Consider the following 115,343-nt stretch of genomic DNA (forward strand, 5'->3'; position numbering starts at 1 on the left):
GCTATGGGTGCAGACTGTAATATCCAACGTTATATGAAGAATCTTTTCCAGCTGGATTTTTATAAAAAAGAGGTTCTACGTCAAATGTTGGGGTGAGGTCCAAAGGGCTTCACCCTTATCCAATATGCACACCCAACTTTTTATACTTATGAGTTAATAAGATTTTGGCCCGAAAACGCTTAAAGCTTCTAAAGCCAAATGCGTTTCGTTTCATGACTTTCGTTAAGTTATTGAGGCCTTCTAAAAAACCATTCGAATAGTTATAGCTAAAGCTATTTAGTATTTCGATTTGCCAGTTTTTTATGGTCTTGGCAGCTTTCATGAACTCAGGAATGCCCGCCTGGGCAACGTCCTCGTAAAAATTATAGAGTGACTCTTTAGTTAGGAGGATCTTTTCCTCACCATTCAGCTTTGCCTCGTCAAACCATCGACAAAACYGCTCTTTTAATTCATATGCCACCTTTAATTCAGGGGACATATTTAGGTACCTGCGAAGAAGCCATTTGTCTTCTTCCGTCAGCTTATCTGACCTCTTATAGAATACATGACGACCCCTCTTGCATTTCTTCCGGTCATAATCATGCCATTCCGTTTGAACTCTTCTCCTGACCCCATCTAAAGCCCAATAGATGTACCGGACGAAGTGAAAACGGTCAGCTACAATAACCGGCTTTCCGAGCGCCTGTTGGACAGCCGCCTTAAAGGATGGGCTCATATNGCTCTTTTAATTCATATGCCACCTTTAATTCAGGGGACATATTTAGGTACCTGCGAAGAAGCCATTTGTCTTCTTCCGTCAGCTTATCTGACCTCTTATAGAATACATGACGACCCCTCTTGCATTTCTTCCGGTCATAATCATGCCATTCCGTTTGAACTCTTCTCCTGACCCCATCTAAAGCCCAATAGATGTACCGGACGAAGTGAAAACGGTCAGCTACAATAACCGGCTTTCCGAGCGCCTGTTGGACAGCCGCCTTAAAGGATGGGCTCATATCCATGACAACCACTTTGACATTGGCTCCATACTTTCTTAAGTATTGCTTGATTGTTTTCTTATAACGATTCTCAAGGATATCGATGGGTTCACGAGTGACCCCATCAGCGATGATAAGCTGGTACTTTCCTTCTCTTGTATCCCCTTTATACTCATCAATCGCAATGACTTCCGGCAGTTCTTTCGCTTCTTCGTTCACAGTGGCCTCCGCCAGGAGGTCAAATCGCCTTACTACTGTGGAAGTGGAGGTTCCGTAGACCTCTGCGGTCTCTTTGAAGGTCTTCCCCTTAATACTGCGGATCTTAATGGCTTGGTTCAGCTCAACCGAAATACGCTGGTATCGGTCGACAAAGGGGTTGCGTTCCATATCCGATAGTCGTGGATTTTCACCGTTGATGTCCCACAAATCGGACAAACATGGGCTTTAACAGGCATCTCTACATGTATGCGAAGCTTCTCTTCCACTTCCTCCATTGATAGAACCACTACTTCTTCAAATCCAGGCAACTTTATGTTAGAATTCATTATGCACGTATCTCCAATCTATACTTGTTTCTCGACAACTCAAGTATAAAAGACTGGATGATTACGTGCATTTTTTATGTCTCAATTTGTGTAGGAACCCCAACATTTAGTATAGAGCCAAAAAAGACAGCTCTTTTGAAAAGAGTCTGTCCAATGTATGTCCTATAATCTTTATTGCAGCTAAGTGAATCTTTGGGAGAAAATTAGTCTATTTGCCCATCACTGAACACGATATAGCATCAGAAGCCCAACAGCCCATTATAGCAGCGACTTCGCCCCAAGATACCTAGTCTTCCAATAAGATAAATTCATATCGCTGATTGTTACACCAGTGGAAGAGCCTGAATGGATGAATTTGTTTCCGCCAAGATAGATGCCTGCATGTGAAGGGCCTGTCCCGGTCTCAAAGAAGACGATATCTCCCGGTGACGGTGAAGATACCGCTTTTCCGGAGCCCCAGATCGTTGCAACAGTTCTCGGGATTGATACGCCAGACTGCTTGAAGACATAGTTGATATAGCCGCTGCAGTCAAAACCGGAAGGTGTGCTTCCCGCCCACTTGTACGGGACGCCGATATACTTTTTCGCTTCGCTGATGATCGCATCGGCTTTCGAGGAAACAGATACTGGTGCTGGAGGCTTTGCAGCTGCTGCTGTGCCATTCAATTGAAGCTTCTGTCCTGCATAGATCGTATCGCTGGAAAGGTTATTCACTGCTTTCAATTGAAGTACAGAGGTATTGGTCCTGCTGCTAATGCTCCAAAGCGAATCTCCTTTTTGCACAATATAACTTGACCCTGTTTGGGCTGGTGCCGGATTCAGCACTGGAGCATTGGCAGAGCTGCTTGCAGCAGCGCTGATTGAAAGCTTCTGGCCTTTATAAATCGTATCAGTTGACAGACGATTCCATTGCTTAAGGGATGCGACACTGACATTGTATTTCAGGCTGATTCCCCACAGTGTGTCCCCTGCCTGCACAGTATGTACGGTGGTGCCTGCTGCTGAAGGCTGTGATGTGTGGCTATGCGGAGCAATAACTGAGAGCTCCTGTCCCGGATAGATGATTGAACCGCTGAGCCCATTCCAGCTTTGAAGCTCGCCTGTATTTATATGATATTGCCTGGAGATTTTCCAAAGTGTGTCTCCTGAGGCTACTTTATGTGTCTGTTCATGTGCGCTTGCTGAACCTTGGAAAGGAGTCAGCATCAAGCCTGCTGCGGCTGCCATTGTTATAAGTTGTTTTTTCATGGTGTACACTCCTTTAATTTCTTTCACATCCTAATTTTAGTAATCATTACACTAGAATAGTATGTGTAAAAAATGGAGTGCCTGGAATTTACTATTGTTATAGGTTAATTAAGGAATATAATCTTCTTTTTCCCATGAACAAATAGGTTATATACCCCATTTTTTCATCTTCTAAACTTATCAGGAAGTAATTTCTACCGTCTTAAGACTCATAATTTACGACAATATCCGGAAGGTAATTTATTCCTCAGCGTTTTTTCTAGTTAGCACCTCCTGATTAAAAAGTCGCTCCAGCAGGATGCCGGCCGAAAAATGAATGCAAAGGACTAAAAAATGCAGGAGTTTTTTACCTTATGCAAATATTAGGAATATTCTAGACTATACTTGCCTATTAAATTTATCCAGGGAGGAATAGTATGAAAAAAACTTTTGTTTCTATGTCATTAGCAGGCGTTTTGGCTTTTGGGGCGGTACATGCTCCTGCACTTGCCCAGCCAAAGGAAGCTCCGAAGCTGGAAGCTCTCCACGGCCTTGAGAATAGTCTCATCAAAAAGATTTCAGCGGAAAAAATCTATCAATCCATCACAGATCTCTCACAGTCTCCGCGCGTGGCAGGCACAGCCTCTGAAGATCAGGCAGTAGAGTATATTAAGCGAAAATTTGAAAGCTATGGCTATAAGACAGAAATCCAGCCTTTCACCTTTTATGGCTATACCCCGCCTGAGAAGATTGAATTAACCGTCCAGGGAGCGGAAGTGTCATTATCCCCTGCACCTTTCACTTATACAGTTAACGGGAATGTCACTGCTGAACTGGCAGAAGCAGGTCTGGGAACAAAGGAAGACGCCGCAGCTGCTGATCTGGACGGTAAGATTGCACTGATTCAAAGAGGGGAAATCAGCTTTGCCGAAAAGGTATTGAATGCAGCTGAACAAGGTGCTGCCGGTGTTCTGATCTATAATAATGCTGATGGTCCTCTCAGCGGGACACTTGGAGAAGCCAATGAGGATTACATACCTGCTGCAGCTTTATCAAAAGCTGAAGGTGTAAGCCTGTCAGCCAGACTCAAAGCTGGCGGAACCGTCACCGCCAACCTTGTCATTGTTGGCGCTGATGCCGGTGAAAAAACATCTCACAATGTAATTGCCGTTAAAAAACCGACTAATAAAAAGAAAGATACAGGAGAAGTCATTGTGCTTGGCGCACACCATGACTCTGTCGCAGGTGCACCGGGAGCGAATGATGATGCATCAGGCACAGCGATGACACTGGAATTGGCAAGAGTGTTCAAAAACATTCCCACTGATTCAGAAATCCGTTTTGTCACATTTGGTGCTGAAGAGCTCGGCTTGCTTGGATCAAGGCATTATGTAGAGAATCTGTCAGACAAAGAGCAGGATAGCATCATTGCCAACTTTAACCTGGATATGGTCGGAAGCAGGGATGCAGGCGACCTGGTCATGCTGACGGCTGATGGCGAACCGAATCTGGTGACAGAACTGGCCCAGAAATCCAGCTTAAAGCTGAACGGGGCAGCAACACCGTATGGCCAGGGGGGCCGGAGCGACCATGTGCCTTTTGCAGAAGCAGGGATTCCGGCAGCATTGTTCATCCACAGCCCGAGTGAGCCATGGTACCACACACCAGAGGACACGATTGATAAAATCAGCAAGGACAAGCTTCAGGATACAGCTGAAATTGTGGGATCAGCGATTTATGATCAGGCAAAATTCGACCGGAAGCTGCCTAAGCCAAAAAAAGGGAAAAAGCATAAAACGCCTCATTTATATCAAGAACAGGAAGTAAAATAATAGAGGAAAAGCACCCTCCTTGGGTGCTTTTCTCTATTTTTTCCAGATCCTTTTATTATCTTCCCGCACGGTCAGCTTCAGCTCATCAAGCCGCTCAAGGAGAGGGATGATATATTTCCTCGATAAGCCCAAAAGATCTTTAGCCTCACCTACATCAAAGCTGCCTCCGGTTCCAGCCTTCAGCTTTTCAACCGCTTCATTGAAAATGTCCTCATGATAATAATACTGGCCATCAATCGGCTCGATTTTATCTGTATCTGCCAGAAAGCGGATCATATCAGCCTTCAAATCTCCCGGAATACCCGATTTGGCGAAATAATCGTCGAGGTATTGGACCTGCAGTCCATCATTTCTTAACTGGTCCAGCATATTGTCAGCCCGTTTTTGCCAGCTTTTCGGAATATTCCTTTCAAAGCCTGTAGAAAACAGCCACTGTTCTTCTTTTATCCATTTTCCATCCAGGATCCCTTTTTCCACCGTAAAATCTACCAGGCTTTTGCCGTAGATGCCTGCCAGCGATTGGACCAGCTCTGCTTTAAGGATCCCTTTCCTCATCGGAAAAGCAGAGTGGAATTCAGCAAGCTTCCCTGCTGCTTCCATGGAGGCGTTTTGCACCGTTTCGCTGTGGGCAAAGTCATTAGGCCCTATTTTTAAAAAGCCGTCCTCCTGAAGCACCTGCAGGACAGTTTCTTCGTCCACACCGGTTAAATGGGCAAGCTCTGAAGGCTTCATGCTGCTGTTTATTCTAAGGGCATCGCTGATCCTTTCGTGCGGAGACCCTTGTTTTTTCTTATCAAGAAGCTCAACGGTATGCTTGCCAAACTTATATTTTTGGCCATGAGGATCTATGACCCATCCCCCGCCGATGGTTTCAGCGGGGCTCGGCCTCCTGAGGATGAACCTGTCTCCCCGCTTTGTAACCACCTCTTCGTCCAGCCTGATCTGGCATAGGATTTCTTCATTATCTTCCTTGAGCTCGTTGCGGTCAAAAAATACAATCCGGCCCATCACTTCAGCTGTTCCGATATGGCATTTAACAGGCATCCGCTGCTTGATGGCAGATTCCAGCCCCTCTGCTGTCCGGATGCTTGCATCAAACACATTTGTCACTGTAAAACTGTCAGCGGAGACAAGGACCTGCCCCCTGGCGGCATCTTCTTTTGCGACCCCGGATAAGTTGATGGCTGCCCGCTGCCCTGCAAACGCCTTTTCAGCCTGCTTCCGGTGCACCTGGATCTGCCTCGCCCTCGTTTCAATGCCTGAGGGCATGATCTTGAGCTGCTGGCCTTCTTCAACAGATCCTTCATAAACGGTTCCGCGGACCACAGTCCCCTGCCCCTTTACCGTAAAGGCCTGGTCGATCGGCAGCCTGAAAGCGCCTGTTGTGCCGCGGGGGGTGATTTCTTTAAGTTCGTTCTCAATAAGCACTTTCAGTTCTTCTATCCCTCTTCGAGAAAGACTGTCCACGAGAACCGAAGGCGAGCCTTCAAAGACCGTTCCTTCAAGTTCTGCCAGAATGTCTTCCTCAACAAGGCCGATGAATTCTTCATCAACCCGATCAACTTTAGAAATAACGACGATCCCTTTCTCAATGCCTAGGAACCCAAGGATCTGGAGATGCTCTTTTGTCTGCGGCATCACACCCTCGTCAGCTGCAACGACAAGGATTACAAGATCGATGCCTGCCACACCGGCAATCATCTGCCTGATGAACCGCTCATGCCCCGGGACATCAATAACAGATACTTCCAAATTCTCATCTTCATACAAAGGAGCAAATCCCGGCTCAATGGATATCTGCCTTTCTTTTTCTTCCTTCAGCCTGTCTGTATCTATATTCGTCAACGCTTTGGTCAGCGATGTTTTTCCATGATCAATATGGCCGGCCATACCGATCGTAAAGTATTTCTTTCCCACAAATGCACCTACTTTAATTCATTAATTTATCATTCCAACTGGATAAGTACGCACCAAGTGCACCGCTGTATTCCCCATTAGGCAGGAAGGCGGCATCCAGGCCTGTCATCCTGCTGTATGTAAGGAGTCCCTTTTTCAGTGCATCATTACCCTGCAAGGAACTTCCAATATAATATATTTTTTTAGAATGGTGGGTGTCAGCAGCCCCTTTGGTCAAGAGGACCGTTGTTTCGGCAATCATGTTAGCAGCCGCTGCCATAAGATCCTCTTCGGAAGGCTTACCCGCGATATTGGCAAAATTGCCTGCCGTAAGCTTGCCGTCAATAGGCGCTTCAACATCCTTCAGCCTTTCATTCTGGCCTGCTGCGGAGGGAAGCCAGCTTCTGTCTCCATAAATATCGCTTACCAGCAGGTCGGCCTTTTCCCTGTTTCCTTTTGCTGCCAGACCGGCCAGCTTCTGGTGATCCGCTTTTCCAGTAAAAATATTGCCAAGCCCCATAAAAGCGCCTCCGCCCACACCGCTGCCCAGGATTCTTTCATGCTTTCCATCCTCTATTTTATACCAGGAAGTCCCTGTGCCGATGTTAACGAGCAGCAATCTTTCATGCGGGTGGCCTGCTTCCTTGATCAGATGGAGAGCCCCTTCACAAGTGGCCGAAAATTCGGGGATGATAGCGGCTTCGGGAAAAAAGGCCTCCTTAAGGATGGCAGCTTTGCCGCCGGTTAGGACATAATCCCCAGAAGGAGCCATTGTCTTAAGCCAATTCAGCGCCTGCTCAGCCTCATTATATTCAATTTTTCTAAAATGAAGGCCATTTTCTTCATAAATGATTTTAATCAGAGTCCCGCCAGCATCAATCCCTATTCTCACCCGAAAGCCCTCCCTTGAGTATATTAACCCCATTATAAGCAATCTTGGCAGGGGCCTGCCAGCATAAAGGCCCGTTATCCAGAGGGAGTATTCCAGCTAAAAATAAAGCCCCCTTTCTGAAAGGGGGCAAAATTCTATTCCAGCATCTCGCCGGTCTGATAATCCTTCATGAAGCTCTCAATTGTTTCTTCCATCATGCCGCTATCATCAGGAACCTGGACAATCACTTCATTTCTGCCCGTAACAGGAGTTACACTCACATGCTGATAGCGGTTAACATCCAGCTGGACGCGAAGGTCTTTTGCAACCTGTGAACTATCTGTCCCATCTTTCAATAAAAAACGAAGGTTTTTCATTTAGGCAAAGCTCCTTCCAACTCAGTCTCTAAAGCTTATTATTGGGCCGGATGAATCAAACTATTCTTTAGGCTTTGCCTGAAGTCCGCTGAAAATCAAATAAAAACCCCGCTAAAGGCAGGGGCTTTGCTGTTTACTTCCTCTTCCGAAAACCAAACGGAGCAAGCAGCACATAAAATATGACAAGCGCAATCCCTTCAAGGGAAAGGATATAAAATGGATAAGGCCCCAGAAAATCAATCAGCGAGCCATTGGAAGGCTTATAGGCAAGAAACATATAATTTCCCCCGGTCCATTTATTGGCCATATATGCAATGCCTGCAGATAAATTAAGGAACAGGAAACTCAGCCACATCCCTTTATGATCTGGTGCAAATCCCTTTGCAAATACATAGAAAAGGCAGGTCCAGATAATCAGAATATGGGTGATGAAAAACTGGAAATAACGGAAATGCGGATAGCCAAAAAATAATTCAGGCGTCAGCACCGCCATTAGAGCACCAGCAATTCCGATAAAATAAACAATATGAAAAACGGGTCTTGATCCTGTTGCGAGCAGGATCAGGCAAAGAACCAGGCTGATGGAGCACAGCTGCAGCGGCAGTGTAAAGGAAACATCCCATATTCCTGCACGGTACAGCCAATAGTGGTAAAGCGACTCCAGGAGGAATAAACCTGAGAAGAACGTCCACCTGACCGCTTTTTCATTTGCCGCGAAAAACTCCTGGTAATAGTATAAAGCAAAAGAGCCTGCCGCAAAAACAAACAGCATGATCCAATGGCCTGCCGAAAAAGCCGCAAAAGGATAAAGATCCGAATTTTGCCCGAATAGCTCTGCCACAGCGGGATCCTCCTTACTTATGACTTAGGCTTTTCTCTTACAGCGAAGTTTTCAAGCTCAAGCCGCTTAGTTGTTTCCAGCTGAATAATTTCTCCAGTGTCAAAGCTGACTTTTTTACGGAAAAGAGGGCCGTCGTAGACAAAAGTATGATATTCCCCTGCTTCACCCATTGGACAGCTGGCTGTATCTTTAATATCCCTGGCAAAGGATGCATCCACTTCGCGGCCAAGCCACTCAGTGGCAAGAATCTCATCTCTTACCCTGATCACTTTAGCCTTGTATCCTGAATCCGTGAATGCTTCCAGGGCTGATGGTGCTTCTTCTTCTTTCATCCATAAAGGATAGGATGCTTCCAGACCTGCCGCTGCCGCCGCCTTTTCGCCCCAATCTCTGTGCTCATCTAAATAAAGATCCCCAAACGCAATCGCATCAAGTCCGTATTTCTTTTTTGCCTCTTTTAAAGCGGCGACAAAGCAATCCGTATATCCGTCAAACGTGCATTCTATAAAGCGGACCGGAATCCCGAGAGCTTCCCCCTGAAGGGATATAAGCTCCTTCTTTTCACCATGTCCAAAAGTCCTTCCCAGCTCTTTTGGGACTGTTGTCAGGAGGCACTCAACCTTTACCCCTTTCTTGACCAATAGATCAAGAGCCATGCAGCCGTCCTTGCCTCCGCTCCACGAAAGTGCTGCTTTCTTCATCTTTCCAACTCCCTATTATTTGAATCTTCTGCCACTATTTTACCATGAAAGAATAGGCACTGCATGGCAGAACAGTGTTGATTGCCTAATTCCCCTAGTCAGTCATTCAGGATTTCCCCTTCGAGCTCCCTGGCTTCCTTCTGGATATCTCCCTCACCCTTCAGCAAAGCAAACAGCCCTTCCAGAATGATTTTTTCAGGATTGGATTTTTTGGTTTCCTCGGAAATTCTGTTTGCAATCTCTTTTAGCCATGAAGATTTCTGAGGTTCCAGATTGTTCAGCTTTTGATAAAGATCCTTCCATGCCTGTTCCCTTTTTTCAAAAGAAACAAAAGCGCCTTCCTTATCCATATGAACGACAAAATGCTTCATCATTTCATCAGTAAGAACCGGATTTCCGCCCTTTTCAAGAAAATCATTGGCTACCGCATCAAGCTGCCGGACTAAATGGACGCCGATATCATCCGGTTCGATCTTTGCCTGGTCAGATACCATCAGCATCATATATGTCCGATAGATCGACTGAATCATGAACAGCAGATCCCATTGATATGTCCTGATTTTTTCCCCATACAGCTCAGTCAGGCTTTTCTGGAGCCAGGAAAACAATCTTCCGCGCATCCTGTGCTCCATCCCTGCAATCTTTACGCTGTTAACAGCCGTCTCTCCCCGCATCTGCATTTTCATATACGCTTTATATTCAATTATCCCTTCGAACTGGGCACTGAACTGCTTCTCCAGCTTACGCTTAGGCTCCAGATCCCCATCCAGTCCGATGACAAGGACCCTTTCAAAGACGAGCTGCTGGTAATGCTCATAAATGGAAATAATCAGATCTTCCTTTGATGAAAAAAAAGAATACAGTGAACCTTTTGCAATCCCTACACCGTCCGCAATTTCCTGCATGGATGTCTGGCTGTACCCTTTTTCAGCAAAAAGTTCAACAGCTGTTTCTAAAATCGCTTCGCGTTTGTTCATCATTACACCTCATATCTTAATGCCTGCACATTCACTAAACACATTCATTCTTGACTAGTTTAACTAAGTCATGCAAAAATGACCATGTAGTCAAGAGTTTTTCCCTTGATAATATTAGATTTTATTTTATATTCAACAAAATTTGACCGACCAGTCAAACCTCAGGAGGAATGGATTATGCTTGAATGGATACTAAAAAGATCCAAAATCTTTATTATTTTGTTCTTATTATTTATTATCGTTGGCGTCTACACTTTCCTTCAGCTGCCGCAAAGAGAAATACCAGAGACTTCCATCAACATCGGGACCGTCAGCACCGTTTATCCTGGTGCAACGGTCGACAGTGTGGAAAGGAATATCACCAATCCGATAGAAATGAAGCTGCAGTCCATTGAGGGAATCGAGGAACTAAGCTCATCCTCAAGCGCAGGCTTCTCTTCTATTATCGTAACGGTTGCCGACGGAGAAGACAAAAAAGAAGTGTTCGGCAATGTGCGCCAGGCTATCTCTGACCTTACAGCTTCTTTCCCGGAAGAAGCCTTTGAACCGGAAGTCAGTGAAGCAAATGTCAAGATGCCAATTGTATCTTACCATTTGACGGGCAGCGACAGAGAAAGCCTTTTTGCTCTTCAGGACGAACTTTCGCGCTGGAAAGAAGAGGTTGAATCCTTACCTGGCATATCGGGCGTTGCCATTAAAGGCCTGCCTGAAGAAAAAATCTCTATCGAACTGGATCCGGAGCTGCTGAAGGAAAAAGGGATCATTCTGCCTGATGTGATCAGCAGCATTAATGAAGAATTCTATCCTGCACCATTAGGAAAGCAGGAAATGGATCAGGAAATCGTGCAGCTTACATTAGAGCATTATGGCTCTGTTGAGGATATGGAAAAATTATTCGTCGGCAAATCACCGCAGGGTGAATCCGTCTTGCTTGGCGACATCGGAAAAGCTGAAGTCGTGCAGAAAGAAACGGAGGATATTGTCACCATCGACGGAAAGCCTTCTATTTCATTTACTGCCTTTGTCGAAGCAGGACAGGATATCCCTTCCGTTGACGAAGCAGTCAGCAGCCTGGTCGAAGACCTGGGAAAAGGGCTGCCTGACGGTATTGACCTTCAGCCATATTATTCACAGGCCAATCAGGTATCCGATATTTTTGACGGCCTTTACTTATCTCTTGCGATCTCGGTAGCGGCAGTCATCCTGACTACGGCTCTTGGACTGACCGCCTCAGGCGCATTCGTCGTTGCACTGGCAGTCCCGATTTCCGTATTGATGGGGCTGATACCCCTTCCATTCGCCGATGTGGACTTGAACCAGATTTCTGTCATCGGGGCGATCATCGCGCTCGGTATTCTTGTTGATGACAGCATTGTCGTCAACGATAGTATCCAAAGGCGTTATAAAATGGGTGAAGGGGCGATGCTTGGGGCTATCAATGGAACGAAGGAAATTTGGGTTTCCATCGTCACCTCATCACTCGCTATTGTTTTCACCTTCCTTCCACTCGTCTTTCTTTCCGGGGGGAACGGAGCTTTCATAAGGGCCCTGCCGACCGTTTTAATCACGACCATTTTGGCGTCAACACTCGTCGCATTAATATTTGTGCCGATGATGCGCTTTATGCTTTACCGGAAAACGAGCAAAAAAGTTTCTGACGCTCCCGGGCTGCTCGGAAGGCCGCTCAATCTGATGGCTGATATGTATGCAGACAAAATCCTTAAGCCATTTTCCAAAAGGCCGAAGCTTGTCGGTTTCCTTGGCTTGATTTTTACAACGATGATCTTCGGGCTGGCTGTGCTGACTCCTTTTGAGTTCTTCCCAGCCGCCGACCGTGAAGAGGTGACGGTTGACGTTACACTCCCAATCGGTGTGACCCTCGAGGACACAGCCGGGCAGCTTAGGGATATCGAAGAAATGCTGCTGACTGATCCTGGCGTCAAAGAAACAAGCGTTTTCGCCGGAACCGGACTGCCTAATCTTTTCAACAGCTCCCTGCAGGCATCCGGGGAGAATACGGGACAGATTGTCGCACGGGTCGACCGGAAGAACCAGACTGCCCAGGGGCTTATCGACGACTGGTCATCTGTTCTGAGGGAAAAATATCCTGATGCTGAAATATTCATGGAAACCATCCAGCAGGGACCTCCTGCAGGCGCCCCTGTCACAGTCACGGTAAAAGGGCCTGAGATAGAGAAGCTCCTTAAACTCAGGGATACTCTGTCCGGCAAAATCGAAGACGCTGGAGCAGACTTTGTGGTCGACAATATCGGAACTCCAGAGCCGGCTGTAAAATATGTCCCTGACCGTGCCAAATTAGAAGAATACGGCATCACCATCAACCAGATCAGCGAGCAGATCGGCCTGGCAACTGAAGGCATCCCGCTGCAGGCATTTGATAATGGCGTATCTAAGCGCGATATGAGCATCATCCTGGGCGACCCGGAAGAGCCGCTGAACCTTGAAGAGCTCGAGATTCCGGCTGCCGGCAGTACACAGGCCGGACCGCCTCAACTTGTTCCTGTCTCGGAGCTTGTGGATGAGGAAAGAACCGAAGAAATTCAGCGCATCCCCCACCAGGATGGAGACCGGGCGATCACCATAAGAGCCTTCCCTAAAGAGGAGGAAGGCTTCAAGGAGAATGTCCAGAAAATCGTTGAGGATGAGCGGGAAGCTTTGGACAGCAATGACTACAGCATCCAGTTAGGCGGAGAGAATCAGGCGCAAAATGACTTCTTTGCCGAAATTACCGTGCTGTTCATCATTGTCATCTTCCTGGTGTATCTGCTGATCGCCTTCCAATTCAATTCACTGGGCCTTCCTTTCCTGGTACTGACAGCCGTTTACCTGGCACTTGCCGGCAGCATCCTCGGCCTGTTCGTAACACAGACGCCGATCTCTTTCCTCGCTGTCATGGGAATGGTTTCTCTGACAGGAATCGTCGTCCGTAACTCTGTCGTCCTGATCGAATTTATGGAACAGGGGCTGCGTGACGGAATGGCCATCAAAGATGCCGTAGTGGAAGCCGGCCGTGTGAGACTGAGGCCGATCCTCCTGACTGCACTGACATCCATCGTGGCACTGATACCAGTCGCAGTCAGCGGAGATGCTCTCTTTACACCGCTGGCCATAACGATCATTTCCGGGATACTGTTCTCAGTCATCCTTACCGTCATCATCGTGCCGATGCTTTATCTTGGCTTTAAGAAAGTGCCGGCTGAGAGCAAGTAGAATGGGAAAAACATCCTGCGGTTTGCTGCCGCAGGATGTTTTTTTGATGGGAGAGGCTGTATGTGTGGATTGGATTTAGTGGAATTGGGCTTTCTCAATACATGCGGGGTATTTGTACGAGGTTCTTGCATTGTTTCTGTGCATGACTTAGTTTTTCATACATCTCTCATGCATTGATTTCACTCTATTCTATGCATGACTTGGCTTTTCACACGTCTCTCTTGTATCGATTGCTCTCTATTCTATGCATGACTTGGCTTTTCACACGGCTCTCATGTATTGATTGCACTCTATTCTATGCATGACTTGGCTTTTCACACAGCACTCTTGTATTGATTGCACTCTACTCTATTCTATGCAGACTTGGCTTTTCACACAGTACTCTTGTATTGATTGCACTCTATTCTATGCATGACTTAGCTTTTCACACGGCTCTCATGCATCGATTACTCTCTATTCTATGCATGACTTAGCTCTCATCACGGCTCTCATGCATTAATTGCCCTATTGTATTCATATTTAGAACTTCCCACCTTCCCTCCTCCAATCACCAAGCATCCCACCAAAAAAATAGGGCAGGAATTCAATCCCTGCCCCATTCATTCATCCATTTAAAAAGTGGAACTCGGTCCTGCTTCCCAGCTGGGTTGATGTGACTTCAAGCCTGACATCGATTCGTTCCTTGAGTTCAGGCACATGGGAGATGATGCCCACAAGCCTTCCTGTGCTCTGAATATCGATGAGCGCTTCTATAGCCTGGTCAAGTGATTCGGGATCAAGCGTCCCGAAGCCTTCGTCGATGAACATTGTTTCAAGCGAGACGCCGCCTGCATATTGCTGGACAACTTCTGCCAGACCCAGCGCAAGCGACAATGCCGCCTTAAAGCTCTCCCCGCCAGACAATGTCTTAACATGGCGCTCCTGCCCTGTGTACTGATCAAAAATGAGCAGCTCCAGCCCGCTTTGAACATTTCCTTTGGAACGGTCCGTCTTCCTTAGAAGCCGGTATCTGCCGCTCGTCATTTTGCCCAGCCTGCCATTTGCTTCACGAAGGATATCATCAAGGAAAGCAGCAAGCACATAGCGCTCAAATGTAATCCTGAATGTGTTCTGTCCCTTGGAAATCTCAAACAGATGGCCAAGGAGGTGATACTGCTCCTCAAGCTGTTTGATGTCTTCGTTGATTTCTGTGACCTTTTTGAGGATTTCCCCGTTTTCCCGCTTTTTCACGAGCAGGCCGGTATACTGCTCCTGCAGTGCAGCCAGCAGCTTGTCCACTTCCCCGAATTCCTCCTTGAGGGCCTGGATATCAGGCTCCTTAACATCCTTCAGCAATTCTGTAAGCTCATGGTATCTGTCTGCAGCGGAACGAAGTTCTTCCCGGTAGCTTCTGAGCTCTGCCTGCAGGCCTTCAAGCTCCCTTTCATTCCTTTTAGCATGATGATAGTCCTGGTATACAGTAAAGCCCTGCCCAGCCATCCTGTCCCGGAACAGCTCCCGCTCGGCGGAAAGCTTGTCCCCAGTCTGCTTCAGCTGGTTTTCCGCAACCTCAAGGCGAGTCTTCTCATTAGAATGCTTTTCCCTTGTATCCGTATAGGCAGCCTGTGCCTCCTCCAGCCTCTGAGTGAGTTTTTGCTGATGCTTTTGGGCCGCCTGCAGCTCTTCCTCATATGCCTGGCGGGAGCGGAGATTTTCAGGAACAGTTTCCATCATTCTGGAAAGCACTGTATTTTTCTCTGCAAAAAGAATGCCTGCTTCCTGATTGTCCGCTGCGGCCCGGCGAAGCTCATCAGCTTGCCTGCTTTTCTCACTTTCAGCTCTTTTGATTTCCTGTTCAAGCCTGTCAGCCTGAGCCGCTTTTCTGCGGTACCCTGCAAGCTCACTTTCCATCCTGCTTCTTTCCGAGAGGAGCTCCTGCTTATAGGATGTGATTGTATCCTCTGAAAGCCCCGGTTTTTGTTCTGCCACTCTGTCAGCAAGTTCAGCAATCGACTCTTTCAGGCTGGCGGCTGCCGACTGGATTTCATAATAGCGTGACTCGGCCTTAGAACGGTCTTCCTCGCAGGAAAGCTGCTGCTTCTTTGCTGCCTCAATATCCTTTTCATCAGGAAAATCCGGGCCGCCAGATACGGCAGGCAAAGGATGCTCCATGGATCCGCAAACAGGGCATGCTTCTCCATCCTGAAGCTTGCCGGCAAGTATGGCCGCCTGGCCATGCAGCCATTTCTGCTCCAGCTCTGCCACCAGCTGCCTGGCATCTTCAGCACGTGCCTGCTGCTTTTCCAGCAGCTGTTTTTGCTGTTCCAATTTTTTAAGAGAATCACCCAGCTTCTGTTCCTGGCTCTCATATTTATTGATATTTTCAAGAAGAGATTGGGAGCCTTCAAGCTTCCTTTCCATCTCCACGGCCAGCAGGAGGCTTCCATCAGCACCTTTTTTCTCGGCATTGAGCCTTTTCAATGTTTCCTCCCACTGCTTCTGGCCGGCTTCAAGATTTTCTATTGTCTGTTTGGAGGAATATAACCGCTTTTTCAGCATCTCAGCCTCTGATTTAGTTTTGGACAGGGCGAGGACATCTTCTTTCATCGCCTGCAGCCTTGAAACTGCTTCCGCTGACTCTTTCCGTTCAGCTTCCCTGTTCTTCTCATGCTGATAGGCGTCTTCTTTTTGCTGGAGAAGCTGATATAATGCCTCCGTACTTTTCCCAAGCCGTTCAAATTCAGCTTTGCATGAGTCCAGATCACTTTTCAGCTTATGGCATAACTCTTCCTGCTGCTCAAGGATTGCGGCCTTTTGAGCGAGGATGATTTCCTGCTCTTTTGCTTCTGACCATTCCTTCCGGCTTTCCAGCTCTTCTTTTTTGGCTTTGAGCTCCTCTTTTTGAGCCAGCTGCTTCAGGACTGCTTCTGCTTCATAGATTTTCTGCTGAAGAGAATCCCTTTCCTCCTGCTTCTTACGGCCCTCATGGACAAGCTTATCCATTTCCCCGTTTAAAAGCTCGATCTCTTTTTCGAGCAGCCGGAGGATCCTGCTGTCATTCAGGGGCTCTTCTTCCAAAGCTTCGAGCAGGTCTTCCTGATAGGAGGCATGGATCCCATGCAGAAGATGGTTTCTCCTGTCTGCCTGCTTTTCAACACTCTTCTTCAGCTCTGTCGCTTCAGTCCTGAGCTTTTCTTCGATTTTTTTATAGATCTCCGTATGAAACAGCCTTTGGAGGATAACCTCTTTTTCTTTACTGTCTGATGTGAGCAGCTTGCGGAATTCCCCTTGGGGAATCATCAGGATCTGCCGGAATTGGCTGCTGTCGATGAGCATGATTTCCTTTATCTTCTCATCCACATCCCTCACATTGGCAGCGAGCAGCACTTTCTCATTTTTTTCATCATATATATAAAGCTCGGCCCTGGCGCCGATTGTCGTAAAACCTTCGCCCCGCTCCTTCTTTTTTTCCTGCTGCGGGGAACGTGTGATATAGTATGTCCGGTCACGGAGCGAGAATTGGAGCGACACCTCTGTCAGCAGATTATTTTCAGCAAATTGGCTTCTAAGCTCGGGGCCATTTCTGTCTTCCCCGCTTGCTTTTCCATAAATGGCATAGCTGATGCCATCAAAAATAGTGGTTTTGCCCGCGCCGGTCTTTCCTGAAATCACAAACATGGTTTTGCTGCCGAGCGAGGAAAAATCGATCTCTTCGGTTCCTGCATAAGGCCCGAATGCCTGCATTGCCAGCTTCAAAGGCTTCATTTCAATCCCTCCTCCTTCAGCACAGACTGGATGATATCAGCCATCGCTGACTTTTTATCTTCTGTGAATTCAGCTTCTGTCATTTCTTTATAAAATTGCTCAAAAAGATCCAGTTCGGATTTTTTCTCTTCTTTCACAGCCTGGAAGGCCATTTTCCTTTTCAGGTCGGTCTGTTCAATTTTTCTGTCCAGATGGAGGACGTTCGGATATAACTGCCGCAGTTTGCCCATCGGATCAATGAGGCTGCCGTCATCCAGCAGGGTAATTTTCAGGTAATCCAAATGATTCTGCCCTTCTGCAAACGATGGATCGAGAAGCTCCTCCAGATAGCCTTCCACCTCGCGCATATCCTGCTTGGGAGCAAGAGAATGCTCGCGGATGTCAAAAGAGCCATTATCATTCATTTCGATGATGGAAACCGACTTCTTCTGCTTGCTTTCAGAAAAAGAATATTTCAGCAGTGAGCCGGCATACCGGACTGTATCATGCTTGATGGCATCCGGGCTGTGAAGATGGCCGAGCGCCGTATAGGAGAAAGGCGCAAAAAGATCCGCAGTGACGCATCCGGAACCGCCGACAGATAAAGTCCTTTCAGAATCGCTGGTCTGTCCTCCCAGCACGAAGGCATGGCCCACAAGCACATTCGGTTCATTAGGATTGATTGTTTCTTCCATTTTTCCGATAAGGCTCTTCATGGCATCCTGATGGGAGTGGATGGAGTCGTCTCCCAATAGCTGCCTGACAGTACCTGGTTCTGCATAGGGCACCAGGTAGAAGTTAACGCCATTTATATGTACAGGCCGGAAGCTGGCTTCGATATTTCCGTTCAGATAAAATTGGCTGTGCTGATACCACGAGCTGCCGAATGACAGCCGTTCAGCACTGTCATGGTTGCCGGAAATCGCCACGATCGGCGTTTTAAGATCAATATTAAGCTTAAACAGGGTTTCGTCCAGCAGGCGTACAGCATCTGTCGGCGGGACGGAACGGTCATAAAGGTCGCCTGCTATAACAATGGCGTCCGGCTTTTCTTCCTCCACCAGTCTGACAAACTGCTGCAGTACCTCCCGCTGATCTTCTGTCATATACACACCATGGACAAGCTTGCCCAGATGCCAGTCTGCCGTATGAATAAACTTCATGATTCTCCCCCTCTTTTAACCTTATTGCTTCTTTTTCAGAATCCTATCATTATATCAAAAAGAGGATAGCGAAGGTTTCTGAAAAAACAGGAAGCCTTTCAGCCAGAATGTTTGTTCTCTTATTTTAACAGAAAACGCAGCTTATCACTGAGAAAATTTTTCCAGAATAGACTGAATTTACTTAGATGTGTTTCAAATGAGTTCATATGGGTATATAGTAGTAGTAATATAAGACTAAAAAGGAGGCAGTGAAAAAATGACAGAACAAATGATTTTTTTAAATGAATTGAAAGAGTTATTGAACGAATACTGCCGCTGCAATGTAAAGCCTGTCAAAAAGGCGATTTATAAAGATATCCTTCTGATCTGCAGGGCATTTGCCAATATGGATGAAGGCCGCGCCGCTTGAAGCCCTCCTTTTTTAAATAAAAAAACAGTCCAGCGCGGAGGCTGAACTGCGATATATGGTATTTCTGATTATAGTTTAGTAACGTTAGCCGCTTGAGGTCCGCGAGCTCCTTCAACAACTTCGAAAGAAACTTCTTGGCCTTCTTCGAGGGATTTAAAACCTTCTGATTGGATAGCAGAATAGTGAACGAATACATCGTTTCCGTCTTCAGCTTCGATGAAACCAAAACCTTTTTCTGCATTAAACCATTTTACTTTACCGTTTACCATAAGAAAAATCCTCCTAATGGCCAGCTTCAGCCATGTGTAAATTCACCATTTACAGCGTATATAGCTTTTACGAATCTTCACTTCTCCAAGCAAGTATTAAACTCTGGAACAAGCAGCTTTGCAAATCTATCACGATGCATAACGGCTGATTTAAATTTAGCATTATTCCATATTACTGTCAAGGATTGGCACCGGTTTCCTTATAGGCCGGAAGCACTGTCATGCCTGGCTTTTTCCTTTAAACTGCCGGGCAGATTCTGTATGGATTGCACCACTGAATCCAGCTTCGCCTCAATCCTGTGAAGCAGATACAATGTCACAACAATCGGGAATCCTACATCGCTGATTAATGGAATTAATTGGTCCATACTGTTCCTCCTCTTAAGGCTTGGCCTCTTCTTAAAATAGTTTTAGGAAAGAAAGGGCCGGCCCATGACGGCACCGGCCCCTGCTTCTATTATACTAGTTCATATTCAGTTACGCTGCGGTCAATTACTCTGGCTCCTTTGGCAGAAACCAGCTTTCCGCTTGGCCCCGCAAAAATGTCGGCTGCAATCAGCTCTTCCATTGCCTGCTTCACGGCGGCCGTATCGATTGGTTCTTTAGGTGAATCTACTGTCAGGGATGCGGTTTTGCCGTTTTCAGTGAGAAATTGGATTTCCAGTGTTTTAGCCATCATCTCACCTCCTTTCCAGATTTATTTTTATTAGGCGATTACATCAAAGCTGTCGTTTCTCTGAACAGAGTTGACAGGATGTTCGCTTAAAGATCCGAACGCCTGGGCTGCCTGGTGAAGCTGGTCAGCGGTAGCTGAGTTTTTGACATTGGACAATGTCTTGGACTTGTAAATCGGATCGCCTTTTTCGTTCATTCCTGTTTCGAAGTAGATTCTAAGGCTGGTAGCTGTTGCGACTGTTTGTGCCATCTTGCATCACCTCCTTTCACCTTCTATATATAGATTTGCAGGCGAAAAGGACATGGGTGATGATTTTTTTTTCAGAAAAGGTTTTTCTGTGTTGTGTGTGAAAGAGGGTTTCAAGTGGCAGGCGTAATGGCGGGGTAAGCCGTCGAAGAAAATGAATTTGTCTGCGAATCTAAAAAAATATAAGCTATGAGGGAACGCTATCGAATTCTGGAAGCCCTGCTGATTGGAGTGGAAGGCACGTAGACTCCTCATAAAATGCATGCGCATTTTCTTCGTGCGAAGAAAGTTCGGAGAAGAAAATCAACGTCCTGCGGGATTGCAGCGGCAAAGCTGAGTTCCCGAAGGAGCGGCAGCGACGAGGAAGCTCAGCGCCGCCCCGCGGAAAGCGAAGTGGCTGGAACGCAAATTAGCAGCCCCCCTTAATAAATCTAACCTATTGCTTTAATGCACCAAAGCGCTGAACGTTGTTCAAGCATTGATCATTATCCATAAGTCTTAGGATTTATAAATTTCAAAGATAAAAAAATGCCGGATTGCCGGCTTTTTTTTGCATAAGCAAAAAGAAAATGAATTTGTCTGCGAATCTAAAAAAATATAAGCTATGAGGGAACGCTATCGAATTCTAGAAGCCCTGCTGATTGGAGTGGAAGGCACGTAGACTCCTGCGGGATTGCAGCGGCAGAGCTGAGACCCCGCAGGAGGTACGACGAGGAGGCTCAGCGCCGCCCCGCGGAAAGCGAAGTGCCTGGAACGCAAATCAGCAGCCCCCTTTAATAAATATAACTATTACTTCAATGTATTGAAGCTGCTGTAAGTTGATCAAGCACTGATCATTATCCATAGGACTTACAATTTAAAAATTTCAAAACAAAAAAAGCCGGGAAACCGGCTTTTCAGGCAAATCTCGATTTTCTCAGCCTTGAATCCAAAACGAAATTGCCGAATGGGATAAAAGCTACAGCCAATGCACTCGCGACCCATATAAAGGACCAGCGGACCTTAAAGGTCACATAGGCAATGATGAACAGGTATGTAACAAACAAAAATCCATGCAGGGAACCTACTACAGTAACCGCCTCCGGAAACCCGGCAAAATACTTCAAAGGCATCGCGATAAACAGCAGGACCAGCAGCGAGCCTCCCTCTAGAAACCCCATGATGCGAAAGCGTCCTATCGGTGTGTTCATGTTCCATCCTCCCCTTTTCAATCAAGGTCAAAGCCCTATTATTGCTATCATAAAGGCTTGCTTACAAAAAATCCAGTGGCTCTTGGACCACTCCTGCTATTCTATGCCGTTCACGAGTTCTGAACTCAAATGGCCGGCAAACAAGCCAAGATGCGCAGGCTCTGATATATCATGATGAAACAGGGGAATATGGATATTCTTCATAGCAGAGAACACTTTGCTAATCTCATTGAGATGCTGCCTTTCATTTTCTTTTCTCATCTTCATGAACCGGCCGTCTGCATCCTCCGGAATCACTTTATTGACGATGACTGCCTCTGTGCGGAGTCCATGTCCAGCTAAAACCCGGACCGCTTTTTCTGTTTCAAGGATCGGGAGGCGTTCGGCATTCAGGACGAACAGGCAGGCTGCAGACTGGCTGTCCAAGAGGATTTCCCGCACTTTGGCAAACTTATTTTTGCGGCTGAGAAGCTTTTCATAAATGGGATCCTCAACTGGTTCCCCGTCATTCATCCATTGGGCGAAGTTATCGTTATTTTTCTTTCTTCTTTGAAGCAGCCCATCTATCCAGGCACTCATCAGTTCAGGGAGTGTCAGCAGCCGGATTGTATGTCCTGTCGGAGCTGTATCAAATACAATGGTATCGTAGGCGGCCATTTCATCAAGCAGCAGGGAAGTGATCCGGTCGAATACGGCCGCTTCATCGGCGCCTGGAGAAGATGCGGCCAAATCAATCTGGCGGTAAACCTCATCAGCCATAGACGCTTTTACCAGGCCTTTGAGATTGCCTTTGACCTCTTCAATATATCTTTTAGCTTCTCTCTCAGAATCAATTTCGAGAATATCGAGGTTCGGGCTGACATTCATGATTCCCTGCCCCGCTCTAAGATGGAACAAGTCACCTGTATTATGGGCAGGATCCGTTGAGACGAGCAAAACCTTTTTTCCTTTTTCTGAAAGCAGCAGGGCAAGCGCCGCGGAACAAGTGCTTTTCCCTACTCCTCCTTTTCCTCCGACAAAATAAACTTTTTTATCCAGAATCAGATTCATAGCCTCCTTTTCAGCAGCAGCGGATTCCGTCAAGCGGGGACTTCTCCATCCCCATCCGCAGATGCCACTGATGAAATTTCTCGATGATATGCGGGTAAAGCTCCAGCGTGTAGTAAAAAGCAGGATTGGGCAGCCCCGCCATTTCCGAGAAGCATAAGAGGATGAATAGATCTTCTTCATCCCTCAGCTCCCTCGCAATTTCGGCCCGGTGCGGGAGCCTTAGCACCTCATCATAAAAAGCAGCAGCCTTTTTCAGCTGTGACAGCAGGTCCATCCCTTTCGCCTCCTCTCAGTCAGAAAAAGCAATGGCCGGCAATGCCGGCCAGGCTTTAGAAATGATGGGTTGTGTCTGCAGGCGGCGCATCCTTTTTGAAGGCTGCAAATGCTTCCAGGATGATCCAGAAAACAAACACAAGGATCATCCCTCCCAAAATAAACAGAAGCATATTGGCGTCCGCAGTGCCTAAGCCGGACCAGTCAAATACAACCTGCTTGATCATCGCCCACAGAGTCATGATGAATACAAAAACCATCGGTATGAAAGTAACGAGGAAATTCCTGCCCTGGCGCTTCAGCCAAATGCTGATCAACAGAAGGCTGACTCCTGCCAGAAGCTGATTGCTTGTGCCGAAGAGCGGCCAGAGCAGATACCCGCCAGAACCAAAGCCATTCGGCCCCTTAGGAAGCAGGACCAATGCTGCACTTGCAACAACGGCTGCCGATGTGGCGACATGGGCTTTTGTGAGCGGCTTGAAATTGTATTCTTCGCCTATTTCCGCAATGATATAGCGCATCAGCCGGACAGATGTATCAAGCGTTGTCGCAGCAAAGCTGACGACGATGACGGAAACGATCGTTTTCGCAATATCAGCAGGGATCCAGACGCCGGTTGCCAGCTGGGCCGCTCCATTGATGAATGACCCGAGCCCCCCTGAGCTTGCAGCTGCAAAGCTGCTGTAGGCAGCCGTGAAGTCACCCTGTGAAGCGAATAAGGTAATGACAGCGATGATGGAGATCAAGGCAAGTGCCCCTTCCCCTACTGCCCCGAGGTAGCCGACAAACCTGGCATCTGTTTCTTTATCAAGCTGCTTGGAAGAAGTGCCTGAGGAAACAAGACCGTGAAAGCCTGAAATGGCTCCGCAGGCTATCGTGATGAATAATAGCGGCAGCCATGACGGATCTGTGGCGCTCGCATTTACGGCTGGCGCTGTCACCTTCGGCTGCAGGAATACAAGTCCCGCATACATGATGACAAGGCCGACGACAAGCTGATGGGAATTAATATAGTCCCTCGGCTGCAGCAGCTTCCATACCGGGAGAATTGAAGCGATATAGCAATACACCATTAAAATGACGATCCAGATAAAAAATGACATGGCAACGCCGTTAAGGCCAAAAAGGACTTCAGCTTCCGCTCCGCCAAAATATTTCGGCAAATCGATCTGAAGTGCGGGCACCATGCTCGCAAGTACAGCGGTACCATACATGACCACAAGGGCGATGATGGATGGGATGAGCATTTCCTTTTTCCGTTTGTACACGGCATACCCGATCCAGATGGCCAGCGGAATCTCAATGAACACAGGCAGGACGCTGGCAGGAAACTGGATGAAAAGATTGGATATTACCCATGCAAAGACGGCATTCACCATCAGAACCAGAATTAAAATAATGAATAAGAACATCATTTTTGCTCTTTTGCCTATTAATTTGCTTGTGATGGTTCCTATCGATTGCCCTTTATTCCTGACAGACAGCACGAGCGTGCCAAAGTCGTGGACTCCGGCTGCAAACACAGTCCCGAGAATCACCCACAAAAAGGCCGGAAGCCAGCCCCAATATACCGCAATCGCCGGTCCCACAATCGGGGCAGCACCTGCAACCGATGTAAAATGATGGCCCCACAGGACAAATTTATTGGTGGGCACAAAGTCAACCCCATCCTGGTATTGATGAGCAGGAGTGACATAGTTGGGGTCCAGCCTGTAAATCTTTTCTGCCACCCATTTTGAGTAATACCTGTAGCCTGCCGCAAAAACAAGCATGCCAATAACAGCCAGCCAAATTGAATTCAATTCTATAACCTCCTTTTATCACCTGGTATTAATTACATCATAATGAAAGCGCCTTCATATAGTCAATATATTCCGAATATTTTTATAGATTCACTCATTATTGATGCTTCCGGCATGCGGCAATAAAACAGGCAAAATATCACAGCAGGCATAGGATGTACCATTAGCAGCATATCTTACCGGCATTCGCATACCATGAAGGAGGTGGCTATTTTGGACTTGCTTCAGTTTCTGAACCAGAAATATATCATGCTTGTGCCGGCGCTATGGGTCATTGGATTGGCTCTGAAGCAAACTCCCTGGGTTCCTGACTGGACCATCATCTGGATCCTTTTATTCCTGTCGGTTGGTTTTGGGGCGTTTGCCTTTGGCTTTTCCATCAACGGGATCCTGAACGGCGTTATCGCTGCAGGGGTCGCTGTACTTGGTCATCAAATGTACAAGCAGTCGATTCTCAGCAGACCTGCAAACAGGAAAAAGAACAAGCATAAAGACTAAGAGGAGGCTTGCTGTTTTCAGCTAATATTTGTGATTACCGGGAATATGCTGCTCTTTTCATAATTTCAGACAAAAAAAAACACCATAAAAGCAATCAGCTTTCATGGTGCCCGTCTATAAGGACGGCAGCTCAGCACCTGCAAGAACAGATACTGAAATATACGGAGGAGATCTTCCCTATTAATATATTTCAATCCTTCAGAAAAAGTGTGGACAAATCATCTGAACGTTTTCATTATTTTTTTGTTGTTACTTAGTAAAACGGCTTATAATTAGAGAAATGGGGGTAAAAATGGAACAGCACCGTAGAGACATAAGAGGTGATGCTATGGAATGGAGAGGTTTATTCATCAATAACCCGGACAGGCAGATAGAAATATCCATATACCCTGCAGGAAACACGAGAGATGGAGAGGAAGGGTATGTTGCCATGGCCAGGGAACAGATCCGGCAAATTACCGTGCAGGAGTTTTCAAAATGCCGGCTCAAGGCTGTTAGGATGGCATTATCCCTTCTAGAGGATGAAATCCTTTTGCATTTAAAATACGACCAGGACAATACTCCGCAATAATCAGGCAAGAAGAAGGGAAACAGGCCGCACTGATCCTGATTCCCGCTTTTTGTTTTCAGTCCTCTTCCCCGTCTGTTTCCTTCAGCTCCAGGTGGAATTCCCCGACAGCTTCTTCCTCGTAAAGATTCGTTAAAGAGGTATAATATTTATCGATCATTCCCCTAAACTCCAATGCATCCTCAGGCACCGATACATCAAAATACAGATCATATAACAGTGTCGTAATATCATGATATTCCTGATGGCTCACTTTGAAATCAAAAGACAGATGAATGGCCTGCTCGCCTTTTTCAGCCAGTGTTTCCTCTTTATAGTTGTACACATCAATCCGGTTCCCATTCAGGATTACCTGCTTGGCCATGAACGAATTCCTCCTTTTTTTATTCATCTTGAAACGGACAAGATTGGCTTATTTTATGTAAGAATTCTTGGTTAAATGAATCGTACACCTTTCTTTACAGGAATTCAAACAACTTGATTTACTTTAACAAAGGCTTTGTTAAATATTGTTGTTGATTTTAGGCTCATTTTTAGCCAGATATTCATTCTGCCGCCAAGAAAGCTCGCTTTCTTGGCACAGAATGAATATCTGGCTGCTTTTCAGCTTTGCTGAAATGCGTGTGAAACTCTGTTTCACACGAATGAGCCCAAAATCAACAAGGTACACTAACACAGCCTTAAAAAAAAAAGAGCTCCAAAGGGGAAGCTCTTTCTCATTCGTCTTCTTCTGGCGTATTCATATGTTCTTCTTCATCTATCAGGTAAGTCCAGTCGCTTTTGATCATATTGTCCCAGAGTTTTTCAATGATTTTCATGGATGAATCCCTCTCTTCGGTGAATTATTACTACATAATTACCCGATTTTCGGAAGAGATAACATCCAATTTATAGTAATGATCAAGTTCTCTTCTTAATGACATCTGCATACTGCTTGGAGGTCCGGACCTCAACTGTCAGCTGTCCGTTTGCCATGACAGTTTTCAGCAGGAACGGAGCCCCGGTTTTATTTTGGAATCGGAAATCTTTGCCGCCATAGGAAACAGTGGCATCCCTGCCGACGGGCACATAACCAACCGTAACAGAATGATGGTGCTTCTCTACATAGTCTACGCCCAGCTGATCGACTGCGTTGAAGAGGGTCGACGAAGTCTGGCAGATTCCGCCGCCTATGCCCATGACCAGCTTACCATTGATAGCCTCCTGGGCCGGCTGATAGCCATGTGCCTCATCGCTTGGCCCTACTGTTGTGTTAAAGGAGAAATAATCGTCGATGCCCACAATCACATTTTGAATCGCCTGGGCAGAGAGCTCGATATTCTTTGTCCTTCCTGCTACAGAACTATTAAACTTGGTTGTATAAGAGGCAACCACCACTTCGCTTAAATGGGCAGCGTCCTCCGGCTTATAGCCGCTTTCAGAAACAATGAGCGGCAGTTCAACATTTCCTCCCTCAGCAGAAGCCTCAATCACCTTTGCGGTCAGCTCCGCTTCCTCGAGGATCGTCCTTGGGTTCCCTTTTACAATCCCACCATTCGCATCAATCCGGTCAGGGAACATCCTTTTGTCATAGCCGGGACTTGCATCTGTCCCTCTTGCCAGGCCCTTCGCCCATTGGCTGATTTGCTGCTTATACTTTTCCAGATCATCCTCATAGCCCATTTCCTCAGGTTTGAACGTCTTAATGATTGCTTTCGTGTTCGGATCTATCACCTGGACCACTACCGGTTCTTTTGCTTCTTCAGCCTGTTTTTCCTGTTCCTGCTTTTCTTTCTCCTTCTGAAGCTGGCTTTCCAGTTCATCCACTTTCTCCTCCAGCTTCTCCTCCTTGGATGCCTGGTCCGCACATCCGCCCAAAACTGCCAAACTGCCAATCAACAAAGCTGCCATCCATCTTCTGCTTTTCGTCATGAGTCCCCCAACCCTGTTGTTTATTTCCAAAAACCACAAACTTCTATCCTAAAAACAGCTTCCGCTTATCATCTTATTCTCAAATAATGAAGGTATTCCCGGCAAAGCTAGGAACTATCTACTATTTTACAATAAAATGGTTTCTTTATAAAGAATTAGGGGGTTTGGGAATGAAAGGAAGCAGATTGGCTGAACTAAAAACACTCCCCGGAGGAAGTGTCCATTTTTACCTTAAGAGTCCTTTGCCAATGCTCCTGCTGCTGAATTTCCTACTTAAATAGTCAGCACATCTGTCAATATCCGGTTCCTTTGTTCCTTCCATGAGAACCTGGATATACGGCTTTCGATCTTTGAGCAGCTTAGAGATGAGGCTATAGTTCAAGAGGCCCTGTCCTGCCGGGACGATCTTCACCTGGTCCTCTTCGACAACGAAATCTTTTGCATGGAAAATGGCGATTTTTTCCCCAAGAAGTTCAATAGCTTCTGCTAACAGCTCATCCTGCCTATGATAGTTTTCAACCGTAATAAGGTTAGCGGGATCAAATATGACCTGGACATTATTTGAATCTACAAGATCCAAGAGGCGTTTGAGTCTTTCGGCTGAGTGGACCGGATGATTAACCCCTGCTTCTACACCGACAATTATACCGAATTTTTCAGCTTCCTGGGCGAGCTCGGCAACACTTTCCACTGCGTCTAAAAAGGGCTTTTCCTCAAAATTTCTTTCACTATAGCCCATTTCAGGAAGAACACTTCCAGTTTCGGTACCGACGATGCTGCAGCCAAAATCCCTGGCATACCGGATATGCTCTTTAAATTTCTCCAGTCCTTTTCGCCTCTCAGACAGATCTGGATGGATAAGATTCACATAGCAGCCAAGGACGGCAATTTGGACGCCGGCATCTCCGAATGTCTTTCCGATGTAACGGGCAAGACCCGGCGAAAGGGTTCCCGGTGATGGATAAAGAGCAGGAAGTGATTTTCCCAGAGCAAGCTGGATACATGAAAACCCCTTGCGGCCAATTTCTTCTGCCAGCTCTTCCAATGAATCTTTTTCAATATCGTGGGCTCTGATTCCAAGGTTCATCTTAGTCTCCTCCTAATAAGAAAGCCGCACTCTTGTACGGCTTCTTTCATATATTCTCTTATCGTACGAGCCAGCCTCCATCCACCGCTAAAAGATGTCCGTTCATATAGCTGGAAGCGTCGCTAGCAAGGAAGACAACTGCCCCCATCAGATCGGCAGCCTGCCCCCATTTCCCTGCAGGAATCCTTGAAAGGATTTCTGCATTTCTCTTTTCATCAGCCCTGATTGCAGCTGTATTATCTGTCGCAATATATCCAGGTGCAATCGCATTGACCTGGATATTGGATTCTGCCAGCTCATTCGCAAACGCCTTCGTCAAGCCTGCCACCGCATGCTTGCTTGCTGTATAGGAAGGGACGAATTTACCGCCCTGAAAAGACAGCATGCTCGCAATATTGATGATCTTGCCTGATTTCTGTTCAGCCATCACTTTTGCCGCCTCCTGGCTGAGCAGATAAAGGGAATTCAAATTGACTTCCAATACAGCATCCCAATCTTCTTCTTTGTATTCAAGGAGAGGAGCGCGGCGGATCGTACCTGCATTATTGACAAGGATATCAATTTTTCCATATTCATTCAGACAGGCGTCTACTGCTTCTTTAATCTTTGTTCGATCGCTAAGGTCTGCCTGGAAAAATACCGCCCTCTGCCCTGTTTCTTCTATTAATCTTTCAGTTTCCTGCCAATCGCCGCTCCTGGAAATGACAAACAGGTCGGCCCCTGCCTTGGCAAGCGCCGCCGCATATGCCTGGCCAAGGCCTTTATTTCCTCCTGTTACAATGGCAGTCTTGCCGGCAAGGCTGAACATATCCATTGAAAAAGAACTCAGTGCCTCTGTCATATATAATCCTCCGTTTCTAACAGTCTCTTATCGCAATTCTTCCATTTTGACATGGTCCATATCGGTATAAGTGATATTCTCCCCGCACATTCCCCAGATGAAGGTATAATTGCTTGTTGCTGTGCCAGTATGGATGGACCAGCTCGGGGAAATGGCAGCCTGCTCATTCTTCATAACAAGATGCCTTGTTTCATCAGGCCTTCCCATGAAGTGGAACACCCGCGTATCTTCCTCCATATCAAAATAGAGATATACCTCCATTCGCCGCTCGTGTGTATGGCACGGCATCGTATTCCAGACGCTTCCAGGCGACAGCATTGTCAAGCCCATCTGCAGCTGGCAGCTCTCACAGACATTGGGATGGACATACTGGTAGATTTTACGTTCATTCAAGGTGCCCGGCTCTCCCATTTCCAGCGGCTTGATTTCATTAATATCAATTTTGACCGTCGGATACGTATGATGGGCAGGTGTGGAGTTGATATAGAATTTGGCTGGCTGTGCGGCATTTTTGGAACGGAAAAGCACTTCCCTGGTCCCTTTTCCAACATATAATCCGTCCCTGGCCTGCATATCATATTCTGTGCCATCAAGGATGACCGTGCCGTCCCCGCCAATATTGATGATGCCGAGCTCACGCCGCTCCAGGAAATAATCGACGCCCAATTCTTTGTCCAGCTTGATTGTCAGTTCATTCTCGGCAGGTGTAACACCGCCAAAGATCATCCGGTCATTATGTGTATATGTCAGGTGCACCTGCCCGGATTCAAACAGTGTTTCCACCAGGAACTCTCTTCTTAAATCATCGGTCGTATACTTTTTCATATCCTCGGGATGAATCGCATAGCGTGTTTCCATTGTGCATTCTCCTTTTCAATCAATATTTTCAGCGGAGTATTTTACCTGGTTCATTTTCCGCCAAAGCTAGAACTTCTTCCTTTGTAAATGAATTGCTGTCTCCATGGACTGTGTGTTTAAGAGCTGAAGCCGCTGCCGCAAAATCTGCCGTCATCTGAGGATCCCACCCCTCCAGCACACCAGCAAGAATCCCGGCCATAAAGGCATCCCCTCCGCCAACCCGGTCCACGATAGGCTCTATATTGTGGACTTTAGACTGGAAAAGCCTGCTGCCAGTGTACAGATTACCCTGAAGCATGTTGCTGGAGGCAGATTTGATTTTCCGGAAGGTAGAGCATATATACCGGATGCCGGGATATGAAGCAGCCAGTTTACTATAATAGTTTTCCAGCCTTTCCGTTTGTGATAGAGAGCTATCTGCTGGCTCCATCCCCAAGAGATGGATGCTGTCCAGTTCCCCGCATGAACAGATGTCTGCATACGGAAGCAGTTTCTTTAAAGCTTCCCCGGCGTCTGACTGGCTCCAAAGTTTTCCGCGATAATTAAAGTCAAGGCTTGTCAAGACCCCATATTCCTTAGCTTTCTTGAAAGCGAGGAGTGCAAGCTCCCTGAGCTCAGGAGAAAGGGCCAGTGTGATTCCGCTTACATGAAAAAGTGAAGCATCACACAGCATGCCGTCCAAGTCTACTTCTTCAGGCAGCAGTTCCGAGAAGCTCGAATGCTTTCGGTCGTAGGTGACCTGTGCGCTTCGTTCCCCAGTCCCTGATTCCAAATAGTAGGTGCCAAGGCGGTCTCCGCCTTTTAAAAGGAAGTCTGTCCGGACGCCATTTGCTTTTAAATGCCTTTCTGCCCCCTGCCCTAAAGGGTTGTCAGGCACTTTTCCGGCAAAAAAAGATTCATAGCCAAAGCTTGTCATAGAGACGGCAACATTGGCTTCTGCACCCCCATAGTGGACGGTAAGGCCTGCTGCCTGGGAAAGCCTTACGCCCTCTTCTGTCGAAAATCGCAGCAGAATTTCTCCCAGCGTAACAATCTTCTTCATTGCAGCCCCTCTTCCCTTGCTTCTTTGACAATTTTTATATATTCTGCAGACATTTCGGTGATTTTCTCATAGTTTCCTGTTTTGGCAGGCGCGGCCAGATTCCCGCCAACACCAACTGCCACACAGCCGTTTCTGATCCATTCCCCGGCATTTTCCAGGCTGACTCCGCCGGTCGGCATGATATTTGCCTGAGGAAGCGGCGCCTTGACCGCCTTAATGAAGTCCGGTCCAAAAGCATTCCCAGGGAACAACTTAATTATATCGGCCCCGTATTCCATTGCTTCCTTCATTTCAGTAATTGTCATGCAGCCGGGCATATATGGCACCTGGTAAAGGTTGCACAGCTTAGCGGTCTCCCTGTCAAAGGCCGGGCTAACGATAAATTCAGCTCCGGCGAGAATGGCAATCCTAGCTGTCGCCGCATCCAGGACGGTTCCTGCTCCCAGAACGGCACGCGTGTCATCAGCAAAATATCCCGACAATTCCTTTAAAACAGCCTCAGCTCCATCAATGGTAAAGGTGATTTCAATACCGGCAATCCCTCCCTTTACACATGCTTCTGAGATTTTCACGGCCTCTTCACTTGAGTCGGCCCGGACAACCGCCACCACTCCGGATTCTGTTAATCGATTCAATATGTTCAGCTTCTTCATAATTGCCTCCCCGTCAGGAGAAATTTGATCTGCATCTCCTGCCTATAAAGTGACTCCGCTTTTAAAAATGGAAATCTCCCTGAAATCGTTTTTCTCGTTATTGACCAATTCCCCGCTTGCCACAAGGATGATATAGTCTGTGAAATGCTGCAGCACCTCATCTGCAGAAATTTCTTCTTCCAGGAGTGTGCCTGCATTGAAATCGATCCAATGGGGCTTTGTTACATAAAGCTGGGTATTGGTCGAGATTTTCATCGTCGGTACAAAGGTTCCGAACGGGGTTCCCCTGCCTGTGGTGAACAGGACAATATGGCAGCCAGCTGCGGCCAGTGCGGTTGAAGCAATCAGATCATTCCCAGGCGCGCTGAGAAGGTTCAGCCCTTTTTTACGGAGAGTACCACCGTATGGCAGGACATCAACCACCTTGGAGGTTCCGGCTTTCTGGGTGCAGCCAAGCGACTTATCCTCAAGAGTGGTGATGCCTCCCGCTTTATTGCCTGGTGATGGATTCTCATACACCGGCTGTTTATGTTCAAGGAAATAGCCTTTAAAATCATTGATCAGGCTGACCACCTTTTCAAAAACCTCTTCGTTTTCCGCCCTTTCCATAAGGATGGTCTCTGCACCAAACATTTCCGGCACTTCAGTCAATACGGTCGTCCCGCCCTGGGCGATCAGATAATCAGAAAAGCGGCCGAGCAAAGGGTTTGCTGTAATGCCCGAGAACCCGTCAGAGCCTCCGCATTTCAGGCCGATTTTTAATTCAGAGAGCGGAATATCCTCTCTTTTATCATCCTCGGCTGCTTCATAGATTTCTTTCACAAGCTGAAATCCCGCTTCAATCTCATCTGATACTTCCTGGGATACGAGGAATTTAACCCGGCTTTCATCTACTGTTCCAAGAGCTTTCCTGAATTCCTCCATCTCATTGTTCTCACATCCAAGACCTAAAACGAGCACGCCGCCTGCATTGGGGTGATGCACGGCATCAAGAAGGATTTTCTTCGTATTTTCATGATCATCTCCCAGCTGGGAACAGCCATAGCTGTGCTTTAGAACCAGGGCCTGGTCAAATGGATTTTGGCCGCCGGCATGCTTTTCAAAGCGGCTGATGATTTTCTCAGCAATTCCATTCACACAGCCGACCGTCGGGACAATCCATAATTCATTGCGGATTCCGGCTTTGCCGTTCCTGCGCCGATAGCCCTTAAAGGTTCTTTGTTCATTGCGGAAAGGACTGTCTGCAAAAGCAGGGGAGTAGCTGTATTCTTCCTGGCCGGAAAGATTCGTTTTCGTATTATGGGTATGGACCAGCTCTCCCTGGCCGATCGCTGCTGTTGCATGCCCGATCGGATAGCCGTACTTTACGATATTGTCATTCTCATTAATTTCGGCTGCTGCAATTTTATGTCCGCGGCGGATATCCTCGCGCAAAATGATGGATTGGCCATCCACTGTTAATTCGGCGCCAGCTTTCAGGTCTTTCAGTGCGAGAACGATATTGTCTGCCGGATTGATTTTTAGAAAATCTCTCATTTTAGTTCCCCCCTTGCTGGGACAGGCTTGTCGATTACGCGCTGAAGCGCTTTCTCAATGCCTGTTTCTTCTATTTCCCTGAGATATCCAGCAACTGCTTCCTTAAGGCCTGCAATCCCGGTGAGATCCCTGCCCCAAAGCTTTTGTTCTTTCAAAAGGTTAGCCGACAGCTGCTCTATCACAATCTGCTTTTTCTCAAAGCTTCGCCATTCCGATTGAAGGATTTCGAGTACCGTACTGCTGTCTTCCACATCCATCTCCTTGTATAGATACAATAGGCAGCATAAGGAAAAGACGATTTTTGCCGGCAGTTTTCCTTCTTGTTTTATATAATCAAGCAGGGCCGGCAGGTTTCTGGCAGAAAATTTCGACACTGAGTTCAAGGAAATGCTCTTTAGGTAATGCTTGATATAAGGGTTGGCAAAACGGTTCATTACCTCTTCTGCATACTGCTCCAGCTCTTTTCTGTCCCCATCAAGTGCCGGAAGGATTTCCTCTTCGATCAGCTTCTTTATAAAAAGGCCGACCTCAGGATGCGTCACAGATTCTTCAACTGTTTCAAGCCCGGAAAGGAGTGCAAGTGGCGTCATTGCCGTATGCGCACCGTTTAATATCCTTACTTTCCTGGTACGAAAAATAGTGATGTCATCCGTTATGACAAGATTCAGTCCAGTGCCTTCAGCAGGCAGCTCTTCCTTTAGCCAGGACGGCCCCTCTATAGCCCAGAGATGATAATGCTCCCCTGTTACAAGGAGTTCGTCTTCATAACCAAGCTCTTCTGTTTTCTCCTCCAGGCTATCCTTCGGAAAACCCGGGACAATCCGGTCCACAAGTGTTGAGCAGAACACATTGGCATGATTAATCCAGCTTTTGAAATCCTCGCTAAGATTCCATGAATCTGCGTATTGGAGAATAATTTCCTTCAATTTTTCGCCATTTTCTTCAACCAATTCACACGGAAGGATGATGCATCCATATCTTCCATCGCCCTTAAAGGCCAGGTAACGATGGTATAAAAAACCTGCCAGCTTTCCGGTAAATCCCTTCTGCGGACGGTCCTCCAGCCTGTCATCGGGATCAAAGACCATTCCAGCCTCGGTTGCATTGCTGATGATGAATCTAAGCTCCTTCTGTCCGGCAAGCCTGATAAATTCCTCATAATCTGTTTGAAGATTGATTCCCCTGCTGATTGAATCGATTACCATATGTTCCTTTACAGGGACCCCTTCCTTCAGCCCTTCAAGATAAAGGGTGTACAGCCCATCCTGCCTGTTAAGGCGTTCAATCTTGCTGGACCCGCGGGGCTGTACGACAACTGCACTTCCATTGAACCCTTTTTTCTCATTTAAAATTTGAATCTGCCAGTCTGCGAAACCCCTTAAAAAGTTACCTTCGCCAAATTGAAGGATTCTTTCAGGGAATATCCTTTTGGCATGTGTTTTACTGCTTAGGCGATCCATATCCTTCCTCCCTTATATTCAATCCTGCACACGTTAACATTTTTACCGGGAGCCCGCTGGCTTCGGGCTGTGCTAGCTAATCCTTTTCACAGAGCTTCTAATGATGAGCTCAGTGTTAACAAATATTTTTTCCGCCTCAAGCCCTCCTTGAACAAGAGAGAGCATTTTTTCCGCACCCAGCAGGCTGATTTGCTCTACAGGCCTCTTCACGGTGGATAGCGGCGGAGTCGTGTATTGTGAATAACCGATATCATCAAAGCCGATAACAGATAGATCATCAGGCACTTGCAGACCTTTTTCAAATGCACAGTTCATGGCACCGATCGCCATATCATCATTAGAGCAGAAAACGGCAGTCGGCGGGTCCTTAAGGGCTAAAAGCTGCTCCATGGCCAGAAAGCCGCTTTCCATATCATAATTGCCTTTCACTGCATAACTGCTTTTCACGGATATCCCGTGATCTATCAATGCCTGCAAATAGCCGTCCTTGCGCATTTGGGAGGACTTGAAACTTGAAGTTCCTTCAATAATTGCAATATCCCTATGACCGTTTTCAATAAGGTATTCCACTGCCTGTTTGGAGCCTTCTGCATCATTAGAGCATATATTATATACACTTTCTTCTTCTATATCCCTGTTCAGTACAATAAGGGGAATCTCCTTTTGCAGCACATGGTAGATAAAAGGATTATCGCGGACACTTTGGCTCATAAGAATGATTCCATCAAACCGCTGCCTGTTGATGCTTGTAAAATCCTGATAATCATCGATCCCTCGAATGAACAGATTATAATCCTGTGAAATAGCTCCGTTAACTCCCTTGATTGTATCCGCAAGAAAGCTGGCCGACGTGCCAGTTATAAAGCTTGTCAGAAACAGACCGATTGTATGCGATTTCTGCATAACCAGGCTCTTGGCGTTCACATTTGGCGAATAGTTAAGCTGGGCAGCAATTTCGAGAATTTTCCTCTTTGTCGGCTCTTTGATCATAGGACTGTTGTTTAATGCACGCGATACCGTTGTATGCGATACATTGGCAATTCTTGCAATATCTTTAATTGTTACCATATATAAACCTTCCTTTTTAACCAATCAATGCTATTTATCCTTTTATTATAACCTGCCCTCCCGCCGGCTCCAAGCCGGGACATGATCACGGCTTATTTAACAGCAGCTGCGTGCTGTTTTTCAGCCTCCTGGAATTGAAAATATTCTTCCGCATTATAATAGGAGATCCCTTTGATAATCGTGCTAAGCAGTTCCTTGTCATTTGGAATTTCCCCATTTTCGACCCATTCACCGATCAGACTGCACACAACCCTGCGGAAATATTCATGCCTGGTGTATGAAAGGAAGCTTCTTGAATCGGTAAGCATTCCGATGAACCTGCTGAAGAGCCCCATATTTGCCAAGGCTTTCATCTGATCGAGCATCCCATCCCTCGTATCATTGAACCACCAGGCAGTCCCGAATTGAATTTTCCCCGGTATGCTGCCGTCCTGGAAGCAGTTGATGATGCTGGCAAGAATATGATTGTCACCCGGATTCAGAGAATACAGGATTGTTTTTGGCAGCCCTCCTGCCTGATCTAAAGAATCAAGCAGACTGACGAGCGGCTTTGCAATCTTGTCATCATTAATAGAGTCGTAGCCAGTATCAGGGCCAAGGGTCTGGAACATCTTCGTATTATTATTGCGGTGGGCATTCATATGGTACTGCATAGCCCATCCCAGGCTGGCATAAAGCTTGCCCAGATGAATGAGCGTATAGGTTTTATACTGCTTTTCCTCTTTCTCGGATACAGTGCCGCCCGAAAGCTTTTTAGCAAAAATGTGTGAAACCTCTTCAAAGGCTGCTTCTTCATATACAACCTGATCAAGCGCATGGTCGGATACCCGGCCGCCGAGGGAGTGGAAGAAATGGACTCTTGAATCCAATGCTTCAAGAAGGCTTGCATAGCTGTCAACCGTAATCCCGCTCGCTGCCTCAAGCCGTTCTATCCATTCTTTGTAGCCATGGCGGTTGATTTCCAGACCTTTATCAGGCCTGAATCCTGGTACGACCAGTACCGGAAAGTCTTCCTCCTTTGAAAGAAGCTTGTGATATTCAAGCGAATCGGCCGGATCGTCGGTCGTGCAGATGACCCGGACATTTGATTTCCTGATGATCTCCCGTACTCTGAAATCATCTGTTGCGAGCTGCTTATTGACCTTATGCCAAATGTCTGGTGCAGACTTTTCATTTAAGATGTCATAGATGCCAAAAAAGCGCTGCAGCTCCAAATGGGTCCAGTTATATAATGGATTTCCGACAGTCATCGGCACTGTCCTTGCCCAGGCAAGGAATTTATCATAATCATCTGCATCACCGGTTATGTACTTTTCATTAATTCCATTCGCGCGCATTACTCTCCATTTATAATGGTCCCCGTACAGCCAGGCTTCTGTAATATTTTTGAACTTTTTATTTTCATAAATTTCCTTTGGGCTGATGTGGCAATGGTAATCGATGATCGGCAAATCCTTTGCTTCCTCATGATATAAAAATGCAGCCGTTTCATTTTTCAGGAGAAAATTCTCGCCCATAAACTTTTCCATATGAATCACCCTCCGTTATTTGTTAACGTTAACAATTTTCTATAAATTCAGTCTAACAAATTTAGAAAGTTCTGTAAACGACTTTTGTTAACGTTAACATTTTTTTATTCTGCCATCCTTAATTAAAAAGATACTTTGTACTGGTAAACAGTCATTTAAATTGTTTGTTTAGATTGTTGCCTGGAAAGCAAGGCACTTTACTTAAAAAATGGATTTGTTAAATATTGATGTAGCCCAAAATCAACAAGGTACACTCACACAGCCAAAAAAATAAAGAGTCCCGGTAAGATTTATCCCCGGAACCCCCATAAATTTAAATAGGTCAGAACAACAGCTATAATAATTGCCTTATTCTGCAGTAAGAATTTCTTCAATCTGCTGGAGGCTGTCTTCTTTCAGCTTTACGCCTGATGCCTTTACATTTTCCTCAAGCTGCTCAGGGCGGCTTGCCCCGACAAGGGCGCTTGCTACGTTGGGCTGTCTGAGGATCCAGGCAAGGGCGAGCTGGGATAAGGTAAGATCCTCTTGCTGCGCAATCTTTTCCAGGCTCTCTGCTTTTTCAAGATTACGATCATTCAGGACACCGTAAAGAGTGCCCAGGTCCTTTTGAGAGGCGCGGCTTCCTTCCGGCGGTGCTTCCCCTTTTTTATATTTGCCTGTCAGCACGCCTTGGGCAAGCGGCGAGAACACAACCTGGCCGATTCCATGCTTTTCGCTGACAGGGATGATTTCTTTTTCAATATTCCGATGCAGCATGCTGTAATTCGGCTGGTTTACGACAATCCGGTCCCAAAGCCTTTTATCTGCAAGATGAACAGCTTCGGTCATCTGCTCTGCCGTCCATTCGCTTACACCTGCATACAAAATCTTTCCTTGCCTGATCAGATCTTCAAGAGCTCGGAGGGTTTCTTCAAGAGGGGTTTCCGGGTGAAATCGGTGGCAATAATAAATGTCGATATAATCAAGCCCGAGCCGCTTCAGACTTGCATCCGCCTGCTCCATGATATGCTTGCGCGAAAGCCCTGAATCATTAGGCCCTTCCCCCATCTTGCCGAAAACCTTCGTTGCAAGAACATAGGAGCTCCTGTCATATTTGGCAAGTGCCTTACCAACGACCTTTTCTGCTTCTCCGCGCATATACACGTTCGCCGTATCAAAAAAATTGATTCCGAGCTCATAAGCTTTATCTATCGAAGCTGATGCCTTCTGCTCCTCCACATACCCTCCATAGGTGAGCCAGCTGCCAAGGCTGATTTCGCTGACCTTAAGGCCTGTATTTCCAAGACGCCGGTATTCCATGATCATTAGCTCCTTTATTTATGTATTGATAGAGTTTTTCGAAAACTCTATGTATTTCAGTCTATCACCCTTTAAGAATAAATTCTTATTAGATGCTCAGAGCAGCTTTCAGGCTGCGTAAATGGGTCAGGTTGCTGGATTGAGCTCAAAATGTGATTCTTCCAGTTTCATAACTTCGATTTCCGGATAGCACACTTTTACTTTCTTCGCAAGAGTCTCTACACCAAAAATCTCTGTGAAGGTATGGCTGCCTGCAAGGAGATTCATTCCGGAAAATTGTGCATATTGAATGGTATATAAAGAAGCCTCGCCAGTAATATAAGTATCGCACCCGCCATCAAGAGCAAGCTTCAGGTAATCGGTAGAATGGCCGGCTCCTGTCATCATCCCCACCCTCTTGACTTCTTTGCCGTTATTTCTCCAGCGTCTCACCGGTTCATTCAATACACGGCTGAGCTTAAATGCCAATTCCTCAAAACCTAAAGGCTCCTTGAATTCACCGATGCCCGGAATGCCGCCATTATCAAAAATAGAATATTGGATGATCTCGTCAATGCCGATTTTCTCCATTAATGAGGTACATGTCCCAAAACGGATATAATCCAGGGGACCATGAATCCAGAAGTGGCTGATCTCATGCTTTTGCAATTTGTTCCTGCATTCTTCATCAAGCCCGTAAATGAAATCCCAGGCGTCATGATGGGTGATAATTAAATCAACCTGACTCCGGACGGCCTGTTCGATGGTTTCCAATGATAGATTCGTAGCATAGCCAACGGTTCTGATTTCCTTATCTGTGCTGTTCTTGAAGCCATAATCGTCTGCAAACGTTTCTAAGAGCTCTTTCCCGAATATTTCTTCAATTACAAGACAAAATTGTTTAATATCCATGTTTTCCCACCTCATTTCCATCATTCTACCATCATCTTGCTTTTTTTTCAGAATTTCATTTACACTATCACGTTTTCCTTATAGATTTTGCTAATTGATTCCATCCACCTGTACCAGTTTCCTATATAATTTAATTATTGCAGAAAATATATGTAATAGCTCTTTTCCAAGAGTATGACTAAGGAGGAATACCTTTTGATTTATTCATTGTGGACAGGAAAAATTCCTTTTCTGGAATCTGGTGATGAGGATAGCAAGCCTGTTCTTTCTTTCTATCCTGCAAGTAACAATACAAGCAGAAGTGCAGTGATTGTGTGTCCCGGAGGGGGGTACCACCATAGAGCTGATCATGAGGGAGAACCGGTTGCAAAATGGCTAAACTCTCTTGGCATCTCAGCTTTTGTACTGCATTACCGGGTAGCTCCCTACAGGCATCCTGTTCCTTTAGCAGATGTGCAGCGGGCTATACGCTTTGTAAGGCACCACTCTGAAAAATGGGATATCGATAAGCAAAAGATCGGAGTCCTGGGGTTTTCGGCTGGCGGACATTTAGCAGCCAGTGCCTCGACTTTGTCACATCTGCGCACAACAAAAGAATGGGATAACATCGACTTGGAAAACTGCCATCCGGATTTAGCTGTTTTATGCTATCCGGTCATATCATTATTAGAGCATTATCATGAAGGATCGATGTCTAATCTTCTGGGAGACCAGCCCAATGAGGAGATCAGGGCTTTGTTATCCTGCGAACGTGAAGATAATAAAACTGTACCGCCGCCGACCTTTATATGGCATACATCTGATGATGCAGCTGTTCCTGTTGAAAACAGCCTATTATATGCGTCATTATTGAGCAAATTGAATGTGCCATATGAATTACATGTTTTTCCGTATGGACGGCATGGCCTAGGACTTGCCAGCGATAACCATGCTGCAGGCAAATGGACTGAGCTGTGTGCTGTATGGCTCGCTCAGCAAGCATTCTGTCAGTAAGAATATGTATCGATATTATCCTATTAAAAAGGGGGCAGTCATTTTCAGACTGCCCCCTTTTTCTCTATTCCGGATTCCACCCTTTTAAGACAGTTTCGATGCTGGCTGCTTCGGCTTCTGCATCTGTGAGCTGCGGCCTTTTTGAATTTGAACCAGGTCCTTCATTCTTATATTCATAGAATCTTGCATCTTTGGCACTGAAGCCTGACATGTCAGTCCAGCCATCCGGATGAATGTGGGCACCCAGATAATTATTTTTGAATATGACGCTTGCTATGGCCTCCGGATCCCCTCCTGGGTGCCATGGCCTTCCAAGATAGACTGTTCCTTTGGGCGCTGAGCTTGTAAATCGATTGTTTAAAAACAGGAATCCATATGGTTCAATTATATGGGTACTTGCGGCTGATATATATCCGTTTTCTGCAGAGGACCCTCTATTCAAAGAAAAGATCTCACATTCTTTAAAAACTGCTCTTGCCCCTCCAAAAATAAAATCAATATCACCTTCAATATAACACCGGCTAAAATACTGAGACCCCTTTTTCAGGTAAAGTGTATCTTGATTTCCCAGAAACCGCACCTCGTAAAATTCCATTCTCTCACCGCTGGCATAGGCAGCTACCGCCTGTGTTTCCTCTTCCATGCGTTTTGGATTGAATGAGTTTTCAAAGGTAAGGTTTCTGGCTGTAAAATCCCCCGCATAAAGGAATACACTTGCGCTATTTCGTGTTCCAATGATACCGCCATCCGGGGACATTTTTTTTGCATGATTATCATAAGTGAGGATTGTGTGCTCGGCACTTTCTCCAATCAGCGTCACAAATGGTTTATTTGCCGGAACTACGATTCGTTCCTTATATACTCCATTCTTAATAAAAATTTCCACTTTATTTTTATTATCAGCCGGTATAGCATCAATCGCTTCTTGTACGGTCTGATAAGCAACTTTTCCGTCTTTGGCTACAGTCATTTTTAATGGTTTTGTAACACTTTCTTTTAAAGCCACTATCTACCACTCCTTTTCCTGGATTCTCGATTTCGCATATTCAACCAATTTTTTTAAACCTTGGATGACCAAAGTTAATACTTGCAAAACGAAATTCTTTATGCCAGCTTCAGTTCTGGTCTTTCATTCAGTCACCGAGTAAGGTTCTTTAATTAAATTTTGAGATTAACTTATGAAGATAAGAAAAACAGCGGGAAATAATTGATTCCGCTGACACAGCCTATATATTCATTTCTTTTCTAGTGTAAGGTGTCCTAAATCATTTTTATCAATTAGCCCGCTGTGCTGTAAGGCGGTCCCCAAAGTTGGCCAGCCTTTCAAGGATCCAAAAATGTTCTCAAGCTTATACTCTTTAACTTGCTCATCTGTTAGAATCTTAGCCCAGCTTACCCGTTTATCCATACAGCCGCCCGGGCCGCTGCTGTTATATTCAGCATAAAACGCTGTGTTCTCCGCATGGGGTTTATCCCAATTATGCCAGCCTTCCGCTTTAATATGCTCACCCATCCATGTATTGATAAAAACTGTCCTGGCATAATCACGCCACGGTCTGCCTAAGTAGACGGTACGGGCTGCTGCCTTACTTAATAAGGTGCAATTGATAAAAACATAGCCATATTCCTGGTCAAAAGGAGTGGATGCAGCTGTGATATAGCCATTTACATCTGTTCTGTTCAGATCTAAGCTATGAATTTCGCAATCTTCAAAAACAGAAGCTGCCGAACCAAAAATGAAATCCACATCGCCCTCTATGCAGCAGTGCTTAAAATAGCTGCGGCATTGCCGTTTTTCCAATCCATCACGCGGCCCGCCGAACGAACTGCCTTCAATCGGCTTTGGCGGAAGAGGAGCAGTAAACACAGTATCCTGCCTGGCTAAAAAAGCACAATTGTGAAACTCAATCTGATCGGCATCCACATACATGGCCACCGCCTGTCCAACCTCACTGCCTTTGCCTGCATTATTTTCAAAAGTGATATTTTCAGCCAAAAACCTATCACCCGTAACAATGCAGGAATAAGATCCGAATGTACCCATTTTTTTGCCGCTATCTAATAATTTATCCGCATAATCATTAAAAGTAATTTTCACCTGATCCCGGTGTGTTCCGATCAGGGATACTGACGGCTTATTGATTTCAAGCTTTTCCTTGTACACGCCATCCTTTATATAAATATTTATCCGGCTGCTGTTATCTTCCGGAATACTGTCTATAGCTTCTTGAACCGTTAAAAATTGACCTGTTCCGTCTTGTGCAACAATCATTTGTATCACCCTATTAGTTTTTTTAGAAAACACGTTGAACAAAAGGAATGGTCCTTCCTTCAGGATAAAAGGAAGGACCGCATATTAAAGCTTGTTATTACTTGTTTGCTTTTTCATAGGCTTCTTCGTATTCTTTCTTCATTTGGTCTCCGCCTGATTCTTTCCATCTGTTAATCTCAGCTTTAAACCCTTTATCATCGATTTCTCCCATGATGTATTTAATAGTAGCATCAATGATCAGCTTTTGGAGTTCTGTTCCCCTTTCACTGGCTGTTGGTGACTCAAGCGGAACAGATGGGTCCATGACTGCAAATTCATCATTTTCTGAAATCATTTCATTTACCAATTGCTTATCAGGATCAGCGTCAGTTAGTTTATAAGTAATTTCACTTGGTCTGGAGCCTGAGAAGCCTTGAACCTCTTTTTGCCACAGTTCATTATCCAGAATGGTATAGGCATCATTATCATCAATGGTATAGTGAGTTTCCTTGATGCCGCCTGTCATCAGCATGAAAACGTCTTCATTTATTAAATCGTTAACAAATTGGAGAACTGCTTTTAATTCTTCTTCTGTTTTAACAGCTGATTTAGGGAACGCCAGCAATCCGTTAACACCGTTGCCTTCGGACCAGATTCTGTATTCACCGTCCGGGCCGGCAATTTTATTCTGGGGAACGATTGCCACATTATTATTAATTCCCTCCGCCAGGTTTTTTAACTGTGTAATACTTATTAGACCTGCATAAATTCCTGCTTTTCCTTGTGCAAATTTTTGCAGCTGGTCATCTTTTGAAGTAACGGCAAAGTCCTGGTCAAGATAACCATTTTTATATAGTTCTCTTGAATATTTCATTGTTTCCATATATTCATCTGTTTCATGTTCTGGTGTAAATTGTCCATTGCTGTCTACTGCCCAGCCATTTGGTACACCAAAGTAAGATGCAAGTGTTTTAAAGCTGCCGTATCTCAGCTCATTACGGTCACTCCAGCCAAACGTATCTTTTTTTCCATTTCCATCAGGATCATCTTCTGTGAACGCTTTCGCGACTTCAAACAATTCATCCAAATTCCCAGGAACCTTCATGCCAAGATTATCAAGCCAGTCTTTTCTGATTAACACACCGCCGCGGGCGAAATCCTTCTGGAATGGAACACCGTATAGATTTCCTTCTATAGAAGCTGCTGTGCGGCGATCCTCCGAAATTTTTTTCAAATTAGGATAATCATCGAGGTATTCGCTCACTTCCCAAAATACACCTGATTTCAATGCCTGTCTGACAGACGAGTTTGTTACAAGAGTTGATGGCAAAGAAATGATATCATCCAATTCTCCTGAAGCAATCGATGCAATCATCCGCTCATCCTTAGTAGCATCCGGAATCCAATTAAATGTTAGGTTGGTGTCAGTCGCTTCTTCAATTTTCTTTTCTATCACATCGTTTGGAGCTGTTGCTACATAAAGGATCGGGCTCCAGCTGATATTAGCTTTTCCGTCCGCGTCAACAGCTGCTTTTGTACTGCTTGCCTCATCTTCCTTGCTGCAAGCACCCAGAATGAGTGATGAGGCCAATATCGTGCCCGCTGCTAAGACTTTTCCAAACTTTTTGGGTTTCACCATGTTTACATCCTCCTAGATAATATAAAATTTATTGGGAAAAGCAAAAGTTAATTTAATGGCTAAGTTTCTTGCTTAGAGAAGGCGTGTTAGCCTCACCACCTCCTTCAATGGGATCAGCATCTGCCTGCAATTCTATTCTCTTAAATACCTGAATTGCCATCCACATGATGGTGTATGCGCCTAAACTAATTCCGAAGAGAACAACCGTTATTGGTATAAACATTAAAAGAATAAAATAAATCACAGCGAGAGCAGCAAATAACATCAATGTATACTGCAAATACGATATGCCGAACAGCAGGGAACACTTCAGCTTCAGCGTGACACTCTTCCAATCATAGTGTACCAATATTGGAAAAATATAGATTGATGAAATGAAGTAAAGTACACCGACCACAATCAGCAGACCTCTTAAAACTTGCGACTCTACATATAGCAAGTCAACGTAAAGGATCATTCCTCCTGCAGTGTAAAGCAGGCCGATTACTGAAGCTTCTTTAAAACCTGTCTTATAAGCATGATAGAATGCCTGAAAAATGGGAATTTCTTTGTTTCCTCTAATCCATTGTCTAAGCACTGTAAACATTGCGTAAGAAGAAGGTCCAATCCCCAAAACTATTAATCCCAAAAAGGTGAAAAAGAACCATAGCAGCTGAATATAAACCAGCTTGAGTAGACTGATGCAAAAGTTGTTGAAGCGTTCTCCAATCCTGCTCATAAGCTCATCGGGACCTCCCCTATAAATATTTTAATTCTAATACAATCCTTCTTCGCCGAATTTTTTTGCTAACCGGTTTGCCCCTACGACGAGAATCAGACCAACAAGCCCTTTAAATAGTCCTACAGCAGTACTGAAGCTTAACTGTCCGTTCTTCATGCCTGCTGTGTATACATAGGTATCGAATATTTCCATTGCTTCTCTGTTGATTGAGTTTAATAGCAGATAAACGTGTTCAAACCCTAAATCTAGAGTATGGCCGATTTTCAGAATTAACATGATAATTATAATTGGTCTAATTGCGGGCAAAGTAATGTGCCAAATTTGTCGCAGCCGGCTCGCACCATCCATTTTGGCTGCTTCATATAACCCTGGATCCACTGCAGTTACAGCTGCCAAGTAAATGATGGTGGACCAGCCCATTTCTTTCCATATAATTTGAAGGGTATAAATGATCCTTGACCATGTTCCATCTGTCAAAAAAGGTATTTTTTCTCCGCCCATGCCGGCAATTAATGCATTGATTGCTCCGCCGTCCTGCGCTAAAAATACATAACAAATGGAAACTATGATAACCCAGCTCATAAAGTGCGGGATATAAATAATCGTTTGAACCCCGCTTTTTAAATATTTATTTTTCACCTCATTTAACATAAGGGCCAAAACGATTGGTATCGGAAAGAAAATGAATAAGTTTAATGCAAATAGCAAAAGTGTATTCCCAAGCAGCATAAAGAATGTAGGTTCCGTAAATAACCGTTCAAAGTGTTTGAAGCCAACCCATGGACTATTAGCTATTCCTAAGAATGGCTGATAGTCCTGGAAGGCGATAATGATTCCTCCCATTGGAAGGTATTTGAAGATAATAAAGTATATGATACCGGGAATCATCATTAAATACAGCCACTTATTTCTCACAATTCCAGCGAAAGTCTTTTTCCTGGATTTTTTGACTGCTTTCTTATTGAGACCCGGTAAAATACTTTGCTGATCCTCTGCAACAGTAGCGGACTCTCTCATCAGAAACTCCTCCTTCATTAAATATTTTTTTATTAAGTTTTTATGGCTTTTGTGTTTCAGAGTACAATTCAAAGGTATAAAAAAACTGGTATAACGTCTACAATCATTCAGTTAGATTAAGCTCAGAACCCTGGTGTGAAAGCGCTTTCTGATATCAATCATATAAAATGATTATCTATTTATGTAAATGAGTATCTACTTTAGAATTCTTGAAGAGTGATAAAAGAACGCAATGTATGTTCTTTCCCCCCATATTACCAGGTGGAAGGAAAATGATTATGGACGTACCATTTTTCAGGTTGATATAGTTAACTCAAGAAAATATTAACTTCATTATGGAGGGATTCTCAAATGCACGACAAATCTTTTGGGAATCGCATATTTGACTTTGTTAACCATGCGATCCTATTACTCATCGCCTTAGCCTGCCTTATTCCCTTTATTAACGTGATTGCCAGCTCGTTCGCAACGACAGAAGAGATGGTGGCTAAAGATTTCATCTTGTTCCCTACTACTTTTTCACTGAGTGCTTATGAGTATATCTTTTCAACACCAACGATTTTTAAAAGTATGACTGTATCGATCCTGGTAACATTAGTCGGAACATTTGTCAGTATGGTTTTAACAGCTTTTATGGCCTATTCATTGTCACGAAGGTATTTAACAGGAAGAAGTGCAATTAATTTTCTTGTAGTGTTTACAATGTTATTTAGCGGGGGGATGATTCCTACCTATCTAGTAGTAAAGAGCCTGGGTTTAATCGACTCTTACTGGTCTTTAATTTTGCCAATAGCGATTAATGCGTTTAATCTTATTATTATGAGAAACTTTTTTTCAGCCATTCCAGATAGCCTGGAAGAATCAGCTAAAGTGGATGGATGCAACGACTTAATGATCTTCTTTAAAATCATGCTTCCATTATCGCTTCCCTCGATTGCCACCATTTCTTTGTTCTACGCGGTGGCATATTGGAATCAGTATACAAACGCCATCCTTTATCTGACTGATTCTAATAAGTGGCCGGTTCAAGTATTGCTTCGCCAAATTGTTATCGTATCAAGCGGTATGCAGGCAGACTCATCTGCAGTAGATGTGGTACCGCCTGCTCAAACCGTTAAGATGGCTGTTATAACTGTGGCAACGGTTCCAATGCTTATCGTTTATCCGTTCCTGCAGAAATATTTCGTTAAAGGAGCAATGGTTGGTTCTGTGAAGGCTTAAAAACCTTACCCTGGCATACCTGAAATTTTCAATGAACTAAGAAGTATAAATACAAAAAAAAGCAGCTGTTACAGCTGCTTTTTTGCTTTACTATTAATCAGGATCATACAATCAGATTCCTCCAGCCAAACATAGCCCATTTCAATTTCAAGTGCCATATTAGTCTTCCAGGACCAGCCTACTGGTTTATTCAGTATTCTCTTTCAATATCTGCTGTGCATTTTTCTTTGAAACGAACCCAAGCTCTTTCCAGGCTGTTTCTGTAGACCAGGGTTTATCAGGATTGTCTGATACACCGTAGTAGGTGCCATTTTTAACAGTCGACTGGAAGGCCAGATCAAACAGCTGTACAGCATCTTCATGTGATAAGAGAGTTCTGTGCAGCCTTTCATCTTCCTTCACGGCTTCCTTTTCATCTGGATGAACGCTTCCGATCCTTAAATTGATCACTGAAAGGCCATTTTTTTCGTTACGGGCCATAATTCGCCCGATGCCTTCAGATGCATACTTTAAAACACCGTACAGCCCTATTGATATAGGAAAATCCTGGGGTGTGATCTCTCTGCCCAAAGAAGAATAGCCATCCTTTTCATAATAATCAGCTGCATGATTGCTGCTTGCAAATACAACTTTGGGAATTCCGAGGGAAGCGGCAGCATGAAGGATATAGAATGAAGCGATAAAATGGATGCTGGTCATCATGTGGAATTCCTGGAGATGCTCCAGGTCATTGTCTGTCTTGATTGTCAGCAGATTAACAAGCACATCCGTATCCTTTGGAATGTTTTCCACAAGGTCCTCATAATCTGCTGCATCTGTTTGAATAAACTCTGCTGTCTGTTCAGGTTTTTTTTTATCAAGAATGACGATTTCGTATTTGGAGCTAAGGCCGTTATACAATACCGTGCCAATCGTACCCGAACCGCCAACAAGGGTGATTTTCTTTCTCATCCGATTCCCCTCCTGTTCATGTAAGCGCTGTAATTTTTATTTAAATTACCCTTCTATACAATCGTTATTCCTATTTACAGGAAATCTTTGCTAGCTTGAGAGCGGGCAGAGAGGCGGATGCTGTTTTAAACATATGTAAAACAGAGAAACAGACAATATGCCCCGGAAGTTAATGGCAAAAAAAAAGGCCGGAATAGTTTATTCCGATACCCTTTCTTTATAAGCCTTTCATTCTCAGGCCCGCAAAAGGACGAGTGCCCAAGTCCTAAGTTGTATGTCATTCTATTGAAATCTTTTTTGAGATGTTCACAGATGATCTATTAAAAAAGCTTTCCATAATTCTCTCATTTCCTTCGTTTCCTGATGTCCGCCTGTCAGGATCCGTCCTTCCCAATGCCCGGGAGCCTGCTGCTTTTCATAAAAATCCTTCAGGCGGCTGTTCAAAAATACAGCTCCTTCTGCCGGACAAAGGCGGTCGCCCTTGCCAATCACGCTAAGGCGCGCCCTAGGTACAATCAACTCCTGGACTGCTAAAGTTGAAAAATGCTTCAGCAGACCCGGAACATAATAATAGAAGCCATGATGGTCAAGGCCGCGCTTTTCGATAAGTGTTTCGATGTGCACCTGGGCTGCAATGTCAATTGAAACTTTGATCCTTTCGTCCAGTGCGGAGAGCCACCAGCTCATCAGTCCGCCCATTGACATTCCGATGGAGGCAAGGCGTTCTCCATCCACATCAGCGCGGCTCTGAAGATAATCAATCAGGGACATGCTGTCAAAGACCCTCATCCCCCACAATGTTTGGCCCTTCAGCAGCATCTCCTTGACCAATTCGCTTTCCTGCTTTCCTTGTCTTTCATTGAAGCCCCACATATCTATGGCACAGACAGCAAATCCCAGCCCGGTGATCTCTTCAATGAAAGGGTGTTCAACCAGGTAAGGGCTGCCTGTCAGCAGCTCGTCTTTGCCGTTCTCAATATTCCCGCCATGAGAATGGCAGTAAATGACGGCAGGCAAAGGGCCGGATGCATCAATAGGCTTTGCAAAATAGGCAGGCACTGTTTCCAAGCCATTCAGGCTCAGCATCAATGTCTCCAGAACATAGCCCTGCCTTTTCTCAATCCTAAGCACCTGGTGCTCATTATTTTCTGGAACAGAGCGGTCACCCAGCAGGCTCAGAAGCTTCCGGCGTTTATCTGCAGCTGTCATTTTGCCGCCACTTCCCTGACCAGCTCTTCTCCTTCCTTTGTGTTCCTTGATTTGCAGGAGATGACTTGAACATCCCCGCTGTGTTCTATATGGAAGGCTGGCCCTTCATGATTTTCAATCGTCACCCGGCTGAACAGGACATCCTTCGCAAAGCCGACGTAAAAGCCGCGGTTTGCCATATCCTCAATCCCGGCCATCATGGCAGGCTTGCCGGGTACGGCTTCCTCTGCCAGTGAAATATCAATCTGGCTGAAGGTTATATCGGATGCATACTGTTCGGCAAGGCCATAAATGAATCCTGCCGATGCGTGTACATTCCTGGCCGTAATATTGGAGAAATGGAGACGGCGGAACATAGGCGTTTCAGAAGTCACGGGATAGGGATTTTTATCCCATACATATTGATCCTTCCCGCGCGGTCCGCAGAAATAGTAAAGATTGATAATGAATGGGCAGATAACTCCCTCCATCACAATATTGTCAACCCGGACATCCTCTACAACACCGCCGCGGCCGCGTCTGGATTTAAAGCGGATTCCCCTGTCAGTATCCTGAAAGACGCAATTGCTGATTGTGACATTGCGGATATCCCCGCTCATTTCACTGCCGAACACGACAGCTCCATGGCCATGGACCATCGTACAATTGGTAATCGTGATATTCTCGCAGGCGACTCTTTCTTCGGTATCCTCTGTGCCCGACTTTATGGCAATGCAGTCATCCCCGACATCAATATGGCAATTGCTGATCCTCACATTTCTGCACGATTCCGGGTCTATTCCATCTGTATTTGGAGAGTCGGCTGGATTCAGGATTGAAACATTATCTACGGTTATGTCCTGGCAGCAGATTGGATTAACGGTCCAGCTTGGAGAGTTGATCAGGCGTACATCACGCAGTGTAATATGCTCACAGTGGTCAAAGCTGATCAGCTTCGGACGCGGATATTTCAGCTCCTCCCTGCGGTTCCTGAAGATATCCCACCATTCCATTCCATTACCGTCAATCGTTCCAAATCCAGTTACAGCAATATTCCTGGCTCCTTCTGCAAACAGGCACGATGCGTATACCTTACGCTTAACACCCTCCCAGCGCGATGTTACTACTGGATAATCCTCCTGCTTGTCGGAAAACTTTAAAAGAGCGCCATTCTCCAGGTGAAGTTCAATATTATCTTTAAGGAATAATGCGCCAGTGAGGAACTCGCCGGCTGGAATCACCACCTTGCCGCCGCCATTCTGATAGGCTTCATCAATGGCCTTTTGGATGCCTTCGGTTGCAAGTCCAGCATTCCCTTTTAAATATTCGCTAATATGATAGACTGCCATGATCAACGCTCCTGTTCATCAGATATTCAAACTCTGCCGCTGCCTGCAAAAATGCCCCAAGCCCTTTCTGGTCATTGCAGGTAACCGGCTCACTAATATAATAGGCATATGTCCCATCCCTCTTATCTGGGCCGCCGAGACCTGCTACCTGGCAGTTTTTGTTCAAATTTACCCAGCCTTCTTTTGTCAAAAGAACAAATTCATCAAGCAGACCTTGATGGGATTTTTGCAGCTGCGATTCCCACTTTTCCCGATCGAGGACCCCCAGCCGGATTCCCCGGGCAATTGCACAGACAATCATGCTGCTGCAGGATGATTCGAGATAGTTTCCTTTTTCATTTGGCTTATCGACAATCTGATGCCACACACCGCTTTCTTCATCCTGATAGTTGAGCAGCGCTTCAAGAGTATTTTCAAGCACTTTGACAAGAAAGCCCCTGCCTGGAGTGACCTCTGGAATGGCCTCCAGAACATCGGTGAGCGCGAGCAGATACCAGCCCATGGATCGGCCCCAGAAATTGGCCGACAGGCCCGTTTCTTTATCTGCCCAAAGCTGCTCCTTTTTCTCATCCCAGGCGTGATACAGCAGTCCGGTTTTTTCATCTAATAAATGGCTGAAGCTTATCTTGAATTGGCTGATGATATCTTCAAGCCCTTCTCCATCCATAAATGCCATCTGGTATTCCGCATAAAAAGGGGCACCCATATATAATCCATCAAGCCATATTTGAGAGGGGTAGATCTTTTTATGCCAAAAAGCGCCTTCTGAGGTGCGCGGGTGTGTTTCCAGCTGCCTGCGGAGTAGATCGGCTGCTTTTTTGTACTTCTCATCTCCAGTTTCACGATATAACACAAATAGCAGCTTCCCGTTGTTGATATGGTCAATATTGTAATCATCCATCTCATACCGGCTGATGGAGCCGTCTTCATTGATGAAGTGATCCATATTCTCTTTTATAAACTGAAAATACTTCCGGTCTCCGGTACTCTTCCATACGAGATGGAATCCTTTTAGAACCACACCATAATCATATGCCCATTTGCCATTATAGCCCTTGTCCTCGAACAATAAGGGAGTTCTATCCATAATGGAATCGGCTGTCCTGACAGACCAATTTCTATCCTGCACTTGTAATATCCCTCCATTTTCTAATTTAAGTTTGAATTGGGAGAGAGGTTCTTAGCCTCCCGTCCCCATTCTCCAACTGCGTTGCGGTTGCTTTTATTCATATTTGATTACCTGCCAGGCAGCCTTTTTGGGAAAGTGCTCCCTTCTGGCTTAATGGCACTTAATGCTTTAAGGATACTAAAAACAAGAAAATTCCGTATATAATCATTTTGTGATTACGCTTACAAAGGCTGGTATATCAATGATTTAAGAAATAATAGCGTAAAAATGATACTTTTAAACTGTAAAACTGTTTATGTCTATCAGTTGGTTTAAAAATGTATTTAATATTCATATGGGCACACAGATTGGATTGCTTATCCTTTTGTCCAGAATTTATCTACAGTGATAAATGGTAGCTTAGTAAGCATAGCAGTATAACAAAAGCTTCTTCACAGGGAAGAAGCTTTTGCATTGTTTCATTATTGGCGGTATTCTTTTCGATAGTCCCCGGGAGTCTTGCCCAATTTCTTTTTGAAGAAACGGATAAAATTCTGTGAGTTGCGGTATTGCAGCTTCTCGGCTATCTCTTTAATTGTCATATCCGTTTCCTTCAGCCACATCTGCGCCATTTGGAGCCGGTAATTCATTAAATAATCCACAAAATTCTCCCCATATTCCTTCTTAAACACATTACTTAAATAATTCGGGTTGTAATGAAGCCTGTCAGCAATGATGTCGAGGGAGATTTCCTGATCAAATTCACTTTGGATAATATAGACAATTTTATCGGATATGTTTTTGAAGCCCTGTTCTGTATTGCTCTGCGTACTGATGATGACCGGCTGAATCAGCTGCTGGTAAAGCATGTCTTTGATTATTTCCGGATAATAGGCATTCATGGCAGTCTGGTAGAGCTTCTTTATATTCTCGAATATATTCGACTCTGCTCCAAGCAGCTGTCCTAATTGGACAAGATCATTAATCACCCTGATTAGAGTGACACCCAGACTGATTGGGTTTTTGTTCAGTCTGAAAATTTCATCGACAAGCAAACCTGTCAGATTCCGAACCTCTTCCTCCCTGCCTGAGCGGATTGCGCTCATCAATTCATTGTGCAATTCAATCGGAAATTTGGAAATCGAAGCATCATTCAGCATTGAGGAAATGTCGTGGTAAAATATGATGCTTTCAGGCCCGACATTTACACGGTAATGCAGCGATTCTTTTGCCAGATCCACTGCTTTTTTGCTGTCGATCAATGAATGATACACAGGGCTGACCCCAACGCTCACAACCAGATTGAGCGTTTCCTTTACTTTTTCCTGGATTTCCTCGTAATACATCATAATTCGCCTTTCGGCTTCCTGTTCATTGTCACAGGCAAAGATCATCGCTTGCATCTCATCATTAAGAACAATCGGGATCAGCCTTTCCTCCTTCGGTACGATCTCGCGGACTATATGATTGATTGCCAGCAGAAAGATATCTTTATCTGCATTCTGCCCGCCGTCCATTTGGTCAATTTGGATAAGGCCGGTATAAAAGACCTTGTCTGTTCCAAAATGGTAGTCAAACTGCTCAAGCCTGTGCTGGATATCCTTTTCAGCAATTCGCTTCCTAAACAGACTCAGCACAAATAACGTTTCAAGCTCCGGCTTTTGCTTTGATAAGCTTTCAGTGAGCAATTCATTCTGATCGACGATCCTATCAACAGAGGCAGCCAGGAAGGAAAGCTCATTTTGCTTACGGCTGATGCCGCCCTGTGACAATCTTTCCTGGATTTTTTTGATTGGCCTGGAATAAGAGTCTGCCAAAAGGTAGGATGTTCCGCCGACAAGAAGGGTTAAGATGACAGAAGCAAGAATCAGCCCCATCCTAGTATTGTGGATGATGCTTCCGATTTCGTTTTCGTTGATTTCCACAAGATACAGCCAATGGTTATAATCAGCCTCAAGGAAAACATAAGTTTTTCCGTTGTCAGCTTTATAGACGTCCGCTTTCTCCTCTGCTGCTTCGGCAGCAGCTTTCACCTCATCGAAGCTTGTTTCCGTCAGGCTGCTCCCCTTGTTCACACTGGAATATAAGAGCTTATCGTGGCTGTTATAAATTTCAACCGCATTATCTTGTTCCCCGACAATTTGATCAATGCTCCTTCTCGGGATATTGGCAATTCCCAGGGCAAATTTCTCGCGCTGATAAAATGGTAGTGTCATGACCATTTCTATGCCTTCTTCCGTCGGCTTCCAGAAGAGATTCCGGTCATTTTCATTTATGTATTGGTCCTTATACGCATTATATTCTTCAGGGGTCAGCTTCTTTAGAGATTCATTAACGATTCCCCATTTTTCCGCCAGGCTGATGAGCCTGTATTTGCTGCCCTCAATTCCCATCATCTCTATATAGCTCATTTCTTTGATGATATCCTGGTATACCTCAAAGTCCCTGCCTGAAAGCGGCCTTGTGAAAACTTCCTTAAAGCTTGCTGTAGAGCTGTAGGCGGTATAGCCATATTCAATGGTCCTGACCTTCTGCTCGACATTATGCAGAATTTGTTTGGTGTAGCTTTCCTTATCCTTTAGAAAGCTTTCCTCAACTGAATTGTAAGTCGAGTTATAGATAAAAATGCTGAAGCCTGCCACTAGACCTATCCCCAATAAAAAGAATGGGATAAACAGCTTGTAAAACACTCTGCCATTCCTCAAAATGTTCAACTCCTTGTTTTCCGCCATATCATAAATGAAAGCGTTATCAACAATCTATAAATGAATCAAACGAAATGATTAGATGCCTGCTTCAATTTGTTTGACTTTCTGATAGCCGGTTTTATATAATGTGAGCGTTAACATAAATATGCAGAAATTTCTAACTTGTCCGTCATTAAATAGATAATAGCATAATATGATCTATTAATATAGTGGCTTTTTCAACTTCCCTTAAAGATGTTAACGTTAACATAACGGCGGACAGATAAATTTACCTGAAAGAGAGTGCACAATTATGGACCCAAAAACCACCATTTTTATCGCCGGCGACTCAACTGCCGCTGTCAAATTGCCTGAGAAGCGGCCGGAAACGGGCTGGGGAGAAGCATTTGTACAATACCTCAATCGTCATGCTGTGCTAGATAACCGGGCCATCAATGGCAGAAGCACAAAATCGTTTATCAAACAGGGACACCTGACTTCTATTGAGAGCAGCATCATCCCTGGCGATTACCTGATCATCCAGTTTGGGCATAACGACCAGAAAACAGAGGATCCTGAGCGCGGAACTCATCCCTATGGCGACTATCAGGAATACCTTCTGGAGTATGTGGAAACTGCCAGAAGGAATCAAGCTCATCCTGTGCTGTTCACCCCCGTCACAAGGAGAAAGTATGACGGCGGCGATACCATTGATGAGCTGTCAGTCGGGGATTTCCCTGAAGCCATGAAGCAGTTTGCCGAAAAAAATCAGGTGCCGCTCCTGGACATCCACAAAGCCACACGTGATTTTTTTAATAGCATGGGACATAAGGAATCAGCTTCTTACTTCCTGCATCTGGCTCCCGGTGAATCCCCAAATTATCCGGAGGGCCTTGAAGATAACACCCATTTTAATAAAAAAGGCGCAGAGGCAGTGGCGCATTTAATTGCTAAAGAGATCAAAAAAAGCAATTTGCCATTAAAAAACCTGCTGAGATAGCAGCTTTTGCCGGGCATGAAGGAGAGGAATGCTTTGGAGGACTCATTTATACAAAATATTTATAAACAAAATCAGCAGAATTCACTGAAAGTGCTGATTGGTCTGTATAAAGGCCATGCGTTAAAGCTGTTTTATTCTGCCGTCCTATTCACAATCAAGCATATCCCTGCCTGGGTCATGCCCATCGCCATTGCCAATGTCATCAATGCAGCCACCAATCACGGGGGAAACGGCATCCGCACCATCTATATCAATGCCATCGTGATGATCGTCCTTGTGCTGCAGAATATCCTATCAAACTATTATCATACAAAGCTGCACAGCTATGCGATCCGCAGCGTTGAATCCGGCCTGCGGGCTTCGCTCATCAAAAAACTGCAGGAACTCTCCATCCCCTACCAGAAGGAAATGCAGTCAGGCCGGCTGCAGTCGAAAATCATGCGGGACGTTGAAGCGGTCCAAACTCTTTCCTCCCAGGTTTTTGTGAGCCTGCTGAATATATTTATCAATCTAATTGCAGCTCTTGCCATCACGCTCTACAACAGCCCTGTTGTCTTCCTGTTTTTTATCCTTACCGTTCCAATTTCCGCACTTATCATTGTTATTTTCAGGAAAAAAATAAAAAACTCGAATTCAGAATTCAGGCAGGAAATGGAAGAAACCTCTGCCCGGGTCATTGAAATGATTGAGCTTGTCCCGATTGCAAGGGCGCATGCCCTGGAGAAGCAGGAGGTCAAACGCCTTAACCACCGCTTTCAGCAGATTCTTTTAAAAGGCTTTCACCTGGATATCATCCAATCCTTATTCGGTTCAGTCAACTGGGCTAGCTTTCAGATTTTCCAGATCATCTGCCTGGTGTTCACCGGCATCCTTGCCTATCGCGGCTCTATCACACCAGGTGAGGTCGTTATGTACCAGACCTATTTTACAACTGTGGTTAACTCGGTTTCCGGCATGATTACCTTGATCCCGACGATTGCTAAGGGGCTTGAGTCAGTCAAATCCATCGGCGAAATATTGACTGCAGGAGAGGTCGAAAACTATGAAAATAAACCAAAGCTAAAGAAGGTGCACGGCAGCTTTTCCATCCAGTCTGTGAGCTTCAGGTACCCAGGCACCTATGAAAATACCTTGCAGGACATCACGATTGAAGTCAAACAGGGTGAAACCATTGCCTTTGTAGGGGAATCCGGTTCCGGCAAATCAACGATTCTCAATCTGCTGATTGGCTTTATTCAGCCGAGCGAAGGAAAAATCCTTCTGGACGGTCATGATCTGGCAGAGATTGATCTAAGGTCGTTCCGCAATCATCTCGCGGTTGTCCCGCAATCAACGATTCTTTTTTCAGGGACCATCAGGCAAAATGTGACTTACGGCAAGCTGTCTGTCACAGAAGATGAGCTGAAAAGAGTACTGAAAGCCGCAAATCTGTGGGAGGTAGTTAAAAAACTCCCGGACGGGTTGGAAACGCGTATAGGTGAACACGGAGATAAACTCTCCGGCGGGCAGCGCCAGAGAATTTCAATCGCCAGAGCATTGATCCGGGATCCGGAGGTCATCATCCTTGATGAAGCAACCTCTGCTCTTGACAGCCACTCTGAGAGAAAAATCCAGGAAGCTTTGGACACCTTGACCAGGGGCCGCACTACTTTCATCGTGGCTCACCGCTTCTCTACCATCCGCAATGCCGACAAAATCGCTGTTATCCAGGATGGAAGATGTGTAGAATTTGGAACCTATGAGGAGCTGATGCATCAGCAAGGGAGCTTTTATGAGTTGAAGCAGCTGCAGATGTAAAATTTTTTATGGGAATAATGCTCTTAATACATGAAATGCTTTTTTGGTGATAGTCATGCATCAATTGGCTCTCTTTCTATACATGAGTAGCTTCTTTTGATGGCGGTCATGCATTGATTGAGCCCTTTTCTATACATGAGTGGCTTCTCTTGAGGGCAGTCATGCATCGATTCAGCCTCTTTCTATGCATGAGTGGCTTCTTTTAATGGCCGTCATGCATCGATTGGGCTTCTTTCTATACATGAGCGGCTTCTCTTAAGAGCCGTCATGCATCGATTGGGCCCTTATCTATACATGAGCAACTCTTTTTGTATGCCATCATGCACTGACTGGCTCTCTTACTATCTATCAGAGTGACTCAGTGCAAATCTTACTGCCTTTGATGCATGTATAAAAGTTGTGTCGAATAAAGGCAGCCGGCAGTCTTCCTGGCTGATCAACAGAGGAATCTCCGTGCATCCGAGTATGATTCCCTGGGCGCCTTTCTTTTCCAGCCGGTGAATGATATCGAGATAAGCAGTTTTTGACTCCCCCTTAAATTCACCCCTGCATAATTCCTCAAAGATCACCTCATGAACCAGTTCCCGATCACCTTCTTCCGGAACCAGAACCTCAATGCCGTTAGCCTCAAGGATTTTTTTATAAAAAGGCTGTTCCATTGTGAACCTGGTGCCAAGCAAACCGACAGAATCAATGCCCTGCTTCTTAATCTCCTCCACTGCGCATTCTACAATATGTATAACTGGGATTTTACAGGCTTTTTGCAGATCTTCTGCCATCAGATGCATGGTATTGGTGCAAATAACGATGCAGTCTGCTCCTCCCGCTTCAAGGAACTTAGCTGCTTCAATCATTTTTTCAGTTGCTTTTTCCCAGTCCCCGCTTCTTTGCAGGGCAGCAATTTCTTCAAAATCAAAAGAATACAGCAGGCATCGGGCTGAATGGAGTCCTCCCAATTCTTCCTGCACAAGGCGGTTAATATATGAGTAATATACGCTTGTCGATTCCCAGCTCATTCCTCCGATTAATCCGATTGTTTTCATGTGATCACCCTCCTAATGTTATTGTAAAGATAGCATGATATACTGGATGGAAAAAGAGCCACAATACAACTGCTTTTATAGTACCAGTTGGAGGATTGGAGAGATGTTCATGTGGTTTCAAATTGATCGGGAGGGCACAAAAACATTGACTCAGCAGATTTATGAGAAGCTGAGAACGTATATTTTAAATGGAGAATTGGAGGAAGGGGAAAAGGTTCCTTCGACACGCGAGCTGGCAGCCTCTTTGCATGTCTCCCGTAATATCACACTTGAAGTCTACGATCAGCTGGCATCAGAAGGGTACCTGGAAGTCCGGCCGAAGTCAGGGACATACATAGCTGCAGGTGCAGCCTTTCTGCCATCAGAAACGGGCCGTCCTCGGGAAGAAAAGGAAAAGCTGCCCGATTCAATAGATGACATCATAGACTTCAAAGCTTCCACCCCGGCCATGGATCATTTTCCCAGAAAAGTATGGGGCAGGCTGGCAAAGGAAGTATGCTCTGATGCTGCTGAACAGGCATTTGGATATCATGATTCTTCAGGCATGCCGGAGCTTAGGGAGGAATTGACCAGATACCTGTTTCATACACGCGGTGTAAATTGCACAGCAGAACAAATTGTCATTACCAGCGGTGCCACACAGGCGCTTTCGCTTATAACAGGACTGCTTGTCAAAAATAAGCAATCGATAGCCGTTGAAGATCCTGTTACGGACGAAATGAGGAATATTTTCACCTACCATGGAGCAGATTTGGTGCCAATCCCTGTGGATGAAAAAGGACTTAAGCCCGAACATCTTCCTGTGGATAAGCCCCCAGGCTTTATCTTTACCCTTCCTTCACATCAATTTCCGCTGGGCAGTACATTGACCATCCAAAGAAGGATTAGGCTGATCGAGTATGCGAGGAAACATAGTACTTATATAGTTGAAGATGACTATGACAGCGAGTTCACTTATGAAGGTTCTCAGGTCCACAGCATTCAGGGATTGGATCCTGAGAGGGTTATTTATGTCGGGACCTTCAGCAAGATTCTTTCTCCTGGTCTTAGAATTGGCTATGCTGTCCTGCCCGCTGATTTACTGGCGGATTTCAAAAAGCTTAAATGGTATTCCGACCGACATCATTCAGGAATCGAACAACTGATTATGGCCCGTTTTTTGAAAGACGGCCACTTCGACAAGCATATCAGGACGATGAAGAGAATCTACAAGCAGCGTCGGCAGGCTTTGGTGGACAGCTTGAAAAACCATTTTCCTGACTGCAGAATCTGGGGTCATGCGGCAGGGATGCACCTGGTTGCTGAGTTCCCCTCCATTGTTTTTGACGAAAAGCTGCTGGACTGGATCTTCAGCCATTCTGTCCGGGTATACCCGGTGGAGGATTACAGCATCGTGAAAGGCAATCATAGAAATAAAATTGTGCTCGGGTACGGCAGCTTGACGCCTGACAGGATAGAAGAAGGGACAGCGAGGCTTGAGAAAGCGATCAGGAGCTTCCCTGAAAAGTAAAAAAAAGGGAGAACAAACGATAAAGTCTGCTTTCCCTTTTTGTTATGATTTAAATCGTGAGATCATTTCCTGCAATTCCTCTGCTAATCGGGCAAGGGACTGTGTTGCATTTGATACATCTTCTGAAGAAGCAAGCTGCTCCTGACTGGCTGCTGCTGCTGTTTCAGAGCTTTCCAGTGTCTGCTGGGAGCCGGCGGCGATTCCTTCAATGGTTTCGTGGACTCCCCCAAATTCGTCTGTCAGATATCTGGTTGCTATTGCCGCCTCTTGAATTTGGGAGGTTACCTGCTCAATCTGTACCAGTATCCTGGCAAAGTTAGAAACGGTTTCTTCCGAGAGGGTGATGCCTGCAGAGACATTTTCTTTTACCACACGGATGTCCTGAACTGTTTCGCTTGACTCCTCTTGAATCGTTGCTACCAGCTTGTGAATCTGCGCGGCTGAAGAATTAGTTTCATCTGCCAGCTTTCTCACTTCTTCAGCAACCACAGCAAATCCTTTTCCTTGCTCTCCAGCTCTTGCCGCTTCGATGGCTGCATTCAGGGCCAAAAGGTTAGTCTGTCCCGAAATATCAGCGATCAGCGAGGAAATCTTCTGTATTTCAGCTGAACTTGAAACCAGCGAAGATACACCCTCACCTGCACGCTCGACTGACTGGCTGATTGAATTCATTTGCTTTTGCATTTCCTTAACCGCAGAAGCTCCGTCTTCTGCCTGCTTTCTCATTTCTGCGGATACCTCTGCAGCTTTATCCGTATTGGCAGCTACAGATTTCAGACCGTCCAGAGAACCTGCTACAGATTTCAGGCTGCCTGATGTCATTTCGGTTTGTATATGGTTGTGATTGGAAATATTCTGCATCGTTTCTGCTATATGCCCTGACGCAGCTTTTGACTGCTCAGCACTTGCAGAGAGCTCTTCAGATGCGGCCGCCACCTGTTCAGAGGAAATGCCGATGTGCGCAATCATCCCTCTAAGCGAACCTACAAAAGCATTAAAAGATTGGGCCAGCTGTCCGAATTCATTGTTGCCCTTTACATCCACCTTTTGTGTCAAGTCGGCATCTCCTGATGCAATATTATTCAATTGCCTGTTGAGTGCTCCTAACGGAATCAGTATGGACCGAAGCAGCATGAAGCTTAAAATGCCGCCTGCCAGCGATGCAGCAACAGCCAGGACGATAAGAATCTCCTTGCTCCCCTTAGAATTTTCTTCCTTGATCTTATTGATCTGCTCGACATCTTTACTCAGCACAGAAACGAGTTCATTCACCGCCGGATCGAGCACATCCTTTCTCAGCATGCGTTCTTCTCCGAAATGTAGATCCCTTGCTGCCTCAGAATCAGTTTTATAAAGCCCAATGACCCTCTGATTAATATCCCAAAACAGGTTGAAGCTGGACTCCATTTTCTCAACTTGCTCAAGATTCTTTTTTTCAAGAGCTTTGCCCTCTGCCTGCCTGATCAGAGACTGGACATCCTCAGCCTTCTCATTCATACTTTCTGCATACTGCTTATCCCCCGTCATAATCAAAGCTCTTTCATCGTTAGAAATCCCGGCGAGGCGGTATTGGATTTTTATAATATCTTTTTGAAAATCCATTTTATCCTGAAGCAGGTCAGTTCGGTTCACCTGTGCATTGATAACATAGATTGAAAAACTTCCAAGCAGGATAATTGAACCTACCAGGATTGAAATAGTTGTGATTAATCGCGTTTTAATTTTCACTAGTTTCCTCCATATACATTATATTAAGAATAATTTCTTAATCTTAATATCGTCAATTGAACAAGGTTTGTTAGGGTGAGAAGCCAAATAAACCATAAGGATATATTTGGAAAGAAGGAGTATTATCAGTATAAAACGCGCCTAAAAAAACTATTTTAATATAATTTAATGCAACTCTTTTCTCAACCCCGTTAATACCCCTTCCTAAAGCTCTTTTTCCTTTCGGGAAGGATGCGATTCATTCTTCCGATAAAATGATGGCTATAACCAAAAGTCAGTTCAAAAACTTATAACCAGTATTCAGCAGACAAGCCTGCAAATTAAATAATTCAATATCTGCTGTCTTTTATGCAGCCTTCAAAATTTGAGTCTCCGAACTGACAAAAAGCTCCTCCATAATTGGAGGAGCAGGTCTGCTAATTCCCATACCAATATTTATTCGCTGCAATCTGTGAATTATGCTGGGAGTGCCAATAGTCGATGGAGTAAGAATAGTCATAGTTCATGATGCAGCGGATCCCGCTCCCCTGTGCGTCATGGCCGAGGCCGAAATTATGGGAGAACTCATGCTGCGCCGCCTTGGCTGTATTGGCAGTCCCCTGGTCCAGATTCACACTAATGGCACTTCCTGATGGCGCTGCCTGGTACACATAAGCGATACCTCCTGCATCAAAAGCAGCGTCTCTTGTAAAACCGGCTACGAAATCATAGCCTCTCCCATCCCAGTCCCTTTGCAGATCGCTGAGAATCTGTGAACTGTTCGATCCCTGTGAACTCCAGCTTGCGACCGCCTGAACAACAAAGTCCACGCCATGGTCCCTGTTAAAAGCATTGTCGGCGGTTTCAATAATGTTTTGGATCCGGGTCTGCCAATCGCTATAGGCGCTCCGGTACTCTTCATCTGCCACAGCAAGGACTGTCACCTTCCGTGCGCCCGTATCCTGAGGAGAGGCTTTTCCATCCTGTGTATTTTTGTCTGTCTTCATAATACCAGTCACAGTCCCCTTTTCATTAAGGATGCTGACTGATGTATCTCTTTCCACGATGGCATCTTCTTCAAGATCCTTGAAATCCGCTGCTTTCGGCAAGGAATCGCCAATATATTGTACGGCGTCTGTCGGATGCTCATGATGGTGCCCACCGGACCCGGCATAAGCACTTGAGCTGATTACAAGGGTGCTGAGCAATGATAATGATAAGACCTTCAACTGTTTTTTCATAGAAATACCTCCTTAAATTTTTATTCAAAGAAGATATTCTTCTATTTCTTCCAATTTCCTTTCATTATTGGATTGGGAAAGCTATGATGGGACAATGGAATGAATGCCTGCAGGTTTTTAGCGGAAAGAATCGGTTATAGAAAAAAAGAGAAACATAAAATAATAGTATTTTACTGATTTTGTGAAAGGTGTCATTAAAAAGTTGGGAAAACTTCTTATTTTTGAGGTTCTTTTGATCAAAAATAAATTACTTGAGAAAAAAAGGAGGACTTTATCACTGATATAAAAATAGGCCTCCTGAAGGAAGAAATTCTTCCCTCCAAAGACCTCTTCCTTAAAAATGCCGTCCCCCCGGCATCACCAGTAAGAACAGTCCCATTCACATAGCTGGAATCTCTGACCAGGAACAGGGCAATTTTAGCGATATCCTCTGGCTTGCCTAGACGCGGATTGACAGCAAGTCCAGGCTGAATCCGATCCATTCCGAATGAATTGATATTGATCATAGAGCTGCTGATATTGATTTCAACGCACCCGGTGCAATTGCATTGCAGCGGATGCTGTGTCTCTATTTTAAAAATCCGGTCTAATATGGCTTTAACAGTTTTGTTTTTTGATGCCGAAGAAAATATAACTTTGCCTTAATCCAGAAACAATGCATCGCCGACATCCACATACATTGCTTTCCCTGTAACAGCATCTATTGAACGGATATGGCCCACTGTTTCTGGGAATGAAGGCGTGTAAGAGAGGGAATAGACAGATTTCCCGGTTTCATCATAATCCCTCGTGAACATCTTCTCCATCTTGACAAATTTCCGGTATATATCTTTTGCTTCCTGAAGGCTGATGGCCGGTTCGGCCGGCAAATGCCTATATAGCTCATCAGGCAGAATATCAAGATGAAAATGAGTGACTTTCCCGGAGTACTTCCCAATTTCTATTACCGTCGCATGCTGCCCTGTTCTAATTCCCTTGTAATACAGGTGAAAATAAAAGGTGTAAGCAGGCTCCTGTTCAAGAACATCCTTATCCCGTCCATCCAGGTCTGTTTCTTCTCTCTCTTCTTCAAGGTTCTCCGGCTCATCCCCTTCCTCGTCTATGTTAACCTCCAGCCGGAATCTTTCATGGGCATCAGGATACAGCTTGAACATAAGCTCAACTGCCTTTTTCCTGGCAGCTTCCTGCGCGATTTCTTCCCCGCCGCCGGTATGCAGCTCCCCGCTCACAGCACTCAGTAGCATACCAGACTTTTGTTCAAAGGATAGCTTCAGAACATGGTGATCTGCCTCTTCCATTTCAAAAGAAAACGACCCGGCATCTTCCTTAGTCCAAACCTCGACCCTCTTGCCTTCGTTCTCCCTTGTTTCCATGAGCTTGTAATCCTGGTTAATCCCGAACAAGTCATAAATGGTTTCATTACTGTGCTCATCACTAGAGATTGCCATATCAGCAGCAGGCTCCGCCCAGATGCCATTATAGTCAGATCCATCAATCGGGAGATCCGTGAACGGCTCAATAATCTCATAGGCAAGATGGTATAGATGATCACCATTCTTAAAAACCTCTTTGTCAAAATGCTCAATACAAAGCTCAAATTTTACTCCCTGGAGATATTTCTCCAATGCCTCTTTCTTGGAAACGGCTTCTTTTGAGTACTTGACTTCATACTCCTCCCCGCTGCAGTGAAAACGCATCACCTGGCCGGCAGTCGAAACGGAAACAGTAAAACCTGTACTATGTAAAAATAACCCGTACATTTCATCTCTTTTTTCATAAACAGCCCAATAAGGATTCCCCAGATCAAGGACTGCAGAAAGCTCAAACTCCTTCTGATCCGGATAAATGGCTCTGATGAACCCTTCTGCAATATCCGCAATCTCTTCTTTGGAAAGATTCCCTGCACGAGGTTCCTCCTCTATTTCAAAATGGATAAGCCTGCCGTTTTCACTCAGTGAATAGCTCCCTATTATTTTGGAAGTCGCTGAATCCAGAAGATCATAAATCTGTTCCTCATTTTCCGCCAACCTATTGATTATCCCCGGCGGAAGAAATACCAGCAGTTTTTCCCATACTTCACTCATCCTTAACCCACCTTTCATCCTATTTATTTACAAATATCATACCATCTATTAACCTTTAAAAATGTGGCAGAATAGGAAAAAGACCCATTGAACCTGTCAATAGATCTTTTCCCCTCTCTTCTTAATGATGTCCCTCATGGCTGCCTGAAGGCGCCTCTCCTTCCTTCATCAGCTCCTCCAGCTCGGCTTCTGTAAGCTCCCCGACCACAAACTGCTTTTGCGGCATGATGAGCGAGCCGGCCCTGCTGGCATGTACTTTAATTATATAGACACCATCCTGTTCAAACTTTTTGGCAAGCTGATAAACACCTTCTCCTTCATCATCGGCTTCTTCCATTGGATAATGAACGCTGCCGTCCCGCTTCCAGATTTCAAAATGGACATAATCTGCACCTGCCGCTTTTTCTCCGTTTTGCGTAAGCACTGCCCGGATTGGCACATCTTCACCTGCAGCAAATGAGTCAGGCAGGATGATTTCTGCCTGAAGCGGCCACTCTTTTTTATATAAGTCCTCTGTATTTTCAGCCAGGGAGCAGCCGCCAAGCAATACTCCCAATATGATTAAAAATAATATCTTCTTCACATTAAGGCTCCCTTATGCATTCATGAATTTTTTGACAGCTGGAATCCGCCTGATGATGAGCCAGTCCACAAGCCAGACCACGATGAGCGACAGGCCGACAAGCGGGAAAATGATCCCCAGTGCAATCAATATAAGCAGGAACATCTTCATTTTTAATGCTGAAGGACCTGCAGGGGCACCCATCCCTTTTTTCGGCTTCCGCTTCAGCCAGAGATAAAGTCCGCTGGCTGCGACAAGAATGATGCCCAGACAAATGAACAGGCTTATAAGCTGATTGACCAGTCCAAACTGGGTTCCTTTATGAAGGGTGATTCCCCAGGCAACCAGCTTCCCGATAAAGCCGTAATTGTCATATCGGTAATCGGCAAGCACCGCACCCGAATACTGATCCAGATGAATGGTGGCTTCATCCTGGGCCTTTGCCGGAAAAGCAGAGAGTGTAAAAACGCCTTCCTTTGTTGAAGGGAAAATGATTGTATAGCCCGGATCCATGCCTTCATACTGGGCAATCGAGACTGCATCATTGATGGAAAGCGGGATAAAGCCTTCCACTTCCGATTTCGGCACTTCAAGATTCTCGGCTGCCCAGGGTACTTCTGCAATATCCTTTGTCTTGACTAGAGACTCAGGAGCACTGCCGGTCCAGACGGAAGGCGGATACCCTTCCCCTGTGTTCGTTGCCCAATTCTGGAAGTTAACTCCCCAGAAGTCGGACCAGGGCAGCCCGGTCATAATCAGGAAAAGCATTCCTGCTGTCACCCAAAATGCAGGCACTGCGTGCAGATCTCTTCTGAAAACTCTTTTTCCCTTATTCAAACGGGGAAGCAGCACGCCTGCCAGCCCTTTTGATTTCCTCGAAAACCATAAATAAAGTCCCGTTACAATCAGGACAACCGCCCAGCAGGCAGCCAATTCGACGATACGGTCGCCAAGGGTCCCTGCCATCAATTCGCCATGAATTTCTTCAACCTTATCCATGATGCGGTCCCCATTGTTCAATGTCCCCAATGACTTTCCTGTATAAGGATCCACAAATACAGTAAGTGACTCTTCCCCATTTATGATGCTTACTTCACTGGTACGGGCGTCTCCCTCTCCAGGCCGGTATTTCGATATAAAAGCATCAGGATACAGCCTCTTAACTTCTTCAAGCTGTTCTGAAGGAAGAATGCGATCCCCCTGCGGCTGGACTTCATAATATTCCTTGTAGATCACCTGTTCAATCTGCGGCTTGAACAGGTAGACCGATCCTGTCACTGCCAGAATGATCAGGAACGGTGCAAAAATAATGCCGGCATAAAAATGCCATCTCCAAATCGTTTTATAGAGAGAGCCCTCCGGTTTCATTTTTTTCTCCATAGAGGCTATAATCCTTTCATAATCAAATTCTATAAAACAATATAATGTGAAAATGTGAGGGATGAATGAAGTTTTCGCAAAAAATATAATTAAGTTCAGCAGCACAAAAAGAGCCTGCCACTGGCTGATCAGGGCAGGCGTCTTTAATTTCATCGGTTAAGTTAGTTAACTATCATGATCTGCCGCAGCATTTTTTATACTTTTTCCCGCTTCCGCAAGGACAAGGGTCATTCCTGCCCACTTTTGCGTCGGCATTAGTGTCTTTATCGGCAGCCGGCAGCGGCTTTAACTGCTTTTTCTCCATGCTGCTCAGCTCCAGGGAGGTATAGCCTTTGAGGAACCATTCCCTTGTGCTGTTCATAAGCTCCACCACTATGTCCATCAGTGCCTGCAGTTTCTCAACACTGTCGAACTTAAACATCCCTGTCAAATATTTCATCAGATCTTCAGGTGTATCTCCCACCCTTGTAGCAAAAACACACTCTTCTGCGACCTGGTCTGCATCTTCTTTAGTGATTTCGAAGTTCTGCGCAAGGAATTGGACGAGCTGCATATAGCTTTTATTTCTTTCCACAAAACCAGGCTCACCAGCTGCCAGCAGCTGCTGTTTGGTAAAAAGATAGTATGATAGGCTCTTCCTTGCCTGATGCTCCTGGATCACCCGTTTCGCATCAAATACCCTGCGATTAGAATAGCCATCCCCATTAATCTGCAGCTCCGTGCGGAATGAGTTGGCATCACGGATTATATTAAGATATTCCCTTAGGTGTACTGGATGTTTTAGATATTTTTCCAGAAATTCAGCCAGCTGAACAATTGACAGGGTTCCATAATAATATAGAAGCCCGCCTGTAAGCCTGATCCATTCTGTGTTTTTATTGACGGCAGATCTGATATGTATACTGTTCTTTAATTCTTTTACTTTTTCAATCAGTTCGTTTGGTATAGCGAGAACTGGCTCCCCTTCAATAATACCGCTGTAAATAATCCCGGTTCCGCGGAAGTATTCGATCTGCTGCGCCTCTATATGTGGTGCCGGCATCAGTCCGCCGCTCTCGGCAATATCCAGCAGCAGCTGGAATCTTTCACTGTCCCAGTTAAGAGGAATGCTTTCAAGATTTTCAGCAATTTTCTCCTGCAGCAGGATGATCAGCTCCGCCTTTTTCAGGCTGCTCGCATTTTTAATGGCCAGATTTTTTCTTATTGTATCAAGTTCACCTTTCGTGAAACGACTCAGCCCTTCATTCAGTGTAAAAGGAACACTCAATTCACTCCAGTGCTTTTTGAACTGCTTCACTTCCTGGCTTTTCTTCAAATCTTTCAATCCGTCCAGAATTTGATTCACCTGTTTTTCAAGTACTGCATTTCCGCTCATGTATATGTACTCCTTTCTCTCTTATTCATTCACAATCAATCAATGATTTTTCATTAATGAATACATGTACATTTCCAATCTACTATTATACACATAAGAGCCTGCCGGGATAAAATGAATCAATATAGAAAATAGTCCGTCAATAATGAAGAAACCTTTGATTTGAAGGAATTTCAGGGATTATGCTGTCAAAAATTAACGCCTCCTATGGGCGGTAAGCAGGGAGCGGTCCTTCCCGCACCTGAATAAGGAAATCAGTGACAGGCTGAAAAATAAGCGGAGAAATTCCCTCTAATTTCAATAAAACTATAAAAATAGCCAAAATAGACGGAGAAATTCCGGCTATCGACTCAAAAGACAGGAATATAGGTGACTTCGCTCCTCTTTAACGGAATTTCTCCGCTTATTTACACCCACTCGTCCCATATTCAGCAGCCTAGCCGGAAAATCGAGACCGTCGATTAAGTTGTAGTTTTTTCTTCTTCTACACCTTATTTCACAGACTTTGTGAATTTTACCGGTTTTTTTCACAAACTTGCATTATTTTATTGGTTTTTCCTCTTGTAAAGGCCCTCTGTTTGTTCTCATTTCCCTAATTTGGGCAGACGGGGGCCTTAACCCGATTTTCGCATTTTTTGTAGCGGTAAAAGGGCTGAATAGATTCAGTTGCTTTTTTAACCATGATTTTCACGTTGATGACCATGGCCGTCAACTTGGACGCAATCCTTAATGATTCCCTACCTCATGTTCTTGGCTTTCTGAGCCCGTGATGGTTGGCAGCTTCATGATTCGTTCTCTCCACATCGAACCTGGCTATTAATGCTTTTTTTCCTTCATCGGTTTGATTATAGGACCTTCCTTGTTCCATGATTTCGTAGAAATCACTGATAAAGACGGTTCGCCTTTTTTATTGGTCGTACATTGGGCAAACATGGGGCATGCTTGACACGTTTCCTCTTGAAATTTGAATTGATAGCCATGGCTTTTGTTATTGCGTACTTTTTTAGAAGTCGCGTATCCAAGAGGGCATGTAACTTCATCCAATCTTTTATCAAAAACAAACCAATCGCTTTCTAACAATCCTGTCGGATTTGTACTTCTTTGTATGGGAGCACTCATTAGAATCTGCATCTTTGTTATTTTCTGGCGATTCTCTCCTGTGCCATAAGCCGTATCCCCGATAACTTGCTTCGGCAATATACTGTAGCGGCTGACCATTTCCTCCACCATGGGGACAAGACGGTCTCCATCCCATTCGTTACCCGGAATGGGTTCGGTATTCAGGATTAATCCATTCTGCCTCGACTCCAGGACCTGTATTTTATCTCCAGTAAACTTCACGGACTTCGTTTTGTGCCCGCCCCTGATTTCCGGGTCATAGGCGCTCCGGATGCGATCCGCCGGTTTTTCTTTTTTGGGTAATTCCTTGAATGTAAGTTGTGCTTGTCCAGCATCGNTATGGGAGCACTCATTAGAATCTGCATCTTTGTTATTTTCTGGCGATTCTCTCCTGTGCCATAAGCCGTATCCCCGATAACTTGCTTCGGCAATATACTGTAGCGGCTGACCATTTCCTCCACCATGGGGACAAGACGGTCTCCATCCCATTCGTTACCCGGAATGGGTTCGGTATTCAGGATTAATCCATTCTGCCTCGACTCCAGGACCTGTATTTTATCTCCAGTAAACTTCACGGACTTCGTTTTGTGCCCGCCCCTGATTTCCGGGTCATAGGCGCTCCGGATGCGATCCGCCGGTTTTTCTTTTTTGGGTAATTCCTTGAATGTAAGTTGTGCTTGTCCAGCATCGYCAGGCTCAACCGGTTTGGTGTTCTCTTKCAGGATCTGATAAAGAATTCCTTGAARTTCTAAACAGCGAAGCTGTTGTTTATCGTTCTCCCATGCCCAGAATAAAGGCTTCACCCTCTCACTTTCCAGCCAATGCAACAGGCTGTAGCCTTCCACTGCCAGGCGGCTGAATAATACCAGCCGATCCTCTTCAGGCGCCTGGTCGGAGAGCCGTTTCAGGATGCTTTTGAGGGGACAGTCCTGGGAAAGAWGGGTATAYAACTTCGGATATGTCCGTTTGATGTGATGGATGATCTGGAGGATTCCCTGTTGGATTAGACGGTAGGAGCCCACCTTCGCAATATTGGCGTAAGTATGGAAGGAATCGATAAGCCAGCGGTCATCATCCTTTCCCCATAGCCCTTTCGCCAAAGCCTGGGAAAGGATATGGTGATGACACGCATCAAAAAGCTCAGAACCCATGCGGCCCCGATCGAGACCCAAGGTGCTATGATCGAAACCATTGAAAGAAACGGGCACTCCCAAAAAACGTTTTAAATGTAGATGATAAAGAACGGCCTCTTCCATTTCACGGTCAGAGTAATTGTGATAGCGTTGCACAAAATGGATTTTTAATTTTAAGGAGGGAGCATAAGGGCGCTGTCCCTTTGTGGAATATAGGGGTGCACAGAGTTGATCGGCAAAGGAAAAGTCAACCACCTGTTCGACCCGGCTCCAGAATGGATGATCAGGAACCGAAGAGAAAACTTCATAATCTGATAAAGTTAGCTGACCAAATGTTTTATATTGAACGTGAGCCATCATGATCACTCCATACGTANTTGCACAAAATGGATTTTTAATTTTAAGGAGGGAGCATAAGGGCGCTGTCCCTTTGTGGAATATAGGGGTGCACAGAGTTGATCGGCAAAGGAAAAGTCAACCACCTGTTCGACCCGGCTCCAGAATGGATGATCAGGAACCGAAGAGAAAACTTCATAATCTGATAAAGTTAGCTGACCAAATGTTTTATATTGAACGTGAGCCATCATGATCACTCCATACGTAAGATATATCATTATTTTACCGAACATATGGAGTGAAGTGATGAGGAATTTTTAAAGTATAGAAAAGTATGTGAAAAACTAGATTTGCTTGAATTAATCGACAGTCTCGAATTTCCGGTTAAGCTGCTGAATATGGCATGGATGGGTGTAAATAAGCGGAGGAATTCCGGTTAAGAGGAACGAAGTTGCCCATTTTCCTGTTTTTTGAATCAATAGACGGAATTTCTCCGCCTATTTGAGCTATTGTTAGAGTTTTTTTGAAATTAGAGGGAATTCCTCCGCTTATCTTTCAACCTCAATGATTCTCTCATTCAGGTGCGAAAAGAGGCTGCTCTTTTATGACTGGACGGGGAAGAAACTGTTTTCTGAAAGAGTATCTTATCACATCTTATAAGGATGGCAAGATAGCAACAATCTATGCGAAAAGAGTCTACTTGTATGACCTAATTAGGAGGGTAACTACCCAATTAATTTTAGAAACCTGGTGATTGGAGTGCAAGGCACGTAGACTCCTGCGGGATTGCAGCGGCAGAGCTGAGACCCCGCAGGAGGGACGACGAGGAGGCTCAGCGCCGCCCCGCGGAAAGCGAAGTGCCTGGAACGGAAATCACCATCCCCATTTAAAAAATAGAACTAGTACTAAACTCACTTTTTCCAGCAGAAAAGGACCCCTCATATGGAGTCCTTCAGCTTTCCTTGCGGTATTCGGTTGGCGATAGGCCGGTGTGCTTTTTGAAGACGCGGCTGAAGTAGTTGGGATCTTTGTAGCCGATGCTGTAGCAGATTTCCTTCAGGCTGAGGGAGCCTTCCTTGAGGAAATGCTTTGCCTTCCTGATCCGGACGTCGGTGACGAAATCGATGAAGGTCATCCCGAAGCGGTCTTTGAACAGCTTGGAAAAATAGAATGGGCTCAAGTCTACATATTCAGCGGCCGACTCGAGGGTAAGCGCGTCTGCATAGTGGGCTTCGATATATTCCTTTGCTTTGTAGAGCATATCTTTGGCATGGCTGTTCCGCCATGCCTGTACATGCCGGACTATGCGGAGGAGATGATTCTTGCCCTGCTCAAACAGGACCGCGCTGTCCTGATAATCGCTGAGCTCGGGCACCTGCCTGTAATCAATGCCAAGTTCATAGAGCATTCTTGATACCAGCACAAACAGCTCTTGAAGAGACCGGCGGATGTATGCTGTTTCCTGGGCTTCCTCAGCATGGCTGCCCATAAAGCGGTCGAAGGCGGACAGGACATGATTCACATCCGCCTGGCGCACTGCTTCCAGCAGCTCTTTTTCTGCGTTATAGCCAGGCGGCGGGCTCCCTGCAACAGTTTTCCCCTGCTTTTCCCCGAATAAATAAGACCGTCCGGGCAGCTGCTTGAGCTTCTGAAGGGCCAAAGCGCTTTCGTGGTAGGATTTAGTCAGTTCCTGTGCGTCCTCGTACGGATGGCCGATTCCTGCTTTTAATTCCGCTTCTCCGAATTTTTTCGAGAATCTGGCAAGGAGGGCATCCAGCACGGTTTGGGACTTGGATTTGAAATGCAGTTTTTCAGCCGGTTTTTGGCAAAGGAATAATACAGGGACCTGATCTTCAACGAGCGGCCCGACCATTGCCTCCTGATGCTCAGGCAGGCTGGCGAGTGTTTCTTTCAGCCAGCTGTACCACTCTTTTCTCCGGTCCTCTGAAACTTCCCCGCCAGGCTTCGGCTGGCAGCTGAACAGCATGATATAGCCTGAGAGGATCTCCTTGCCCAATAGCCTGCCCCAGCTTTCAAAGGTGATGTCCTGCACCTGGTTCATCATAAGGGAAGCGACCCACTCTTTTTGGGCAATGGACACTGCTTTTACAAGGTTTTCCTTCAGGCTACGCTCTTCTTCCCTTTTCCGGCGCTCTTCCATGATTTCACCGGCCGCGCTTTCAAAGGCTGCGGTAATGTCCGCCTTTGAGCTCGGCTTCAGGATATATTGCTTTACCCCCTGCTGCATCACTTTCTTGGCATATTCGAAGGTATCAAAAGCCGAAACCATGATGAATCTTGTTTCCGGCCTGATTTTCCGGATTTCCCGGACAGCCTCGATTCCGTCTACGCCCGGCATCTTAATGTCCATAAATATAATATCCGGCTCATGCTTTGCTGCCATTTCAATCGCAATCCGTCCATTGGCTGCTTCCCCTACCACTTCGGCATGATTGAATGAGCTGCGGATCATTTTGGCTACGGCCTTTCTCTCCAATACCTCATCATCAACGACCAGTACTTTGAGCAAGCTTTTCTCCCCCTTTTGCCATGGCTGGGATCACCAGCCTGAAAGTTGTTCCCTTCCCCGGCCCTGATTCGATCTCCACGACATTCTTTTTCTGATAAAACAGCTGCAGCCTCTTCATGACATTCCTGACTCCGATGCCTGTCGAATGCCCGCTTGGCTGTTCCTTAGGCATAGCTTCCTCCAGCCCCTCTGCATAGGCCAGCAGCCTTCTTTTTGCCTGCGGGTCCATCCCGGGGCCGTTATCGCTCACTTCTACAAGAATCTCCTCACCTTTGCGGTTGATGTCCAGGCGGATAATGCCATTTTCTTCGTACTCTTCCACCCCGTGTATGAAGGCATTTTCAATTAAAGGCTGCAGTGTCAGTCCCGGTATTTCAACGTCCAGGCAGTCTTCCTCAATGTCAGTCTCAAAGCGGATGCGGTCTCCAAAGCGTGTCTGCTGGATATAAAAATACTCCTTAACCACCCTGACCTCTTCCCGGAGAGTCGAAGCTTTGTCCAGATCCCCCAGGTTGTAGCGAAGGAGGGCCCCGACGGATTCAATGAGGCGCGAGGTTTCCTCTGCGTCCTCCAGATATGCCATTTTAGATATCGTATTCAGTGTATTGAACAGAAAATGCGGATTGATCTGATTCTGGAGACTCCTAAGCTCCAGCTCCTTCAGCAGTTTGTCCAATTCTGACTTCTGCTTGATTTCGATGACCAGTGTCCTGAGGTTTTTCCTCATCTGATTGAAGGTATCTGTCAGCAGCTTCAGTTCATCCTTGGCCGCCACTTTGATTTCCTCGCCGTCCAGATTCCCTTTTGCAATCTGCCTCGCCGCCTCTGAAAGCTTGGAAATTGGCTTGGTGATCCCTCCTGATATCCAGAAGGCCAGCAGCGTGCTTAGAAAGAAGGCGGCGGCAAAGAGGGACAGGGAAAGCATTTTATAATAATGGTTCTGCTGCTCCATCTGTCTGTAGAAGGAGCGGTAGTCGGTCAATTTATTGTTCAGCAGGGCAAGCGTATTTTCCTGGAGAAAACCGCCGATCTTAAGCACCTCATTCAGATGGCCCGAGTACGTGTTGATTTCATCCCGCTGGAAGGCTTCGAGCGAGGCATCTGTTTCCTCCAGAAAGCTGTCGATCATGTTTTTATAGTTAACGAGCGTCATATCGCTGGTATCCATAATCTCATAGAGCCTTTTCTGGTCATCTACAAGCTTCGTCTTTTCCTGCTCATATTGGAGCAGATAGGAATGGTCCTTATCTGTGATATAGGCCTTCAGCTTCTCGGTCACCAAATCGGTCCGCTGGGAGATATCGTTAAGAAGCAGAAATCTCTCAAAGCTGTTGTCATACTCAGTGACCAGTTTTTCGCTGGCTTTATAGAAAAACAGGCCGACAGAAGTCAGGAGGGCGACGAGGACAATAAAATATAAGAGCAGCTTTGACCTTATCCGGAACAGCATATTAGTGGACCTCCCTGATTTGTTCCTGATTGCTGATCGGCAGGTCTGCTTTTCTCAGAATCTTTGTATCGGTATGGACAAGAGGCGGAACCTCCCTGCCTTCGAGCAGGTCTATCATCATCCGGACAGACTTATAGCCCATCTCGAACGGCTCCTGCACAACTGTTCCCTGGATGGTTCCATTCTTCATATAGTCAAGGGTTTCAGGAAGCGTGTCGAAGCCCATGACATATATATCCCCCTGCCTCTGCATCATTTCCACCACCTGGGCGATCCCGATGGCATCAAGGGCACTTGTTCCATAGAAAGCGGTTACATTCGGATGCTCTTTTAAGATCTGATACGCTTTTTCGGCTGCCTTTACTCTGCTGATCTCGGATTCTTCCACATCAATGATGCGGATGTTTTTTTCGCTTCCGACTGCAGCCTTGAAGCCGTTTACCCGCTGGATCTGGTGGTTTGCATAGAAATTGCCCGTGATGATGGCCACTTCAGCCTTTCCGTTCAGATCCTTGACAAGCGCCCTTCCGGCCAGATAGCCGGCATAATAATTATCCGTGCCGATATAGGCAACGCGCTCACTGTTGGCTGCATCTGTATCAATGGTGATAACAGGGGTTTTCCCGACCACTTTATTGATGAGGGGCGTGAACTGTTCATCGCTCAGGCCCTGCGTGATGATGCCATCAACCTTAGAGGCTGCTGCCTTTTCAATGGTTTCCAGATGTTCGTCAATGCTGGCCTGATTCGGCCCGGCATACTCGAGGACAACACCCGCTTCCTCCGCAGCCTTCCTGGCCCCTTTTTCAACAAGCCTCCAGTACTCATTATCCAATTCCTCCGGCACAAGCACAAAGTGATAGCGGTAATCCTCAAGCTTGCCGGGTTCCTGGGGAACATGATGGGCAATCACTTTATAACCATAGAAAACAGCCATCGTACAGCTGATCACAAAAAAGAAGCTTAGAGATGTATAGGCAAACACTGACCATTTGCTCATGGCAGACAACCCTCTTTTTAAAATGGTAGATTGATAGGAACAATGACCGAAGCCAAAGCCATGCTTTAGCGAATAGGAATATTATAACGCCTCTTTTCAAAAGGTGGTATAATTTTCAGAATTCAAGACAGGATTTCTGTGAATAAAAGATCTTCTGGAGGAAGTCTGCGCTATAATAGAATTATTCAAATTCTGGGAAAAACGTACAGGTGAGAAGAATGAATAAGCATCCTGCATCAAATTATGTGCTCCAAGCCAGGAGCAATGAATTTTACTGGGAAGGAGGCGGCCAGCTGTCGGTCAAAACCTTTCGGAACGGCCGTGCCCGGTATAAAAAAGGTCCTGGAACTTATGCTGTGGAGGAAGGACGCTATCTGCTTTTGAATGAGGGAGATTATGCCCTTTCCATTGAGGAGGCACACCCGGTCGAGTCATTTTGTGTATTTTTCCGGGACGGGTTCGCAGGGGAGGTGCTGCAGTCGCTCAAAGCGGATCCTGACAGGCTTCTCAGCGACCCCTTCCGCCCTGCCTGTGATGAAGGATTCTTTGAAAGGACATACCAGCCCGGAGAGGGTTTGAGCGGCCGGCTTGCGGGATTGCAGGAAGCGCATCTGCTTTCGGAAGATCCCGCTGCCTATGAAGAGCTTTTTTATCCGCTTATGCAGGAGATTCTCCTTGAACAGTCATATGCAAGAAGGGAAGCCTCAGCTATCGGAGCCGAGAAGCGTTCAACCCGAGAGGAACTTTATAAGCGCCTGATGACAGCCTATGAATATATAAGGGCCTGCTATGCAAGCCCGGTTACATTAGATGAACTTTCAAAAATCGCCTGTCTTTCTCCTAATCATCTGCTCAGGACTTATACAGGATTCTTCGGCAGGACACCCCATCAGCATCTGGCAGAGCTCAGGGTCAGAAAGGCAAAGGAGATGCTGGAAAATGAGGAGTGGAATATGACGGATATCAGCTTTGCAGTGGGCTTTCAGACCCCCTCCTCCTTCAGCAAAATGTTCAGGAAGCATACAGGGTTATCCCCCCTCCAGCACCGGAAAAAGGTGAGATTGGACAAGAATGAGACAGGTTTTTCGACTATGCTGGAGAAGAAGAATAATTAAGGAGTGATACAAATGCAGGAAATCCAGAAAATCAGCCAGATCGGCATCCCGGTCAAAGATATGGAAAGAGCAGTCCCGTTTTACCGGGATGTACTGGGGCTTCCGCTCTTATTCAGCATGGAGACAATGGCATTCTTTGAATGCGGCGGACAGCGCCTGATGCTGAGCCTGCCGGAAAAGGAAGAGTTTGCCCATCCAAGCTCTGTCCTTTATTTCCAGGTGGAGGATATCCGCAAATCCTGCAGGGAGCTCGCTGAAAAAGGAGCAGGCTTCTCAGGCGATCCGCATATGGTCGCCAAAATGGGAGATACCGAGACATGGATGGCGTTTTTCCAGGATACTGAAGGAAATACACATGCCTTGATGAGCGATATTCCGATACAGCAATAAACCCGCCTTTTATGGCGGGCTTTTCTTTTTCAGCGGATCCGGGATTTTCTGAAGGCGTGGTACACCTCTATCGCACCAAAGACAATGATGGAGACAATGCCGCCCCAGAGAACCCAGTGTTCAAGGCGGAGCGAAGCATGGAAGAGTTCATCCATATAACCGGTAAAGTCCTTGTTCCAAACAGAGGAATTGCTGAAGATGAGGATAAAAGCTGCTAATGATATGGCCTGTGAGGCAGCTGTCAGGATCGCCAGCCCCTTCGTCCACTGTCCCTTCATCCATTTAAGCAAAATTAATATGAGCTCCAGAATGACGGCAGCCATTACAATTGGCCAATAGGAATTCAGGATGTCCTGCTGGAAAACCGGTATCCTGAATTCCAATCCGGCACTGCCTTGTTCATATAATCCAATGATTTTATCGGCATTAAAGTAGGAAGCAGCGAAAATAATGGTTATGATCAGTCCCGCGATCGGCTCATGCTTTGGAATCCTTTTTTCCCTGCTGATCTGCGGCACATCTTTCAGGTCGTCCGGGGTCCATTTTTGCAGGCTGTCTGTTACCGGCTCCTGATTGTTTCCTTTGTCAGTCCTTTCGATGACGGCAAACACCAGTGTCAGCCAGAAAACTGTCTGAATGCCGGCGCCGAGCATCCCCCAAATGCCTGCTCCAAAAACAGCGAGAATAATATCAAGCGCAGATTCGCCAGTGTTCCGGGCCATGATTTCGACGGCTGCATTTGCAAGGAATGCGATAACAGCTGCGATGGGCAGAATCAGCTTGTTGAGATGCACGTAAACATCGAAATACCGGGGCCCGATCAGATGCATCGGCCGGTCCATATAATTGGCCGCGAGCCTGGCCGGGCTGCCCAGCTTCGTGAGCACCTCTTTTATATCTTTCTCCTCATAATCATCCGGAAGCATATCCTCGATTGCCGAACGAAGCTCAAGTCCAATATCCTCCCGCTTCCCTTCCGGAAGGCGGCGCACCACCTCTTGAATGTAAAGCTCAATCAGGTTCATCCTTTCCATCCCCTTTCAGCAGGCCGCGAAGTTCCTGTGTGCTCCGCTCCCACTCTTTTTTCAGCTCTTTGTAAACCTCTGTCCCGTAATCGCTCAGCACATAGTAGCGCCGCGGCCTGCTTTCGCTCGTATCCCAGCTGCTTGTAACAAGCTCCTGCTTTTCCAGACGCCTGAGAAGTGGATACAATGTACTCTGCTCAATTGAAATGCCGCCTGCCTCCAGCCTCTGCACGAGTGAATAGCCATATTGCGGCGTGTCCAGCTGGCTGAGCACAGCAAGCGTCAATGTCCCCCTCCGCAATTCCGTCATTAAACTGTTCAGCAATGAATCCATCAGCTTCACCTCATTAATCTCATGTATTTCTGGGTAGTTTGCTATATGTCATACAGTATACTACATACTATGCGATATACACTATTATTGATCACATAATATTTGATTTTTTAAAAACTGAGGCACCTGCCCATACCTTTTTTGGCGGAATTGCTATAATCAGGGAGACATCGGCAAATCATATAACCAGCATAAAGGTATTGAAATGCTGGAAAAGGTCCGCGGCACTAAGCGGTTTTCCAGCGGCCTTTTGACCTTATCGGAGAGCATCCGGCCGATTTTTTCCATTACTGTCTTCGGTATTTCCCATACAGGGAATATAAAAGATGCGGAGTATTTAAAATCCGGGATTGAGAGCCGGTGCCATCGTCAACTATATGGGCGCGACGATGGCACTATGCCGGCAAGGGCGGGAGCATCATTTCATTTGTATAAAAATTTTTGGAACGGAGTGAGCATATGAAAATTGGCATCATCGGCCTTGGGGACATTGCTAAAAAGGCTTATCTGCCTGTATTGTCGGAACAGGAAAATATTGAGCTTGTGCTTTGTACAAGAAATGCGGAGACGCTCAATCAGCTTGCAGACAAGTACAGAATCAGGGAAACGGCCGGCACTGTTGAGGAGCTGATTGCTGCAGGGGCTGAGGCAGCCATTGTCAGCACAGCGACCGAGGCTCATTTTGAAATCGCAGAAAAACTGCTTTTGCATAACATCCATGTCTACATAGACAAGCCTGTTTCCATGAACTTGGAAGAAACCGAAAAGATTGTCAGTCTGGCAGAAGAAAAAGGCAAAATTGCCATGGTCGGCTTCAACCGCCGCTTCATCCCAAGGGTTAGGGAACTGAAGGAGCATGGCAGGGCGAGCCTGATCCTGATGCAGAAGAACCGCTTCTCCTCCCCTGACGCTTTGAGGAGATTCGTGGTGGAGGACTTCATCCATGTGGTCGACACACTGCGCTTCCTCATGGATGAGCCGGTCAAGGATGTTTCTGTCCAGTCAAAAGGATCAGGCGGCAAGCTGGACCACCTCATCGTTCAGCTGATCGGGGAAAGCAGCACGGCAGTCGGCATGATGAACCGCAATGGCGGGGTTACTGAGGAAATCATCGAGTACAGCACCGGACAGGATAAGTATGTGGTCAATGCCCTTGTCGAAACGGTCCACTATCATGACAAAAGCATCCAGGTGACCAAATTCGGCGACTGGGAGCCCACCCTCTACAAACGCGGCTTCTATCAGCTGATCGGCCATTTCCTCGACGCAGTCCGGCAGAATAAAACCCCGGACCCCTCTATCGAAGACTCGCTTATTACCCACCAGATCTGCGAGGAGATTGTCAGGCAGGTTGATTCGAAGGCTTAAGCAGGATGAGGGGACAGGTTTCGTGGTACGATCTTTGAATGACAATGGAATAAAAGAAAAGCCGGGAGCATCTGCTTCCGGCTTTTTGTGCTGGCCTGCGGTATTAGCCGCCTTGAGAATTTCTGGTTTGTTCCGGGTGCTGCAAGGGAACGAGCATTATAGAAACTATAAAGAAAGAGGGGTTCGCAATGAAGCAGTACGCAAGATTTGGATTGATGATCGCCGTTTCGACGGTCATTATGTTTGGACTTATGTATTTAAATGTATTTCAGCTCGATCATATTTTTTACAGCGAGACACGGGTGTATATGGCGCTGATCATGGGATCGGCCATGGCCATTGTCATGCTGCTGTTCATGTGGAAAATGTACAAAAATAAGCAGCTGAATTATATGATTTTAGCGGGAAGCGCCCTCGTATTCGCGGTTTCCCTCTGGCTTGTCCGCAGCCAGGCGACCATCGATGACACCGCATGGATGAAAGCGATGATCCCCCACCACTCCATCGCCATCCTGACGAGTGAACGCGCCAGTATTTCGGATCCGAGAGTCAAGAAGCTGTCTGAGGATATCATTGAAGCGCAGCGCAGGGAAATTGAGGAGATGAAGAAGCTGATTGAGGATCTGGAGGAAAAAGAATGACGGAATGGAAAGGGCGGATTCCAACTTCCTCTCCGCCCCCTTAGTCATGCTTCCATTGGTGGCCTTTCAATGCATGACTCGGATGATTTCCACCCTGTTATGCATTGATTAGAGGTTTTTTTATGCGTGACTCAAATGTTTTCCTCTCAGTCATGCATTGATTGGAGGTTTTTCTATGCATGACTCGATTGACTTCCTCTCAGTCATGCATTGATTAGGGGTTTATCTATACATAACTAGGCCATACCCTCCACAGTCATGCATAGAATAGAGGCTTCTCCTAATACATAACCCATCAGCCACCGCAAGCCGATTACCCGCACCTCTCTCCCATCTATTTAATTCAGAAAATTTACAATTAATTATTTTTTACCCTTGTTTACAACAGGTATAGATTATATTCTAGTCTGTATAGCATTTTCCCTTTAAGTCCTGCTGGTAATTTTGATATTTATTTCAATACATAATGAGGCTGGATCATGGTAGATGCTGCTTGATGAGAAAACCAAATAGAAGGAGAGATGCCCATGGAGAAGAAGCTGGCGAATAAGGTATTGATTGCGAGTTTGATAGGAAGTTCGATTGAGTGGTTTGATTATTTTTTATACGGGACGGTGGCAGCGCTTGTTTTTAATCAGGTGATTTTCCACAGTGAGGATCCGGCTGTAGGCCTGCTGCTGGCATATGCTTCATTTGCGCTCGCGTTTTTCATCCGTCCGCTCGGCGGTGTGATTTTTGCCCATATCGGCGACAGGATCGGCAGGAAGAAAACGCTTGTCCTGACATTGTCGCTGATGGGGGGATCAACCGTTTTAATGGGGCTTTTGCCTACTTATGCTTCCATCGGGGTGGCAGCGCCAATCCTTTTGATTATCCTTCGCCTGATCCAGGGCATCGGGCTTGGCGGCGAGTGGGGCGGAGCGCTCCTGCTTGCAGTGGAATACGCGCCTAAAGAGAAGCGCGGCCTGTTCGGCAGCGTCCCGCAGATGGGCGTGACGATCGGAATGCTGCTCGGCACACTGGCATTATCCATCATGTCGCTGCTCCCGGAAGCGGCCTTCATGTCATGGGGCTGGCGCGTCCCTTTCATCCTTAGCGCCCTGCTCGTTATTTTCGGGCTGTGGATCCGCAAAGGGATCGATGAGACACCTTCTTTCAAGAAAGCCAAGGAAAAAGGCGAAATCGCGAAGGTTCCGTTCCTCGAAACAATGCGCACCCATTGGAGGGAAGTACTGATTGCAGTTGGCGCCAAGGTAGTCGAAACCGCACCCTTTTATATTTTTTCAACCTTCATTGTTTCCTATGCGACCACCCAGCTCGGCTTTTCGAGGACAGTGACGCTCAACGCGGTCACCATTGCCACGATTGTCACAACCATCCTGATTCCGATCATGGGCGGCCTTTCTGATAAGATTGGCCGAAAGAAGCTGTATGTCGGAGGCACAATCTTAATGATGCTCTATGCTTTCCCTTATTTCTGGATGCTTCAGCAGGGATCGTCCCTGATGCTGATCGTTGCGACAGTCCTCGGCCTCGGTATCATTTGGGCCCCTATAACGGCTGTGCTCGGGACTATGTTCTCTGAGATTTTTAAATCGAATGTCCGCTATACCGGCATTTCCCTGGGCTACCAAATCGGGGCTGCCCTTGCCGGGGGAACCGCGCCGCTGATTGCGACCGCCCTGCTCCAGGCATATGACAACTCCTATGTCCCGGTTGCCCTTTATATTATGCTGACTGCTGCCATCTCTCTGGTTGCCGTGGCAAGCATCAAGGACCGGAACAACCAGGACTTGGACACCGCCACAGTGATCTCAGAAACCCCAAAGACAAACGCTACGCTTTAAAAAAAGAAAAAGGAATTGCTGCGGCAGTTCCTTTTTTTCAGAAAGAGAGGAATTATGAATGCTTATTTTATCTGAAAAAGACATACGGTCCTTTTATTCTATGAAAAATGCCCTCCGGGATATGAGGGAAGGCCTGATCCGGCAAACAGAAGCTGAAATCCTCAATCCGCACCGGGCAGTCCTCGATATCCCCGAGCATGAAGCATCTGCCCTTTATATGCCATGCGCCATGCCATCGGCTGGAAAAACCGTTGTCAAAGCTGTTACCATTTTCCCGCACAACCCTTCCATCGGCAAGAAAACGACCCAGGGGGTGATTTTATTAAGTGATGCCAGGAATGGCGATCACCTTGCCCTTTTGAACGCCTCCTATCTGACAAGCCTGCGGACCGGGGCGATCAGCGGGGTGGCAACTGCGCATCTGGCGCGGGAGGATGCCCGGACTGTTGCTGTCATCGGCTGCGGGGCAATGGCAGAGGAACAGCTGCAGGCCGTCCTGGAGGTCAGGGAAATTTCCAGTGTTATCCTTTATAACCGCACCAGAGAAAAAGCTGAAAAATTTGCCCCAAAAATCAAGGAGCTTTGTCCGGACTTTAACGGGACCGTCACCATCGCTGACGAGGCTGACCTTGCGGCGGCCAAAGCGGATATCATCATCTGCGCCACTCGCTCTTCCACTCCTGTTTTTTCAGGGGAAGCGCTCAAGCCTGGCACCCATATCAACGGTGTCGGCTCTTATCAGCCTCATATGCAGGAAGTCGGCGAGGAGACGCTGCTGAAATGCTCTAAAATTGTGGCTGATACGATTGAGGGCGTAAAAGAAGAGGCTGGCGATTTGATCATTCCGGCAAATTCGGGAGCCTGGAGCTTTGATCAGCTGCACGGTGAACTGGGGGAGCTTGCGGCAGGAAAGATTTCCGGCAGGGAAAATGACCAGGAAATCACCTTTTTTAAATCAGTCGGCACAGCCTATTTCGACCTGGCCATTGCCAGTGCTGTCTATCAGAAAGCACTCGAACTCGGAGCAGGTACCGAGGTGGAAATATAGTAAAGAGAGGGACAGGCTTACTGTCCCTCTTTCGGCTGAGCCAAGGGGTCTGTCCCCTTGGCTCCCTGCCGCAGCACCGAGTGGATGGCCTGCTGGATTTCTTTGTATCCGGTGCATCTGCAGATATTGGATTGGAGCCATTCTGTTATGGTTTCTTCGTCTGCATGCGGGTCTGTCCGGGCGAGGGCGTGGGCATTCATGATGAAGCCTGATGTGCAATAGCCGCATTGGAATGCGAAGTGTTCGACGAAGGCTTTCTGGATCGGGGCATTCTTCAGCCCCTCAATTGTCTGTATCCTCTTTCCTTCTCCTTCAACCGCGAGCATCAGGCAGGACTTCATCGGGATATCATCAGCCAGTATGGTGCATGCCCCGCAGTCGCCGTTCAGGCAGCCCGGCTTTGAACCAGTCAGGCCCAGGCGCACCCGGAGCATATATAATAGAGTGTCTGCAGGTCTCGCAGAAAGCTCTACTTCCTCTCCGTTCACAATAAGCTTCAGCTGCTTAGAACTGGTCATTGCCTCTCACCCTCTAACTGTTGAATACAATCGGTTATGGTGTTCCTCAATACAAATAATCTGTACTCTTTCGACCCCTCTACATCATCCAGGACGGGCTGCGGCAGATAGGCGAGAGCTCTTTCAGCCCGTTCGGCGGCTGTCCATGCCCTGTCATTCAGCATCATCTCCATCTCCCGGGAACGGAACGGGAAAGGACAGACGCCGCTGAAGGCCATCCGGATTTCTCCTTCCTTCAGAAGTGCGGCTGCCGTTACGAGCGGGTAGCCTGTGTCCCACTGTTTTCTCCTTTTGATGCTCACGTACGGCAGATCCCTGTACTTTTTTTCAACCAGTATGGAAAAGAGGAATTCTCCTTCTTTAAGCCTGATTTCCTGTTCAAATACGTGATGGATCGGATGGTAAACAAGCCCTTCTGTTCCGGCGATCCCGAGCAGACAGTCTGACAGAAGCAGCGGCAGGACAGCTTCCCGGTAAAAAAACTGGCCGCAGATATTGCCGGCGAGTGTAATTTTATTGCGTGACGTCCTGTCGGCGATTTCGCTTGAGGTCTTTGCGAGCAGCGGGAACAGATTGGATTCCGCAATGGCGGTCAATGCAGCCCCTCCCCCAAAAATCAAATATTGCCCGTCTTCTCCCATTCCCTGATACCCTTCGACTCCTTTCAGGTCAATGACGGCATCTGTGTAAACAAGATTGAGCCTTCCCAATGTAATCAGCTCTGTGAGCCCGGAAAAATAAGAAGGCTTTTTCCCGCTGCTTCTATTTTCATAGTATTGCCTGACTGCCTCCTCAATGGACTGCGGCTTGCTGTATTGGAAGTCAAAAGGAATCATTGCTTTACCCCGCTGACTTTTCTCCACAATGTTTCAGGCAGGAGAGGAAGAGTATCAAGCTGGACACCGATGGCGAGGGACAGGGCATTCCCAAGCGCGGCAGGCATGCCGATGAGTCCGTGCTCGCCGGCTCCCCTGGCGCCATAAGGACCCGCAAGGTGAGGCGTTTCCACAAATTCAGTGATATATTCCGGCTCTTCTCCATAATGGAGCGGGCGGTAGGTTCGAAGCTGCGGATTCAAGATTCTTCCCTCCCGATCAAACACAAAAGATTCCCTGGCAGCAAAAGCGATTCCCATATTCATCGCCCCCATCACCTGGCCAAGGGCCCCTTTTTCATTTAAGACCTTTCCGATATCCATGACCGTATAGGCTTTCAGAATCCTGTATGTCAGGTCCCTTTTATCAAGCTCCACCTCAACCCCCTGGGCGGCCACCGTCCATTCCGGCCCAGGGTCCCCGGCACCTGTTTCAGGGTCAAGATAGGATACGAGAGGAGGTGTGTAATACCCGGCAGCAATGATCTGGCCCCCTATCGTATGGCCATTCGGATATGTGTAGCCGTAGGCCAATTCCCTTATGTCCAGCCCAATATGGGGACGGTCCGTTATGAATACTCTTCCGCCGGCAGTCTCAAGATCAACTGAAGGAACCTGCAATACGCAGGATGCCAGGTCCTTCAATTGCCTGATGGCATCATCTGCGGCTGCCAGAACTGCCTTGCCTGCCATATGGACTCCCTGGCTCCCGACCGTTTTCCAATGCTCAGGCACGGTCTGGGTATCAACAGCCATTTTTACATGAATCTGATCGACATTCATTTTCAGCCGGTCAGCCAGCATCTGGGCAAGCACGGTTTTCGTCCCGGTCCCGATCTCCACCACGCCTGACATCAGGTTGATGCTTCCGTCCGGATTGAACGTCAGGATTGCCCCCGAAGTGGCATCCGTATCAAAGGTGGATGTTTTCCACACACAGCATACGCCTTTTGCGCGGAGGGTCCTGTCTCCCGTTTCAGACAGCTGCCCTTCATCCCATTTCATCAAGTACTTTAACCGTTCGATGCACAGAGGCAGATTCCCGATCCGGCTCGGGCTGAGGACTACCTGTGTCGGTGTGGCATCGCCTGCCTTGATGCTATTTTTCAAGCGCAGCTCCAGCGGGTCCATGGCCAGTTTTTCAGCCAGCACATCCATTGTCCGTTCAAAGGCAAAGTGGACCTCGCTGTGGCTGTAGCCCCGGTAGGCCCCTGGATAAGGATGGTTGGTGTAGACACAGTAGGAGTTGCAGCAGATGTGATCGATCTTGTATGGCCCGGTGCAGTCGACCACAGCTGCGCGTGTGATATCAACCGATTTATCGGAATAGGCGCCGCCGTCAAAGAAGAATTCGATTTCAGCCGCTTTGAGGATGCCGTTCCTTGTGGCCCCGATCCTCACGGTTGCTTCAAGCCCGATATGGACCGGAGAGGTGATCATATCCTCTTCTCTTGTATTGAGCAGTTTGACGGGCCTGCCGCCGACTGCAAGGGAAGCCAGATAGGCGATGACCTCCAGCTGCACCGAGGCTTTCCCCCCGTATGCCCCGCCTACAAGCGGTGTGTGGACTATCACTTTTCCGGCAGGGATGCCGAAATACCATTCCATCAGTTTTTTTATCGCAAAAGGAGCCTGGCTGGAGGCTGTGAAAATCACCTCGCCATTTCCACGGATTTCAGCCGTAGCACAGCGTGTTTCTATGGCAGCATGGTCAGATGGCGGGAAGGAGATCGCAAACTCTGCCTCCACTTCGCTCTCCCTGAAGCCCTGCTCGATATTTCCTTTGCGGATTTTGTCCATGCTGGCGATATTGGTGCCTGGCACAGGATAGACCCTTTCCCTTTTCTCATAGCTTCCGAGGTTCTCATGGACGAGCGGGGCATCGCTTCTAAGGGCTTCCCTTGGTGAGTGGACGGCAGGAAGCGGCCTGTACTCAGCCTTGATCGCGTCCACCCCCTTTTTTGCGTTCAGCGGTGTATCTGCCACAACGACCGCTACAGGCTCCCCATGGTATCTCACCCTTTTATAGGCGATCGGCGGCCTGTCTTTGATTTCTTCCCCGGCAAGCGGAAAGGGTTCATCGCCTAATACTGCTTTTACACCAGGAATCTTCTTTGCCTCCGAGAAGTCGATGGAGACGATATCGGCATGGGCATGCGGACTGATGAGCATCTTGGCATGCAGCGTCCCCGTCTGCCGATAATCATTGGTATACTTCGCTTTGCCGGTCACTTTATCATAGGCTTCCTTGCGTATGACACTTTTTCCGATATAGTCCAACTCACTCCCCCCTCAGCTTTTTCAGCACTTCGTAATCCTCCGGTGTGTCGACATCATAGAAAAGCAGCGGCTTTTGGAAATCGATGATTTTCCCCTGCTGAAAAAGTTCCTCCCGGATGATGGACCGTGCGCCCTGATCTCCTTCTAATTTCAGCAGAAGAGGAAAACAGGCGCTGGAAAAGAGGACAGGCGGCATCGGGACCTTCTGGCTTGCGGGGGCGACAAACAGGCACTCTTCTTCCTTATAGCAATCTATTAATCTGTTAATCTGTTCAGCTCCAACGAAAGGCTGGTCTGCGAGAAGAATGACTGCCGCGTCTGCTTTGCTGCGTACCGCCTCCCGGATGCCGCATGAGATTGAATGGCCCTGGCCCCTGGCCGCTTCCCTGCAGACGGCGCGGCTCCATCTGCCTGCATATGGCGGTTTGAAAAAAGAAGGCAGAAGCCATGCTAATGAATCTTCTTCTTCAGTAATGATCAGAATATGATCCAGCCTGGAAAGCATCGCTTCTCCCAGGGCAGCTGAACCGAGCGGCATCCCCCGGTAAGGGAGCAAACGCTTATCCTTCCCCATCCGCCTGCTTCTGCCGGCAGCGAGATAGATGCCGGCGATTTTCATGGACGGCCCCTCAATTTCCGGATCATTTCGCCGACAATGCTGACAGCGATCTCCTCGGGGCCCTTCGCTCCGATCGGGAGGCCGGCAGGAGAATGGACTGTCTCCGGGGCAGTTCGGCCGCCCAGGAGGCGTTCTGTCCTTCTGGCGGGACCCAGCACGCCTATGTAGGACAGGGGGGCATCCTTCATGCGCGCCAGAATCATCCGGTCCTTCTCGAATTGGTGGGTCATAATGACAGCATAGTCCCTTTTTGTAAAAGTAAGCCCATCCAACGCCATTTCTGGGCTTCCAACGACACATTCAGCAGCTTCGGGGAAATTTTCGGGGCTGCATAAAGCTGGCCGCCAATCTACCAGGAAAACCTTGAAACCGGTCCGTGCCGCCAGGGAGACGAGCGGCCTTGCGTCCTCCCCCGCACCAAAGACATACAGGCGCGGTGCCGGAAAAATCGGGTGGACAAAAAAGAAATCCTCCGCTTCCTTTAGGAGTAAAGGACCCTCCTTCCATCCAGCCTGCAGTGTAAACGGGATATGGCCGCTTCCCAGTTGTGTTCCATCTTCGGCTATGTACAGGTCTCCATTAGATTCGAGCGAGTCTGTCAGCCGGATGATCCGTACAACAGCCTTTCCTTTGTCCAGCTTTTCTTTTAAAAAAAGAAGCTGCTGCCGCAATCTCTTGCCGACCGGCTCCAGCAGGATGGTGATCTTGCCATTGCATCCTGCCCCCTGCCCCCAGGACAGATCATCCTCGCTGCTCAGGTCATATTGGACTGCCGAGGATTTCCCTTCTGCATGGACGGCTTTGGCCCTAATCGCCAGATCCTCCTCCAGGCAGCCGGCCGTCAAAGTCCCTATCCTCTCCCCGTTTGCCATCAGAAGCATGGCAGCTCCCTCTTTCTTATAAGATGACCCTTCGACATGTATGATCACAGCAAGCGCTATTGGAAGTTCCCCGGCAGCCGCGGCGGCTTCCAAGATTCGATGCATATCCTCCATGTACTTCCCTCACTTTTTATAGCCTCTTCTATCCATATTCCTGAGGGCCTATCCTTATTTTGAAAGTGCGGTGATTTTCTTCACACTGGATTGGCGGCTAACTAAATGCATTTCGTTGCTCGGGGTTATAGATATCAAAAGCAAGCAGCTTTCATGGAATTTAATAACCGGGCTGAGGTCCCTCCGGCCCACTCACGAGCCACGGGGACAGGCACCCTGGCCTACTTGAGCCAAGGGGACAGGCACCCTGGCCCACTTGCCCATTTTCCATTATTTCCTTACACTTGAGGTAATTGATTAGAAACGTGTGGTGATGGGTGTGTTTAAGATTTTGCTGATTGAGGATGACCGGTCTCTTTTTCAGGAGATGGAGGAGCGGCTGGGACAGTGGTCGTATGAGGTGCATGGGATTAAGGATTTCAGCCTGGTGATGGAGGAGTTTGCGGAGATTAGGCCCGATTTGGTAGTCATTGATATTCAGCTGCCCCGCTTCGATGGCTTTCATTGGTGCCGGATGATCCGGTCGGGTTCGAATGTGCCGATCATCTTTTTGTCGTCTCGGGACCATCCGACAGATATGGTGATGTCGATGCAACTGGGTGCAGATGATTTTGTGCAGAAGCCGTTTCATTTTGAGGTGCTCATTGCCAAGATCCAGGCGATCCTGCGCCGCGTTTACAGCTACAGCACGGATGAAGTGAAGCTGAAGACATGGTGCGGTGCTGCAATCGACTTTGAACGGGGCATCGTGGAAAATGAAACCGGGCGAGTGGAGCTGACCAAGAATGAAATGTTCATTCTAAAGCAGCTGGTTGAGCAGAAGAACAAGATTGTGACGCGTGACCAGCTGATCAGCAGCCTGTGGGATGATAAACGTTTCATCAGCGACAATACCCTGACGGTTAACATCAACCGCCTGCGCAAAAGGCTTGAGGAAATCGGGCTGGGCAGCTTTATTGAAACAAAGGTTGGAATGGGCTATATGGCAGTGGAGGAGCAGAGCACATGATACGCCGTTTTCTGCGGGAGCGGCTTAGCTGGACTCTGTTCTTCCTGTTCGCCCACGCTTTGCTGCTGTTCATCTCATTCGTCGATTCTGCCATTCCCTTCGATAGCATTCTGTACTTTGCGGGACTGTCTTTCATTTCGTTTCTGATATTCCTGGCAGTCCGCTATCAGCGGGAGGCTCGCTTTTATAAAAACCTGGAGGAACGGTTAGGGGACCTGGATCCAGGCAGTCTCCCCGCCTCCTCCAGCCCGTTTGAAAAGGTTGTGGAAGAAGCCATGTATGAGCAGTCCGCCCTTTTGAAAAAAGAGGCCCAGGATCTCCACCTTGCCCTGGAGACAGAAAAGGACCAGATGCTTGCCTGGATCCATGAGGTTAAAACACCTCTGACCGCTTTGCACCTGATGATTGAAAGGATGGAAGACGGACCGCTCAAATCGAACCTTACCTATGAATGGCTCCGAATCCATCTGCTTCTCGACCAGCAGCTTCACCAGAAGCGGATCCCGTTTATTGAGAATGACCTGTACATACAGAAGATTGATTTGGAGGAAGTCATCCACCATGAGCTGCTGACGATGAAAGCCTGGTGCATCCAGAAAGGGATCGGCTTTGATATCAGCCTTGAGGAGACAGAGGTGCTGACAGACGGCAAATGGCTGGCTTTTATCATCAGGCAGATCCTGACGAACAGCATCAAATACAGCGATGCAGGAGACATTAAAATTAAAAGCTGGAAACAGCACGGGCAGACAAGGCTTGAAATCCGCGATTTTGGGCGGGGAATCGACCCGAGGGACCTGCCCCGTATTTTTGATAAAGGCTTTACCTCTACAATCAAGCATGAAGACCATGCTGCTACAGGGATGGGGCTGTATCTCACAAAAAAAGCGGCCGTTCCGCTTCTCATTGAGATAGAGGTGCAATCCGCTCTTGGTAAAGGCACGGCTTTTACCCTTACCTTTCCAAAGAGAAATGATTTTTCCCAAGTGATCAGCATGTGACAAGATTGTCACATGCTTTTCCTTTTTGTTCGTCTGCTGCAAGGATTTCCATCAGGGTTCTTTTTATAATAAGACTATCAAGATTAGAGGAGGAAGCTTATATGGCGATTTTAGAAGCAATCAAGCTCCATAAAAGCTACGGCACAAAGCTGAACAGGCAGGAGGTGCTGAAGGGCATTGACCTGGCGATTCATGAAGGCGAGTTCGTCGGCATCATGGGGGCATCCGGCTCGGGAAAAACAACCTTGCTGAATGTATTATCATCGATTGATAAAGCAACCGGCGGAACGATCCGGATTGAAGATAAAGAAATGACAGTCATGAAAGAAAAAAAGCTGGCTGAATTCAGAAAAAACCACCTTGGCTTTATTTTTCAGGATTATAACCTTCTGGACACACTGACGGTAAAGGAAAATATCCTCCTGCCGCTGTCCATTTCGAAGGTAGCAAAAAAAGAGGCGGACCAGCGCTTCCAAACCATCGCAGCTGAACTTGGCATCATGGACCTGAAAGACAAATACCCGAATGAAATCTCCGGCGGACAGAAGCAGCGGACATCGGCAGCGCGGGCTTTTATCCATGAGCCGAGCATTATTTTCGCCGACGAGCCGACCGGTGCGCTCGATTCAAAGGCTGCCGCAGACCTGCTGAACAAGCTGGGCGGATTGAATGAAAGCCGCAGGGCGACAATCGTCATGGTTACCCATGATCCCGCCGCGGCGAGCTACTGCAGCCGCGTGATTTTCATCAAAGATGGGCAGATCTATACGCAGCTGAATAAAGGAGAGCAGACAAGGCAGGCTTTCTTCAAGGATATTATGAAAACGCAGGCTGTGCTGGGCGGTGTGCAGGATGAGCGTTAACCAGCTGATTTGGAAGAACCTGAAGAAGAATGTGAAGAATTATTATCTGTATATCTTCGCGCTTATTTTCAGCGCAGCCTTGTATTTTGCGTTTGTCACCCTGCAGTACGACCCGGCAATGGATGAGATTGAGGGCTCCATCAAGGGCGGTGCCGGCATGAAAGCGGCCTCTGTACTTCTTGTGGCCATTGTGGCAGTCTTTCTTGTTTATGCCAACAGCCTGTTTACGAAAAGGCGCAGCCGGGAGATCGGCTTATTCCAGCTGATCGGCATGACGAAAAGCCGGATTTTCCGTATCCTGACCGCAGAGAATTTCATGCTCTACTACGGCTCACTCCTCATCGGCATGATGGCCGGTTTCCTGGTTTCCAAGCTGATGATGATGATTCTGTTCAAAATCACGGGTGTTGATGAAGTGGCTGAGCTCTATTTTTCCAATAAGGCTCTCATACAGACCCTTATCGTCTTTACAGCCATCTACCTGCTCATCATGCTGGTGAACTATCTGTTCATTAAAGGACAGAGCATCCTGTCGCTCTTCAGGGTCCAGTCATCCGCTGAAGAAAAGATCCGGAAAATGTCTATTTTCAATATCATCATCGGCATTCTCGGCATCATCCTGATTGCGGCCGGCTATTATGTGTCAGGCATCCTGTTTGAAGGAGATTTTTCATCAATGCCGGCACTGTTCGGAGCGATGATCTTCATTTTGGGATCTGTCATTCTCGGGACCTATTTCTTCTATAAAGGCTCAGTCAGCTTCATCATCTATCTGATCCGCAAGAAAAAGGACGGATATTTGAATGTAAAAGAAGTGCTCTCCCTTTCGTCCATCATGTTCCGGATGAAATCGAATGCGCTGCTGCTGACAATCATCACCACGGTGTCCGCCCTGGCGATCGGATTGCTTTCACTCAGCTATATCTCCTATTATTCGGCTGAAAAAATGGCGCGGGATAATGTACCGGATGATTTTTCCTTCACGGTCGAAGATAGTGCGGAGCGGTTCAGGCAGGAGCTGGATTCAAAAAACATCGATTACAGGGAAAAACGGATTGAAGTAGTTACAGCCTCAATTGATGTCAAAGACATTCAAGGGAAAAAGCTGGAGGAAATGAATTTCGATACCGATAAGATGGACTTGCCTGTCATCAGTGAAAGCTCGGCAGGGAGAAAAGACCTTGATGAAAATGAGGTCATTTTTACAGGCTACAGCGACGTTCTTCAAAGGTTCATGCCCTTGAAGGATTCCGGAAAGGTTGAGCTTCACACACAGAACGAGGATATCCCGCTCAATTACATTGGCCTGGAGAAGGATTATTTGATTCCGCTTTATTACACGAAAGGCGGCCTCCAGACCGCTATCGTGGATGACGCTGTTTTTAAGCAGCTGAAGGCGGAGAAGGATCCTGGGCTGCAGGATAAAAATAATGTGTATATCGGCATTGATATAAAAAATCAGGAACGCCTAAATGACGCCAATGAAGCCTTCCATGCACTGAAGCTTGGGGAAAGCGGGGAAAATGATTCACAGCTTGATGTGATGATCAGCCAGAAAAGCAATATGGGGCTCATCATGTTCATTGTGGGCTTCCTCGGGCTTTCCTTCCTCGTCACATCCGGCTGCATCCTCTATTTCAAGCAGATGGGCGAAAGCGAGGACGAAAAGCCGAATTTCACGATTCTCCGCAAGCTCGGCTTCACCACAGGAGATCTCATGAAGGGCCTTCAGGCCAAGCAGCTGTTCAGCTTCGGAATCCCGCTCGCGATCGGCCTTGTCCACAGCTACTTCGCCGTCCAATCCGGCTGGTTCATGTTCGGAGCCGAAGTATGGACACCCATGATCAGCGTCATGATCCTCTACACCATCCTCTACTCCATCTTTGGTGTACTATCCGTCCTGTACTCCAAGAAAGTCGTGAAGGATGCGCTATAAGCGAGCCAGGGGGTCTGTCCCCTTGGCTTAAAAGAGAGCCAGGGGGACAGACCCCCTGGCTCAAATCAATTGCCCGACCATATAGATTGCCATGGCCCAGAAGATGAGGGCCGAGATTTTGTTCATCAAGCCAAGGACTTTGCCGTTTTTGTCGATTTGGCCGAGCTTCCTGCCTGCGAAAGCCAGGCCCAGGAACCAGATCCATGAGACGCCGATGCATCCGGCAGAGAACAGCACTTTCTCATAGCCTTCATAGGCAAGGGAGCTTGTTCCGATTACACCGATCGTGTCCATAATGGCATGGGGATTCAGCAAGGAGACAGAAGCGGCGAAGGCAATCTGGCGCTTTGCCGTGAAGCTGCCCTGCCCTTCTCCTGCTGCGGGCTCCGGCCTGCTTTTCCACATCTGCCAGCCCATATAAGCAAGAAAGACGGCTCCTGCTGCAAACAGCAGCAGGAGCAGCCAGTCAAAGCTTAAAACAACAATAGACACCCCGGCAACCGCGAGCGAAATCAAAATGGTATCGCATATCCCCGCCGTCACCACTGCCGGCAGCGCACCGGTAAACCTTTTATGCAGAGCACCCTGATTAAAGATAAACACATTCTGAACGCCAAGCGGCAGGATCAGGCCGAAGGCGAGTATGATTCCGTGAAGCAATACTTCCACTTCCCATTACCCCCTATCCTTTAATAGAATAGCGGAGGAAAGCGATTCTGTCTTCAGAAAATTGTCCGGTCTGCCCTTTAAGAATCAGCTGCCTCGCTTCCGCGCCACGGGACCCGACCCCCCGGCCCAAATTATCAACTTTAATAAGGTAAATATGATTAATTGAAAATCGCCTGCTGTCCGGGACAAAAGAAATTAAATTAGTCCCAATCAGGATCCCACTAGGGAGGAAGCTATTTTAAAACAAATTTGCTTGTGCCTATCCCTTGACAAACCACACCCTAATATATAATAATTTATATCTGATTATAATAATTATAGATAAGTAATAGTGACGTCCTGTGGGCATGCTATTATTTTCTAAAAAAAATACTTAGGAGGAATTCAAATGTCTTTAATTGGAAAAGAAGTACTGCCATTCTCAGCAAAAGCTTACTTTAACGGTGATTTCATCGATGTAACAGAAGAAAACTTCAAAGGAAAGTGGAGCGTAGTCTGCTTCTACCCTGCAGATTTCACTTTCGTATGCCCAACTGAGCTTGAAGACCTTCAGAACGAATATGCAACTTTGAAAGATCTTGGAGTTGAAGTGTACTCTGTTTCAACAGACACTCACTTTACACATAAAGCTTGGCATGACCACTCAGAAGCAATCAGCAAGATCGAGTACGTTATGATCGGTGACCCATCACAAAAGATTACTCGCAACTTCGATGTTCTTGACGAAGAGGAAGGCCTTGCAGACCGCGGTACTTTCATCATCGATCCAGACGGCATCATCCAGACAGTTGAAATCAATGCAGGCGGCATCGGCCGTGACGCAAGCACAATCGTCAACAAAATCAAAGCAGCCCAATATGTACGCAACAATCCAGGTGAAGTTTGCCCTGCTAAATGGCAGGAAGGCGGAGAAACACTTAAGCCAAGCCTTGACCTTGTAGGAAAAATCTAAGGAGAGAAATTCAAATGGTACTAGATGCAGATATAAAAGCACAGTTAGCTCAATATCTTCAATTAATGGAAGGCGAGGTCCTGCTCAAGGTCAGCGCAGGCTCTGACGACGTCTCCCGCGATATGCTGGCACTGGTAGACGAATTGGCCTCCATGTCATCCAGCATTAAGGTGGAAAAAGCAGAATTGCATAGGACACCAAGCTTTAGTGTGAATCGGATCGGTGAAGATACAGGAGTAACTTTTGCCGGTATCCCTCTAGGACATGAATTCACTTCACTGGTGCTTGCTTTGCTGCAGGTCAGCGGAAGGGCACCTAAAGCCGACCAGAAGGTTATTGACCAGATCAAAAACATCAAAGGCGAATATCGCTTTGAATCATATATCAGCCTGAGCTGCCATAACTGCCCTGATGTGGTACAGGCACTCAATCTGATGAGCGTTCTCAATCCAAACATCACGCATACGATGATTGACGGCGCCGCTTTCAAGGAAGAAGTCGAAAGCAGAGACATCATGGCTGTTCCGACAGTCTTCCTGAACGGCGAATCATTCGGCAGCGGCCGCATGAGCCTTGAAGAAATTCTTGGCAAAATGGGCGGCGGCCCGGATGCATCCGAGCTGTCTGATAAAGACCCTTACGATGTCCTTGTTGTCGGCGGCGGCCCTGCCGGCGCGAGTGCAGCAATCTATGCGGCACGTAAAGGCATCCGCACCGGCATTGTAGCCGAGCGTTTCGGCGGCCAGGTCATGGATACTCTTGGCATCGAGAACTTCATCAGCGTCAAGCATACGGAAGGCCCTAAGCTTGTTGCAAGCCTTGAGGAGCATGTGAAAGAGTACGGCATTGATGTTATGAACCTTCAGCGCGCGAAGAGCCTGGAAAAGAAAGACCTGATCGAACTTGAACTTGAAAACGGCGCTGTGCTGAAGAGCAAGAGCGTCATCCTTTCAACAGGTGCCCGCTGGCGCAATGTCAACGTCCCTGGTGAAGCTGAGTTCAAGAACAAAGGTGTGGCATACTGCCCTCACTGTGACGGCCCGCTCTTTGAAGGTAAGGATGTTGCCGTTATCGGCGGCGGAAACTCCGGAATTGAAGCGGCAATCGACCTGGCCGGCATTGTCAAGCACGTAACTGTCCTTGAATTCATGCCTGAGCTGAAGGCCGATGCTGTCCTCCAGGACCGCCTGTACAGCCTGCCTAACGTAACTGTCCTGAAGAACGTTCAGACAAAGGAAATCACCGGTACTGATAAAGTGAACGGCATTTCCTATATTGACCGTGAGACAGGAGAAGAGCATCATGTTGAGCTTCAGGGTGTCTTCGTTCAAATCGGTCTTGTGCCAAACACAGACTGGCTCGGCGATTCAATCGAACGTACACGCTTCGGCGAAATCATCGTGGACAAGCACGGCGCGACCAATGTCCCTGGTGTATTTGCGGCCGGCGACTGCACAGACAGCGCCTATAAGCAAATCATCATTTCCATGGGATCCGGCGCGACTGCTTCCCTCGGTGCGTTCGATTACCTGATCCGCAACTAAAAAAAAGCCGCTCTGCTATTGCAGCAGAGCGGCTTTTTTATATATTTTCTACGGGTGCCGCAGCAGCAAGAAAAAAACTGACTGGCATTAAACCAATCAGCTCCCTTTATCACCTGGCAGACAACTTCCCCGCCACTTTTTTCTTCCCTTTCCCTGGTTCCGCCCATAAGAATGAAAGGCCAATCGAAAGGACAATCATAACGGCTGCAAAGTAAAAGGGATAGTCAAAATCTACATCAAAAAGCATCCCGCCGATGATTGGTCCCAAAACATTGCCTATGCTTGTAAACATTGAGTTCATGCCTCCGACAAAGCCCTGCTCATTCCCTGCTATCTTCGAAAGATAAGTGGTGGCGGCAGGCCTTATCAAATCAAAGCCGACGAAAACCGTCATTGTAACCATCAGAATCGCTGCATAAGAGTTCACCGTCGTCATCAAAAATACCAGCACAGCCGAAAAGATCAGGCAATAGCGGATGAGCCGGATTTCCCCGAGCCAAATCGTGAGCTTGCTAAAGAAGACAATCTGGACGATGGCACCAAGAATGGCTCCCCCTGTAATCATAATAGCGATATCTTTCGGCGAAAATCCGAACTTGCGATCGGCAAATAATGAGAACAGCGACTCAAAGGACGCCAGGCCAAAGGCAGAGATCAGAATGATCACAAACGGGATGAAATAGATTGGTGCGAAGATCCTCTTTAAGCCGGCTTTCTGTGTCCCGGCTTCCTCCGCTTCCTCATTTTCCGGATTCCGCTCCGGCTCTTTCAGCGTAATCAGCGATAATACAGCCGCACCAAGGGCAAATGCCGCGGCAAAAAAGAACGGAAGCCTTGTGTCAACTTCAGCCAAAAATCCGCCGATGGCAGGCCCGATAATGAATCCTGTCGAGATGGCCGCGGACATATAGCCAAGCGCTTTTGGCCTGGATTTAATCGTTGTAATGTCAGCAATAAACGCCGTAACAGCAGGCATGATGAACGCCGCACTCACGCCTCCAAGGATGCGGGAGACAAATAGAGGCATAACAGACTGCCCCAGGCCGAACAAGAGCTCAGAGGCGCTGAAAATGAACAGGCCGATCACAATCATCCTCTTCCTGCCGAACTGGTCTGCCCATCTTCCCGCTATAGGCGACACAATCAGCTGGGCGCCCGCGAAGGCAGCAATCATATAGCCGACAACCGTACCCGATATATTCAATTCATTCATAATGGCAGGTGTAACAGGAATCACTAGGCCGATTCCCAGAAAGGCAATCAGCAGATTCATAAGCAGAATGGCCAAAGCAATATTATTTCTTTTCATACCTTTTCCTCCTGTAAGTATCATGTCCTGCTGCGCTTACTGGATACCCCTCTCCAATAGACACGCCAGGAAAAATCAAGCTTCTCCTGGACCCTTGATGCATCTCCTGTCAACAGCTCGAAAAACAAACCATCCAGCACACCCGTATACGCCACTGCGGCCGGCCTCGCCCCCACCTCGCTGTCAATCCGTCCGTCCTCTTCTCCCTTACTGGCAGCGAGGATAAGCATTTCTTCGAGATGATCGACATATTTCCGGCCGAATTCCTCCGCCTCTTTTGAAAGATGGGCAGGCTGAAAAAAGAGCATCCTTAATAAAAACTTCGTAAAGTCATCGTTTCCATAGCGGTCACGGTATTGTAAAAGAAAACCATAAAGGAAGTCCTCAAGCCGGCTCTCCTTATGGGTTTCTGCATAGTCATCCAAAAACCTCAGTTCTTCCTCCAGCACATCATCCAGCACTTCCAGCAGCAGCTCATCTTTTCCTTTGAAGTGTGTATAAATAGACTGCTTCCTGATACCGACTTCTTCTGCAATATTCGCCATCGAGGCCCCTTCATAGCCGAACTGGGCAAAATGCTTCAGAGCAGTCATTTTGATTCTTTCACTGGTCAGCTCAACAGCCACAGTTAAATCCCCTTCCTAACGTTCGTTAGTCATATTAAACACCGAAACCGCTGGAAAGTCAACCGAATGATATGAGTTTCTCACCCTCCTGAAAAAAGAAAAGCCGCCAATGGCTGGCAGCTGATTTTCCCCTGTTCAATATTAAGAGCCGGAGATACCCTTTCCTCCCCTGGCTTCCATGGTGCTGATCCGCTCCATCCCGGCAATGATAGGCTTGGCGCGCTTGATTAAGGTCTTGGTTGATTCAAGGGACAAAGAGTTTTGATGGGCAGCCTCATCGCTCCACACCTCGTAAACATAGACAGCATCCGGCTCAGCTTCTGATGTATGGACATGATAGATTTCGCATTCATTCAGTTCCTTCATGGATTCCGCTGCTTCAAGAAGGATACTGACCATATGATCCCGTTCCCCTTCTTTTACTGTAAACCTGCCGAACAGACTGAATTTATTCATGTAACGTCCTCCTATTATTTAGACTGCTATAAGAATGCCCAGATCCTTTAATTTGCAAGCACAATAGCAGGCAGAATTTCTTTCCTCACCCAGCCGGTCATCCCGTCCTTTTTGATCAGTGCAAAGCCTGAGCAGCTGTCATCCAGAACAGACACAGCATCCCCTTTACTCACGGCTATAAGGGAGCAGGAAACATCAGATTTCACCTTGTACCTGCCATTCTCTTCTTGCAAGATGTATTCATTTTTCACATAAAGCAGCTCGTCCTTACCCGGCTGCCTGCATAAGGTAAAATGCTCATCTTCTTCAAAAGGAACGATATCATAATCAGGGTAAAGTATGGCCCCCTTCATATCAAAGGTTTCAGAGAAATCCTTAACGGCCCGGCAAGCAGGGATTCCGTCCACATAGGCATGGGAGAACATATCCTCACCAGCATTTCTCTGGATGATGAAGGCGTTCAATTGCCCTTTATCCTTCACTCTGTTCCCGCCATCGATGCTGATTATTTTTTTCTCCCGATCAATGATTGGATTATCACTCGGAATATCTTTAGAATAATTCACAACAGGCCAATGGCCGACGACTACAAACTTCTCTGCCTGATGGGATTTTTCCAGAAAAGAAGGAATCGAAATAGCCTTATCCCTGTCTGTTTCCCTCCAATTTTCCAAATTCTCCAGCCCTGCGTGGACAAAGATATAATCTTCTGTTTCGATAGCTGTCGGCAGGCTGGACAGCCACTCGATTTCCTCTGAAAAATGCTCTATCAAGACTTCTTTTACCTCACTGATGCTTGTCTGTTCATTCAGCGGGAACCCCGCGTCTGCCAGCCATTCATTGAAAAGGCAATAGCGCCTTGAGAGTAAATATCTGATAAGCAATGGATTTTCTGCAAGCAGCTCCCCAACCAGAGCCTCGCAATTTCCTTCAATCACCTGCACCCGGGGATTGAGCGATGCAAGCTCCATTATGTATTTCACAGTCTCCTTGCTGTTCCTGCCCTTTTCACAAATATCGCCGTTGATAATGAGGTAATCCTCACTGTTAAAATCAACCTTTTCCAAAAGCTCCTTGAAAAGGCCAATTTCTCCGTGGATATCCGAAGTGACGATTATCCTGGCACCCTTTGGTATGTGCATTTCTTTTATTTTGTCCATTCTCGTCTCCTTCTGCCTGCTTTTTAAATGATCATAAAAAGATTCGTTTCTGATTAAGGAAATCCTTCATATTAGGCATCATTAAAGTCGTTTGTTGGCGGATCTGGCACCCTCTTGTTGCATTTTTGTGATTCAGAGGGTCTTAGTTTCTCTGACTAGCACCCTCTGATTGCATTTTTGTAATTCAGAGGGTCTTAGTTCCTCTGACTAGCACCCTCTGATTTGATTTCTGTGATGCAGAGGGTGTTAGTTTCCCTGTCTGGCATCCTTTGGGCCTATTTCTTTCCCCTTCGCTCCTAGGCCTGGTTCTCTTCATTTCCTCTCTTGAAATTTGCCTGTTGCTTTCGCCATGATCAATTGGATGCCATTTCGTTTGAAGCTGAATCCATTCTTTTTAAAAACTTCCCGGCCTCTTTTCCTTTGAGAATCTTCACTTGCTTTCCGAATAATCCAGAAATACTGTATTCTCTCTATTGATACGATAGCTGAATGGGATTTCTTCCAGGCGGTTTCTTTTATCGATATCCATCTTATCCCTTTAATCATCCTTAACTTTGCTGCAGCTCTTTCAGATAGATTCTCTATAGTTTGGCCTTATCCTTCTTTTAAATTTGCTCTTCGCTGGAACATCCGGTCTGTATTAATAAAAAAAGCTCCTATTGAATCAAACGATTGAATAGATTATCCTGAACTATCCTGCAAAAACCAGGAGCCCATTCAAAAACAGGGCTTTTCCCCTTGGAACGGACAGCCAAGCCGGACAATACAGTGATAATAGCTTAAAGGCACGTTCTGTTGGCCAAATATGTAAAGGGGATTGGGACAATGGGAATTCGGAATGGGAAGGAATTCATTGAACGATTGGATCTGATGGAAAATGAGGTCTGGCTGGATGGGGAAAGGGTCGCGGGGAACATTTCGGAGCATCCTGCTTTTAAAGGAATTGTGGCGGCAAAGGCCTCGCTCTATGATAAGCAATGCGATCCGCCATTGCATGAAGAGATGACATTTCGCATACCTGGCACCGCAGAGCTGGCAGGCCTGTCATACCTGAAGCCTCAAACAAAAGAGGATCTGCTGAAAAGAAGGAAAATGATCGAACATTGGGCAATAAGCACCCGCGGCATGATGGGCAGGAGCCCGGATTATATGAATACGGCGGTCATGAGCCTTGCTGCCTCTGCCTCCGTCCTCGCGGGCAGGGAAAACTGTTTTCCCGGGCATGTCCGGGCACTTTATGAACGTGCCATCCATGAGGATCTCTCGTTCACGCACACGCTCATTACCCCCCAGGTCAACCGTTCTGCCTTTTACCTTGGCTCTGACACCCCGATCTCAGCAAGAGTGATCGAGAGGAACCATGATGGCCTGGTCATCAAGGGGGCCCGCCTTTTGGCGACACAGGGAGGATTGACCGATGAACTGCTGGTACTCAGCTCACCCGGCAGGTTTGATACGGAAGAGGCATTTGCTTTTTCCATCCCCTCCAACACGGATGGGCTGCGATTCATCTGCAGGGGATCCTTTGCAGGCGATGGCTCTGCCTTTGATTACCCCCTCAGTTCCCATTACGATGAAATGGACGCTATCGTCGTGTTTGATGATGTCCTGGTTCCTTGGGAAAAGGTATTTCTCTATGACAATGTCGAGGCTGCGCTGGCGTTCAAAAATAAGAGCAGCTTCCATTCCTTTGCCTATCACCAGGCATTGATCAGGCAGATCGTTAAAACGGAATTCATCCTAGGGGTTGCCGAATCTATTGTAAAATGCCTCAATGTCAGTGAATATCAGCATATACAAGCCAAGATGGCCGAAATCATCATAGGGCTGGAATCGATGAAAGCGCTGCTCGAGAAATCAGAAAACGATGCGTTTGCCGATGAGTTTGGCTGCATGCGCCCAAGCATCGTCCCTCTCCAGATTGCCAGCAACCTTTTCCCTGATCTGTATCCCCGCTTTTGCGAGATCATCCAGGTTATCGGCGCAAGCGGCCTGACCTCGCTGCCGACTGAAAAAGATTTTGAATCAGGCATCCGGGCTGACCTTGATCATTATCTTCAAGCGGAAGGCTTGAATGCAAAGGAACGGGTCCAGCTCTTCCGTCTGGCCTGGGATTTGACGATGAGCCCCTTCGGCACAAGGCAGACCCATTACGAAAGATATTTCTCCGGCGATCCGGTCCGGCTTGCGAGCACCTTATATCATACTTATCCAAAGGAAGCCTTTGTCCGGAACGTCAGTGAATTCCTGCAGCAGCGAAAATCAGATTAGTATTAAACAAAGCCGCATCCCCATGCAACAAGGATACGGCTTTTTGAAATTAATGGGGCTTCCCCTTGACCAGCTTCAGTGTCGCAACAATCAGGAAGCTGACAATCACCAGCAGCAGCCAGGAACTTACCTTGCCAAGGTGGACAAGGCTCCAGGCATCCTGCTGGTTCGGATATTCCCATGCCCCGAAAAACGTCGCGATGTTTTCCGCTATCCAGATAAAAAATCCGATCAGTACGAATGATAGGGAAATCGGCATACGGTGCTTGATTCCTCCGACCTCATAAATGACCCGGGAACGCCAAAAGACTATGATTACAAGCCCGGAGAGCCACCAGCGGATGTCTATCCAATAATGATGTGTGAAAAAGTTCAGGTAAATGGCAGCAGCCAGCGGGACAACAAGCCAAAACGGCGGCCACTCTACCAGTTCAACCTTCAGCCTCCGCCACGCCTGGCAAAGATAGCTGGCCACGCTCGCATACATGAATCCGCTGTATAGCGGTACGCCTCCAACCTTGAAGAAGCCTTCTTCCGGATAAGACCAGGAGCCCATATGGACCTTGAACAGCTCAAGCGCAAGCCCGATCAGGTGAAAAAGTGTGATAACCTTTAATTCATCGCGCGTTTCAAGTCCTGAGCGCAGCATCCCCCATTGCATCACAAGGCAGATGAGGAGCAGCCAGTCATACCGCGGCAGGAATGGAAGCGGGATGATCTTCGTCAGGGCCAGGGAAGCAAAGATAACAACAGGGAACAGGCAGGACAAGGCCTGCTCCCAGCCAAAACGGCATAGCTGCTGTGCCCCTCCAATCACCTGCATCCTTACATTTCTTTTCTTAACATCATTCTGGATGGCTATGCTCATATGAAACCTCCCCTTATCTGGACAGAATTTGAACTAATTCACTGTTCCGGCTTTTCATCGTCCTTTTGGTATTCCAAGATGTCTCCCGGCTGGCAGTCCAGCGCCTTGCAGATGGCTTCCAGAGTCGTCAGCCGGATTGCTTTTGCTTTTCCATTTTTCAGTATGGAAAGATTGGCCATGGTGATGCCGACCCTTTCTGATAGCTCAGTCACGCTCATTTTGCGTTTCGCCAGCATCACATCGATACGAATGATAATTGCCATGTTTTCACCTCAGACCGTCAGATCATTTTCTGACTTGATATCGATCGCATTTTTCAGTAATTTTTGGAGGACAGCGGCAAAAACAGCAATCACAATGGAACCGAAAATGATGATCAATCCGATCAGGATGATGCCCGGGGCATCGTCGATCTCTGCCGCAAAATAAAAGAGCGGCATAGCTGCTGTATACAGCAGCATAATCGCAGCGGCACAATTTCTTATCGCCCTCAAAGCCCTCACAGCCATTTCTGAGAATGCGTTGTTATGGTCGATATAATTTAGAAGCTTGAAGGCCTGAAACAAAGCAGCGAAAAACGGAATGGCCGATATATACATAACCGCCAAAATGCCATACAGCAGATTCCGCCATTCCAAACCGCTTTGGCTTGCATTGATTGCAAGAGAAGGCAGTCCGAATAAACATAATGCCAGTATCGGAGCCCCGATAAGGAAGATGGCTATTTTCAAAAAGAGTGTTTCCCTTTTCATTTCATACACCTCACAGGTTAAGTTATATTGATTTTAAGTTATTTTTTATTGTTTTTCAATAAACTTTTAATGAATTTTATTATTTTTTTGTTGCGATAAGGATTCCCCCCTTAAAAACAAGCTTGCATAAAGAGCGCCCGGCTCATCAGAGCATCAGCATACAATTCTGTTTTAAAACCAACCTCAAGGGTAAGAAATCTATATGGCTTACAAGTGATATAAATCACAAAGCAACTATATTGTGAGAAAGGAATGACTAATCAATGGATAAAGACATGCCAAAACAGATCCCCGGACAAATGCAGGAACGCCAGCCAGGCTTTGAAAATGAAATGGAGCCCCGCCCCGATTTCACGCAGAATCTTGCAGGAAAAGGTGAAAGGCTGTCAGGCAAAACCGCGCTGATCACAGGCGGAGACAGCGGGATCGGCCGTGCTGTCGCTGTTGCTTATGCAAAGGAAGGCGCTGATGTAGCCATTTCCTATCTCGATGAGCATGACGATGCTGAGGAAACAAAAAAGTATGTGGAACAGGAAGGCCGCCGCTGCCTGCTGATCGCCGGCGATATCGGCGAAGAATCGTTTTGCCAGGAAGCCGTGGAAAAAGTGGTTTCTGAATTCGGCAAGCTGGATATCCTCGTCAACAATGCCGGGGAGCAGCATACCCAGCCATCTATCAAAGACATTACAGCAGAGCAGCTGGAGCGCACATTCCGCACCAATATCTTCAGCATGTTCCATCTGACAAAAGCTGCACTTGACCATATGAAGCCAGGCAGCTCCATCGTCAACACCACGTCCATCACAGCCTTCCAGGGGGCGCCGAAGCTGATTGACTATTCTTCAACGAAAGGTGCCATCCTTGCCTTTACACGTTCCCTTTCAGGATCTCTGGTCGAACAGGGAATCCGGGTAAATGCCGTGGCGCCAGGCCCGATCTGGACTCCGCTCATCCCCGCTTCTTTTTCAAAAGACGAGGTAGACGGTTTTGGCAGCGAAGGTGAATTCAAGACGCCAATGGGACGCCCGGGACAGCCGAGCGAACTTGCGCCAGGCTATGTATACTTTGCATCTGATGAATCTTCTTATGTAACTGGGCAGGTGCTGCATATTAACGGGGGCACTCCTTACTAAGAGTGCTGCAAAGCGTTTACAAAGAAAAAAAGACCCGCACTCTTGATGATTCAGGAGCCGCGGGTCTTTTTCTGCTTTCATTCATCTTTATTCCACACAATGCTATAAGAAATATTCAGCTTGTCCCAGATCCAAGCATGAAGAATGTCCTCCAGGATCTTTCTCTCTGCTTCCTCATCCAAGTTTTCGGCAACGCCCAGCTCCTCAAAGGTAAAAGTTTCACTTGTGCGTGAATCGATGTATTTTGTATCAAAAGAAAAAGTGACGTTTTTGGCCAATGTAGTCCCCCCTGTGCAGCATTTATATGCATAATACCATAATTAACCATAATTATATCAAAGAGAAAGCTGCCTTCCCGGCAGCCCTCTTTAATCTTTTCAGCCTAATACCCCCACCCATAAGGATACCCTCCATAATTGGAGCGGTACCCGCGGCTTTGTTCTGCAGCCTCTGCAGCCGCTTTTGTTTGATGGACCGTGCCAAATGGATGATTGGGAGGCGCATAGATTGAGTACAGCTTCAGAGACGTATTACCGGTGTTGGTAAGATTATGCCATGTGCCTGCAGGAATGAATATAGCCGAATCATCGTATACATTCCTTCTGAAATCCAGATTATTTTTCTTTTTCCCCATCTGGACGACACCCTGGCCTTTTTCTATACGGAGGAACTGGTCAAGGTTATTATGCCTCTCGAGTCCAATGTTCTCGCCGGGCTTCAGGCTCATCAGCGTCAGCTGCAGGTGCTTCCCTGTCCAGAGTGCTGTACGAAAGTTTTTGTTCTGTTTCGTCGCTTCATTAATATTCACGACAAACGGGTTGGGGCCATAATCTTTTAGCGGTACCCGAAAATCCCCATGGGGCAAGGAATAAAAGTTGCTTCCATACCCTGCCTCCAGCGGATAGTGCCCGAACAAAGGCTGACTCCTGACTCCGGCAAGCCGCTCCACTGGATAAGGACACATATGATATCCATACATAATTGCTCAGTCCCTTCACTTCTATTCGGGATATCTTATGCATGGAAATAGGTGAATGACATACTTTTAAAATCAGAGAGATCTTTTCTTCCCCTAGTCCTATAGCACTTAATCTAAATCCTTGGCTTCAGGAGGCATCAATTTATTCAAAACTATGTTACGCTTATTAGAAAGGCTGAATATGTCAATAATTTAATGGGGTGCAAATTTGAAAAGTACTCGTGTAAACGAAGTGAATGAGCTTCAAAGCCTTGCCAAAGGACATGTACTATATTTTTTCAGGAACCAGGAGCTTTACCTCTCGCATGTAGAAGAGTATATCATCACCGGAATTAAACTGAATGAATATTCCGTTATTATAGAAAATGACCGATTGACTTCAATGATTAAACATAGACTTTCCAAAAAATTAGATGACCATTGCCTGCAGAAAGTCGTTTTCATAAACAACTATGACTTTTATTATGCAAAAGGCGATTTCCGGGTGAATTCAATCTTTGATTATCTTCCAAAGGTACTGGACAATTATTCAGAAGAGAATGCTGTAGTACGAAGCTGGGCTCATGTAGAATGGCGGGACGAAGAAGAAATAAGCAGCAAATTACTGGCATCTGAAGAAGAAGCGGATGCCATCGTGTCCGATAGCAGAATCCTATCGGTTTGCGCCTATGACTCAGAGCTGGCAAGCGATGATTTTAAGGCAGGTCTTCTCGCCTGCCACAACTATCTGCTGTGTGATAAATAGAGTTAAATGGCTTCCGGGTAACCCCGGGAGCTTTCTTAATTTTCGCTTGCCTTTACGGTTTTCAAAAAAAAATGCTCACCCGCCATTTGAAAGCAACGCTGGATCTACTTGAAGAAAATCTCCACTTATATATGAAAAATACTGGTACTACGACTGCAATACAGAACCTAACAAACGAATCTCAATCTCCAATCATGGAGAATGCTTTGATGTTGCTTACTCTGTAAAAGAGATGGACTGCTTATATGCAGTCCATCTCTACTTTGGTCAAAACGGGAGACACTCTGAATAGACTCACTCTCTTGAGTGACTCACAGCATCCTCCCCCCATATCCAGATCCTTCTCCAACAAAAAAAGCCGCCCGGCCCACCAGTCATCCTGATGTCCCGGGCAGCCCTTCGGCTTATAGCGTATTAATATGGATCAGCTTCGTGGCCTTTGTCCACGGCTTCTCTCGTTGCCTCGTTGGCAGACAATGAGCCTTGGCCGTATTTGGATTGTCCTGCTTCACGGCCGGGAACATTGTCTTCCATAGACATTTCGTTCAGCTCTTTCGTTCTTTTTTCAATGCCTTCCTTCACGCGGCGGCCGTAATCTTCATCCGCCTGTGTGAAGTGCTCGACCATAGCGTCCTGGATGCGCTTATTGCACGCAGCAAGCGCTTCGGACAGATTCTTGATCAGCTCATCGCGCTCCCAATCCTCCAGGCTGCGGTAGGTGTGTCCTGCCTGGCCATAATTGTTCGGGCGGTCGATCGGCGCGCTCATGGCTGCTGCATTATAAGTCGGCTGATGCGGTGCCGAGCTTGCTTCTCCCACTTCCTCAAAACCGCCGAGCATGGATGGCTCATAGTTGATATGCGGATTGTCCCCGGATTCCTTCGGATCGCGGACATCCATCTGGCCACGCTGCTGATTTGTGCGGACAGGCGCTTTTGGTGCATTGACCGGCACTTTCAGGTAGTTGGCGCCGACGCGGTAGCGCTGGGTATCAGAATATGAGAAAGTGCGTCCCTGGAGCATTTTATCATCGGAGAAGTCCATTCCATCGACCAGGACACCTGTTCCAAAGGCAGCCTGTTCAATCTCGGCATGGAAGTCAACCGGATTGCGGTCAAGGACCATGCGGCCAACCGGCAGCCATGGGAATTTGTCTTCCGGCCAAAGCTTCGTATCATCTAGAGGATCGAAGTCCAGCTCAGGGTGGTAATCATCCTCCATGATCTGCACATACAGCTCCCATTCCGGATAGTCGCCGCGTTCAATCGCTTCATACAGATCCTGTGTAGCATGCCCCACGTTCTTCGCCTGGATCATATTCGCTTCTTCCTGTGTCAGGTTGCGGATGCCCTGCTTTGGCTCCCAATGGTACTTAACAAGCACCGTTTCACCTTTGTCATTGACCCATTTGTACGTATTAACGCCAGAGCCCTGCATATGGCGGTAAGTCGCAGGGATGCCCCATGGCGAGAACAGGAATGTGATCATATGCGTTGCTTCAGGAGTGCGGGAAACGAAATCAAACATCCGCTCAGGGTTAGGCACATTTGAAGCAGGATCAGCTTTGAAAGCATGGATCATATCAGGGAACTTCATCGCGTCGCGGATAAAGAAAATCTTAAGGTTGTTCCCGACCAGATCCCAGTTTCCATCCTCAGTGTACATTTTTACTGCAAAGCCGCGCGGATCACGCGCTGTTTCAGGAGAGTCCTTCGCCCCTGCCACTGTGGAGAAGCGGACCATCAGCGGGGTCTTCTTCCCTGCACCTGAAAATACTTTCGCGCGGGTATATTTTTCGACTGGCTCATCGCCAACTTTTCCGTATGTCTCAAAATAGCCGAATGCCCCTGAACCGCGTGCATGGACGACGCGCTCAGGCACTTCCTCACGGTCAAAGTGGGAGATTTTTTCAATAAAGTGGTAATTCTCAAGTGTAGCGGGACCGCGGTTGCCGATCGTCCGTATATTCTGGTTATCTCTTACAGGATGGCCTTGGCGGGTCGTCAGCTTCTCGCGCTTCACATCATCGCCCTTTTGCATATTCTTATCCTTATTCTGATCCAAACTGCATAACCTCCTCAAATTAATCACCTTTATCTTTTCTAGTTAAGGAAATTTTATACAACAATAAAGGATGATTTTGTAAAATGATTTTCTTGCTATGTAGGTCTTAAGATGATATTGACCGGGGAACTTAAAGGTAAAAACAGCTGTTACAACTAAATTTTTACCCGGCGGACACCCCATTTAAACTGTCTATTATAAAAAAATAATTATAATTAGAGAAATACTTTTCACTTTCAAAACTGCTGCAAAATGAGTATGATAATATAAAACCACAAATCCCTATACGAAAGGTCGTATTAATAAATGGCAGAAACAGTACGTTCAATTCCCCGTCCCCTCGTCAGGACCAACCAATGGTTCATTGTCATCAGTGGTGTTGCCAGCTGGCTGACCGGGCAGGAGTGGATTTTAGCGATCCCGCTTATTGCCGGTCTGATGGGCCTCCTGTTCGGATTCAACCCCATCATGCGGGCCGCCAGAACATTCCTGAAGAAAGAACCGTCTGCCTATATCCCTGAGGAATGGGACCAGCAGCAGTTCAACCAGGTTATTGCAGTTGTGTGCCTTACCGGAGGACTGGTGTCCTATTCATTAGGATTCACAGTCCTGGGCCATATCTTCACCATCATGGTTGCTCTCGCTGCATTCGTTGCCATCCTCGGCTTCTGCATCGGGTGCTTCATAAGATTCCAGCTGATCAGATTGCGCGCCAAGCGAAGAATGAGTCAGAATTAATAAAGCGAGGGAACCTCAGATCAGAGGTTCCCTCGTCTATTTTTCTTTAAAAAACAGAAATGATCATTTTCCCTACTATACAAGCCCTCTCCATATCAATCAGTATTCATAGAATATAGAGGAAAGGGGGTTTAATAATGGCACAAAAGACATTTAATAATCGCAGCGCAGCCACCCTGCAAATTGCTCTCCTCGTCCGGCAAGGCGAAAACCCGGCCAACTTTGATGGAGATGTTTATTTTACACTGGCGCCCGGACAAACAAGAACGATTACCTATGGAAATGCACAGAACGTGTTCCTCAACGGAATTGTGCTGAGTACAAACTTTAATGGCGATATTTATAATAAAACGCAGATAGTCACCGAAAGGGGAAGCCAGCTCGATAATCTATTAAATACAAATAGCATTATTGATATTCTCCCCATCTCAACAGACTATGTCATTTTCGGCCGCAATGCTTAGTTAAGCAAACCGTTTAAGGTGAACCGCCCTGTTTTGAGAGGGCGGTTCACCTTAACTTTTGATAATCTACAATGATCATTGAAGCCTCTTCCTTCGAAGATCCCGGCAGGATCAGCACGCAAAGAAAGTGATGATAAGGGCTCTCTCTAAGATCACCCTGGATATGGTACAATATTACTTTCCAAAAGAAAAAGCCGCCTGAACAGCAGCCTGAATTCTTCCTCCTCTATTCACTTCACCTTCGCCACTCCAAGTGCATAATGGCCAAACAGTATATTTTCAACCAGCTCACCTTCAGCGTCCTCGCATTCTACAATGAGGATGACCTCAGAATGGACTCCTTTCAGCTGCCTTCTTTTCTTTTTTACGATTGCTTCTGTAAAAAGGCGGATACCAACACCAATCAAGAAACCGGCAGCTGCGGTAATCAGCCCCCAGTAGATCGGACCCCACGCTAACTTAAATCCGATGCTAGCCCCGACAACAGAGAAGGCAGTCGCGAGCGCTGCCCCGATGTCAATAAGGGAAGTTCCATCAGAACGGTTCAGGCCATCGAACAGCTTATGCTTCTCCTGGCGATTATCCAAAGGGACGATATAGATTTTTTCACGCTTAATTCCCTTCTTCTCCAGAGTAGAAACCGCCATTTCGAGTGAAATGCTATGTTCAAATGTTGAAAACAGCTGCATTAGTCATTTCACCTTCTGACCTTTTAGAATCCGAAAAGAGGATGATTGGTAATTTTTCCTGAAATATGCCCGCTGTTCTTTGTTAAATAACTTATTGTTCTCTACGGTGTTGACATAAGAGTCATATAATGAAAAGCCGTATAAGGACGGGAAAAATAACAGCCACTCCGGATGTAAGACAGCCGTCGATTTCTCAATATCCCCCATAAATAAGTACGAAAGAGCTTCAAGACCATGGGAGTAGTAAAAAAAGACGACTGCCCAGACAATAGTGAAAAATGCCGACACAATCCGATGTATGTACAGCTGTCCCAGTCCCGGGACAAAAAGTGACCAAACAACTGCCATAACGGGATTGCGCTTATCTAAATAGTTTATCTCCATAGCTCCCATGCTGAAGGAGTTGAACTGATGCTCTTCCCTTTCTGCGAGTACATGGATCTGATTTAAATCGACCGTTGTCCGGTAGCTGTCCCAGATGGCAAAGATATAGACGGGGATATATATCAGCAGCCACCTTACTTCCAAAATTTCTTTTGCCCTTTCAATTTCTCCTTGAAAAGAATATACCATTGCTAAATTGAGGTTCGATTTAATATTAACGAATACTTCCCAAATAAATAGTACAAATCCCCGCAGATATTTAGATAAAAGCAGATGGCCAAATCCAGGAAAAGCGGCACTCCACCAGCCAATGATATAGGGATTTTGCAGATGGATCTGTGTGGTTCCCAGGATGCTCACATGCGCTCTGTACCTTCGGGCTGTATTGTCATTCGTATAGTTATTCATAGCCTTCCACCTTAACTGTATCTATTGTATTATCCTTCCTCCCATTCCTTCTTTTATCCAGACCTCTCTGTAAAAATAAAAAGGGCACCGATCCTTTCAGATCAGCGCTCATGCGAAATTTTGCTATTTTCCCCTATCCGCCCTCACGAAACGAGAATCAATGCCCGGTTGTTAGGTGTTATCTGTAAATGGTTCTGAGGTTACAATACTGGGTATGAGCTGTGAATGAGGAGTTGAACCTCAGGGCCACCCCGAACCCCGACCATTAAGTGCAGCTTGACCCTGCTGCAGGGTTTGGCATTCGCCTTCCCGTACGCTACCAACTTCCATAGCAATAATCAGCGTTCCATCAATTCTGTTTTCCAGTTCAATTCCTGAATCCTTACATCCAGGGTCCTGTATCTCTGGGATAATTCATCCACAAACTTTTGGGTTTCTTTCACATCAATCATTGAAACATATTTGATTTCCGACCGTGAATAGCGGTCATGCCGGATGGTTGCCTGCCCCAGCAGGTCGCTGTAAATCGTTCGTTCCTGCCCGATCAGATCCCTGCTTGTGAGTGCGTCAGCGAGCGACTGCGACTGATCATAAGGGGTATGGATATTGGTGCGGTTAATGTTTTGAATCAGGCTTTTTAGTTTTACCAGGATCTCTGTCAATTCTTCCATTAACACCTGAGGCTCCTCATTCGGAAGATCCCCCTCCTGGACTCTCGCATTCTGGCTCAGCCGGTTCCTTAATTGCTCGACCCTCTTCTGGTAATCCGAACGCAAAATCAAGGCCTCTGCTAATTTCATAAATGACCCTCCCATTGTTTATACTATTATAGTTTCGATTCTTTCCGGCAAATTCCTGCCGGGTAAAACAGTTTGCTGGCTTGTATTGCTTCCAGAGCCTTATGATGATCTTGCAGAAGCCTGCTGAACCTTTCTTCGAAGGGGTATACAGTAATTGTGGATATCGCTTTATTGCGGGCAAATTCCAGAAATCGGGTTGTGGATATCTTAATTATCAACAATCATAGTGGGGATATCGCCAGTTTTATGTGGATAGCGGGTATCATCAATCGAATGAGAAGAGGTGCAAGAATGAAACTTACAGGAAATACCATACTGATCACAGGCGGCGGCGCAGGAATCGGGCTGGCTTTTACTGAGCGCTTTATTGCTGCCGGCAATACTGTCATTGTCTGCGGCCGGCGGGAAAGTGTCCTGCAGGAAGCTAAGGAGAAATTCCCTGGACTGATTATAAGAGTTTGTGATTTGGCTGTGGAATCAGAGCGATCGGCCTTGTTTGACTGGGTGGAGGAAAATCATCCTGAGGTAAATGTACTGGTGAACAATGCCGGGATTCAGCAGCGCTTTAATGTGCTGAAAGCAGATGCGAAGAAGGACTGGGGCTATTTTAACAAAGAAATCACTACAAATATTGAGGCGCCTTTCCACCTTTCAATGCTGTTCGCTCCATTCCTGGCAAAGAAAACGGAAGCGGCCATCATCAACGTGACTTCCGGGCTGGCGTTTACACCGCTCGTCATTGCACCAATCTATTCCGCTACGAAAGCAGCGTTCCATTCCTTTACCGTCAGCCTGCGCCACCAGCTTTCCGGAACACCAGTGGAAGTGATTGAAATCGCTCCTCCTGCAGTCAACACGGACTTAGGCGGTGCCGGACTCCATACCCAGGGCGAACCTTTGAATGAATTCGCAGATGGAATTTTTAAAGGACTGGCGGAGGGCAAAGAAGAAATCGGCTATGGCTCTTCTGTCGAACGTCTGCGTATGTCCCGGGATGAACTGGATGCACATACTGCGAAGATGTACCAGGCTATGAAACACACTATCGAATAGGTCTTTTCCCGCTTAATATCTCAATGGAGGGCTCAGTGCCGGGCCCTCTTCACTTTTCTTGCATCAATGGCAGGAAAAACTGCATAAAAAAACTGCTATTTTCTAGCAGTAATAGTTAACGCCCTGCGGAGTAAAAGAATATCCTGTTGAATGCTTTTCCTTACTTGGTCATCGCTGCATAGCATAAGTTCAACTTTTAAACGCCCAAGTTCTCTGCTGATCAGTAAGTGTTCCGCCTTACTAAGCATAGTGTAATCGCCCCTTTTTACATAGGAAGGACACTATGTCTGTTCAAGATTAACACTATTTGTTTCCCTTTACAATAATAGGAATCCTCCTTAAAATTACAGTCAAGTGTTTTATAGCTGAAAAGCTTCAAGCAGATCTTCCAATTCTCTTTCTGATAGTACTCTTATGCCATTCCTTTTAAGCAGGGCAGATGTCACCCCCCCACCTGCCACTTGCCCGCCTGTGAATTCTCCGTTGTAAATGACACTGCTGCCGCATGAAGGGCTGAATTCTTTTAACACGACTGTACTTACCTGCAGCTCTTCCGCTTTTTTAAGGGCCGCATAGGCGCCATTTATGTATAATTCGGTTACATCCCTGCCTGATTTTTCGATGACCCTTGCCGTGCCGTCCAGGACATCGCCTCCATCGCCGCCTGTAATTTCTGCAGGCTCCCGTGGCACGGGAAATCCCCCAAGCAGTTCGGGGCAGACGGATACGGCTTTCTTCTGATCAATCAATTGCCGTATCTTCTCATGCAGGCAATGACTGCCGTTGTATCTTACTTCCAGCCCCGCCAGGCACGAACTGACTAATAACAAAACAACCAACTCCATTATTTATTTTTAAAAAAGTATGAATGAAGGATTAAAGCCACAATGGCTTCTGGGCTGCTGTCTTCACGGGAATCAATCACAAAGACGCTGCTTAAAAGATGATGCCGCTTCAAAGTTCCGCACTGTTCTCCTTCCCGCGTCAGCGAGATTGCGGACGCTATCGCTGCTGCAGAGGAAAGATAGGTGTCATCATTGATCGTATACTGGATGGCTTCTTTTAAGGATGCCGTATTTTTCATATTAATGAGTGTACGGGCTTCGCCAATCCTTTCCCCATTTTTAAAGATGCTCCAATGTTCCTGGCTGGTCAGCCATTTCTTGCGGTGCCACCGCACATCATAGAGATCCTGGCCAATCTGGATCTCGAGGCATAGATACCAGTTAAATCCAATAATATCGCCAAAGGCATATTGCCATTTGTGCGGAAAATAGCGTCTCACATAACCCCGCAGCTCATCTCCTTTAAAAAGCGGCTTCCGGATGAGGAGCGTTTTTTGGATATTATAGTAGGACCACCCTTGAATATTTTTAGGCTGATAAGTCCGTTCTTTCTCCGCCAGCTTCCTGCTGATGATATAAACAGCAAGAGCTGCTGCAGGAAGCAGAAAAATGAGTGTAAACTGCATCGGTTCAAAGGCGCCGTAAACCAGCCAGCGGGCAAG

At 46.6% G+C, this 115,343-nt stretch carries 104 protein-coding genes and 2 pseudogenes (1 of these 106 running past the window's edge); 28 read left to right on the top strand and 78 right to left on the bottom strand.

Annotation, left to right across the window (positions count from 1 at the left end; genetic code table 11):
* Positions 1–115 precede the first annotated feature (115 nt).
* From FZD51_RS11305 to FZD51_RS11315, 3 genes and pseudogenes are all read right to left on the bottom strand, one after another.
* Positions 116–715, bottom strand: a pseudogene (locus FZD51_RS11305) (ISL3 family transposase); the annotation flags it as partial.
* Positions 711–1,522 (bottom strand): annotated as a pseudogene (locus FZD51_RS11310) (ISL3 family transposase); the annotation flags it as partial. The pseudogenes FZD51_RS11305 and FZD51_RS11310, both read right to left, overlap by 5 nt.
* Positions 1,523–1,780: 258 nt before the next feature.
* Entirely contained in the window at positions 1,781–2,770 is a 990-nt protein-coding gene (locus FZD51_RS11315; protein ID WP_148974883.1) for a C40 family peptidase, read from the bottom strand.
* Positions 2,771–3,186: 416 nt separating this feature from the next.
* Here FZD51_RS11315 and FZD51_RS11320 point away from each other — a divergent pair, with 416 nt between their 5' ends.
* A complete protein-coding gene (locus FZD51_RS11320) occupies positions 3,187–4,581 on the top strand; it encodes a M28 family peptidase (RefSeq protein WP_148974884.1) in 1,395 nt (464 codons plus the stop codon).
* Positions 4,582–4,614: 33 nt separating this feature from the next.
* On the opposite strand, the gene selB is transcribed toward FZD51_RS11320, so the two are convergent.
* The 6 genes from selB to FZD51_RS11350 all read right to left on the bottom strand — a co-directional run bounded on the left by selB (position 4,615) and on the right by FZD51_RS11350 (position 10,247).
* Entirely contained in the window at positions 4,615–6,498 is a 1,884-nt protein-coding gene (gene selB / locus FZD51_RS11325) for a selenocysteine-specific translation elongation factor (RefSeq protein WP_148974885.1), read from the bottom strand.
* Between the two features lie 13 nt (positions 6,499–6,511).
* Positions 6,512–7,369: an acetate and sugar kinases/Hsc70/actin family protein gene (locus tag FZD51_RS11330; protein WP_262380884.1), complete on the bottom strand. Its 858-nt coding sequence runs from the start codon at positions 7,367–7,369 to the stop codon at positions 6,512–6,514.
* 134 nt (positions 7,370–7,503) lie between these two features.
* The gene (locus FZD51_RS11335) at positions 7,504–7,725 is read right to left on the bottom strand and encodes a hypothetical protein (RefSeq protein ID WP_148974887.1); all 222 of its coding nucleotides are present in this window, start codon (positions 7,723–7,725) and stop codon (positions 7,504–7,506) included.
* Positions 7,726–7,858: 133 nt separating this feature from the next.
* A complete protein-coding gene (locus FZD51_RS11340; RefSeq protein WP_148974888.1) occupies positions 7,859–8,566 on the bottom strand; it encodes a YwaF family protein in 708 nt (235 codons plus the stop codon).
* Positions 8,567–8,583: 17 nt separating this feature from the next.
* Positions 8,584–9,267 carry a Dph6-related ATP pyrophosphatase gene (locus FZD51_RS11345; protein ID WP_148974889.1) on the bottom strand — a complete coding sequence of 228 codons (684 nt, stop codon included), beginning with the start codon at positions 9,265–9,267 and terminating at the stop codon, positions 8,584–8,586.
* A 98-nt stretch (positions 9,268–9,365) separates the two neighbouring features.
* The gene (locus FZD51_RS11350) at positions 9,366–10,247 is read right to left on the bottom strand and encodes a TetR/AcrR family transcriptional regulator (protein WP_148974890.1); all 882 of its coding nucleotides are present in this window, start codon (positions 10,245–10,247) and stop codon (positions 9,366–9,368) included.
* 174 nt (positions 10,248–10,421) lie between these two features.
* On the opposite strand from FZD51_RS11350, the gene FZD51_RS11355 reads away from it, so the two are divergent.
* Positions 10,422–13,475 carry an efflux RND transporter permease subunit gene (locus tag FZD51_RS11355; protein WP_148974891.1) on the top strand — a complete coding sequence of 1,018 codons (3,054 nt, stop codon included), beginning with the start codon at positions 10,422–10,424 and terminating at the stop codon, positions 13,473–13,475.
* A gap of 603 nt (positions 13,476–14,078) precedes the next feature.
* Here FZD51_RS11355 and FZD51_RS11360 read toward each other — a convergent pair.
* Positions 14,079–17,219, bottom strand: a complete 3,141-nt coding sequence (locus FZD51_RS11360; protein ID WP_148974892.1) for an AAA family ATPase — start codon at positions 17,217–17,219, stop codon at positions 14,079–14,081.
* Positions 17,216–18,361, bottom strand: a complete 1,146-nt coding sequence (locus FZD51_RS11365) for an exonuclease SbcCD subunit D (RefSeq protein WP_148974893.1) — start codon at positions 18,359–18,361, stop codon at positions 17,216–17,218. The genes FZD51_RS11360 and FZD51_RS11365 overlap by 4 nt, the downstream gene beginning before the upstream one ends.
* A gap of 256 nt (positions 18,362–18,617) precedes the next feature.
* Between FZD51_RS11365 and FZD51_RS26150 the strand changes: the two genes are divergently transcribed.
* Positions 18,618–18,770: a hypothetical protein gene (locus tag FZD51_RS26150; RefSeq protein WP_009791060.1), complete on the top strand. Its 153-nt coding sequence runs from the start codon at positions 18,618–18,620 to the stop codon at positions 18,768–18,770.
* A gap of 68 nt (positions 18,771–18,838) precedes the next feature.
* Here FZD51_RS26150 and FZD51_RS11370 read toward each other — a convergent pair whose 3' ends face one another.
* The 8 genes from FZD51_RS11370 to FZD51_RS11415 form a co-directional block, all read right to left on the bottom strand.
* A complete protein-coding gene (locus FZD51_RS11370) occupies positions 18,839–19,039 on the bottom strand; it encodes a cold-shock protein (RefSeq protein ID WP_148974894.1) in 201 nt (66 codons plus the stop codon).
* A gap of 200 nt (positions 19,040–19,239) precedes the next feature.
* On the bottom strand, positions 19,240–19,407 hold the full coding sequence (locus tag FZD51_RS11375; RefSeq protein ID WP_022543781.1) for a YvrJ family protein: 168 nt from the start codon (positions 19,405–19,407) through the stop codon (positions 19,240–19,242).
* 89 nt (positions 19,408–19,496) lie between these two features.
* The gene (locus FZD51_RS11380; RefSeq protein WP_420886239.1) at positions 19,497–19,718 is read right to left on the bottom strand and encodes a DUF2922 domain-containing protein; all 222 of its coding nucleotides are present in this window, start codon (positions 19,716–19,718) and stop codon (positions 19,497–19,499) included.
* 27 nt (positions 19,719–19,745) lie between these two features.
* The gene (locus FZD51_RS11385) at positions 19,746–19,964 is read right to left on the bottom strand and encodes a DUF1659 domain-containing protein (protein WP_094767325.1); all 219 of its coding nucleotides are present in this window, start codon (positions 19,962–19,964) and stop codon (positions 19,746–19,748) included.
* A gap of 893 nt (positions 19,965–20,857) precedes the next feature.
* Positions 20,858–21,151 carry a DUF3817 domain-containing protein gene (locus tag FZD51_RS11400; RefSeq protein ID WP_022543779.1) on the bottom strand — a complete coding sequence of 98 codons (294 nt, stop codon included), beginning with the start codon at positions 21,149–21,151 and terminating at the stop codon, positions 20,858–20,860.
* 96 nt (positions 21,152–21,247) lie between these two features.
* The gene (locus tag FZD51_RS11405; RefSeq protein ID WP_187445720.1) at positions 21,248–22,201 is read right to left on the bottom strand and encodes an ArsA family ATPase; all 954 of its coding nucleotides are present in this window, start codon (positions 22,199–22,201) and stop codon (positions 21,248–21,250) included.
* Between the two features lie 10 nt (positions 22,202–22,211).
* On the bottom strand, positions 22,212–22,475 hold the full coding sequence (locus FZD51_RS11410; RefSeq protein ID WP_187445721.1) for a cory-CC-star protein: 264 nt from the start codon (positions 22,473–22,475) through the stop codon (positions 22,212–22,214).
* A gap of 55 nt (positions 22,476–22,530) precedes the next feature.
* Positions 22,531–24,276, bottom strand: coding sequence for a carbon starvation CstA family protein (locus FZD51_RS11415; protein ID WP_148974896.1), 1,746 nt, complete (start codon positions 24,274–24,276; stop codon positions 22,531–22,533).
* 204 nt (positions 24,277–24,480) lie between these two features.
* Here FZD51_RS11415 and FZD51_RS11420 point away from each other — a divergent pair, with 204 nt between their 5' ends.
* Together FZD51_RS11420 and FZD51_RS11425 are read left to right on the top strand one after the other, a co-directional pair.
* A complete protein-coding gene (locus FZD51_RS11420) occupies positions 24,481–24,774 on the top strand; it encodes a phage holin family protein (RefSeq protein ID WP_420886247.1) in 294 nt (97 codons plus the stop codon).
* 328 nt (positions 24,775–25,102) lie between these two features.
* A complete protein-coding gene (locus FZD51_RS11425; protein ID WP_148974898.1) occupies positions 25,103–25,345 on the top strand; it encodes a hypothetical protein in 243 nt (80 codons plus the stop codon).
* A 55-nt stretch (positions 25,346–25,400) separates the two neighbouring features.
* Here FZD51_RS11425 and FZD51_RS11430 read toward each other — a convergent pair whose 3' ends face one another.
* From FZD51_RS11430 to FZD51_RS11490, 13 genes are all read right to left on the bottom strand, one after another.
* Positions 25,401–25,706 (bottom strand): DUF3219 family protein, encoded by a 306-nt coding sequence (locus tag FZD51_RS11430; protein ID WP_148974899.1) that lies wholly within the window; start codon positions 25,704–25,706, stop codon positions 25,401–25,403.
* A 536-nt stretch (positions 25,707–26,242) separates the two neighbouring features.
* The gene (locus FZD51_RS11435) at positions 26,243–27,253 is read right to left on the bottom strand and encodes a VanW family protein (RefSeq protein ID WP_262380885.1); all 1,011 of its coding nucleotides are present in this window, start codon (positions 27,251–27,253) and stop codon (positions 26,243–26,245) included.
* Positions 27,254–27,479: 226 nt separating this feature from the next.
* A complete protein-coding gene (locus FZD51_RS11440; protein WP_148974901.1) occupies positions 27,480–28,340 on the bottom strand; it encodes a sugar phosphate isomerase/epimerase family protein in 861 nt (286 codons plus the stop codon).
* Between the two features lie 58 nt (positions 28,341–28,398).
* Complete coding sequence (gene kduD, locus FZD51_RS11445) at positions 28,399–29,181, bottom strand: 2-dehydro-3-deoxy-D-gluconate 5-dehydrogenase KduD (protein ID WP_148974902.1); 783 nt, start codon at positions 29,179–29,181, stop codon at positions 28,399–28,401.
* Positions 29,182–29,208: 27 nt separating this feature from the next.
* The gene (gene kduI, locus FZD51_RS11450; protein WP_148974903.1) at positions 29,209–30,039 is read right to left on the bottom strand and encodes a 5-dehydro-4-deoxy-D-glucuronate isomerase; all 831 of its coding nucleotides are present in this window, start codon (positions 30,037–30,039) and stop codon (positions 29,209–29,211) included.
* 28 nt (positions 30,040–30,067) lie between these two features.
* Complete coding sequence (locus FZD51_RS11455) at positions 30,068–31,081, bottom strand: sugar kinase (protein WP_148974904.1); 1,014 nt, start codon at positions 31,079–31,081, stop codon at positions 30,068–30,070.
* Positions 31,078–31,734 carry a bifunctional 4-hydroxy-2-oxoglutarate aldolase/2-dehydro-3-deoxy-phosphogluconate aldolase gene (locus tag FZD51_RS11460; RefSeq protein WP_148974905.1) on the bottom strand — a complete coding sequence of 219 codons (657 nt, stop codon included), beginning with the start codon at positions 31,732–31,734 and terminating at the stop codon, positions 31,078–31,080. Before FZD51_RS11460 ends, FZD51_RS11455 begins: the two co-directional genes overlap by 4 nt.
* A 42-nt stretch (positions 31,735–31,776) precedes the next feature.
* Complete coding sequence (locus FZD51_RS11465; protein WP_148974906.1) at positions 31,777–33,270, bottom strand: UxaA family hydrolase; 1,494 nt, start codon at positions 33,268–33,270, stop codon at positions 31,777–31,779.
* Positions 33,267–34,730: a tagaturonate reductase gene (locus tag FZD51_RS11470; protein WP_148974907.1), complete on the bottom strand. Its 1,464-nt coding sequence runs from the start codon at positions 34,728–34,730 to the stop codon at positions 33,267–33,269. The genes FZD51_RS11465 and FZD51_RS11470 overlap by 4 nt, the downstream gene beginning before the upstream one ends.
* A 72-nt stretch (positions 34,731–34,802) precedes the next feature.
* Positions 34,803–35,798, bottom strand: a complete 996-nt coding sequence (locus FZD51_RS11475; protein ID WP_148974908.1) for a LacI family DNA-binding transcriptional regulator — start codon at positions 35,796–35,798, stop codon at positions 34,803–34,805.
* A 92-nt stretch (positions 35,799–35,890) separates the two neighbouring features.
* Positions 35,891–37,327, bottom strand: coding sequence for a glucuronate isomerase (gene uxaC, locus FZD51_RS11480; RefSeq protein WP_148974909.1), 1,437 nt, complete (start codon positions 37,325–37,327; stop codon positions 35,891–35,893).
* Positions 37,328–37,675: 348 nt separating this feature from the next.
* The gene (locus FZD51_RS11485) at positions 37,676–38,626 is read right to left on the bottom strand and encodes an aldo/keto reductase family protein (RefSeq protein WP_148974910.1); all 951 of its coding nucleotides are present in this window, start codon (positions 38,624–38,626) and stop codon (positions 37,676–37,678) included.
* A 126-nt stretch (positions 38,627–38,752) separates the two neighbouring features.
* On the bottom strand, positions 38,753–39,517 hold the full coding sequence (locus FZD51_RS11490) for a Nif3-like dinuclear metal center hexameric protein (protein WP_148974911.1): 765 nt from the start codon (positions 39,515–39,517) through the stop codon (positions 38,753–38,755).
* Between the two features lie 174 nt (positions 39,518–39,691).
* On the opposite strand from FZD51_RS11490, the gene FZD51_RS11495 reads away from it, so the two are divergent.
* Positions 39,692–40,510 (top strand): alpha/beta hydrolase, encoded by an 819-nt coding sequence (locus FZD51_RS11495; RefSeq protein WP_420886240.1) that lies wholly within the window; start codon positions 39,692–39,694, stop codon positions 40,508–40,510.
* A gap of 64 nt (positions 40,511–40,574) precedes the next feature.
* On the opposite strand, the gene FZD51_RS11500 is transcribed toward FZD51_RS11495, so the two are convergent.
* From FZD51_RS11500 to FZD51_RS11520, 5 genes are all read right to left on the bottom strand, one after another.
* Positions 40,575–41,516 carry a pectinesterase family protein gene (locus FZD51_RS11500; RefSeq protein ID WP_262380887.1) on the bottom strand — a complete coding sequence of 314 codons (942 nt, stop codon included), beginning with the start codon at positions 41,514–41,516 and terminating at the stop codon, positions 40,575–40,577.
* A 228-nt stretch (positions 41,517–41,744) separates the two neighbouring features.
* On the bottom strand, positions 41,745–42,782 hold the full coding sequence (locus tag FZD51_RS11505; RefSeq protein WP_262380888.1) for a pectinesterase family protein: 1,038 nt from the start codon (positions 42,780–42,782) through the stop codon (positions 41,745–41,747).
* 97 nt (positions 42,783–42,879) lie between these two features.
* A complete protein-coding gene (locus FZD51_RS11510) occupies positions 42,880–44,400 on the bottom strand; it encodes an extracellular solute-binding protein (protein ID WP_148974912.1) in 1,521 nt (506 codons plus the stop codon).
* Between the two features lie 52 nt (positions 44,401–44,452).
* Positions 44,453–45,118, bottom strand: coding sequence for a YesL family protein (locus FZD51_RS11515; RefSeq protein WP_148974913.1), 666 nt, complete (start codon positions 45,116–45,118; stop codon positions 44,453–44,455).
* Between the two features lie 36 nt (positions 45,119–45,154).
* On the bottom strand, positions 45,155–46,138 hold the full coding sequence (locus FZD51_RS11520; RefSeq protein WP_148974914.1) for an ABC transporter permease: 984 nt from the start codon (positions 46,136–46,138) through the stop codon (positions 45,155–45,157).
* Positions 46,139–46,489: 351 nt separating this feature from the next.
* On the opposite strand from FZD51_RS11520, the gene FZD51_RS11525 reads away from it, so the two are divergent.
* Positions 46,490–47,359: a carbohydrate ABC transporter permease gene (locus FZD51_RS11525; protein WP_009791026.1), complete on the top strand. Its 870-nt coding sequence runs from the start codon at positions 46,490–46,492 to the stop codon at positions 47,357–47,359.
* A gap of 186 nt (positions 47,360–47,545) precedes the next feature.
* Here the strand turns inward: FZD51_RS11525 and FZD51_RS11530 are convergent, their stop codons facing one another.
* The 5 genes from FZD51_RS11530 to FZD51_RS11550 form a co-directional block, all read right to left on the bottom strand.
* Positions 47,546–48,310, bottom strand: a complete 765-nt coding sequence (locus tag FZD51_RS11530) for an NAD-dependent epimerase/dehydratase family protein (protein ID WP_148974915.1) — start codon at positions 48,308–48,310, stop codon at positions 47,546–47,548.
* A gap of 306 nt (positions 48,311–48,616) precedes the next feature.
* A complete protein-coding gene (locus FZD51_RS11535) occupies positions 48,617–49,519 on the bottom strand; it encodes a dienelactone hydrolase family protein (protein WP_148974916.1) in 903 nt (300 codons plus the stop codon).
* On the bottom strand, positions 49,516–50,847 hold the full coding sequence (locus tag FZD51_RS11540) for a glycoside hydrolase family 28 protein (protein ID WP_148974917.1): 1,332 nt from the start codon (positions 50,845–50,847) through the stop codon (positions 49,516–49,518). The genes FZD51_RS11535 and FZD51_RS11540 overlap by 4 nt, the downstream gene beginning before the upstream one ends.
* On the bottom strand, positions 50,828–51,976 hold the full coding sequence (locus FZD51_RS11545; RefSeq protein ID WP_148974918.1) for a glycoside hydrolase family 88/105 protein: 1,149 nt from the start codon (positions 51,974–51,976) through the stop codon (positions 50,828–50,830). Before FZD51_RS11545 ends, FZD51_RS11540 begins: the two co-directional genes overlap by 20 nt.
* 461 nt (positions 51,977–52,437) lie before the next feature.
* Positions 52,438–54,660: a helix-turn-helix transcriptional regulator gene (locus tag FZD51_RS11550; RefSeq protein WP_262380889.1), complete on the bottom strand. Its 2,223-nt coding sequence runs from the start codon at positions 54,658–54,660 to the stop codon at positions 52,438–52,440.
* Positions 54,661–54,955: 295 nt separating this feature from the next.
* On the opposite strand from FZD51_RS11550, the gene FZD51_RS11555 reads away from it, so the two are divergent.
* Both FZD51_RS11555 and FZD51_RS11560 read left to right on the top strand, forming a co-directional pair.
* Entirely contained in the window at positions 54,956–55,642 is a 687-nt protein-coding gene (locus FZD51_RS11555; RefSeq protein WP_148974920.1) for a rhamnogalacturonan acetylesterase, read from the top strand.
* 33 nt (positions 55,643–55,675) lie between these two features.
* Positions 55,676–57,439: an ABC transporter ATP-binding protein gene (locus FZD51_RS11560; RefSeq protein WP_222928617.1), complete on the top strand. Its 1,764-nt coding sequence runs from the start codon at positions 55,676–55,678 to the stop codon at positions 57,437–57,439.
* Between the two features lie 341 nt (positions 57,440–57,780).
* Here the strand turns inward: FZD51_RS11560 and FZD51_RS11565 are convergent, their stop codons facing one another.
* The gene (locus FZD51_RS11565) at positions 57,781–58,482 is read right to left on the bottom strand and encodes an aspartate/glutamate racemase family protein (RefSeq protein WP_148974922.1); all 702 of its coding nucleotides are present in this window, start codon (positions 58,480–58,482) and stop codon (positions 57,781–57,783) included.
* 109 nt (positions 58,483–58,591) lie between these two features.
* Between FZD51_RS11565 and pdxR the strand changes: the two genes are divergently transcribed.
* Positions 58,592–59,992, top strand: coding sequence for a MocR-like pyridoxine biosynthesis transcription factor PdxR (gene pdxR / locus FZD51_RS11570; RefSeq protein ID WP_148974923.1), 1,401 nt, complete (start codon positions 58,592–58,594; stop codon positions 59,990–59,992).
* 42 nt (positions 59,993–60,034) lie between these two features.
* Here pdxR and FZD51_RS11575 read toward each other — a convergent pair whose 3' ends face one another.
* The 12 genes from FZD51_RS11575 to FZD51_RS11630 all read right to left on the bottom strand — a co-directional run bounded on the left by FZD51_RS11575 (position 60,035) and on the right by FZD51_RS11630 (position 75,909).
* Positions 60,035–61,720, bottom strand: a complete 1,686-nt coding sequence (locus FZD51_RS11575; RefSeq protein ID WP_148974924.1) for a methyl-accepting chemotaxis protein — start codon at positions 61,718–61,720, stop codon at positions 60,035–60,037.
* 416 nt (positions 61,721–62,136) lie between these two features.
* Positions 62,137–62,940, bottom strand: coding sequence for a zinc-dependent metalloprotease (locus FZD51_RS11580; RefSeq protein ID WP_148974925.1), 804 nt, complete (start codon positions 62,938–62,940; stop codon positions 62,137–62,139).
* 641 nt (positions 62,941–63,581) lie between these two features.
* Positions 63,582–65,024 (bottom strand): YcdB/YcdC domain-containing protein, encoded by a 1,443-nt coding sequence (locus FZD51_RS11590; protein WP_148974926.1) that lies wholly within the window; start codon positions 65,022–65,024, stop codon positions 63,582–63,584.
* 121 nt (positions 65,025–65,145) lie between these two features.
* Positions 65,146–65,607 (bottom strand): FixH family protein, encoded by a 462-nt coding sequence (locus FZD51_RS11595; RefSeq protein WP_262380890.1) that lies wholly within the window; start codon positions 65,605–65,607, stop codon positions 65,146–65,148.
* A 12-nt stretch (positions 65,608–65,619) separates the two neighbouring features.
* Positions 65,620–66,954, bottom strand: a complete 1,335-nt coding sequence (locus FZD51_RS11600; protein ID WP_262380891.1) for a PepSY-associated TM helix domain-containing protein — start codon at positions 66,952–66,954, stop codon at positions 65,620–65,622.
* A gap of 184 nt (positions 66,955–67,138) precedes the next feature.
* Positions 67,139–68,341 (bottom strand): YecA family protein, encoded by a 1,203-nt coding sequence (locus FZD51_RS11605; RefSeq protein ID WP_148974928.1) that lies wholly within the window; start codon positions 68,339–68,341, stop codon positions 67,139–67,141.
* A gap of 816 nt (positions 68,342–69,157) precedes the next feature.
* Complete coding sequence (locus FZD51_RS26155) at positions 69,158–69,559, bottom strand: transposase (RefSeq protein ID WP_187445723.1); 402 nt, start codon at positions 69,557–69,559, stop codon at positions 69,158–69,160.
* 119 nt (positions 69,560–69,678) lie between these two features.
* The gene (locus FZD51_RS11615) at positions 69,679–70,953 is read right to left on the bottom strand and encodes a transposase (RefSeq protein ID WP_148974930.1); all 1,275 of its coding nucleotides are present in this window, start codon (positions 70,951–70,953) and stop codon (positions 69,679–69,681) included.
* A 2-nt stretch (positions 70,954–70,955) separates the two neighbouring features.
* Positions 70,956–71,222, bottom strand: a complete 267-nt coding sequence (locus FZD51_RS26940; protein WP_478209720.1) for a transposase — start codon at positions 71,220–71,222, stop codon at positions 70,956–70,958.
* A gap of 659 nt (positions 71,223–71,881) precedes the next feature.
* A complete protein-coding gene (locus FZD51_RS11620; protein WP_148974931.1) occupies positions 71,882–73,459 on the bottom strand; it encodes a response regulator in 1,578 nt (525 codons plus the stop codon).
* Positions 73,437–74,909, bottom strand: a complete 1,473-nt coding sequence (locus FZD51_RS11625; RefSeq protein ID WP_148974932.1) for a sensor histidine kinase — start codon at positions 74,907–74,909, stop codon at positions 73,437–73,439. Before FZD51_RS11625 ends, FZD51_RS11620 begins: the two co-directional genes overlap by 23 nt.
* Before the next feature lies 1 nt (position 74,910).
* A complete protein-coding gene (locus FZD51_RS11630) occupies positions 74,911–75,909 on the bottom strand; it encodes a sugar-binding protein (protein WP_148974933.1) in 999 nt (332 codons plus the stop codon).
* Between the two features lie 218 nt (positions 75,910–76,127).
* Here FZD51_RS11630 and FZD51_RS11635 point away from each other — a divergent pair, with 218 nt between their 5' ends.
* Both FZD51_RS11635 and FZD51_RS11640 read left to right on the top strand, forming a co-directional pair.
* On the top strand, positions 76,128–77,024 hold the full coding sequence (locus FZD51_RS11635; protein WP_148974934.1) for an AraC family transcriptional regulator: 897 nt from the start codon (positions 76,128–76,130) through the stop codon (positions 77,022–77,024).
* 12 nt (positions 77,025–77,036) lie between these two features.
* Positions 77,037–77,414, top strand: a complete 378-nt coding sequence (locus FZD51_RS11640; protein ID WP_148974935.1) for a VOC family protein — start codon at positions 77,037–77,039, stop codon at positions 77,412–77,414.
* Between the two features lie 29 nt (positions 77,415–77,443).
* Here the strand turns inward: FZD51_RS11640 and FZD51_RS11645 are convergent, their stop codons facing one another.
* Complete coding sequence (locus FZD51_RS11645; protein ID WP_187445724.1) at positions 77,444–78,439, bottom strand: HAAS signaling domain-containing protein; 996 nt, start codon at positions 78,437–78,439, stop codon at positions 77,444–77,446.
* On the bottom strand, positions 78,426–78,773 hold the full coding sequence (locus FZD51_RS11650; protein WP_148974937.1) for a PadR family transcriptional regulator: 348 nt from the start codon (positions 78,771–78,773) through the stop codon (positions 78,426–78,428). Before FZD51_RS11650 ends, FZD51_RS11645 begins: the two co-directional genes overlap by 14 nt.
* 459 nt (positions 78,774–79,232) lie before the next feature.
* On the opposite strand from FZD51_RS11650, the gene FZD51_RS11655 reads away from it, so the two are divergent.
* The 4 genes from FZD51_RS11655 (at position 79,233) to FZD51_RS11670 (ending at position 83,677) form a co-directional block, all read left to right on the top strand.
* Entirely contained in the window at positions 79,233–80,141 is a 909-nt protein-coding gene (locus tag FZD51_RS11655; protein ID WP_148974938.1) for a Gfo/Idh/MocA family protein, read from the top strand.
* A gap of 188 nt (positions 80,142–80,329) precedes the next feature.
* Positions 80,330–80,782: a DUF305 domain-containing protein gene (locus FZD51_RS11660; RefSeq protein ID WP_148974939.1), complete on the top strand. Its 453-nt coding sequence runs from the start codon at positions 80,330–80,332 to the stop codon at positions 80,780–80,782.
* A gap of 527 nt (positions 80,783–81,309) precedes the next feature.
* Positions 81,310–82,629: an MFS transporter gene (locus FZD51_RS11665; protein ID WP_148974940.1), complete on the top strand. Its 1,320-nt coding sequence runs from the start codon at positions 81,310–81,312 to the stop codon at positions 82,627–82,629.
* A 58-nt stretch (positions 82,630–82,687) separates the two neighbouring features.
* The gene (locus FZD51_RS11670; protein WP_148974941.1) at positions 82,688–83,677 is read left to right on the top strand and encodes an ornithine cyclodeaminase family protein; all 990 of its coding nucleotides are present in this window, start codon (positions 82,688–82,690) and stop codon (positions 83,675–83,677) included.
* A 17-nt stretch (positions 83,678–83,694) separates the two neighbouring features.
* On the opposite strand, the gene FZD51_RS11675 is transcribed toward FZD51_RS11670, so the two are convergent.
* From FZD51_RS11675 to FZD51_RS11695, 5 genes are read right to left on the bottom strand one after another with little or no spacing between them, the layout of a single operon-like run.
* Positions 83,695–84,195 (bottom strand): (2Fe-2S)-binding protein, encoded by a 501-nt coding sequence (locus FZD51_RS11675; RefSeq protein ID WP_148974942.1) that lies wholly within the window; start codon positions 84,193–84,195, stop codon positions 83,695–83,697.
* Entirely contained in the window at positions 84,192–85,031 is an 840-nt protein-coding gene (locus tag FZD51_RS11680; RefSeq protein ID WP_148974943.1) for an FAD binding domain-containing protein, read from the bottom strand. Before FZD51_RS11680 ends, FZD51_RS11675 begins: the two co-directional genes overlap by 4 nt.
* Positions 85,028–87,349 (bottom strand): xanthine dehydrogenase family protein molybdopterin-binding subunit, encoded by a 2,322-nt coding sequence (locus FZD51_RS11685; RefSeq protein ID WP_148974944.1) that lies wholly within the window; start codon positions 87,347–87,349, stop codon positions 85,028–85,030. The genes FZD51_RS11680 and FZD51_RS11685 overlap by 4 nt, the downstream gene beginning before the upstream one ends.
* Before the next feature lies 1 nt (position 87,350).
* Positions 87,351–87,968, bottom strand: a complete 618-nt coding sequence (locus tag FZD51_RS11690) for an NTP transferase domain-containing protein (RefSeq protein ID WP_148974945.1) — start codon at positions 87,966–87,968, stop codon at positions 87,351–87,353.
* A complete protein-coding gene (locus FZD51_RS11695; RefSeq protein ID WP_148974946.1) occupies positions 87,965–88,963 on the bottom strand; it encodes an XdhC family protein in 999 nt (332 codons plus the stop codon). The genes FZD51_RS11690 and FZD51_RS11695 overlap by 4 nt, the downstream gene beginning before the upstream one ends.
* 319 nt (positions 88,964–89,282) lie before the next feature.
* On the opposite strand from FZD51_RS11695, the gene FZD51_RS11700 reads away from it, so the two are divergent.
* The 4 genes from FZD51_RS11700 to FZD51_RS11715 all read left to right on the top strand — a co-directional run bounded on the left by FZD51_RS11700 (position 89,283) and on the right by FZD51_RS11715 (position 93,772).
* Positions 89,283–89,972: a response regulator transcription factor gene (locus FZD51_RS11700; RefSeq protein WP_148974947.1), complete on the top strand. Its 690-nt coding sequence runs from the start codon at positions 89,283–89,285 to the stop codon at positions 89,970–89,972.
* Complete coding sequence (locus tag FZD51_RS11705) at positions 89,969–90,973, top strand: sensor histidine kinase (RefSeq protein ID WP_148974948.1); 1,005 nt, start codon at positions 89,969–89,971, stop codon at positions 90,971–90,973. The genes FZD51_RS11700 and FZD51_RS11705 overlap by 4 nt, the downstream gene beginning before the upstream one ends.
* A 101-nt stretch (positions 90,974–91,074) precedes the next feature.
* Positions 91,075–91,836 carry an ABC transporter ATP-binding protein gene (locus tag FZD51_RS11710; protein ID WP_148974949.1) on the top strand — a complete coding sequence of 254 codons (762 nt, stop codon included), beginning with the start codon at positions 91,075–91,077 and terminating at the stop codon, positions 91,834–91,836.
* Complete coding sequence (locus FZD51_RS11715; protein ID WP_148974950.1) at positions 91,826–93,772, top strand: ABC transporter permease; 1,947 nt, start codon at positions 91,826–91,828, stop codon at positions 93,770–93,772. Before FZD51_RS11710 ends, FZD51_RS11715 begins: the two co-directional genes overlap by 11 nt.
* A gap of 60 nt (positions 93,773–93,832) precedes the next feature.
* Here the strand turns inward: FZD51_RS11715 and FZD51_RS11720 are convergent, their stop codons facing one another.
* Positions 93,833–94,441 (bottom strand): LysE/ArgO family amino acid transporter, encoded by a 609-nt coding sequence (locus FZD51_RS11720; RefSeq protein WP_148974951.1) that lies wholly within the window; start codon positions 94,439–94,441, stop codon positions 93,833–93,835.
* Between the two features lie 388 nt (positions 94,442–94,829).
* Between FZD51_RS11720 and ahpC the strand changes: the two genes are divergently transcribed.
* Together ahpC and ahpF are read left to right on the top strand one after the other, a co-directional pair.
* Positions 94,830–95,393, top strand: coding sequence for an alkyl hydroperoxide reductase subunit C (ahpC, locus tag FZD51_RS11725; RefSeq protein ID WP_009794427.1), 564 nt, complete (start codon positions 94,830–94,832; stop codon positions 95,391–95,393).
* 14 nt (positions 95,394–95,407) lie between these two features.
* The gene (gene ahpF, locus FZD51_RS11730; protein ID WP_148974952.1) at positions 95,408–96,937 is read left to right on the top strand and encodes an alkyl hydroperoxide reductase subunit F; all 1,530 of its coding nucleotides are present in this window, start codon (positions 95,408–95,410) and stop codon (positions 96,935–96,937) included.
* 109 nt (positions 96,938–97,046) lie between these two features.
* On the opposite strand, the gene FZD51_RS11735 is transcribed toward ahpF, so the two are convergent.
* The 4 genes from FZD51_RS11735 to FZD51_RS11750 all read right to left on the bottom strand — a co-directional run bounded on the left by FZD51_RS11735 (position 97,047) and on the right by FZD51_RS11750 (position 100,488).
* Positions 97,047–98,246 carry an MFS transporter gene (locus FZD51_RS11735; protein ID WP_094767957.1) on the bottom strand — a complete coding sequence of 400 codons (1,200 nt, stop codon included), beginning with the start codon at positions 98,244–98,246 and terminating at the stop codon, positions 97,047–97,049.
* A 20-nt stretch (positions 98,247–98,266) separates the two neighbouring features.
* Complete coding sequence (locus FZD51_RS11740; RefSeq protein WP_094767956.1) at positions 98,267–98,872, bottom strand: TetR/AcrR family transcriptional regulator; 606 nt, start codon at positions 98,870–98,872, stop codon at positions 98,267–98,269.
* Positions 98,873–99,013: 141 nt separating this feature from the next.
* Positions 99,014–99,328: a putative quinol monooxygenase gene (locus tag FZD51_RS11745; RefSeq protein WP_094767955.1), complete on the bottom strand. Its 315-nt coding sequence runs from the start codon at positions 99,326–99,328 to the stop codon at positions 99,014–99,016.
* A gap of 47 nt (positions 99,329–99,375) precedes the next feature.
* On the bottom strand, positions 99,376–100,488 hold the full coding sequence (locus tag FZD51_RS11750) for a metallophosphoesterase (RefSeq protein ID WP_148974953.1): 1,113 nt from the start codon (positions 100,486–100,488) through the stop codon (positions 99,376–99,378).
* Between the two features lie 825 nt (positions 100,489–101,313).
* On the opposite strand from FZD51_RS11750, the gene hpaB reads away from it, so the two are divergent.
* A complete protein-coding gene (hpaB, locus tag FZD51_RS11760; protein ID WP_148974954.1) occupies positions 101,314–102,759 on the top strand; it encodes a 4-hydroxyphenylacetate 3-monooxygenase, oxygenase component in 1,446 nt (481 codons plus the stop codon).
* A 49-nt stretch (positions 102,760–102,808) separates the two neighbouring features.
* Here hpaB and FZD51_RS11765 read toward each other — a convergent pair whose 3' ends face one another.
* The 3 genes from FZD51_RS11765 to FZD51_RS11775 form a co-directional block, all read right to left on the bottom strand.
* Entirely contained in the window at positions 102,809–103,582 is a 774-nt protein-coding gene (locus FZD51_RS11765) for a DUF817 domain-containing protein (protein WP_420886248.1), read from the bottom strand.
* Positions 103,583–103,665: 83 nt separating this feature from the next.
* Positions 103,666–103,890: a helix-turn-helix domain-containing protein gene (locus FZD51_RS11770; protein ID WP_148974956.1), complete on the bottom strand. Its 225-nt coding sequence runs from the start codon at positions 103,888–103,890 to the stop codon at positions 103,666–103,668.
* Between the two features lie 9 nt (positions 103,891–103,899).
* Positions 103,900–104,379 (bottom strand): DUF2975 domain-containing protein, encoded by a 480-nt coding sequence (locus tag FZD51_RS11775; RefSeq protein WP_148974957.1) that lies wholly within the window; start codon positions 104,377–104,379, stop codon positions 103,900–103,902.
* A 263-nt stretch (positions 104,380–104,642) separates the two neighbouring features.
* Between FZD51_RS11775 and FZD51_RS11780 the strand changes: the two genes are divergently transcribed.
* On the top strand, positions 104,643–105,512 hold the full coding sequence (locus FZD51_RS11780) for an SDR family oxidoreductase (RefSeq protein WP_148974958.1): 870 nt from the start codon (positions 104,643–104,645) through the stop codon (positions 105,510–105,512).
* Positions 105,513–105,589: 77 nt separating this feature from the next.
* Here the strand turns inward: FZD51_RS11780 and FZD51_RS11785 are convergent, their stop codons facing one another.
* Complete coding sequence (locus tag FZD51_RS11785; RefSeq protein ID WP_148974959.1) at positions 105,590–105,790, bottom strand: hypothetical protein; 201 nt, start codon at positions 105,788–105,790, stop codon at positions 105,590–105,592.
* A gap of 104 nt (positions 105,791–105,894) precedes the next feature.
* A complete protein-coding gene (locus FZD51_RS11790; protein ID WP_148974960.1) occupies positions 105,895–106,491 on the bottom strand; it encodes a cupin domain-containing protein in 597 nt (198 codons plus the stop codon).
* 208 nt (positions 106,492–106,699) lie between these two features.
* Here FZD51_RS11790 and FZD51_RS11795 point away from each other — a divergent pair, with 208 nt between their 5' ends.
* Complete coding sequence (locus FZD51_RS11795) at positions 106,700–107,236, top strand: MEDS domain-containing protein (RefSeq protein ID WP_148974961.1); 537 nt, start codon at positions 106,700–106,702, stop codon at positions 107,234–107,236.
* A gap of 414 nt (positions 107,237–107,650) precedes the next feature.
* Here the strand turns inward: FZD51_RS11795 and FZD51_RS11800 are convergent, their stop codons facing one another.
* Positions 107,651–109,276: a catalase gene (locus FZD51_RS11800; RefSeq protein WP_148975346.1), complete on the bottom strand. Its 1,626-nt coding sequence runs from the start codon at positions 109,274–109,276 to the stop codon at positions 107,651–107,653.
* 330 nt (positions 109,277–109,606) lie between these two features.
* Here FZD51_RS11800 and FZD51_RS11805 point away from each other — a divergent pair, with 330 nt between their 5' ends.
* Both FZD51_RS11805 and FZD51_RS11810 read left to right on the top strand, forming a co-directional pair.
* Positions 109,607–110,038: a DUF4395 domain-containing protein gene (locus FZD51_RS11805; RefSeq protein WP_148974962.1), complete on the top strand. Its 432-nt coding sequence runs from the start codon at positions 109,607–109,609 to the stop codon at positions 110,036–110,038.
* Between the two features lie 137 nt (positions 110,039–110,175).
* Entirely contained in the window at positions 110,176–110,502 is a 327-nt protein-coding gene (locus FZD51_RS11810) for a hypothetical protein (protein WP_009794454.1), read from the top strand.
* Positions 110,503–110,732: 230 nt separating this feature from the next.
* Here FZD51_RS11810 and FZD51_RS11815 read toward each other — a convergent pair whose 3' ends face one another.
* The 3 genes from FZD51_RS11815 to FZD51_RS11825 all read right to left on the bottom strand — a co-directional run bounded on the left by FZD51_RS11815 (position 110,733) and on the right by FZD51_RS11825 (position 112,783).
* Positions 110,733–111,191 (bottom strand): hypothetical protein, encoded by a 459-nt coding sequence (locus FZD51_RS11815; RefSeq protein WP_148949934.1) that lies wholly within the window; start codon positions 111,189–111,191, stop codon positions 110,733–110,735.
* A gap of 3 nt (positions 111,192–111,194) precedes the next feature.
* Positions 111,195–111,983, bottom strand: coding sequence for a hypothetical protein (locus FZD51_RS11820; RefSeq protein ID WP_148974963.1), 789 nt, complete (start codon positions 111,981–111,983; stop codon positions 111,195–111,197).
* A gap of 338 nt (positions 111,984–112,321) precedes the next feature.
* A complete protein-coding gene (locus FZD51_RS11825) occupies positions 112,322–112,783 on the bottom strand; it encodes a DIP1984 family protein (RefSeq protein WP_148974964.1) in 462 nt (153 codons plus the stop codon).
* A gap of 291 nt (positions 112,784–113,074) precedes the next feature.
* On the opposite strand from FZD51_RS11825, the gene FZD51_RS11830 reads away from it, so the two are divergent.
* Positions 113,075–113,836, top strand: a complete 762-nt coding sequence (locus FZD51_RS11830; RefSeq protein WP_148949937.1) for an SDR family oxidoreductase — start codon at positions 113,075–113,077, stop codon at positions 113,834–113,836.
* 359 nt (positions 113,837–114,195) lie between these two features.
* On the opposite strand, the gene FZD51_RS11835 is transcribed toward FZD51_RS11830, so the two are convergent.
* Both FZD51_RS11835 and FZD51_RS11840 read right to left on the bottom strand, forming a co-directional pair.
* Positions 114,196–114,666 carry a 2-thiouracil desulfurase family protein gene (locus FZD51_RS11835; protein ID WP_141195020.1) on the bottom strand — a complete coding sequence of 157 codons (471 nt, stop codon included), beginning with the start codon at positions 114,664–114,666 and terminating at the stop codon, positions 114,196–114,198.
* A 14-nt stretch (positions 114,667–114,680) separates the two neighbouring features.
* On the bottom strand, positions 114,681–115,343 hold the 3' portion of the coding sequence (locus FZD51_RS11840) for a hypothetical protein (protein WP_094767941.1). Its footprint extends 45 nt past the window's final position; only the last 663 of its 708 coding nucleotides appear in the window; its start codon lies off the right edge, out of view; the stop codon is at positions 114,681–114,683.

Origin of the sequence: Bacillus infantis, assembly GCF_008180445.1 — a bacterium.
GTDB lineage: Bacteria > Bacillota > Bacilli > Bacillales > Cytobacillaceae > Bacillus_AB > Bacillus_AB infantis_B.

Bases quoted from the DNA above. Each gene is read 5' to 3' on its own strand.
- FZD51_RS11805 (WP_148974962.1), top strand. From the start codon at position 109,607: ATGGCAGAAACAGTACGTTCAATTCCCCGTCCCCTCGTCAGGACCAAC.
- FZD51_RS11645 (WP_187445724.1), bottom strand. From the start codon at position 78,439: ATGAACCTGATTGAGCTTTACATTCAAGAGGTGGTGCGCCGCCTTCCG.
- FZD51_RS11375 (WP_022543781.1), bottom strand. From the start codon at position 19,407: ATGGACCAATTAATTCCATTAATCAGCGATGTAGGATTCCCGATTGTT.
- FZD51_RS11565 (WP_148974922.1), bottom strand. From the start codon at position 58,482: ATGAAAACAATCGGATTAATCGGAGGAATGAGCTGGGAATCGACAAGC.
- FZD51_RS11400 (WP_022543779.1), bottom strand. From the start codon at position 21,151: ATGAACACACCGATAGGACGCTTTCGCATCATGGGGTTTCTAGAGGGA.
- FZD51_RS11355 (WP_148974891.1), top strand. From the start codon at position 10,422: ATGCTTGAATGGATACTAAAAAGATCCAAAATCTTTATTATTTTGTTC.
- FZD51_RS11735 (WP_094767957.1), bottom strand. From the start codon at position 98,246: ATGAAAAGAAATAATATTGCTTTGGCCATTCTGCTTATGAATCTGCTG.
- FZD51_RS11525 (WP_009791026.1), top strand. From the start codon at position 46,490: ATGCACGACAAATCTTTTGGGAATCGCATATTTGACTTTGTTAACCAT.
- FZD51_RS11600 (WP_262380891.1), bottom strand. From the start codon at position 66,954: ATGAAACCGGAGGGCTCTCTCTATAAAACGATTTGGAGATGGCATTTT.
- FZD51_RS11820 (WP_148974963.1), bottom strand. From the start codon at position 111,983: ATGAATAACTATACGAATGACAATACAGCCCGAAGGTACAGAGCGCAT.
- FZD51_RS11430 (WP_148974899.1), bottom strand. From the start codon at position 25,706: ATGGCCAAGCAGGTAATCCTGAATGGGAACCGGATTGATGTGTACAAC.
- FZD51_RS11470 (WP_148974907.1), bottom strand. From the start codon at position 34,730: ATGGATCGCCTAAGCAGTAAAACACATGCCAAAAGGATATTCCCTGAA.
- FZD51_RS11485 (WP_148974910.1), bottom strand. From the start codon at position 38,626: ATGGAATACCGGCGTCTTGGAAATACAGGCCTTAAGGTCAGCGAAATC.
- FZD51_RS11655 (WP_148974938.1), top strand. From the start codon at position 79,233: ATGAAAATTGGCATCATCGGCCTTGGGGACATTGCTAAAAAGGCTTAT.
- FZD51_RS11510 (WP_148974912.1), bottom strand. From the start codon at position 44,400: ATGGTGAAACCCAAAAAGTTTGGAAAAGTCTTAGCAGCGGGCACGATA.
- FZD51_RS11690 (WP_148974945.1), bottom strand. From the start codon at position 87,968: ATGAAAATCGCCGGCATCTATCTCGCTGCCGGCAGAAGCAGGCGGATG.
- FZD51_RS11335 (WP_148974887.1), bottom strand. From the start codon at position 7,725: ATGAAAAACCTTCGTTTTTTATTGAAAGATGGGACAGATAGTTCACAG.
- pdxR (WP_148974923.1), top strand. From the start codon at position 58,592: ATGTGGTTTCAAATTGATCGGGAGGGCACAAAAACATTGACTCAGCAG.
- FZD51_RS11405 (WP_187445720.1), bottom strand. From the start codon at position 22,201: ATGAATCTGATTCTGGATAAAAAAGTTTATTTTGTCGGAGGAAAAGGA.
- FZD51_RS11435 (WP_262380885.1), bottom strand. From the start codon at position 27,253: ATGACGAAAAGCAGAAGATGGATGGCAGCTTTGTTGATTGGCAGTTTG.
- ahpC (WP_009794427.1), top strand. From the start codon at position 94,830: ATGTCTTTAATTGGAAAAGAAGTACTGCCATTCTCAGCAAAAGCTTAC.
- FZD51_RS11555 (WP_148974920.1), top strand. From the start codon at position 54,956: ATGGACCCAAAAACCACCATTTTTATCGCCGGCGACTCAACTGCCGCT.
- FZD51_RS11790 (WP_148974960.1), bottom strand. From the start codon at position 106,491: ATGTATGGATATCATATGTGTCCTTATCCAGTGGAGCGGCTTGCCGGA.
- FZD51_RS26150 (WP_009791060.1), top strand. From the start codon at position 18,618: ATGACAGAACAAATGATTTTTTTAAATGAATTGAAAGAGTTATTGAAC.
- FZD51_RS11440 (WP_148974901.1), bottom strand. From the start codon at position 28,340: ATGAACCTTGGAATCAGAGCCCACGATATTGAAAAAGATTCATTGGAA.
- FZD51_RS11635 (WP_148974934.1), top strand. From the start codon at position 76,128: ATGAATAAGCATCCTGCATCAAATTATGTGCTCCAAGCCAGGAGCAAT.
- FZD51_RS11670 (WP_148974941.1), top strand. From the start codon at position 82,688: ATGCTTATTTTATCTGAAAAAGACATACGGTCCTTTTATTCTATGAAA.
- FZD51_RS11745 (WP_094767955.1), bottom strand. From the start codon at position 99,328: ATGAATAAATTCAGTCTGTTCGGCAGGTTTACAGTAAAAGAAGGGGAA.
- FZD51_RS11680 (WP_148974943.1), bottom strand. From the start codon at position 85,031: ATGATTCCTTTTGACTTCCAATACAGCAAGCCGCAGTCCATTGAGGAG.
- FZD51_RS11660 (WP_148974939.1), top strand. From the start codon at position 80,330: ATGAAGCAGTACGCAAGATTTGGATTGATGATCGCCGTTTCGACGGTC.
- FZD51_RS11385 (WP_094767325.1), bottom strand. From the start codon at position 19,964: ATGGCACAAACAGTCGCAACAGCTACCAGCCTTAGAATCTACTTCGAA.
- FZD51_RS11535 (WP_148974916.1), bottom strand. From the start codon at position 49,519: ATGACAGCTGCAGATAAACGCCGGAAGCTTCTGAGCCTGCTGGGTGAC.
- FZD51_RS11495 (WP_420886240.1), top strand. From the start codon at position 39,692: ATGACTAAGGAGGAATACCTTTTGATTTATTCATTGTGGACAGGAAAA.
- FZD51_RS11605 (WP_148974928.1), bottom strand. From the start codon at position 68,341: ATGAGCGGAAATGCAGTACTTGAAAAACAGGTGAATCAAATTCTGGAC.
- hpaB (WP_148974954.1), top strand. From the start codon at position 101,314: ATGGGAATTCGGAATGGGAAGGAATTCATTGAACGATTGGATCTGATG.
- FZD51_RS11580 (WP_148974925.1), bottom strand. From the start codon at position 62,940: ATGAAAAAACAGTTGAAGGTCTTATCATTATCATTGCTCAGCACCCTT.
- FZD51_RS11770 (WP_148974956.1), bottom strand. From the start codon at position 103,890: ATGGCAATTATCATTCGTATCGATGTGATGCTGGCGAAACGCAAAATG.
- FZD51_RS11750 (WP_148974953.1), bottom strand. From the start codon at position 100,488: ATGGACAAAATAAAAGAAATGCACATACCAAAGGGTGCCAGGATAATC.
- FZD51_RS11590 (WP_148974926.1), bottom strand. From the start codon at position 65,024: ATGAGTGAAGTATGGGAAAAACTGCTGGTATTTCTTCCGCCGGGGATA.
- uxaC (WP_148974909.1), bottom strand. From the start codon at position 37,327: ATGGAAAAGTTTATGGGCGAGAATTTTCTCCTGAAAAATGAAACGGCT.
- FZD51_RS11370 (WP_148974894.1), bottom strand. From the start codon at position 19,039: ATGGTAAACGGTAAAGTAAAATGGTTTAATGCAGAAAAAGGTTTTGGT.
- FZD51_RS11705 (WP_148974948.1), top strand. From the start codon at position 89,969: ATGATACGCCGTTTTCTGCGGGAGCGGCTTAGCTGGACTCTGTTCTTC.
- FZD51_RS11425 (WP_148974898.1), top strand. From the start codon at position 25,103: ATGGAATGGAGAGGTTTATTCATCAATAACCCGGACAGGCAGATAGAA.
- FZD51_RS11775 (WP_148974957.1), bottom strand. From the start codon at position 104,379: ATGAAAAGGGAAACACTCTTTTTGAAAATAGCCATCTTCCTTATCGGG.
- FZD51_RS11350 (WP_148974890.1), bottom strand. From the start codon at position 10,247: ATGATGAACAAACGCGAAGCGATTTTAGAAACAGCTGTTGAACTTTTT.
- FZD51_RS11475 (WP_148974908.1), bottom strand. From the start codon at position 35,798: ATGGTAACAATTAAAGATATTGCAAGAATTGCCAATGTATCGCATACA.
- FZD51_RS11490 (WP_148974911.1), bottom strand. From the start codon at position 39,517: ATGGATATTAAACAATTTTGTCTTGTAATTGAAGAAATATTCGGGAAA.
- FZD51_RS11365 (WP_148974893.1), bottom strand. From the start codon at position 18,361: ATGAAGTTTATTCATACGGCAGACTGGCATCTGGGCAAGCTTGTCCAT.
- FZD51_RS11695 (WP_148974946.1), bottom strand. From the start codon at position 88,963: ATGGAGGATATGCATCGAATCTTGGAAGCCGCCGCGGCTGCCGGGGAA.
- FZD51_RS11710 (WP_148974949.1), top strand. From the start codon at position 91,075: ATGGCGATTTTAGAAGCAATCAAGCTCCATAAAAGCTACGGCACAAAG.
- FZD51_RS11465 (WP_148974906.1), bottom strand. From the start codon at position 33,270: ATGAGAGATTTTCTAAAAATCAATCCGGCAGACAATATCGTTCTCGCA.
- FZD51_RS11650 (WP_148974937.1), bottom strand. From the start codon at position 78,773: ATGGATTCATTGCTGAACAGTTTAATGACGGAATTGCGGAGGGGGACA.
- FZD51_RS11380 (WP_420886239.1), bottom strand. From the start codon at position 19,718: ATGATGGCTAAAACACTGGAAATCCAATTTCTCACTGAAAACGGCAAA.
- FZD51_RS11625 (WP_148974932.1), bottom strand. From the start codon at position 74,909: ATGCTGTTCCGGATAAGGTCAAAGCTGCTCTTATATTTTATTGTCCTC.
- FZD51_RS11665 (WP_148974940.1), top strand. From the start codon at position 81,310: ATGGAGAAGAAGCTGGCGAATAAGGTATTGATTGCGAGTTTGATAGGA.
- FZD51_RS11640 (WP_148974935.1), top strand. From the start codon at position 77,037: ATGCAGGAAATCCAGAAAATCAGCCAGATCGGCATCCCGGTCAAAGAT.
- FZD51_RS11810 (WP_009794454.1), top strand. From the start codon at position 110,176: ATGGCACAAAAGACATTTAATAATCGCAGCGCAGCCACCCTGCAAATT.
- FZD51_RS11765 (WP_420886248.1), bottom strand. From the start codon at position 103,582: ATGCAGGTGATTGGAGGGGCACAGCAGCTATGCCGTTTTGGCTGGGAG.
- FZD51_RS26155 (WP_187445723.1), bottom strand. From the start codon at position 69,559: ATGGTCAGCCGCTACAGTATATTGCCGAAGCAAGTTATCGGGGATACG.
- FZD51_RS11515 (WP_148974913.1), bottom strand. From the start codon at position 45,118: ATGAGCAGGATTGGAGAACGCTTCAACAACTTTTGCATCAGTCTACTC.
- FZD51_RS11630 (WP_148974933.1), bottom strand. From the start codon at position 75,909: ATGAGCAAATGGTCAGTGTTTGCCTATACATCTCTAAGCTTCTTTTTT.
- FZD51_RS11715 (WP_148974950.1), top strand. From the start codon at position 91,826: ATGAGCGTTAACCAGCTGATTTGGAAGAACCTGAAGAAGAATGTGAAG.
- FZD51_RS11410 (WP_187445721.1), bottom strand. From the start codon at position 22,475: ATGGACCTGCTGTCACAGCTGAAAAAGGCTGCTGCTTTTTATGATGAG.
- FZD51_RS11520 (WP_148974914.1), bottom strand. From the start codon at position 46,138: ATGAGAGAGTCCGCTACTGTTGCAGAGGATCAGCAAAGTATTTTACCG.
- FZD51_RS11345 (WP_148974889.1), bottom strand. From the start codon at position 9,267: ATGAAGAAAGCAGCACTTTCGTGGAGCGGAGGCAAGGACGGCTGCATG.
- kduI (WP_148974903.1), bottom strand. From the start codon at position 30,039: ATGGAAACACGCTATGCGATTCATCCCGAGGATATGAAAAAGTATACG.
- FZD51_RS11460 (WP_148974905.1), bottom strand. From the start codon at position 31,734: ATGAAGAAGCTGAACATATTGAATCGATTAACAGAATCCGGAGTGGTG.
- FZD51_RS11825 (WP_148974964.1), bottom strand. From the start codon at position 112,783: ATGAAATTAGCAGAGGCCTTGATTTTGCGTTCGGATTACCAGAAGAGG.
- FZD51_RS11360 (WP_148974892.1), bottom strand. From the start codon at position 17,219: ATGAAGCCTTTGAAGCTGGCAATGCAGGCATTCGGGCCTTATGCAGGA.
- FZD51_RS11315 (WP_148974883.1), bottom strand. From the start codon at position 2,770: ATGAAAAAACAACTTATAACAATGGCAGCCGCAGCAGGCTTGATGCTG.
- ahpF (WP_148974952.1), top strand. From the start codon at position 95,408: ATGGTACTAGATGCAGATATAAAAGCACAGTTAGCTCAATATCTTCAA.
- FZD51_RS11530 (WP_148974915.1), bottom strand. From the start codon at position 48,310: ATGAGAAAGAAAATCACCCTTGTTGGCGGTTCGGGTACGATTGGCACG.
- FZD51_RS11455 (WP_148974904.1), bottom strand. From the start codon at position 31,081: ATGAAGAAGATTGTTACGCTGGGAGAAATTCTGCTGCGATTTTCGACA.
- kduD (WP_148974902.1), bottom strand. From the start codon at position 29,181: ATGACAGAGGCACTGAGTTCTTTTTCAATGGATATGTTCAGCCTTGCC.
- FZD51_RS11780 (WP_148974958.1), top strand. From the start codon at position 104,643: ATGGATAAAGACATGCCAAAACAGATCCCCGGACAAATGCAGGAACGC.
- FZD51_RS11830 (WP_148949937.1), top strand. From the start codon at position 113,075: ATGAAACTTACAGGAAATACCATACTGATCACAGGCGGCGGCGCAGGA.
- FZD51_RS11320 (WP_148974884.1), top strand. From the start codon at position 3,187: ATGAAAAAAACTTTTGTTTCTATGTCATTAGCAGGCGTTTTGGCTTTT.
- FZD51_RS11505 (WP_262380888.1), bottom strand. From the start codon at position 42,782: ATGATTGTTGCACAAGACGGAACAGGTCAATTTTTAACGGTTCAAGAA.
- FZD51_RS11800 (WP_148975346.1), bottom strand. From the start codon at position 109,276: ATGCAAAAGGGCGATGATGTGAAGCGCGAGAAGCTGACGACCCGCCAA.
- FZD51_RS11540 (WP_148974917.1), bottom strand. From the start codon at position 50,847: ATGGCAGTCTATCATATTAGCGAATATTTAAAAGGGAATGCTGGACTT.
- FZD51_RS11815 (WP_148949934.1), bottom strand. From the start codon at position 111,191: ATGCAGCTGTTTTCAACATTTGAACATAGCATTTCACTCGAAATGGCG.
- FZD51_RS11675 (WP_148974942.1), bottom strand. From the start codon at position 84,195: ATGACCAGTTCTAAGCAGCTGAAGCTTATTGTGAACGGAGAGGAAGTA.